Annotated in this window: 116 protein-coding genes, 4 tRNA genes, 3 rRNA genes and 8 pseudogenes (1 of these 131 cut by a window edge); 46 read left to right on the plus strand and 85 right to left on the minus strand. The window is 48.2% G+C overall.

Translation table 11 applies throughout. The features are described 5' to 3' along the window. The 3 genes from A4G20_00545 to A4G20_00555 all read right to left on the minus strand — a co-directional run. Positions 1–36, minus strand: partial view of a sugar ABC transporter permease gene (locus A4G20_00545; GenBank protein ID QIW14965.1) — the beginning only. Its footprint begins 849 nt before the window's first position; the window shows 36 of its 885 coding nt (coding positions 1–36); the start codon lies at positions 34–36; its stop codon lies off the left edge, out of view. Positions 37–137: 101 nt separating this feature from the next. After that, a complete protein-coding gene (locus A4G20_00550; protein ID QIW14966.1) occupies positions 138–1487 on the minus strand; it encodes a sugar ABC transporter substrate-binding protein in 1350 nt (449 codons plus the stop codon). Positions 1488–1506: 19 nt separating this feature from the next. Then, positions 1507–2610: a spermidine/putrescine ABC transporter ATP-binding protein gene (locus tag A4G20_00555; GenBank protein ID QIW14967.1), complete on the minus strand. Its 1104-nt coding sequence runs from the start codon at positions 2608–2610 to the stop codon at positions 1507–1509. A gap of 160 nt (positions 2611–2770) precedes the next feature. On the opposite strand from A4G20_00555, the gene A4G20_00560 reads away from it, so the two are divergent. From A4G20_00560 to A4G20_00570, 3 genes are all read left to right on the plus strand, one after another. Then, complete coding sequence (locus A4G20_00560; GenBank protein QIW14968.1) at positions 2771–3478, plus strand: GntR family transcriptional regulator; 708 nt, start codon at positions 2771–2773, stop codon at positions 3476–3478. Continuing rightward, the gene (locus A4G20_00565) at positions 3471–4532 is read left to right on the plus strand and encodes an oxidoreductase (protein ID QIW14969.1); all 1062 of its coding nucleotides are present in this window, start codon (positions 3471–3473) and stop codon (positions 4530–4532) included. Before A4G20_00560 ends, A4G20_00565 begins: the two co-directional genes overlap by 8 nt. A 215-nt stretch (positions 4533–4747) precedes the next feature. Next, positions 4748–5038, plus strand: a complete 291-nt coding sequence (locus tag A4G20_00570; protein ID QIW14970.1) for a hypothetical protein — start codon at positions 4748–4750, stop codon at positions 5036–5038. An 87-nt stretch (positions 5039–5125) separates the two neighbouring features. On the opposite strand, the gene A4G20_00575 is transcribed toward A4G20_00570, so the two are convergent. Next, complete coding sequence (locus A4G20_00575; GenBank protein QIW14971.1) at positions 5126–5572, minus strand: Ter macrodomain-binding protein MatP; 447 nt, start codon at positions 5570–5572, stop codon at positions 5126–5128. Positions 5573–5638: 66 nt separating this feature from the next. On the opposite strand from A4G20_00575, the gene A4G20_00580 reads away from it, so the two are divergent. Further along, positions 5639–7273, plus strand: a complete 1635-nt coding sequence (locus A4G20_00580; protein QIW14972.1) for a protease — start codon at positions 5639–5641, stop codon at positions 7271–7273. Positions 7274–7303: 30 nt separating this feature from the next. Here A4G20_00580 and A4G20_00585 read toward each other — a convergent pair whose 3' ends face one another. Next, positions 7304–8197, minus strand: a complete 894-nt coding sequence (locus tag A4G20_00585) for a phosphatidylserine decarboxylase (GenBank protein ID QIW14973.1) — start codon at positions 8195–8197, stop codon at positions 7304–7306. 138 nt (positions 8198–8335) lie between these two features. Between A4G20_00585 and A4G20_00590 the strand changes: the two are divergent. Together A4G20_00590 and A4G20_00595 are read left to right on the plus strand one after the other, a co-directional pair. After that, positions 8336–10416, plus strand: a pseudogene (locus A4G20_00590) (ATP-dependent DNA helicase RecG). 247 nt (positions 10417–10663) lie between these two features. After that, positions 10664–12217, plus strand: a complete 1554-nt coding sequence (locus tag A4G20_00595) for a sulfite reductase (protein QIW14974.1) — start codon at positions 10664–10666, stop codon at positions 12215–12217. Between the two features lie 116 nt (positions 12218–12333). Here the strand turns inward: A4G20_00595 and A4G20_00600 are convergent, their stop codons facing one another. After that, positions 12334–13158 (minus strand): DNA-formamidopyrimidine glycosylase, encoded by an 825-nt coding sequence (locus A4G20_00600; GenBank protein ID QIW14975.1) that lies wholly within the window; start codon positions 13156–13158, stop codon positions 12334–12336. 96 nt (positions 13159–13254) lie between these two features. On the opposite strand from A4G20_00600, the gene A4G20_00605 reads away from it, so the two are divergent. From A4G20_00605 to A4G20_00645, 9 genes and pseudogenes are all read left to right on the plus strand, one after another. After that, a complete protein-coding gene (locus A4G20_00605) occupies positions 13255–13530 on the plus strand; it encodes a hypothetical protein (protein ID QIW14976.1) in 276 nt (91 codons plus the stop codon). A 5-nt stretch (positions 13531–13535) separates the two neighbouring features. Continuing rightward, positions 13536–14165 (plus strand): amino acid transporter, encoded by a 630-nt coding sequence (locus tag A4G20_00610; protein ID QIW14977.1) that lies wholly within the window; start codon positions 13536–13538, stop codon positions 14163–14165. A gap of 1 nt (position 14166) precedes the next feature. Further along, complete coding sequence (locus A4G20_00615) at positions 14167–15423, plus strand: UDP-N-acetyl-D-mannosaminuronic acid dehydrogenase (protein ID QIW14978.1); 1257 nt, start codon at positions 14167–14169, stop codon at positions 15421–15423. A gap of 229 nt (positions 15424–15652) precedes the next feature. Next, entirely contained in the window at positions 15653–16576 is a 924-nt protein-coding gene (locus tag A4G20_00620) for a LysR family transcriptional regulator (protein ID QIW16811.1), read from the plus strand. A 108-nt stretch (positions 16577–16684) separates the two neighbouring features. Then, complete coding sequence (locus A4G20_00625) at positions 16685–17257, plus strand: hypothetical protein (protein ID QIW16812.1); 573 nt, start codon at positions 16685–16687, stop codon at positions 17255–17257. Beyond that, positions 17244–18365: a dTDP-4-amino-4,6-dideoxygalactose transaminase gene (locus A4G20_00630; GenBank protein QIW14979.1), complete on the plus strand. Its 1122-nt coding sequence runs from the start codon at positions 17244–17246 to the stop codon at positions 18363–18365. Before A4G20_00625 ends, A4G20_00630 begins: the two co-directional genes overlap by 14 nt. Before the next feature lie 29 nt (positions 18366–18394). Next, on the plus strand, positions 18395–19363 hold the full coding sequence (locus A4G20_00635; GenBank protein ID QIW14980.1) for an aminodeoxychorismate synthase component I: 969 nt from the start codon (positions 18395–18397) through the stop codon (positions 19361–19363). Further along, positions 19341–19931, plus strand: a complete 591-nt coding sequence (locus A4G20_00640; GenBank protein QIW14981.1) for a branched-chain amino acid aminotransferase — start codon at positions 19341–19343, stop codon at positions 19929–19931. Before A4G20_00635 ends, A4G20_00640 begins: the two co-directional genes overlap by 23 nt. Before the next feature lie 46 nt (positions 19932–19977). Continuing rightward, a pseudogene (locus A4G20_00645) lies at positions 19978–20633 on the plus strand (GTP cyclohydrolase I FolE). Between the two features lie 131 nt (positions 20634–20764). Here the strand turns inward: A4G20_00645 and A4G20_00650 are convergent. Beyond that, on the minus strand, positions 20765–22147 hold the full coding sequence (locus A4G20_00650; protein ID QIW14982.1) for a sodium:proton antiporter: 1383 nt from the start codon (positions 22145–22147) through the stop codon (positions 20765–20767). 468 nt (positions 22148–22615) lie between these two features. On the opposite strand from A4G20_00650, the gene A4G20_00655 reads away from it, so the two are divergent. Both A4G20_00655 and A4G20_00660 read left to right on the plus strand, forming a co-directional pair. Next, positions 22616–22951 carry a hypothetical protein gene (locus A4G20_00655; protein QIW14983.1) on the plus strand — a complete coding sequence of 112 codons (336 nt, stop codon included), beginning with the start codon at positions 22616–22618 and terminating at the stop codon, positions 22949–22951. Beyond that, positions 22951–23310, plus strand: a complete 360-nt coding sequence (locus A4G20_00660; GenBank protein QIW16813.1) for a rhodanese-like domain-containing protein — start codon at positions 22951–22953, stop codon at positions 23308–23310. Before A4G20_00655 ends, A4G20_00660 begins: the two co-directional genes overlap by 1 nt. A 68-nt stretch (positions 23311–23378) precedes the next feature. Here the strand turns inward: A4G20_00660 and A4G20_00665 are convergent, their stop codons facing one another. Further along, positions 23379–24476, minus strand: a complete 1098-nt coding sequence (locus tag A4G20_00665) for a hypothetical protein (GenBank protein ID QIW14984.1) — start codon at positions 24474–24476, stop codon at positions 23379–23381. 206 nt (positions 24477–24682) lie between these two features. Continuing rightward, on the minus strand, positions 24683–25771 hold the full coding sequence (locus A4G20_00670) for a hypothetical protein (GenBank protein ID QIW14985.1): 1089 nt from the start codon (positions 25769–25771) through the stop codon (positions 24683–24685). Positions 25772–26029: 258 nt separating this feature from the next. Here A4G20_00670 and A4G20_00675 point away from each other — a divergent pair. Continuing rightward, positions 26030–29121: pseudogene (locus A4G20_00675) on the plus strand (hypothetical protein). On the opposite strand, the gene A4G20_00680 reads toward A4G20_00675, so the two are convergent. From A4G20_00680 to A4G20_00695, 4 genes are all read right to left on the minus strand, one after another. Beyond that, the gene (locus A4G20_00680; GenBank protein ID QIW16814.1) at positions 29114–30931 is read right to left on the minus strand and encodes an ATP-dependent DNA helicase RecQ; all 1818 of its coding nucleotides are present in this window, start codon (positions 30929–30931) and stop codon (positions 29114–29116) included. The pseudogene A4G20_00675 and the gene A4G20_00680 sit on opposite strands and share 8 nt — an antisense overlap. Before the next feature lie 143 nt (positions 30932–31074). Continuing rightward, on the minus strand, positions 31075–31386 hold the full coding sequence (locus A4G20_00685) for an iron donor protein CyaY (GenBank protein QIW14986.1): 312 nt from the start codon (positions 31384–31386) through the stop codon (positions 31075–31077). 10 nt (positions 31387–31396) lie between these two features. Beyond that, entirely contained in the window at positions 31397–32425 is a 1029-nt protein-coding gene (locus A4G20_00690; GenBank protein ID QIW14987.1) for a tRNA N6-adenosine(37)-threonylcarbamoyltransferase complex transferase subunit TsaD, read from the minus strand. Between the two features lie 92 nt (positions 32426–32517). Then, positions 32518–33291 carry an outer membrane assembly protein BamD gene (locus A4G20_00695; protein ID QIW16815.1) on the minus strand — a complete coding sequence of 258 codons (774 nt, stop codon included), beginning with the start codon at positions 33289–33291 and terminating at the stop codon, positions 32518–32520. A gap of 137 nt (positions 33292–33428) precedes the next feature. On the opposite strand from A4G20_00695, the gene A4G20_00700 reads away from it, so the two are divergent. The 6 genes from A4G20_00700 to A4G20_00725 all read left to right on the plus strand — a co-directional run bounded on the left by A4G20_00700 (position 33429) and on the right by A4G20_00725 (position 38973). Then, the gene (locus tag A4G20_00700; GenBank protein QIW14988.1) at positions 33429–34406 is read left to right on the plus strand and encodes a 23S rRNA pseudouridine(1911/1915/1917) synthase; all 978 of its coding nucleotides are present in this window, start codon (positions 33429–33431) and stop codon (positions 34404–34406) included. Positions 34407–34507: 101 nt separating this feature from the next. Beyond that, positions 34508–35095: an FMN-dependent NADH-azoreductase gene (locus A4G20_00705; GenBank protein QIW14989.1), complete on the plus strand. Its 588-nt coding sequence runs from the start codon at positions 34508–34510 to the stop codon at positions 35093–35095. A gap of 247 nt (positions 35096–35342) precedes the next feature. Beyond that, positions 35343–35570: a preprotein translocase subunit SecA gene (gene tatA / locus A4G20_00710; protein ID QIW14990.1), complete on the plus strand. Its 228-nt coding sequence runs from the start codon at positions 35343–35345 to the stop codon at positions 35568–35570. Between the two features lie 3 nt (positions 35571–35573). After that, positions 35574–36167: a twin arginine-targeting protein translocase TatB gene (locus A4G20_00715; protein ID QIW14991.1), complete on the plus strand. Its 594-nt coding sequence runs from the start codon at positions 35574–35576 to the stop codon at positions 36165–36167. Continuing rightward, positions 36157–36912, plus strand: coding sequence for a twin arginine-targeting protein translocase TatC (locus A4G20_00720; GenBank protein ID QIW14992.1), 756 nt, complete (start codon positions 36157–36159; stop codon positions 36910–36912). The genes A4G20_00715 and A4G20_00720 overlap by 11 nt, the downstream gene beginning before the upstream one ends. A 99-nt stretch (positions 36913–37011) precedes the next feature. After that, the gene (locus A4G20_00725; GenBank protein ID QIW14993.1) at positions 37012–38973 is read left to right on the plus strand and encodes a DNA mismatch repair protein MutL; all 1962 of its coding nucleotides are present in this window, start codon (positions 37012–37014) and stop codon (positions 38971–38973) included. A 71-nt stretch (positions 38974–39044) separates the two neighbouring features. Here A4G20_00725 and A4G20_00730 read toward each other — a convergent pair whose 3' ends face one another. The 15 genes from A4G20_00730 to A4G20_00800 all read right to left on the minus strand — a co-directional run bounded on the left by A4G20_00730 (position 39045) and on the right by A4G20_00800 (position 47708). Next, positions 39045–39755 carry a hypothetical protein gene (locus A4G20_00730; GenBank protein ID QIW14994.1) on the minus strand — a complete coding sequence of 237 codons (711 nt, stop codon included), beginning with the start codon at positions 39753–39755 and terminating at the stop codon, positions 39045–39047. Between the two features lie 61 nt (positions 39756–39816). Then, positions 39817–40632, minus strand: coding sequence for a hypothetical protein (locus A4G20_00735; protein ID QIW14995.1), 816 nt, complete (start codon positions 40630–40632; stop codon positions 39817–39819). Between the two features lie 10 nt (positions 40633–40642). After that, entirely contained in the window at positions 40643–40867 is a 225-nt protein-coding gene (locus A4G20_00740) for a hypothetical protein (protein QIW14996.1), read from the minus strand. A gap of 610 nt (positions 40868–41477) precedes the next feature. After that, on the minus strand, positions 41478–41735 hold the full coding sequence (locus A4G20_00745; GenBank protein QIW14997.1) for a 30S ribosomal protein S17: 258 nt from the start codon (positions 41733–41735) through the stop codon (positions 41478–41480). Then, the gene (locus tag A4G20_00750) at positions 41735–41926 is read right to left on the minus strand and encodes a 50S ribosomal protein L29 (protein QIW14998.1); all 192 of its coding nucleotides are present in this window, start codon (positions 41924–41926) and stop codon (positions 41735–41737) included. The genes A4G20_00745 and A4G20_00750 overlap by 1 nt, the downstream gene beginning before the upstream one ends. Beyond that, entirely contained in the window at positions 41926–42336 is a 411-nt protein-coding gene (locus A4G20_00755; GenBank protein QIW14999.1) for a 50S ribosomal protein L16, read from the minus strand. The genes A4G20_00750 and A4G20_00755 overlap by 1 nt, the downstream gene beginning before the upstream one ends. A gap of 11 nt (positions 42337–42347) precedes the next feature. Continuing rightward, positions 42348–43058 carry a 30S ribosomal protein S3 gene (locus tag A4G20_00760; GenBank protein QIW15000.1) on the minus strand — a complete coding sequence of 237 codons (711 nt, stop codon included), beginning with the start codon at positions 43056–43058 and terminating at the stop codon, positions 42348–42350. 17 nt (positions 43059–43075) lie between these two features. Then, a complete protein-coding gene (locus A4G20_00765) occupies positions 43076–43408 on the minus strand; it encodes a 50S ribosomal protein L22 (GenBank protein QIW15001.1) in 333 nt (110 codons plus the stop codon). A 10-nt stretch (positions 43409–43418) separates the two neighbouring features. Next, the gene (locus tag A4G20_00770; GenBank protein QIW15002.1) at positions 43419–43694 is read right to left on the minus strand and encodes a 30S ribosomal protein S19; all 276 of its coding nucleotides are present in this window, start codon (positions 43692–43694) and stop codon (positions 43419–43421) included. 25 nt (positions 43695–43719) lie between these two features. Next, a complete protein-coding gene (locus A4G20_00775; protein ID QIW15003.1) occupies positions 43720–44541 on the minus strand; it encodes a 50S ribosomal protein L2 in 822 nt (273 codons plus the stop codon). Positions 44542–44561: 20 nt separating this feature from the next. Further along, positions 44562–44864, minus strand: a complete 303-nt coding sequence (locus A4G20_00780; GenBank protein ID QIW15004.1) for a 50S ribosomal protein L23 — start codon at positions 44862–44864, stop codon at positions 44562–44564. Further along, positions 44861–45466 (minus strand): 50S ribosomal protein L4, encoded by a 606-nt coding sequence (locus tag A4G20_00785; GenBank protein QIW15005.1) that lies wholly within the window; start codon positions 45464–45466, stop codon positions 44861–44863. The genes A4G20_00780 and A4G20_00785 overlap by 4 nt, the downstream gene beginning before the upstream one ends. Positions 45467–45481: 15 nt before the next feature. After that, entirely contained in the window at positions 45482–46114 is a 633-nt protein-coding gene (locus A4G20_00790) for a 50S ribosomal protein L3 (GenBank protein ID QIW15006.1), read from the minus strand. A gap of 25 nt (positions 46115–46139) precedes the next feature. Continuing rightward, positions 46140–46451 (minus strand): 30S ribosomal protein S10, encoded by a 312-nt coding sequence (locus tag A4G20_00795; protein QIW15007.1) that lies wholly within the window; start codon positions 46449–46451, stop codon positions 46140–46142. 444 nt (positions 46452–46895) lie between these two features. Continuing rightward, positions 46896–47708: a hypothetical protein gene (locus tag A4G20_00800; GenBank protein QIW15008.1), complete on the minus strand. Its 813-nt coding sequence runs from the start codon at positions 47706–47708 to the stop codon at positions 46896–46898. 394 nt (positions 47709–48102) lie between these two features. Between A4G20_00800 and A4G20_00805 the strand changes: the two genes are divergently transcribed. Next, positions 48103–49587, plus strand: coding sequence for a potassium transporter (locus A4G20_00805; GenBank protein QIW15009.1), 1485 nt, complete (start codon positions 48103–48105; stop codon positions 49585–49587). A 175-nt stretch (positions 49588–49762) separates the two neighbouring features. Then, complete coding sequence (locus A4G20_00810) at positions 49763–50263, plus strand: hypothetical protein (protein ID QIW15010.1); 501 nt, start codon at positions 49763–49765, stop codon at positions 50261–50263. A gap of 53 nt (positions 50264–50316) precedes the next feature. Here A4G20_00810 and A4G20_00815 read toward each other — a convergent pair whose 3' ends face one another. Together A4G20_00815 and A4G20_00820 are read right to left on the minus strand one after the other, a co-directional pair. Beyond that, the gene (locus A4G20_00815; GenBank protein QIW15011.1) at positions 50317–51162 is read right to left on the minus strand and encodes a patatin family protein; all 846 of its coding nucleotides are present in this window, start codon (positions 51160–51162) and stop codon (positions 50317–50319) included. 131 nt (positions 51163–51293) lie between these two features. Next, on the minus strand, positions 51294–51872 hold the full coding sequence (locus A4G20_00820) for a hypothetical protein (GenBank protein ID QIW15012.1): 579 nt from the start codon (positions 51870–51872) through the stop codon (positions 51294–51296). Positions 51873–51985: 113 nt separating this feature from the next. Here A4G20_00820 and A4G20_00825 point away from each other — a divergent pair, with 113 nt between their 5' ends. The 4 genes from A4G20_00825 to A4G20_00840 all read left to right on the plus strand — a co-directional run bounded on the left by A4G20_00825 (position 51986) and on the right by A4G20_00840 (position 55618). After that, a complete protein-coding gene (locus tag A4G20_00825) occupies positions 51986–53566 on the plus strand; it encodes a peptide chain release factor 3 (protein ID QIW15013.1) in 1581 nt (526 codons plus the stop codon). 148 nt (positions 53567–53714) lie between these two features. Then, complete coding sequence (locus A4G20_00830) at positions 53715–54557, plus strand: phage antirepressor protein (GenBank protein ID QIW15014.1); 843 nt, start codon at positions 53715–53717, stop codon at positions 54555–54557. 24 nt (positions 54558–54581) lie between these two features. Beyond that, a complete protein-coding gene (locus A4G20_00835; protein ID QIW15015.1) occupies positions 54582–55316 on the plus strand; it encodes a 23S rRNA (guanosine(2251)-2'-O)-methyltransferase RlmB in 735 nt (244 codons plus the stop codon). Between the two features lie 101 nt (positions 55317–55417). Beyond that, the gene (locus A4G20_00840) at positions 55418–55618 is read left to right on the plus strand and encodes a hypothetical protein (GenBank protein QIW16816.1); all 201 of its coding nucleotides are present in this window, start codon (positions 55418–55420) and stop codon (positions 55616–55618) included. Positions 55619–55647: 29 nt separating this feature from the next. On the opposite strand, the gene A4G20_00845 is transcribed toward A4G20_00840, so the two are convergent. Both A4G20_00845 and A4G20_00850 read right to left on the minus strand, forming a co-directional pair. Next, positions 55648–56205 (minus strand): cysteine methyltransferase, encoded by a 558-nt coding sequence (locus tag A4G20_00845; GenBank protein QIW15016.1) that lies wholly within the window; start codon positions 56203–56205, stop codon positions 55648–55650. Positions 56206–56273: 68 nt separating this feature from the next. After that, a complete protein-coding gene (locus A4G20_00850; protein ID QIW15017.1) occupies positions 56274–57575 on the minus strand; it encodes a hypothetical protein in 1302 nt (433 codons plus the stop codon). A gap of 237 nt (positions 57576–57812) precedes the next feature. Here A4G20_00850 and A4G20_00855 point away from each other — a divergent pair, with 237 nt between their 5' ends. Continuing rightward, positions 57813–58097, plus strand: a complete 285-nt coding sequence (locus A4G20_00855; protein QIW15018.1) for a hypothetical protein — start codon at positions 57813–57815, stop codon at positions 58095–58097. Positions 58098–58165: 68 nt separating this feature from the next. Here the strand turns inward: A4G20_00855 and nusG are convergent, their stop codons facing one another. Together nusG and A4G20_00865 are read right to left on the minus strand one after the other, a co-directional pair. Next, positions 58166–58732 (minus strand): transcription termination/antitermination protein NusG, encoded by a 567-nt coding sequence (gene nusG / locus A4G20_00860; GenBank protein QIW15019.1) that lies wholly within the window; start codon positions 58730–58732, stop codon positions 58166–58168. Between the two features lies 1 nt (position 58733). Then, positions 58734–59147: a preprotein translocase subunit SecE gene (locus tag A4G20_00865; GenBank protein ID QIW15020.1), complete on the minus strand. Its 414-nt coding sequence runs from the start codon at positions 59145–59147 to the stop codon at positions 58734–58736. Positions 59148–59378: 231 nt separating this feature from the next. On the opposite strand from A4G20_00865, the gene A4G20_00870 reads away from it, so the two are divergent. From A4G20_00870 to A4G20_00880, 3 genes are all read left to right on the plus strand, one after another. Beyond that, positions 59379–60191: a hypothetical protein gene (locus A4G20_00870; protein QIW15021.1), complete on the plus strand. Its 813-nt coding sequence runs from the start codon at positions 59379–59381 to the stop codon at positions 60189–60191. Between the two features lie 104 nt (positions 60192–60295). Continuing rightward, positions 60296–60724 (plus strand): PAS sensor domain-containing protein, encoded by a 429-nt coding sequence (locus A4G20_00875; GenBank protein QIW15022.1) that lies wholly within the window; start codon positions 60296–60298, stop codon positions 60722–60724. Between the two features lie 405 nt (positions 60725–61129). Then, positions 61130–61759: a hypothetical protein gene (locus A4G20_00880; protein QIW15023.1), complete on the plus strand. Its 630-nt coding sequence runs from the start codon at positions 61130–61132 to the stop codon at positions 61757–61759. A 167-nt stretch (positions 61760–61926) separates the two neighbouring features. On the opposite strand, the gene A4G20_00885 is transcribed toward A4G20_00880, so the two are convergent. The 16 genes from A4G20_00885 to A4G20_00960 form a co-directional block, all read right to left on the minus strand. Next, entirely contained in the window at positions 61927–62307 is a 381-nt protein-coding gene (locus A4G20_00885; GenBank protein QIW15024.1) for a 50S ribosomal protein L17, read from the minus strand. A 34-nt stretch (positions 62308–62341) separates the two neighbouring features. Next, the gene (locus tag A4G20_00890; GenBank protein QIW15025.1) at positions 62342–63328 is read right to left on the minus strand and encodes a DNA-directed RNA polymerase subunit alpha; all 987 of its coding nucleotides are present in this window, start codon (positions 63326–63328) and stop codon (positions 62342–62344) included. 62 nt (positions 63329–63390) lie between these two features. After that, positions 63391–64017: a 30S ribosomal protein S4 gene (locus tag A4G20_00895; protein QIW15026.1), complete on the minus strand. Its 627-nt coding sequence runs from the start codon at positions 64015–64017 to the stop codon at positions 63391–63393. A 28-nt stretch (positions 64018–64045) separates the two neighbouring features. After that, positions 64046–64435: a 30S ribosomal protein S11 gene (locus A4G20_00900; protein ID QIW15027.1), complete on the minus strand. Its 390-nt coding sequence runs from the start codon at positions 64433–64435 to the stop codon at positions 64046–64048. Between the two features lie 16 nt (positions 64436–64451). Then, positions 64452–64808: a 30S ribosomal protein S13 gene (locus A4G20_00905; GenBank protein QIW15028.1), complete on the minus strand. Its 357-nt coding sequence runs from the start codon at positions 64806–64808 to the stop codon at positions 64452–64454. Positions 64809–65082: 274 nt separating this feature from the next. Beyond that, positions 65083–66408 carry a preprotein translocase subunit SecY gene (locus A4G20_00910; protein QIW15029.1) on the minus strand — a complete coding sequence of 442 codons (1326 nt, stop codon included), beginning with the start codon at positions 66406–66408 and terminating at the stop codon, positions 65083–65085. A 3-nt stretch (positions 66409–66411) separates the two neighbouring features. Then, positions 66412–66846 carry a 50S ribosomal protein L15 gene (locus tag A4G20_00915; GenBank protein QIW15030.1) on the minus strand — a complete coding sequence of 145 codons (435 nt, stop codon included), beginning with the start codon at positions 66844–66846 and terminating at the stop codon, positions 66412–66414. Positions 66847–67032: 186 nt separating this feature from the next. Next, positions 67033–67533, minus strand: coding sequence for a 30S ribosomal protein S5 (locus A4G20_00920; protein QIW15031.1), 501 nt, complete (start codon positions 67531–67533; stop codon positions 67033–67035). Positions 67534–67547: 14 nt separating this feature from the next. Next, on the minus strand, positions 67548–67901 hold the full coding sequence (locus tag A4G20_00925) for a 50S ribosomal protein L18 (GenBank protein QIW15032.1): 354 nt from the start codon (positions 67899–67901) through the stop codon (positions 67548–67550). A gap of 14 nt (positions 67902–67915) precedes the next feature. Next, entirely contained in the window at positions 67916–68449 is a 534-nt protein-coding gene (locus A4G20_00930; protein ID QIW15033.1) for a 50S ribosomal protein L6, read from the minus strand. A 15-nt stretch (positions 68450–68464) separates the two neighbouring features. Continuing rightward, positions 68465–68857, minus strand: a complete 393-nt coding sequence (locus A4G20_00935) for a 30S ribosomal protein S8 (protein ID QIW15034.1) — start codon at positions 68855–68857, stop codon at positions 68465–68467. A 36-nt stretch (positions 68858–68893) separates the two neighbouring features. Continuing rightward, complete coding sequence (rpsN, locus tag A4G20_00940; GenBank protein QIW15035.1) at positions 68894–69199, minus strand: 30S ribosomal protein S14; 306 nt, start codon at positions 69197–69199, stop codon at positions 68894–68896. An 11-nt stretch (positions 69200–69210) separates the two neighbouring features. Continuing rightward, positions 69211–69750, minus strand: a complete 540-nt coding sequence (locus tag A4G20_00945) for a 50S ribosomal protein L5 (GenBank protein QIW15036.1) — start codon at positions 69748–69750, stop codon at positions 69211–69213. 17 nt (positions 69751–69767) lie between these two features. Further along, the gene (locus A4G20_00950) at positions 69768–70079 is read right to left on the minus strand and encodes a 50S ribosomal protein L24 (GenBank protein QIW15037.1); all 312 of its coding nucleotides are present in this window, start codon (positions 70077–70079) and stop codon (positions 69768–69770) included. 10 nt (positions 70080–70089) lie between these two features. Then, complete coding sequence (locus A4G20_00955) at positions 70090–70461, minus strand: 50S ribosomal protein L14 (GenBank protein ID QIW15038.1); 372 nt, start codon at positions 70459–70461, stop codon at positions 70090–70092. A 125-nt stretch (positions 70462–70586) separates the two neighbouring features. Then, on the minus strand, positions 70587–70781 hold the full coding sequence (locus tag A4G20_00960; protein QIW15039.1) for a hypothetical protein: 195 nt from the start codon (positions 70779–70781) through the stop codon (positions 70587–70589). 74 nt (positions 70782–70855) lie between these two features. Here A4G20_00960 and A4G20_00965 point away from each other — a divergent pair, with 74 nt between their 5' ends. Next, positions 70856–72250: a fumarate hydratase, class II gene (locus A4G20_00965; GenBank protein QIW15040.1), complete on the plus strand. Its 1395-nt coding sequence runs from the start codon at positions 70856–70858 to the stop codon at positions 72248–72250. 51 nt (positions 72251–72301) lie between these two features. Here A4G20_00965 and A4G20_00970 read toward each other — a convergent pair whose 3' ends face one another. From A4G20_00970 to A4G20_01010, 9 genes and pseudogenes are all read right to left on the minus strand, one after another. After that, positions 72302–72910 carry a bifunctional phosphoribosyl-AMP cyclohydrolase/phosphoribosyl-ATP diphosphatase gene (locus A4G20_00970; protein QIW15041.1) on the minus strand — a complete coding sequence of 203 codons (609 nt, stop codon included), beginning with the start codon at positions 72908–72910 and terminating at the stop codon, positions 72302–72304. A 9-nt stretch (positions 72911–72919) separates the two neighbouring features. Continuing rightward, complete coding sequence (locus tag A4G20_00975) at positions 72920–73276, minus strand: hypothetical protein (GenBank protein ID QIW15042.1); 357 nt, start codon at positions 73274–73276, stop codon at positions 72920–72922. 9 nt (positions 73277–73285) lie between these two features. Then, positions 73286–74059 (minus strand): imidazole glycerol phosphate synthase subunit HisF, encoded by a 774-nt coding sequence (locus A4G20_00980; GenBank protein ID QIW15043.1) that lies wholly within the window; start codon positions 74057–74059, stop codon positions 73286–73288. Then, entirely contained in the window at positions 74041–74790 is a 750-nt protein-coding gene (locus A4G20_00985) for a 1-(5-phosphoribosyl)-5-[(5-phosphoribosylamino)methylideneamino]imidazole-4-carboxamide isomerase (GenBank protein QIW15044.1), read from the minus strand. Before A4G20_00985 ends, A4G20_00980 begins: the two co-directional genes overlap by 19 nt. Before the next feature lie 78 nt (positions 74791–74868). Then, a pseudogene (locus A4G20_00990) lies at positions 74869–75458 on the minus strand (imidazole glycerol phosphate synthase, glutamine amidotransferase subunit). 62 nt (positions 75459–75520) lie between these two features. Beyond that, positions 75521–76612, minus strand: a complete 1092-nt coding sequence (locus A4G20_00995) for a bifunctional imidazole glycerol-phosphate dehydratase/histidinol phosphatase (protein QIW15045.1) — start codon at positions 76610–76612, stop codon at positions 75521–75523. Between the two features lie 78 nt (positions 76613–76690). Then, positions 76691–77749, minus strand: a complete 1059-nt coding sequence (locus tag A4G20_01000) for a histidinol-phosphate transaminase (GenBank protein QIW15046.1) — start codon at positions 77747–77749, stop codon at positions 76691–76693. A gap of 51 nt (positions 77750–77800) precedes the next feature. Further along, entirely contained in the window at positions 77801–79081 is a 1281-nt protein-coding gene (locus A4G20_01005; protein ID QIW15047.1) for a histidinol dehydrogenase, read from the minus strand. 231 nt (positions 79082–79312) lie between these two features. Next, positions 79313–80209 (minus strand): ATP phosphoribosyltransferase, encoded by an 897-nt coding sequence (locus tag A4G20_01010; protein QIW15048.1) that lies wholly within the window; start codon positions 80207–80209, stop codon positions 79313–79315. Positions 80210–80612: 403 nt separating this feature from the next. Here A4G20_01010 and A4G20_01015 point away from each other — a divergent pair, with 403 nt between their 5' ends. Genes A4G20_01015 through A4G20_01025 form a run of 3 tightly spaced genes read left to right on the plus strand, consistent with a single transcriptional unit; the run spans position 80613 to position 84043 of the window. Next, positions 80613–81611 carry a C4-dicarboxylate ABC transporter substrate-binding protein gene (locus tag A4G20_01015; GenBank protein QIW15049.1) on the plus strand — a complete coding sequence of 333 codons (999 nt, stop codon included), beginning with the start codon at positions 80613–80615 and terminating at the stop codon, positions 81609–81611. A 31-nt stretch (positions 81612–81642) separates the two neighbouring features. Then, positions 81643–82110 carry a hypothetical protein gene (locus tag A4G20_01020; protein QIW16817.1) on the plus strand — a complete coding sequence of 156 codons (468 nt, stop codon included), beginning with the start codon at positions 81643–81645 and terminating at the stop codon, positions 82108–82110. Further along, entirely contained in the window at positions 82088–84043 is a 1956-nt protein-coding gene (locus tag A4G20_01025) for a C4-dicarboxylate ABC transporter permease (protein ID QIW15050.1), read from the plus strand. The genes A4G20_01020 and A4G20_01025 overlap by 23 nt, the downstream gene beginning before the upstream one ends. A gap of 63 nt (positions 84044–84106) precedes the next feature. Here the strand turns inward: A4G20_01025 and A4G20_01030 are convergent, their stop codons facing one another. Both A4G20_01030 and A4G20_01035 read right to left on the minus strand, forming a co-directional pair. Further along, the gene (locus tag A4G20_01030) at positions 84107–84565 is read right to left on the minus strand and encodes a hypothetical protein (GenBank protein QIW16818.1); all 459 of its coding nucleotides are present in this window, start codon (positions 84563–84565) and stop codon (positions 84107–84109) included. Positions 84566–84598: 33 nt separating this feature from the next. After that, complete coding sequence (locus A4G20_01035) at positions 84599–85162, minus strand: NAD(P)H dehydrogenase (protein ID QIW15051.1); 564 nt, start codon at positions 85160–85162, stop codon at positions 84599–84601. A 131-nt stretch (positions 85163–85293) separates the two neighbouring features. On the opposite strand from A4G20_01035, the pseudogene A4G20_01040 reads away from it, so the two are divergent. Further along, positions 85294–85635, plus strand: a pseudogene (locus A4G20_01040) (hypothetical protein). Between the two features lie 87 nt (positions 85636–85722). On the opposite strand, the gene A4G20_01045 reads toward A4G20_01040, so the two are convergent. From A4G20_01045 to A4G20_01085, 9 genes and pseudogenes are all read right to left on the minus strand, one after another. Next, positions 85723–87132, minus strand: coding sequence for an MFS transporter (locus A4G20_01045; protein ID QIW15052.1), 1410 nt, complete (start codon positions 87130–87132; stop codon positions 85723–85725). 67 nt (positions 87133–87199) lie between these two features. Further along, positions 87200–87439 (minus strand): hypothetical protein, encoded by a 240-nt coding sequence (locus tag A4G20_01050; protein QIW15053.1) that lies wholly within the window; start codon positions 87437–87439, stop codon positions 87200–87202. Further along, positions 87439–88383: a 4-hydroxy-3-methylbut-2-enyl diphosphate reductase gene (locus A4G20_01055; protein ID QIW15054.1), complete on the minus strand. Its 945-nt coding sequence runs from the start codon at positions 88381–88383 to the stop codon at positions 87439–87441. Before A4G20_01055 ends, A4G20_01050 begins: the two co-directional genes overlap by 1 nt. Beyond that, a complete protein-coding gene (locus A4G20_01060; protein ID QIW15055.1) occupies positions 88384–88866 on the minus strand; it encodes a signal peptidase II in 483 nt (160 codons plus the stop codon). It lies immediately after the preceding gene. 81 nt (positions 88867–88947) lie between these two features. Then, positions 88948–89286 (minus strand): transcriptional regulator, encoded by a 339-nt coding sequence (locus A4G20_01065; protein QIW15056.1) that lies wholly within the window; start codon positions 89284–89286, stop codon positions 88948–88950. Position 89287: 1 nt separating this feature from the next. After that, positions 89288–90220 carry a hypothetical protein gene (locus A4G20_01070; protein ID QIW15057.1) on the minus strand — a complete coding sequence of 311 codons (933 nt, stop codon included), beginning with the start codon at positions 90218–90220 and terminating at the stop codon, positions 89288–89290. 1 nt (position 90221) lies between these two features. Beyond that, positions 90222–90815, minus strand: a complete 594-nt coding sequence (locus A4G20_01075) for a molybdopterin adenylyltransferase (protein ID QIW15058.1) — start codon at positions 90813–90815, stop codon at positions 90222–90224. Continuing rightward, positions 90812–91902 (minus strand): annotated as a pseudogene (locus A4G20_01080) (lipopolysaccharide heptosyltransferase II). The gene A4G20_01075 and the pseudogene A4G20_01080 overlap by 4 nt, the downstream one beginning before the upstream one ends. A gap of 47 nt (positions 91903–91949) precedes the next feature. Beyond that, positions 91950–93119 (minus strand): hypothetical protein, encoded by a 1170-nt coding sequence (locus tag A4G20_01085; GenBank protein QIW15059.1) that lies wholly within the window; start codon positions 93117–93119, stop codon positions 91950–91952. Positions 93120–93357: 238 nt separating this feature from the next. Between A4G20_01085 and A4G20_01090 the strand changes: the two genes are divergently transcribed. Both A4G20_01090 and A4G20_01095 read left to right on the plus strand, forming a co-directional pair. Then, a complete protein-coding gene (locus A4G20_01090; GenBank protein QIW15060.1) occupies positions 93358–93696 on the plus strand; it encodes a transporter in 339 nt (112 codons plus the stop codon). A gap of 143 nt (positions 93697–93839) precedes the next feature. After that, positions 93840–94696: pseudogene (locus A4G20_01095) on the plus strand (phosphoribosylaminoimidazolesuccinocarboxamide synthase). 118 nt (positions 94697–94814) lie between these two features. Here A4G20_01095 and A4G20_01100 read toward each other — a convergent pair. Then, positions 94815–95660: an NAD(P)-dependent oxidoreductase gene (locus A4G20_01100; protein ID QIW15061.1), complete on the minus strand. Its 846-nt coding sequence runs from the start codon at positions 95658–95660 to the stop codon at positions 94815–94817. 163 nt (positions 95661–95823) lie between these two features. Between A4G20_01100 and A4G20_01105 the strand changes: the two are divergent. From A4G20_01105 to A4G20_01115, 3 genes and pseudogenes are all read left to right on the plus strand, one after another. Continuing rightward, positions 95824–96182 (plus strand): annotated as a pseudogene (locus A4G20_01105) (transcriptional regulator). A 95-nt stretch (positions 96183–96277) separates the two neighbouring features. After that, positions 96278–96544 carry a damage-inducible protein J gene (locus A4G20_01110; protein QIW15062.1) on the plus strand — a complete coding sequence of 89 codons (267 nt, stop codon included), beginning with the start codon at positions 96278–96280 and terminating at the stop codon, positions 96542–96544. Then, positions 96531–96800: an addiction module antitoxin gene (locus A4G20_01115; protein ID QIW15063.1), complete on the plus strand. Its 270-nt coding sequence runs from the start codon at positions 96531–96533 to the stop codon at positions 96798–96800. The genes A4G20_01110 and A4G20_01115 overlap by 14 nt, the downstream gene beginning before the upstream one ends. Positions 96801–96976: 176 nt before the next feature. Here A4G20_01115 and A4G20_01120 read toward each other — a convergent pair whose 3' ends face one another. Beyond that, positions 96977–98020, minus strand: coding sequence for a luciferase (locus A4G20_01120; GenBank protein QIW15064.1), 1044 nt, complete (start codon positions 98018–98020; stop codon positions 96977–96979). A 242-nt stretch (positions 98021–98262) separates the two neighbouring features. Continuing rightward, positions 98263–99354 (minus strand): bifunctional molybdenum cofactor guanylyltransferase MobA/molybdopterin-guanine dinucleotide biosynthesis adaptor protein MobB, encoded by a 1092-nt coding sequence (locus A4G20_01125; protein ID QIW15065.1) that lies wholly within the window; start codon positions 99352–99354, stop codon positions 98263–98265. 80 nt (positions 99355–99434) lie between these two features. Here A4G20_01125 and A4G20_01130 point away from each other — a divergent pair, with 80 nt between their 5' ends. Both A4G20_01130 and A4G20_01135 read left to right on the plus strand, forming a co-directional pair. Beyond that, the gene (locus tag A4G20_01130) at positions 99435–99713 is read left to right on the plus strand and encodes a hypothetical protein (protein QIW15066.1); all 279 of its coding nucleotides are present in this window, start codon (positions 99435–99437) and stop codon (positions 99711–99713) included. Positions 99714–99757: 44 nt separating this feature from the next. Then, on the plus strand, positions 99758–100384 hold the full coding sequence (locus A4G20_01135) for a thiol:disulfide interchange protein (protein QIW15067.1): 627 nt from the start codon (positions 99758–99760) through the stop codon (positions 100382–100384). An 87-nt stretch (positions 100385–100471) separates the two neighbouring features. On the opposite strand, the gene A4G20_01140 is transcribed toward A4G20_01135, so the two are convergent. From A4G20_01140 to A4G20_01195, 12 genes are all read right to left on the minus strand, one after another. After that, the gene (locus A4G20_01140) at positions 100472–101083 is read right to left on the minus strand and encodes a transposase (protein ID QIW15068.1); all 612 of its coding nucleotides are present in this window, start codon (positions 101081–101083) and stop codon (positions 100472–100474) included. A 460-nt stretch (positions 101084–101543) separates the two neighbouring features. Continuing rightward, positions 101544–102626: an endonuclease gene (locus A4G20_01145; GenBank protein ID QIW15069.1), complete on the minus strand. Its 1083-nt coding sequence runs from the start codon at positions 102624–102626 to the stop codon at positions 101544–101546. A 63-nt stretch (positions 102627–102689) separates the two neighbouring features. After that, a complete protein-coding gene (locus A4G20_01150; GenBank protein QIW15070.1) occupies positions 102690–103943 on the minus strand; it encodes a hypothetical protein in 1254 nt (417 codons plus the stop codon). Positions 103944–104073: 130 nt separating this feature from the next. Then, positions 104074–104189: ribosomal RNA gene (gene rrf, locus A4G20_01155) — 5S ribosomal RNA — on the minus strand. Between the two features lie 92 nt (positions 104190–104281). After that, positions 104282–107307: ribosomal RNA gene (locus A4G20_01160) — 23S ribosomal RNA — on the minus strand. A 226-nt stretch (positions 107308–107533) separates the two neighbouring features. Further along, positions 107534–107609 (minus strand) — tRNA-Glu (locus A4G20_01165). A gap of 74 nt (positions 107610–107683) precedes the next feature. After that, a 16S ribosomal RNA gene (locus tag A4G20_01170) occupies positions 107684–109233 on the minus strand. Together the 16S, 23S and 5S rRNA genes with 4 tRNA genes alongside form the textbook arrangement of a ribosomal RNA operon. Positions 109234–109421: 188 nt before the next feature. Next, positions 109422–109498, minus strand: a tRNA-Pro gene (locus tag A4G20_01175). Positions 109499–109517: 19 nt separating this feature from the next. Continuing rightward, positions 109518–109593: transfer RNA gene (locus tag A4G20_01180), tRNA-His, on the minus strand. 32 nt (positions 109594–109625) lie between these two features. Then, positions 109626–109702: transfer RNA gene (locus A4G20_01185), tRNA-Arg, on the minus strand. A gap of 135 nt (positions 109703–109837) precedes the next feature. Beyond that, entirely contained in the window at positions 109838–110554 is a 717-nt protein-coding gene (locus tag A4G20_01190; GenBank protein ID QIW15071.1) for a lipopolysaccharide N-acetylmannosaminouronosyltransferase, read from the minus strand. Then, complete coding sequence (locus tag A4G20_01195) at positions 110539–111765, minus strand: enterobacterial common antigen polymerase (protein QIW15072.1); 1227 nt, start codon at positions 111763–111765, stop codon at positions 110539–110541. The genes A4G20_01190 and A4G20_01195 overlap by 16 nt, the downstream gene beginning before the upstream one ends. Between the last annotated feature and the right edge of the window lie 5 nt (positions 111766–111770).

Consider the following 111770-nt stretch of genomic DNA (forward strand, 5'->3'; position numbering starts at 1 on the left):
TATCCATCTGGTGTAATTATGGCGGCGGTAGTACATAAGCACCTTCCTCTTTGCAAAATTTCGAGAAAAAAGCCCCCCTTGAAGCCCCTAGAGCAGGCTTCAACGTGTTCATTAAGATGAAAGGGGGGAGTCGGAAATTACTGGCTAATCACATCAAATAGGCTATTGAGTTCTTTCTCGGCTTTTTGGGCGGCAACCAACGGATCTGTTCCATTGACCACAATATCTTGGAACATTTTTTCAATGATATGCTGGTTGGTTAAAACGCCGGCCTGTACGCTTGGGCCGTGTTCATAGCCAATGGCAATGCCCTTTTCAAGCGCCTGGGAGATGACCTGCTCAGCATGACTGAACTGGCTGATGACAGGATCTGCCTTGTAGCTTGGGTCATCAGAAATACCACTGATGGCTGGCAACATTCCAACAGGGACAGCCTTGAGGAACTGGATATAGCGATCCTTATCGTAGAGGGTCTTCATAAAGGCCTTGGCAACATTAGGGTGCTTGGAGGCCTTCCAAACGACCATTGGGATATTGGCTCGTTCAATGCCGGTATCTGGATCATCAGCCTTCATCTTCGGCAGTGGATAGGCATCAATATCACCCAATAACTGTGGCGAGTTGGCTTTTACCCCACCAATTTGGAAGCCTGAGTTAAAGTCAAAGGCGGTCTTGCCCTGATAGTAGAGGGTAGCTTGTTGGAGGACATTGTAATTGACCGAATCCTTGGGTGAGGTATCGTGATACATCTTAACCCAGTACTTAATGCCCTCTTGGGCCGCTGGGCTGGTTAGGTTGGCCTTGAGATCCTTGGTGAGTAAACTTTCCCCAGCACTTCTAACATAGAGGTTGAGGAAGCGGGTGGCCATAAAGTCATTGCTGCCCATAGGCACAGACAGGCCATAAACGCCATCCTTGGTCAAGGTTTTGGCCGTGGTATAGAGTTCGTCCCAGGTCTTTGGCACAGGCAGATTATGCTTGGCTAGTAAGTCCTTCCGCACCCACATGACTTGGGCATGGGAATAAAGGGGAATAGCGTAATTCTTGCCTTCCTTCGTGCCTTCATCAATGGCCCCACTGGCAAATTTATCCCGGCCAATGCTATCAATCAGGTCGTCAATGGGTTGTAGGGCCCCAAAATTAATCATCTCAATCACGTGATTAGGCAGGGCTGTACTCATATCTGGTACATTGCCTGAAGAGAGGCCAGTGGTCCACTTGGTGTAAAAGTCGTTCCAGGAAAAGGTCTCAATCTTAATTTTGACCTTAGGATGTTTACTTTCAAATTCCTTGGCAGCCTGTTGGATAACCTCTAAGCGAGGCCCCTGGGTAAAGGAATGCCAAAAGGTAATATTGCCAGCTAATTCCTGCCCTTCGGTTGGCATGGCTACATCAACTTGGGCGGCTTGGTCTTTTTCCCCACAGCCGGTCATGGCCAAACCCGCTAAGACGGGGAGGGTAAGGGTAAAGAGTTTTTTGAGTTTCATAATAGCTTCTCCTAGAGGGTTAGAGCTGGGTGAGGGATTGCTCAGTTTTCGGGTCAAAGAAGTGGGCGGTTTTCATGTCAAAGGCCAGATTGATTTCCTGCCCCATAGCAATATCTTGGCGGGAATGCACAATGGCCTTAAGGGGTTGCCCTTCAACTTCAGTGTGTAGGATATATTCTGCTCCCAGTAATTCAGCCACATTGACAGGGGCCTTGATCATGGCCTGTTGATAAACCCCTAACAGCATGGGGTCGTTGGAGATATTCTCCGGCCGAATACCGAGTACAAGCGGTTGATTTTCATAGCCTTTTTGCAAAATAAACTGGTAATAATCTTCTGGCAGGGCCAGGCGGGTTTGGCCAATCCAGAAGGCCTTATCCCGTACAATCCCTTGAATAAAGTTCATGGTAGGGGCCCCAATAAAGCCGGCGACAAAGAGGTTATTAGGGTGGTTATAGATTTCTTTAGGTGAACCAATTTGTTGCACCACACCAGCCTTCATGACCACAATGCGATCTGCCATGGTCATGGCTTCGGTTTGGTCGTGGGTAACGTAGATGGTGGTTGCCTTCAGCTTCTTATGAATGCGGATAATTTCTGCCCGCATATTGCTACGCAGCTTGGCATCTAAATTAGATAGTGGCTCATCCATGAGGAAAACCTTAGGCGAGCGTACAATGGTTCTGCCCAAAGCCACCCGCTGCCGTTGGCCACCAGATAAGGCCTTGGGCTTACGGTTAAGTAACTGCTCCAAGCCTAAAATTTGAGCGGCCTCCTTGACCTTACGATCAATCTCATCAGCAGGGAAATGCCGCAATTTGAGGGCAAAGGCCATATTGTCATAGACGGTCATGTGCGGGTAGAGGGCATAGGATTGGAAGACCATGGCAATATCACGATCCTTGGCCTCAACATCATTGACCAGAGTCTTATCAATATAAAACTCACCTGCACTGATGTCGTCTAAGCCTGCAATCATCCGCAAGGTGGTTGATTTTCCACAGCCAGAAGGGCCAACCAGGGCGATAAATTCTCTATCTTGCACCTCAAGATTAAAGTCCTGTACGGCTTCAAAGCCATTGTCATATCGCTTATAAATGTGTTTAAGGGATAATGTTGCCATAGGGTCACCTGTTAGAGAGAAAGGGCCAATAATTAGTGCTTTACAAGCTGGAAATTTAGGCACAAAATTTAGGGCATATGTCGGTGCTTAAATTATCTAGACATATGATGTCTTATTTCTTAAATAAAATCTGTGAACTACATCACAAAATGAGAAAAAAATGAAAAAATTGACTAAAAAAGAGGCCTCGTTGGTGTTGCAGGAGAAGATCACCGAGTTGATTTTTGAGCGAAATCTCAAATCAGGTGACCTAATGCCAACGGAAAATGAGCTGATTGAGCTGTTTGGTGTCAGCCGTTCTAGCCTAAGAGAAGCCATTAAGTCCTTGGAAGCCTTACATATTTTGCATATTCATCACGGCGTGGGAACCTTTGTGGGATTGTCTTCCTTAGAACCTATGGTGCGGGGCTTAAGTTTTTATGCCCAGCTTTATTTGCAAGATGATCTAAAACATATTATTGACATCTTAGATGTTAGAGAGATTTTGCAGTATGGTTTTGCCCCTATGACCCTGCCTAAAATGGATAGACATCATATCTCCAAGATCCAGGAGCTGGTGGCGATTATTGAAAAACAGGCCTTGGAGGGAAAATTTGCTGTGGAGGAAGAAAAGCAAATCCACCTACTTATCTACCAGCCCCTGCAAAACCAGCTTCTATCTCAATATCTGGATGCCTTCTGGTTGATTTACGAAAAACTGGAGGCTGTCCTGCCCAATATTCGGATTGCCCCAACTGAACTGGCCCTGCAATATCGAGAGTTGGTCGATGCAGTAGAGGCCATGGATTTAGAACGGATGCAACGGGCCATTCTTTACTATTTTCAAGGAATTAGACAATGTTTATTAGCAGGGGGAAAGGATGAATAAGCTTAAGGTTGCCCTTATTGGCTGTGGCTTTTTTGGTAAACAATTGGCAAGTAGCTTTGCCAAGGCTGGGGCAGAATTGGTGGGTTTTACTGACATCAATATGCCTTTGGCAGAAGCCCTGGCAGAAAAATATGCCACTCAGGCCTATAGCGATATGCGGGATTTATTAGAGCAGGCCCAGCCTGATTTGGTTGTTATCGCCACCTTCAACTATGCTCATAAGGTTCCGGCCCTTATGGCCCTGAAACATGACTGCCATATTTTTATTGAAACACCCTTCACCATTGACAAAAAAGAGGGCGAGGAAATTATGACTCTGGCCAAACGCAAGCAAAAGACGGTCTTTGTTGGCCACCTAGAAAGAAACTTGCCCGGTGTGCTCAAGGCCAAGCAGTTGATTGAGGAGGGCGTGCTAGGCAAGATTACCGTAGCCCGGGCCAACCGCCAACGCTGGATTGATAGCTCGCCTAATAAGCTCTGGTGGAAGAATGATGTCGCCTTAACTGGCGGGAAATTATTTAACGAAATCCACGAGCTGGATTTACTTTGCTGGCTCCTGGGTGATGTGCATTCGGTCTATGCCCAGTCCACCAACCGAGCCCACCCCGATAATCTGGACAACCACGACATCATCCAACTGCTTATGCAGTTTAAGAGTGGGGTTTTTGCTTCACTAGAAATGGGCACGGCCTACCGCCTTCATGAGTGGGGCATTGCCATTCACGGCGAACTTGGAGCTCTGGTTATTAACTTTTTCAACTCGACCATGACCCTTACCCTGGCTAACGGCCAACGCCAGCAATTCAACCTCTACGATGAATTTGAGGCCGACCTCTCCCTAAGGGAAAATGGCAAATCCATCCAACGCTACAACGAACTCAATGCCCCCGTCCCCCTCTGGCTGGGCCGGGCCGCAGAAATGGAGGCCAAGGCGGTGATTGACCATTTGACTGGTAAAAAACCTACGGTACTGGCCCAACAACCGCTAGATGCTGTGATTGTGGCCTGCGCCGCCCGGCAGTCGATTTTGGAGAAAAGGCAGGTGGAGGTTTAGCAACCGTCCCATAATGATAAAAAATGCCAATCAGTTAGCTGATTGGCATTAATTTTTAGGCACTGTTTTTTTATTCTTATAACACCATCGCCGCTACCCAGCCAAAAGCAAGAAGCGGGATATTGTAGTGTAAGAAGGTTGGTACAACTGAATCCCAAATGTGGTCGTGTTTGCCATCGGCATTAAGGCCGGATGTTGAAAACAGAAGTTATTTTATGATCCATCTGCCTGTACACCCTAAGGCACAAGAAATCATAAGTGACCCAGTTAGTGACCCAGTTACTAACTTGTTATATTTGCTTGAGCAAGAAGATTTAGGCACAGCCCAGCTCATGAAGGCGCTCAATATTAGCCACCGTAGCTATTTTAGAAAGGCTTATCTACAAGTTGGTTTAGATTTAGGTTTAATTGTGATGACCCTTCCTGATAAGCCCAATAGCCGTAACCAAAAATACCACCTAACCAGTAAGGGTAAGCAACTGTTACAGCAAGTTAAAGAGAGATAGAATAAACAAGCGGCCAGAAAAGCCAAGATTTTTGCAAAAAATCCTGATTTTCTGGCCGCTTGTTATTAGGGGCTGTCCTATCGCTTCTTACTTCAACAGCCCCTTCAAGTGTTGCTTCATCTTCTCCACCTGTTCCAAATAAAGTTGCTTGTTTTCATATTCATCCATCAAAAAATTGATGGTTTCTGACAGGGTCATTTCCATTTCTTGGGATTGTTTAGACAGGCGTTGCCAGCTGGCATAGTCCAAATCGATAGATTTTTTGCGAGTGGAAAGTTTTTCCGCATTAAAAAAACGCTTACGCCGGGCGCGGACAGACTGGCGCATCTTCTTTTTCTGCTCGGGCGTCATTTCCGCCTTGATCCACTGTTCTAATTCTTGGGGGGAATCTTGCAGGGTGGCCAAAATCTGCACCTTGAGTTCAATCAGGCTGGCTTCAGTATGCTTGGTGATGTTTTCGCCCTCACGGTGTTTTTTGAGCAGGTATTTCCACTTCCACGAGGCCTCTTGGCTTTCTAATTTTTGGTAACGCATAGCATCTCCCCTCATTTTTTTCAGCAGTATAGTCTAAATCAGGCTATAATAAATCAAATTTTTAGTATGAGGCAACCTTGTGACACTATCCCCCTTTCCTGGCAGGAGCTTAGCCTGTCCTACCCCTTTGAAACCAAGCAGGCAGGCGCTTTCTTCTTTGATTTTCAGCCCAAGGCCAAGCAGGCCCTAGACCTCTTGCAGCAGGCTCAAGCAGGTTCTCTCTTGGTGCTAAAAAGTGAAACTCTGCCAGAATTTATGAGGGAAATTGAGCAGGCCCTGGCCCCGGCCCATGTCACGCTTTTAACGGAATTTAACCGCAACGATCTCTTCGGCTATGTCCTCTACCTAGAAAAGGAAAAGCGCACCCAATATGTAGCCGGCCAATTAGACGGGCTGGATCAGGCCACCCTCATCTTAAATATCAACGCCCTGCTCTTGGACATCACCCAGTGGGACAAGCTCAAGCAGGCCCTGCTCTTTGGCCACTACCAGCCCAATATCCTTAACGGCGTGCCCAGCCTGGTTGAGCCAGTCAAAACTGCCTTTAAATTGGTCTTGGTTGGCAGTCGGGAGGATATTTCAACCCTGGCCACCTATGATGATAGCCTCTACCAATTCGCCCACTATGCGGAAGTCCAGTCCTACTTAACTTTGACTGAAGACAATATCCAGCCCTGGGCCAATTATGTCTTGCAAATGAGCCAGCGCCTGGTCCAGAAGGGGTTGAGTCAGCAAGCCCTCAACCAGCTACTCCAGGCCTATGTACGGGAAAGTGAAAGCCAACATCTGGTGTCCATTTCGCCAGCCAGCCTCAAAAAACACCTCCTGGGTCTTAAGGCCTTTTACCCTGATGTGGCCGAATTTGACGACATCAGTGCCTACTTTGCCTATTTAGAGAGCCAGGCGGCGGTGCTCAACCAATACGCCCTAGAGGACATTCTCTCCCACCAGCTCTATATTGAAACTGAGGACGAGGCAGTTGGCCAGGTCAATGGCTTGTCGGTGATTGAGTTTGACGGCGTGCCCTATTCCTTTGGCGAGCCGCTGCGGATCAGTTGCAACGTCCAATTGGGCGATGGGGAGATTAGCGACATTGAACGCAAGGTGGAGCTGGGTGGCAATATCCACTCCAAGGGGATCTTGATTGCCCAATCCTGCCTGTCCAACCTCCTGGAATTCCCTACCCAACTGCCCTTTTCGGCTTCGCTGGCCTTTGAGCAGTCCTATGGGGAAATTGACGGCGACAGCTCTTCCCTGGCCATTTTCTGTCTGCTCATGAGTGCGCTGACCAAGCTGCCTCTGCCCCAAGCCATTGCCATTACTGGCTCCATCGACCAGTTCGGCAATGTGTTGAGTGTGGGCGGGGTCAATCAGAAGATCGAGGGCTTCTTTGCCGTCTGTCAGGCTCGAGGCTTGAATGGCCAGCAAGGGGTGATTATTCCGGCGGCCTGCCTTTCCCATCTCAGCCTCAAGGCCCAAGTGATTGAAGCAGTTAAGGCTGGGCAGTTTAGGATTTGGGCGGTGGAAGACCTCTTTGAGGCGACAGAGCTGCTCTTTAAGCAACCCTTCTATGCCCAAGAAAAGGGCCAAAAGAACCTCTTTGACCTGGTGCATAAGCAGCTGGAACAGAATGATGCCGACCACACAAGCGGGGCCATTTTGGATAAAATCTACAAATGGTGGAAGGGCAAAAAGGCATAAAAAAATCCCCTTTCGGGGATTTTTTCTTGGTTAAACCAAACGCTCAGCCAGCTTCTCACCCATGCGGGTTTCCGTGCCAGCCACCAAATGATCGGCCAGTTTAACCTTGCCTTGGGGGAAGAGGTTGATAACCGTTGAACCCAGGCGGAAGGCGCCCATTTCCTCGCCTTTTTTCAGGCGAATGGCCTGCTCGCCATCGGCCGGGTAGTGCCAAACCACCACTTCTTTGGCACGAGGCGGATTAATCACGCCAGCCCAGACCGTACTTATGCTGGCGGTGATAGTGGCACCGACCAAGATCTGCACCATCGGGCCAAATTCTGTATCAAACACACAAATAACTCGTTCATTGCGGGCAAAGAGATTAGGCACATGCTGGGCCAGGAAAGGATTGACCGAGAAAAGCTCGCCCGGCACATAAATCATCTTACGCACCACCCCGTCACAAGGCATGTGTACACGGTGGTAGTCTCGAGGGGACAGGTAGGTGGTAATAAATTGACCGTTTTTGAACTGGCCTGCTAAGTCCAAATCATCCGCTAGGAGGCTTTCCAGACTAAATAAGTGGCCCTTGGCTTGCATGAGTTGATTGTCTGCAATCAGGCCCGATTCGCTGACCCTGCCATCAGCTGGCAGGCAGAGCAGGTTGTCGTCTGCAATAATGGGGCGAGCATCCGCCTTAAGCGGGCGGATAAAAAATTCGTTGAAGCTGGCATAGTCCTTGGCATCAGTCTTTTCCGCCTCGTCCAGATTGACCTGATATTGCTTGGCGAAAAGTTTAATAAAGGTGTGGGTAACAGCCCCCCATTTTTGTTCGGCCAACCAGCCTGCGGCCCGGGTCAGGGCCAGTTGGGGCAGGAGGTAGTGCAGGGCGATTTTGAGGCGCTGCATATAACTTGGGCTTGGGTAAGATTGTAACTGCATAAGATTCCTCGATAAAAAGAGCCGAATTATAGCCTAATTTGCAAGATTTTGCAGTCAATCAACCGCTTGTTGCTCGCAAAAAGGGATTTTGATGTACAATAAGCGGCTACAAGCGGTTGATTTTTGAGGAAATTTTACATGGCTCAACAGCTCTTAGACGGCGTACCCCTTACCGCCCTGTCAGGTGTGGGGGCGGCTATTGCGGAAAGGCTCTCCCGCATTGGCATTAACAATGTGCAGGATCTGCTCTTCCACCTGCCCCTGCGTTACGAGGATCGGACCCGCATTACCCCCATCATTGATGCCCGGCCTGAGAGCTTTTGCACCATTGAGGGCCTTGTGCAGATGACCGAAGTCCAGTTCGGCCGGCGGCCCATTCTCAGTACCACCCTGTCGGATGGCACCAGTAAGATCAGCCTCAAGTTCTTTAATTTCAATGCCGGCATGAAAAACAGCCTGGCCCAGGGGGTGCGGGTCAAGGCCTTTGGTGAGATCAAGCGGGGCCGCTTTATGGCCGAAATCCACCACCCAGAATACCAGATCATTCGGGGCGACCAGCCCCTGGTGCTGGCCGAGACCCTGACCCCTATTTACCCGACCACCGAAGGCCTCAAGCAGGCCTCTTTGCGTAAGCTGACCGACCAGGCCCTGGCTCTCTTGGACAAGGTGCAAGTGGCTGAACTCCTGCCTGATGAGTTTAACCCGCATAAGTACAGCCTCAAGGAGGCCCTCAAGCTCCTCCATCGTCCACCGCCGGATATTTCCTTTGAGCAGCTAGAAAAAGGCGAACACCCGGCCCAAAAACGGCTGATTTTTGAGGAACTGCTGGCCCACAACCTGGCCATGCAGGAGGTGCGGCTGGGGGTACAACAACATCAGGCAGCTCCCCTGACCTACCAAACTGATCTTAAGAGCCGTTTTCTGGCCAGCCTGCCCTTCCAGCCGACTGGGGCCCAAGTTCGGGTCACCGCCGATATTGAGCGGGATCTGGCCAGGGCCCAGCCCATGATGAGGCTGGTTCAAGGCGATGTTGGCTCGGGCAAGACCTTGGTTGCCGCCCTGGCTGCTCTTTTGGCCATTGATAACCACAAGCAGGTGGCCCTGATGGCCCCGACCGAAATCCTGGCCGAACAGCATGCCAATAATTTTGCCAACTGGCTGGCCCCCTTTGGGATTGAGGTGGGCTGGCTGGCCGGCAAGGTTAAGGGCAAGGCCCGGGAGGCCCAACTGGCGGCCATTAAAAACGGGGATGTGCAGATGATTATCGGCACCCACGCCCTCTTTCAGGACAGCGTAGAATTCGCCGACCTGGCCCTGGTGATTATTGACGAACAGCACCGCTTCGGCGTCCATCAACGCTTGACCCTGCGGGAGAAGGGGGCCAAGGGCCAGGTCTATCCCCATCAACTGATTATGACCGCCACGCCTATTCCCCGTACGCTGGCCATGACGGTCTATGCCGATTTGGACACCTCTATCATTGACCAACTGCCCCCAGGCCGTACGCCGATAACTACGGTGGCTATTTCGGAAGACAGGCGGGGGGAAATCGTCCAGCGGGTCTATCAGGCCTGTAAGAAGGAAAAACGTCAGGCCTACTGGGTCTGCACCCTGATTGATGAGTCGGAAGTCCTAGAGGCCCAGGCTGCGGCCGCCATTGCTGAAGACCTGCAACGGGCCCTGCCTGACCTGCGGATTGGCCTGGTCCACGGGCGGATGAAGCCCCAGGAAAAGCAGGCCATTATGGCCGAGTTTAAGGCAGCCAACCTAGATCTACTGGTGGCCACCACCGTGATTGAAGTAGGCGTGGACGTGCCCAATGCCAGCCTCATGATTATCGAAAACTCCGAACGCCTGGGCCTGGCCCAGCTCCACCAGCTCCGGGGCCGAGTAGGCCGGGGGCAACCGCTTCTCATTGTGTGCTTATGTACAAGCCACCGCTGGGCAAGGTTTCCTCCAAGCGGCTTCAGGTTATGCGGGACAGCCAGGACGGCTTCTATATAGCTGAAAAAGATTTAGAAATTCGTGGCACAGGGGAAATTCTGGGCACCAAACAAACGGGCATGGCGGAGTTTAAGGTGGCTGATCTGATGCGGGATCGTAAGATGATCCCTCTGGTGCAAGGCTATGCCAAGCAGATCATTCACCGAGACCAGGCTCTTGCCAAGGCCCTTATCCGCCGCTGGTTGGATAGTAAAACCATGTACACCAATGCTTAAAGCAAGGGGGGCTCTAGGGCGTGTCTTCAATTTGAAAACGAGTCGGTTTTTCGAGCAAAAAACGACAGATACGAGGAAAAAAACGCAGCCAAATAAACATTTGGCGAGTATTTTTGACGAAGTAGATGGCGAATTTTTGCCGAAAATACCGCCGTAAGCAAATTGAGGACACGCCCTAGTACAGCCCCAGTAAGAAGATATTTTTACCCTTAGATTTCCAAGTTGCTAGTTTTTATAAGGAATAACCATGACAATCTACCAAGTCCATATCGCCTACGGCTCCGAATCGGGCAATGCCCAAGCCCTGGCCACACAGCTTGCCAACCAAGATTTTCTACAAAAATACGCCCCTACCCTGGCCACGCTCAATGACACCGACCCAAGCCAGCTTGATAGCCAAACCCTGCTGGTTATTATCACCAGCTCCTTTGGTGATGGCGAGCCGCCTGCCAATGCCGAGGATTTTGCAGAAAAACTAGCAAACCTGACCGCTTGCCCCTTCCCCTATGTGCTCTTTGGCCTAGGTGATGTCACCTACGACAAGTTCTGTGGCTACAGCAAGGCCCTGCATACCCAGCTCCAAGCCAAACAGGCTCGAACCTTGATTGAGCCTGTTGAGGCCGATCTTAACTACCAAGAAATCTTCAAGCATTGGCTCCCCCTTTTGGAAGAGGCCCTGGCCAATCCGCCTGAACAGCCCCTCAGCCACCAGCTTTCCGTCCAAGTTTATGATGAAAATACTACCTTTGAGGCGGAAGTATTGGAGATTAAGCACCTGGCCCAGTCTGAGCCTGAGGTCTATCACCTGCGTTTATCCCTCAAAGACAGCGGGATCTTCTACCAGGCCGGTGATCTGATTTATGTGCGGGTGGAACAGTCCCAGAGCCTCTTGGAAGAATTTGCAAAATGGTTCCAAAATCCGACCGCTTGCGACCTCCTTCGCCACAAGGAACTGCGGCTTTTGAGCAAGAATGTCCTGCGGGATCTCAACAAAATCATGGGTTCGGCAGAGCTAAAAGACTTGCTCAAAATCTCCAATAAAAAGGCCCTGGAAAGCTACCTCTACGGCCGTGATGCCCTAGATGTCCTGCGGGATTTTGACCCAGAGAAAAAGGTGGGCTTGGCCGACTTAAGCGAGGTTTTGGCCAACCTAACCGCCCGAGCCTACTCCATCAGCTCCTGCGGCAAGACTCACCCAGACTATGTGGATCTCTGTATCCGCCACATCTATTACACTTTAGGGGAGCGCAACTACCAGGGCACAGCCAGCCACTATTTGGCCAGCCTACAAGCGGGCCAGAAAGTCCAGATTTTTGCAAAAGCCAACCCCAACTTCCGCCTGCCTGAAGCGCTTAAAAGCCCGATTGTGATGATTGGGGCCGGCACGGGCATTGCCCCGGCCATCGGCTTTTTACAATCCTTGGAAGCCCAAGGCAGCCCTGTGGCCTCTTATCTCTTCTTCGGCGAACGCCACCAGGCCAAGGATTTTCTCTATGAAGCAGAACTTGAAGCCTTTAAGGCCAAAGGCGTGCTGACGGAGCTTTTCACGGCTTTTTCCCGAGATCAGGCCGAGAAAATCTATGTCCAAGATGCCCTCAAGGCTGAGGCTGATTTGGTCTGGTCTTTGATTAAGGAAGGAGCCTACTTCTATGTTTGTGGCAGCAAGGCTATGAGCAAGGCCCTTGACGAGGCCCTGATTGAGATTGCTGACCGAGTTGGTGGCCAACCCTATGTAGATGATTTTAACAACATTGTGGCTGAACTCGTGGCAGCGGGCAGGTTGTTGAGGGATGTGTATTAGGGATCAATGATGGCGCCAGCCTCTAGGCTGGTGCCTGATATATCAAGGGTTTGTCAGCACCAGCGAGGACGCTGGCGCTATCTTTTCTGCTGCCGAAGGCGGAGGGGGGATAACCCCTAAAACCGCTGACATTTCGGACAATAAAAACTATTACGCTGGCCGATAACCTTGGCCTCAATGGTTGTGCCGCAATCACGGCATTCCTCCCCCTTGCGGCCATAAACCTGTAAGACCTGGGCGAAATAGCCTGGTTTACCATCAGGCTGGATAAAGTCTTTCAGCGTGGTGCCGCCTTGAATGATGGCCTTGGTTAGCACCTCCTTGATGACCTTAACCAGCCGTTCTGCCCTGGGCTTTGTCAGGTTTTGTGCGGCCATTTCAGGGCGGATGCCGGCCATAAAGAGGGATTCGCAGGCGTAAATATTGCCCACGCCTACCACGATAGCATTGTTCATAATAAAGTTTTTAATGGCCACGGTTTTCTTACGGCTTTGGGCGTAGAGGTAGGCGGCGTTGAAGTCGTCAGACAGGGGTTCAGGGCCTAGGCGTTGTAGGAGCGGGGAATCTTCCGTCCTCTCCACCCAAAGCCAAAAGCCGAACTTGCGGGGGTCGTTATAACGCAGCACCGTACCATTTTCGGTTACCAAATCCACATGATCGTGCTTGCCTGCAAGCGGGGCAGAAGCATCATTTTTCTGCAAAATCCCCAGCGAGCCAGACATCCCCAAATGCACCAAAATATCACCCTGATTGGTGTGGATAATCAGGTATTTGGCTCGGCGGGAGAGGCTGATAATCTTGGCTCCCTGCATCTTGGATAATTGATCGCTAACAGGCCAACGCAGCTGCTTCTGGCGAATAATAATCTGGCTGATGGTTTGGCCCACCAAATAGGGTTCTACCCCCCGCAGGCTAGTTTCAACTTCGGGTAATTCTGGCATAGGTTCTCTCATTTTGAGCTTGATTTTGAGGGCAAATACTATGCCAAAATCCCAATTTAGGCTACTATTAAGCCCTCTTTTTTACACTTAAATCACATGAACTACCAAAAACATTTCTCCCTCAGCCTCCTCCTGGCCCTTGTGGTCGGTCTGATTGGCTATTTCCTCTTTGGCTACCTGCCCTTTGACTGTGCCGATTACGCCAATTTACCTGCCCAAGCCCAGCTGCAATGCAATTCACAAGCAGTCTTAGGTGTCGGCTTTTGGCTGCCCTATGTGGCCTTTTTCTGCTTTGTCAGCATTGTGCTTTATTGGCTGGTTTACCTGACAAGCGGCTGGATTTGGGGAAAAATTTGCAAAAATAAGGATTAAGAACCATGGAAGCATTTTTACAGGGGCTCTTGCTCACTTTGGGGCTAATTGCCACCATCGGCGCCCAAAACGCCATGTTGATTAAGCAAGGGCTGCTGCGCCAGCACGTCTTTACCGTGGCCAGCCTCTTTTTTCTCTGTGATATTGTCCTGATGAGCCTGGGCGTCTATGGCCTGGGTCTCTTCTTGGCCAAATCGCCTGTGGCCAGCCTTATCTTGGCTGTGCTGGGCAGCCTCTTTTTGCTTGTCTATGGCTACCGCTCGGCCGTCAGTGCCTACAAGGGCGGCGCCTCGCTCAACACTGATGGAAGTTCGCCCAAGCAGGCCTTGGGCAAGGTCATTTCACTGGCTCTAGCCCTGACCCTGCTCAACCCCCACGTTTATTTGGACACGGTGGTCATTATCGGCGGGATTGCCGTGACCTTGAGCGAGGCCGACAAGCTCCACTTCCTCTTAGGCTGCCTGCTTTCATCTGGTCTTTGGTTTTACGGTGTGGGCTTTGGCTCCCGCCTCTTGGTGCCCTGCTTCCGCAAACCCCTTATGTGGCGTTTGCTGGACGGCTTCACCGCCCTGATTATGTGGCTGATTGCCTACTCCATGCTGGCCTACGCCTTTGATTTAATGAAGCAATTCTAAGATGGCCTTTGAAAAAATCTGCATTCTAGGCCTGGGCTATATCGGCCTGCCCACAGCCATGGCCTTTGCCTCACAAGGCTACCAAGTGCTGGGCGTGGACACCAAGCCCCAACGCCTAGCCGCCCTGGCTCAAGGCCAACTGCATTTTGTGGAAAAGGCACTTGAGCAAGCGGTGCAAAAGGTGCTGAAATCTGCAAAGTTAGACTTAAGTGAACAAGCCCAGCCTGCGGATGCCTTTGTAATTGCCGTACCAACGCCCTTGACGGCTGAACGCCAGCCCGATCTTAGCCACATTCAGTCGGCCGCCCAGATGATTGCCCCCCATTTAGCGGCAGGCAATTTGGTGGTGCTGGAATCCACCTCCCCTGTCGGCACCACCGAAAAACTGGCCGACTGGCTTCAGGCCCTGCGGCCTGATTTGCGTTTTCCCCATAGGCATACTGACCCTAACATTCACCTGGCCTACTGCCCCGAACGGGTCTTGCCCAATAATGTCATGGTGGAACTCTTTGAGAACGACCGCATTATCGGCGGCCTCTCGCCTGCCTGCACCCAGCAAGCGGTTGCACTTTACCAAATTTTTGCAAGAGGCCAATGCCTGTCCACCCAGGCCCGCACGGCCGAAATGTGCAAGCTGGCCGAAAACAGCTTCCGAGATGTCAATCTGGCCTTTGCCAACGAGCTATCCATGCTCTGCGACAAGTTGGACGTGGATGTGTGGGAGCTGACAGCGCTTGCCAACCGCCACCCTAGGGTCAATATCCTCCAGCCAGGTGCCGGCGTGGGTGGCCACTGCATTGCGGTCGATCCTTGGTTCTTGGCAGCCAGTCATCCTGAACTGACGCCCCTTATCCGCACCGCACGCCAGGTCAATGATAGCAAGCCCCAATGGGTTATCGACAAGGTCAAAGCCGCCCTGGCCGACTGTGCCGCCACCCAAAACTGCCGCTTGTCAGACCTCACCCTAGCCTGCTTTGGCCTAACCTTTAAGGCCGATATTGACGATCTAAGAGAAAGCCCCGCCCTGGCCATCGCCCAACGCCTCAGCCACTGGCACCCAGGCAAAACCCTGGTGGTTGAACCCCATATCACCCAACTGCCTCAAGGGCTAAAGGCAAAACTAAGCCCTGCGGAAAAAGCCCTGAAAGAAGCGGATGTGGTGGTGCTTTTGGTAGAACATCAGGCCTTTTTAGGCCTCAAGCCAGATCAGCAATGGGTGGTGGATGTGAAGGGGGTTTGGTCTCATCTTGAAACCTAGGGGCTATTGATAATTAACTTAAAGATAATTACCCCCCTCCGCCTTCGGCACCTCCCCCGCAAGCGGGTGGAGGGAAGTTTTTCATCAATATTTTGCATAACTTTCGCTCCCTCCGCTTTCGGGGGAGCTGCCCAAAGGGCTGAGGGGGGAAGATCAACAGACCTTAGGCTTGCCTATCCTCCAAATTTTGCTATTATCCCCCTTTCATCATCCCCAACCCTTTTTCATCATGAAGCCCATATTCCTCGAACTGCGTCACCTCAAAACCCTGATTGCCCTTAAAGAGAGCGGCAGTGTGTCGCTGGCGGCCAAGCGGGTGCATTTGACCCAGTCGGCCCTGTCCCACCAAATTAAGCTCCTGGAAGATCAGTATGAACTGACCCTCTTTGAACGCAAGACCCAGCCCCTGCACTTTACGGCAGCGGGCGAGCGGCTTATCAAGCTGGCCTATGATATTTTGCCCAAGGTGGTGGAGGCCGAGCTGGACTTGGCTCGGGTTAAGTATGGCGAGGTGGGCGAGCTGCGGATTGCGGTGGAGTGCCACACCTGTTTTGACTGGCTCATGCCAGCCATGGACACCTTCCGCCAGAACTGGCCCTTGGTAGAGTTGGACATCGTTTCAGGCTTCCACACCGACACGGTCGGCCTGCTCCTGACCCATCGGGCTGACTGGGCCGTGGTGTCTGAAATGGAGGAGGTGGCCGGCATCCGCTACCAGCCCCTGTTTTCCTATGAGATGGTCGGCATCTGCTCCAAGGATCACCCGCTGGCTGGAAAGGAAGTCTGGCAGGCCGAGGACTTCCGTGACCAAACCCTGATTACCTACCCCGTGCCAGATGATATGTTAGACCTCTTGCGTAAGGTCTTGCACCCTGCGGGCATCAACCCCACCCGCCGCACCAGCGAGCTAACCATCGCCATTATCCAGCTTGTGGCCAGCAAACGGGGCGTGGCGGCCCTGCCTTATTGGGCGGTCAAGCCCTATTTGGAGCGGGGCTATGTGGTGGCCCGCAAGATTACCAGCCAGGGCCTCTACAGCAACCTCTACGGCGCCATGCGGGAGGCGGACGCCCACACGGCCTACTTGGAAGACTTCCACAGCACGGTCAAATCGCAAAGTTTCGCCACCCTGCCTGATCTCTTGGTGCTTTAAATGGAGATGGTTTATCAGCCCCTCATTTGGGAAAGTGACTTCTTCCAACGGCCGCTTGTGGAGGCCCGCTTTGGCTTACAAGAGGTGGGAAATCCCCCAAAATTTGCAATGGCTCAAATCAAAATCCCTGCCGCCGACCAAGCCAAGATCCAGCTGGCTCAAGCCCAGGGCTTTAATTTTGTGATGGGCCAGGTTTGCTTTGAGCTGACACTTGCAAAAAAACCGCCCCTTTCGACCGCTTGCAAGGCAGAGGAGGCCGATTTACCTGCCCTGCTTGAGGGCTTCTCCACCGCCTTTGCCGGCAGCCGTTTCTGCCCGCCCTATTTTTCAGGGGCAGAAAACCAGCGTTTTTATGCCAAATGGCTGGAAAATGCAGTCAAGGGCCAATTTGATGATGAATGCTGGCTCATCAAGCAAGGCCGCCAAATTCAGGGCCTGATCAGCTGGAAGAGGGAAGAAGATCACTGCCGCATTGGCCTCTTGGCGGTTGCCCCTGCCTTTCAAGGCCAGGGCTTGGGCCAGGCCTTGTTGGAACTGGCCGCCCAGCAAACAGGCCTGCCGCTTCACATCACCACCCAGCAACACAACCTGCCCGCCATCAGGCTTTATGAAAAACTGGGCGGGCGGCTGATTTCAAGCCATTATTGGTTTTATAAGGTTGAAAAATATGATCCCCTTTAACCAACCGCCCCTGGTCGGCACTGAACTTGAACACCTGCAAGCCGCCATGGCTTCAGGCCAGCTGGCTGGCAACGGTGCCTACACCCAGCGCTGTGAAGCCTGGTTGGAAGCTCATTTGGGCGTTAAAAAAGCCCTGCTGACCCCCTCCTGCACGGCAGCCCTAGAAATGGCCGCCCTCCTGCTGCATATTCAGCCAGGCGATGAGGTGATTATGCCCAGCTACACCTTTGTGTCCACGGCCAATGCCTTTGCCCTGCGGGGGGCTAAAATTGTTTTTGTCGATATTAAGCCCAACAGCCTCAACCTTGATGAAAATCTGGTTGAAGCAGCCATCACCCCCCGCACCAAGGCCATTGTGGTGGTGCATTATGCAGGAGTATCTTGTGAAATGGCAGCTATCATGGCTCTAGCCCAACGTTATGGTTTAAGCGTGGTTGAAGATGCCGCCCAGGCCCTTGGGGCAACCTATCAGGGCAGGCCACTTGGTTCCATCGGCCATATAGGCTGTTTGAGCTTTCACGAAACCAAGAACATCAGCGCAGGCGGCGAGGGTGGGGCGCTTTTACTTAATGTCGAGAACTTCATCGAACCTGCTGAGATCATCCGTGAAAAAGGCACCAACCGCAGCCAATTCTTCCGCAAACAGGTGGACAAATATCGCTGGCAGGCCCTCGGTTCCAGCTATCTCATGTCCGAACTGCAAGCCGCCTACCTCTATGCCCAGCTACAAGCCCTGGATCAGATCCAGACCAGACGGCAGGCCATCTATTTGCAATATTTGGCCGCTTTTCAACCGCTTGCAGACCAAGGATTAGTTGAGTTGCCCCAAGATATGGCCAATGCCCATATTTTCTACCTCAAACTGGCCGACCTAGCTCAACGCACGGCCTTAATCGAACATCTCAAAGCCCAAGGCATCTTGGCCGTTTTCCACTATATCCCGCTCCACACCAGCCCCGCAGGCCAGGCCTTGGGCCGCTTTCACGGGCAGGACAACGTCACCACACGAGAAAGCGAAAGATTGGTACGCTTACCGCTTTTTTATAATATGGCCGATGAGCAGGTGGCCAGGGTAATAGAGGCCGTGGGCGATTTTTTTAGGGTATAATGGGCTGACTTTACTTTATATTGATTGCTATGCAAAACTTTATCCAAACCGCCAACCAATTTGGCCAGGCCAGACGGCCTTTTTTCTTTTTAATTGATTTTGAGCAGCAAAAACCGCTGATTTTGCCCCTTGAGGAAGCCCATGCAAGCGGGTTGTTTTTCGACTTTTTTTGCAAATCTAATATTAAAAACCCAGCGATTAATAAGCCCTTTGAATTTTCAGCCCAGCCTATTTCTTTTGAAACCTATCAAAAGGGTTTTGAATTGGTTAAACATCAAATTCAGTTGGGCAATTCTTATTTATTAAATTTAACCTACCCAACTCAAATTAATACTAACTATAACTTGGAAGAGCTTTTTTTTGCAGCTCAAGCCAAATATAAACTCTATTTAAAAGATAAGTTTGTGTGTTTTTCGCCTGAGTGTTTTGTGCGTATTCAGGAAAATAAAATCTATTCCTACCCTATGAAGGGCACCATTAACGCCAATCTGGAAAATGCCCAGGACAGGCTTTTAAATTCCGACAAGGAATGTCGGGAACATAATACCATTGTGGATTTAATTCGAAATGATTTGGCTTTGGTGGCAGAAAAGATTGAAGTTACCCAATACCGCTATGTGGAAGAAGTCAAAACCCATCGGGGGGCGATTTTGCAAACCAGCTCGGAAATTTGCGGGCAACTCAAGCAAGATTGGCAGGCGGAAGTCGGTTCTATGCTGGCCAAGCTCCTGCCTGCGGGGTCTATCAGCGGGGCGCCCAAGGTCAAGACGGTGGAGATTATCCAAGCGGCCGAAGGGCTGGAGCGAGGCTATTACACGGGCGTGTTTGGCTATTTTGATGGCGACAGCCTGGAAAGTGCCGTGGCCATTCGCTACATTGAGCAAAGCGCAGACGGGCTAATTTTTAGAAGCGGCGGCGGGATTACCCACCAAAGCGAGCTGGAAACAGAATATCAAGAAATTTTGGAGAAGGTTTATGTGCCGATTTCCTCTTTTTGAAACCCTGGCCATTATGGATGGGCAGGTGCAAAACCTGGCCTATCATCAGGCTCGATTAAATCAAGCCCTCAAGGATTATTTTAAAACGGAAAATCACTTAGACCTAGGCCAGATAATTCATGTACCAGCGGAATTTAAACAGGGCAAGGTTCGATGCCGTGTGGATTATAATGATCAAGAATATGAGATCAATTTTTACCCTTATTCCCCCCGCAAACTTGAGCGCTTTAAATGCGTTTATACTCAAGATTTGGATTATGCCTTTAAATATAGCGACAGGCGTGCTTTAGAACAATTAAAAGAGCCAGATTGTGATGAGGTCATTATTATTAACAAGGGCTTTGTTAGCGACTGCACCATCGGCAATTTGCTCTTTTTAAAGGCAGGCGTTTGGTATAGCCCCGCCACTTATTTGCTCAAGGGCACGCAATTAAGCCGCCTCTTGGCAGAAAAACAGGTGGTACTGACCCCTATTCGGGAAGAAGATTTAGCCCAATATGAAAAAATCATGATGGTCAATGCCCTTAATCCCTTCGACCTTTCTCGGGCGGTTGCGTTGGAATTATAGTGGAAATTTGCTAAAATCCCCTCCCTTACGATGTTAGAGGAAACCTATGAGCCAGATCTCACCCGAAGCCCAAAGCGTGCGCCAAGCCTTGCTAGAAAAGGGCATTGAAACCCCAACTCTTGTGCCTAAAAAAGACAAGGATGCCCGCCGTGCCGAAATCCAGCAGCATTTTCAAGCCGTGCTGGAGCTTTTAGGCCTGGATCTGCGTGACGACAGCCTGGAGGAAACCCCCACCGCCTGGCCAAGATGTATGTGGATGAGATCTTCAGCGGCCTAGACTATGCCACCTTCCCTAAAATCACCAAAATTCAAAACCGCATGAAGGTCAGCGAAATGGTCTTGGTGGACGATATTACCCTCACCAGCACCTGCGAACACCATTTCGTGACCATTGATGGCAAGGTGGCCGTGGCCTACTATCCTAAGGACTGGGTTATTGGCCTGTCTAAAATCAACCGTGTGGTTCAGTTTTTTGCCCAACGCCCACAGGTTCAGGAACGCTTCACCGAGCAAATCCTGACTGCCTTCCAAACCATTTTAGAAACCCAAGATGTGGCCGTTTATGTCAAAGCCACCCACTTCTGCGTTAAATGCCGTGGAGTCAAGGACACCAACAGCCAAACCATCACCTCCGCTTTCGGCGGCGTCTTCCTGGAAGACAGGGACACCCGCAAGGAGTTTTTGGGCTTGATCAACCGCTAACAAGCGGGTTAAAAAGCCGAATTTCTTGCAAAAAAAGTGGGCCAAGCCCACTTTTTTATTATATAGCCAAACACAGCCTGATTATATGAAAACCGCCCGATTTTACGGGCGGATTGTTATGGCACTTTTTCTTATAAGACCATCGCCGCTACCCAACCAAAAGCAAGAAGCGGGATATTGTAGTGTAAGAAGGTTGGTACAACTGAATCCCAAATGTGGTCGTGTTTGCCGTCGGCATTAAGGCCGGAGGTTGGGCCCAGTGTTGAGTCAGAAGCCGGTGAGCCTGCATCGCCTAGGGCCGCGGCCACGCCGATAATGGAGACGGTGGCAAGCGGTGAGAAACCGAAGGAAATACACAAAGGCACATAGATGGAGGCAATCACTGGCACGGTGGAGAAGGAAGAGCCAATGCCCATGGTGATAAAGAGGCCGACTAAAAGCATAAGGAAGGCTGCTAAGCCCTTGTTACCCTCGCCGATAGCGCCGCTGAAACTTTGCACCAACTCCGGCACGCCACCCGTGGCCTTAACTACGGTTGCATAGCCTGAAGCCGCAATCATGACAAAGCCAATCATAGCCATGAGGCGCAGGCCGTCTTGGAAGATGTCGTTACTTTGTTTGAGCTTGAAGATGCCGCCTAGAGCAAAGATGGTCAAGCCCACAATCCCGCCCAGTACAGTTGAATTAAAGCCTAATTGCACAAAACAGGTGGCCAGAATAGCTGCCACGCTCACACCAATGTGGAAGGGTTTAACACTGGCCACACGGGCTTCAATGTCGTCTGCGGTTGGCTCTGGGCTGTTTTCAGCATAGTTGCGGGGTTTGCGGTAGGTCACGAAGAAGGCGAATAAAAGGCCTAAGATCATGCCCGCAACAGGAATCAGCATGGCTTGGGAGACTTGGGCGGTGCTGGTGGCAATCCCGAAGGCCTGGCCGGCTTCGTTGATGTTTTTCACCAAGATGCTCTCAATAAAGATTTGTCCGAAACCCGCTGGGATAATCATATAGGTGGCGGTTAAACCAAAGGTTAGGGCGCAGGCCACGGCACGGCGGTCGATCTTAAGCTGGTTCATGACACTTAAGAGCGGTGGCACAACGATTGGGATAAAGGCAATGTGGACAGGAATGACGTTTTGGGAGGACATGGCAAAGGCGACAAGGACGAATAAGACGAAATACTTAAACCAGAAAACCGAGCGGCCTGATGGGCGTTTGCCAAAACTTTGGATGACCTTGTAGGCCAAGAGATCGGTCACGCCTGAACGGGAAAGGGCCACGGCAAAAGCACCTAATACGGCATAGTTCATGGCTGTTTCTGCTCCGCCGCCTAGGCCGCCTGTGAAGGTGCTGACGGTTTTACTTAAGGCCTCGCTTAAGCCCATATTATCCACACCGTAGAAGCCCAAGAGGCCGCAGGTGAGGGCAGAAATAATCAGTGCCAAGACCACGTTTATGCGTAATAAACTTAAGACCAATAGCACGATAATTGAAATCACAACTTCGTTGCTTAACATAGATTTCTCCTAAATAGAACACGAAAAATAAACATAAAAAAAACCTCTTAGAAGAGCGCTTCCAAGAGGCAAATATATGAGGTTTTTATGTATTAACAGCCACCTATACCGCTTGGAAGATCTTCCAAGCACTACCAATCGCCCGAAAGATTATTTGGGGTGATGATGGCGGTGATGGTGTAGGTTTGCTGTAAATGACATAAAGGTTCTTATAAATAAAATATGAACGTGGCTAAAGGTAAAGATTTTCGGATTTTTTTGCAATAGATTTTTTACAAAAAATTTTCAAACGCTGTTTTATTGAGCAATCTCTGTCAGTTTTTATGGTGCCGACAAGCGGGTGCATTTGGCCAAAAATCTGCAAACAGGATTTTTTATGGATGAATTGATATTTTTTGATGATAAAACCCAATAAAAAAGCACAATAATGGCCTGGTTGTTTTTCATTATACTCATTAAGGAGAAATTATGTTTAAAGATTGGAAGGCCCATACAGCAGAAGTCAAACAAGCCTTTGGCCAGCTAGGCAAAAACCACCCTAAAATGCTACAGGCCTATATGTCGCTTGACCAAGCCGCGGCAGCCGAAGCCCTTGATAAGAAAACCCGTGAGCTGATTGCCCTGGCCGTGGCCATTACCACCCGCTGCGAAAGCTGCATTAGCGTACACGCTGCTGAAGCAGCCAAGGCGGGCGCAAGCGAGAGCGAAATTGCAGGGGCGCTGGCCACGGCCATCAGCCTCAATGCGGGGGCGGCCTACACCTACGCCCTGCGGGCTTTAGAAGCGGTTGAGGTGCAAAAATGATGAAAAAATGCTTGGCTCTTATCGCCCTAGGCCTTGGCACGGCCTTTTCCCTGCCAAGCCTAGCCCAGACAGAAAGCAAGGTTCAGCAAGTCCAGCCCCAAGAACAGGGGATTTGGATTGATGTGCGCAGTCCAGAGGAATTTAGCCAGGGCCATTTAAGTGGCGCGATCAATATTCCCCACAACCAGATTGCAGAGAAGATTTCCCAGCTCACAGACGACAAATCTGCCCCCATTCACCTCTACTGCCGCAGCGGCAGACGGGCTGAAGAGGCGCTCGGTCAGTTGAAGGCCATGGGCTATACCAATCTGACCAATCACGGTGGTTATCAAGATTTGCTTGAAAAGGGCTATAAATAAAAAATACCCGAGATAAAAAATGCCCGCTTGTGCGGGCATTTTTGTCTTGTTTAGCCTAGGCTCACAAATTACATAGTAACTTGTTTAGAACCTTGTACTTGTACTTCTACACGACGGTCTGGGGCTAAGCAAGCGATAAGGGCTTTACGGCCTTTAACGGCATCACAAGTGTTGCCAGTTACTGGGTTTGCTTTACCGTAACCTACTGCAGTTAAGTTAGCTGGGTTCACACCTTTAGAAACTAAGTAGTTAGCTACTGTTTCTGCACGACGTTGTGAAAGGGCTAGGTTTGGTGCATCTTTACCGATACGGTCTGTATAACCGTTAACTTGTACAGCTGGATCAGCTAGGCCTAAACCTTGGATTTCGTTATAAGCACCGTCTAAAGCGTTAGCTGCTTCAGGTTTTAAGTTAGATTTGCCGAAAGCAAATAATACGTCAGAGCTGAAAGCGAAGTTTTTGGTTACAACTTCAGGGGCAACTACTGGCGCAGCACCTTGGCCGAAGCGGTAAACTAGACCAGCAGATACAGAGTGAATATCTGGGCTGTATTCAGTACCACGATATTCACCATCTGCTTTACGGATAGCTTTATCTAAATTACCCACACGGTTAACGTATTGGTATTCAACACGGGCAGCTAAAGAATCAGTTAAAGCGTACTCAAGACCACCACCTAAAGTTAAAGATGGTTTTAATACGTGTGCTTTAGCACGACCACCTTCAACGTTTTCATCACGCTCCCAGTAATCATTACGGATTAAGGCAACACCTACTTTAGCGTAAGCATCTAAGCCTGGAGCAACTTCATAGCTTGGTTTTAAGCTAAAGTGGGCACCGTGAGCAACATGTTTAGCTGCACGCTCTTCTTTACCTTCTTCGTTAGTTTCGTTACCACGAACACGACCAAAGTAGTCGTAGCCTAATTCAGCAGCTAAGCCAAAGTTGTTTTGGTTAAGGATTTGGTAACCACCAAATACACCGTAAGTTACAGAGTTACGGTTGATACCGTATGCACCTTCTTTTTTAGCATCAAATTGAGTTAAACCATCGTGGAATGATGCCCAACCCGCTTTCGCACCCACATAGAAAGTGTTTTGTTGTGGTGCTGCGAAGGCAGATGCTGCTAAACCTGAAATTGCTAATGCAACTAATGTTTTTTTCATTTGTTGAAGTTCCTTTTTTAGAAAAAACCAACTCTTTAATTCGGGATGAATTAAAGGACGAACTCTTGAAACCTCAAGAGGATTTATTCACCTGCCATTCTAAAAGCCCCTAGATAAAAAGTAAACCTTAAAATCCAATTATTGGACAAAAAAAAGCCTACTTTTACAGTAGGCTTAATTTAATTTACAATTCTTGTTACTTTTTATTACATAGTAACTTGTTTAGAACCTTGTACTTGAACTTCTACACGACGGTCTGGGGCTAAGCAAGCGATAAGGGCTTTACGGCCTTTAACGGCATCACAAGTGTTGCCAGTTACTGGGTTTGCTTTACCGTAACCTACTGCAGTTAAGTTAGCTGGGTTCACACCTTTAGAAACTAAGTAGTTAGCTACTGTTTCTGCACGACGTTGTGAAAGGGCTAGGTTTGGCGCATCTTTACCGATACGGTCAGTATAACCATTTACTTGCACAGCTGGATCAGCTAGGCCTAAACCTTGGATTTCGTTGTAAGCACCGTCTAAAGCGTTAGCCGCTTCTGGACGAAGGTTAGATTTACCGAAGGCAAATAGTACGTCAGAGCTGAAAGCGAAGTTTTTGGTTACAACTTCAGGAGCCGCTACTGGTGCAGCACCTTGACCGAAGCGGTAGGTAATACCTGCTTGTACAGATTGTAGATCTGGACGGTAGTCAGTTGCACCAATCTTAGATAAGGTTGGCTCGCCTGCTTTACCTACGTTGTTTAACCATTGCCATTCAACGTGTGCAGCAAGAGCTGGAGTGATTGCGTACTCAACACCCGCGCCGAATAGGGCTGAAGTTTGGAAGCGTTTTGTATAGCTTTTCTCGTAGGTATCGATATCTACAGTTTTATATTTGTTGTTTACTAATGCAACACCGGCACGAGCAAAAACATCTAAGTCAGCAAGGACTGGGTAGCTTGCTTTTAAGCTAACGTGAGCACCGTGAGCGCGGTGGGCGAAAGTTTGTTTTTCTTTCACGCTGGCTGGTTGGTGACCACGTACACGACCGAAGAAGTCGTAACCCACTTCAGTTGCTAAACCAAAGTGTTGAGTGTTAAGGATTTGGTAACCCACGAATGCACCGTAAGTTACGGTGTTTTTGTTAATACCGTAAGTATCTGTGCCATTGTATTTTGAGTCTAATTGTTTAAGACCATCGTGAAATGATCCCCAACCCGCTTTTGCACCCACGTAGAAAGTATTTGCTTGTGGAGCAGCAAATGCTGAAGCTGCTAAACCAGATACTGCTAATGCAACTAATGTTTTTTTCATTATGATGATCCTCATTTTTATCATCTAAAAAGATTAAATTCCAACCCCAAGTGAGGGCCAGACCTTAAAAATAGGTTATCTGCTAACCTAACGCTTTTTTAGTCTAAAAAAAAAAATACATAAAGGCAAGTTGAACTTTTGTAAAAAAGCGTAATCTTTATCTAATATCCTTACATAAAAGCCCCATTTTCCGCTTAATTCCACCGCAATTTCTTGTTAATATTCTCCTGTGATTATCTTCTCTTTTATTATAAAAATATGCTACCAAGACTTGCAAACACCCCTGATCTTTCACCCCTTGTTGAAAGCTATCTAAACCAACTTAAACCCCAGTTTAGAGGCGATATAGCCTCCAGCTACGCCGACCGCCTCTCGCTTGCCACCGACAACAGCGTCTACCAGCAACTCCCCCAAGCCATTCTTTTTCCTAAATCGGTTGAGGACGTGCTTGCTTTAACCCAACTTGCCAACCAGCCGGACTTCCAAGGTCTCACCTTCACCCCTCGGGGCGGGGGCACGGGCACCAATGGCCAATCGCTTAATAACAATATTATTGTCGATCTCTCCCGCCACATGAACCAGATCTTAGAACTTAATGTAGAAGAGCGTTGGGTGCGGGTGCAGGCTGGTGTGGTCAAGGATCAACTCAACCAATATCTTAAACCCCATGGGCTTTTCTTCTCGCCTGAGCTCTCCACCAGCAATCGAGCCACTCTGGGTGGCATGATAAATACGGACGCTTCCGGCCAAGGCTCGCTCCAATATGGCAAGACTTCCGATCATATTCTGGCCCTCAAATCTGTGCTCATCAATGGGGAGCTGCTGGAAACCCAAGCGGTTAAAACCGAGGATTTTTCTGCAAATTTAGACAGCCTGCCACTCTCACCGCTAGGCAAAAAATTACACACCGAGATTTTCAGCCGCACCAAGGCCCTGCGGCCGACTGTCTTAAGCGAACTGCCCCAGCTCAACCGCTTCCTCACTGGCTACGATCTGAAAAATGTCTTTAAGGATGATCTCAGCGAATTTAACCTGACCCGAATTTTAACCGGCTCTGAAGGCTCTCTGGCCTTTATTTGTGAGGCCAAGCTCAACCTCCTGCCCATTCCCAAATTCCGCACCCTGATTAACATTAAGTATAACTCCTTTGATGCCGCCCTGCGGTCTGCCCCTCTTATGTTGGAGGCCAAGGCGCTTTCAGTCGAAACCGTGGACTCCAAGGTGCTGAATCTGGCCAAGCAGGATATTATCTGGCATTCGGTTTCCGATCTCTTAAAAGAAGAGGAGGCCAACCCGATTTTAGGGATTAACATTGTGGAATATGCTTCCAACAATCAGGAAGAAATTGAGGCCCAAGTCCAAACCCTTTGCCAAAATTTAGATGAAAAAATTGCCCAGGGAGAAGGGGGGATTATTGGCTACCAGACCTGTACCGAATTGGCTTCGATTGAGAAAATCTACGCCATGCGGAAGAAGGCGGTGGGGCTGTTAGGTAATGCCCAGGGCTGGGCCAAGCCTATTGCCTTTGTGGAAGACACCTGCGTGCCGCCGGAACACCTGGCCGACTACATCAGCGAATTTCGTCAGCTCCTAGACAGCCATAACCTAGCCTACGGTATGTTCGGCCATGTGGATGCCGGCGTGCTCCACGTCCGCCCGGCCCTGGACTTATGCGACCATGAGCAGGTACAAACCTTCAAGGCCATTTCCGATCAGGTAGTAGAACTGACCGCCAAATACGGCGGCCTGATTTGGGGGGAGCACGGCAAGGGCATGCGTTCCTACTATGGCGAGCGTTTCTTTGGCCCAACCCTTTGGAAGGAACTGCGTTATATCAAGGGGCTTTTCGACCCCCATAACCGCCTCAACCCGGGTAAGATCTGCACGCCGCTAGAAAGCGACCATCAACTCTACCCTATCGATAGCCCTATGCGGGCCGATTTCGACCGGCAAATTCCCCTTACCGTACGGGAAGAATTTAAGGGGGCCATGAGTTGCAACGGCAATGGGCTTTGCTTTAATTTTGATGTGCATAGTGCCATGTGCCCTTCCATGAAGGTGTCGGGCAACCGCCTCTTTTCACCCAAGGGTCGGGCCACCCTGATTCGGGAGTGGTTAAGATTGCTGGCAGAGCAGAATGTGAAGCCAGATGATCTGCTCTTCAAACCTCAGGAAAAATCCGCTAAGTTGGTCGATTTTGTAGCCAAAATCCGCCATCAGTGGCGAAAGGGCAAGGATTATGATTTCTCCCACGAGGTCAAGGCTGCCATGGATACCTGCCTGGCTTGTAAGGCCTGTGCCAGCCAGTGCCCAATTAAGATTGATGTGCCGACCTTCCGTTCACAGTTTAATGACCTCTATCATCGCCGCTATTTCCGCCCAGCCAAGGACTATGTGGTGGGCAATCTGGAATTTGTCGCCCCATTGATGGCCAAAGCTCCCCGCTTTTTTAACTTCTTCAGCACGAATAACCTGGCTGAAAAAATCGCCAATAAGACCATCGGTATGACCTACCTGCCCGCCCTATCTGTGCCTAACTTAGCACAAGAGCTGGTACAAATCGGCTACCGAGGTTCAAGTCTTGAAGAACTGGAAAAAGAGGCGGCAAACGGTACAAAATCGGACGATTTTTGCAAGACCGTCCTGGTGGTGCAGGATCCCTTTACCTCCTATTATGATGCAAAAGTGGTGGCGGATTTCGTCCAGCTCTGCCAGAAACTAGGCTTTAGACCGGTCGTCCTGCCCTTCAAGCCTAATGGCAAGGCCCTGCATGTTAAGGGCTTCCTCAACCGCTTCGCCAAAACTGCCCAAGATCAGGCGGATTTCTTAAGCCGTGTGGCCAAGCTAGGCCTGCCTATGGTGGGAATCGATCCAGCTCTGGTGCTGATTTATCGGGATGAATACAAGCTCATCCTCAAGGAAAAACGGGGGATTTCCAGGTTCTTTTAGCCCATGAATGGCTAACCCAAGAACTCAAGGCTGGCCGCTTGGAGGCTTGCAAAAAAACGGCCCAAACTGACCGCTTGCCTTGGCACCTCTTTGCCCACTGTACCGAAGCCACCGCCCTACCTGGCAGCCCAGGCCAATGGCAGGCCATCTTTGCTCATTTTGGTGAGAAGTTGACAAACGAAAGTGTGGGCTGTTGCGGCATGGCCGGAACCTTTGGGCATGAAGTGGCAAGGCAGGAGATGTCCAAGGCCATTTATCGCCAATCTTGGCAGGTTAAATTAACGAATAAAAATTTGGAACGCTGCCTAGCCACAGGCTATTCCTGCCGCTGCCAGGTTAAACGCATGGAGCAAACCGCCATCAAGCACCCTGTCCAGGCCCTCTTGGAACTGGTCAGTTAGACTGAAGATGGCTTAGGTGATCCTTGATAAGGTTGATAAAGGCCGGCCCGAAGCGTTCTAATTTCCGCTCGCCCACCCCGTTGATGTCCAGCATGGCTGCACGGTTGGTGGGCATAAATTCGGCCATTTCTTGAAGGGTGGCATCGTTAAAGACCACATAGGGCGGGATATTTTCCTTGTCGGCAATCTGCTTACGCAGGAAACGCAGGCGGGCAAAGAGATCCTTGTCGTAACGCTGGCTGGCCTGTTTTTGCAGAAAGCCACTGGCCGAGGATAGCTTGAGCCTCGGTTGAGCCAGCTCCAGCGGCACTTCTGCCCTCAGCACAGGGCGGGCACTTTCGGTTAATTGCAGGGCCGAATGATAGACAATGTTCTGCTGGATCAGCCCCAAATGAATGAGCTGGCGGGTCACGCTGACCCAATAGTCCTGGCTCTTGTCCTTGCCAATCCCATATACAGAAAGCTGATCGTGCTGGAAGTCCCGAATCTTCTGGTTATTCAGCCCCCGCAAGACCCCAATCACATGATGGAGACCAAAAGTTTGGCCGGTACGGTAAATGACCGACATGACCTTTTGGGCATCCACCAACCCATCATATTTTTTAGGTGGATCCAGACAAATATCGCAGTTCTTGCAGGGTTCTTGGCGGTGTTCACCAAAATAATTGAGCAGAACCAGGCGGCGGCAGGTTTGGGATTCGGCAAAGGCCCCGATGGCCTGGAGCTTGTGCTGTTCAATCTGGCGTTGTTCGCTTTCAGGCTTTTCCAAAAGCACCTTGTAGAGCCAGCCATAATCGCTAGGGTCGTAAAAAAGCACGGCTTCGGCTGGTAGATCGTCCCGTCCAGCCCGGCCGGTTTCTTGGTAGTAGGACTCAATGCTGCGGGGCAGGTCGAAATGCACCACAAAACGAACGTTGGACTTGTTGATCCCCATGCCAAAGGCGATGGTGGCCACCACCACCTGAATGTTATCCCGCTGAAAGGCGTTCTGAACCGTTTCCCGCTGCTCGACTGACATCCCTGCATGATAGCCCATAACCGCCACTCTTCTTGCCGCCAGCTTTTCGGTAATTTCCTCCACCTTCTTGCGGCTGTTGCAATAGACAATCCCGCTCTTGCCCTTTTGGGCCAGAATAAACTTGGCCAACTGCTCCATGGGCTTGAATTTTTCCTGCACCGTGTAGCGGATATTTGGCCGATCAAAGCTACCCAAATAGGTGTGCGGGTTTTGTAGCTGGAGGTGCTGGATAATATCGGCCCGGGTGGTTGGGTCGGCTGTGGCCGTCAGGGCCATGAGGGGCACATTGGGGAAGTGCTGACGCAGGCGGCCGATCAGGGTATATTCAGGGCGGAAATCATGGCCCCACTGGGACACGCAATGGGCTTCGTCCACTGCAATCAGGCTGATCTTACAGCGGGAAATAAAGTAGCCGAAGTTGCTGGTCATGACCTTTTCAGGCGAGAGGTAGAGCAGTTTAAGCTGGCCGCTCAGGGCCTTTTGCTCGACCTGGCGCTGCTCTTCAAAGGTCTGGCTGGAATTGAGGTAGGCCGCTTCTATACCGTTGGCTAAAAGCTGATCGACCTGATCCTTCATCAGCGAAATCAGGGGAGAAATGACCAGGGTCAATCCCTCTAAGCAGAGGGCCGGCACCTGATAACAGAGGGACTTACCACCGCCCGTGGTCATAATAACCAAGCAATCCTGGCCATGCAAAACCGCCTCGATCACTTGTTCTTGACCTTGGCGGAAATGCTGGTAACCAAAGATTTGGTTAAGGATGTCTTTGGGTTGGTGGATAGTGGGTTGCACGGAGATCCTTGGGAATTTGAGGCGGATAGCACCAGCCTCCAGGCTGGTGCTAATCAGGCACAAGCGTGGACGCTTGCGCCATCGTTACAAGGTAATACAAGCGGTTGAAATTTTGCAACTTTTTGCAAAAATCTGCCCGCTTGTTAGGCTAGCTCTACCACTTCACCATGTTTTTCGGTTGCCTCACGGAAGTAAGCACTGAAAGGACGCTGATCCTTGGTGCCCAGCCAGTCTCCATCACGATAGACAAAGTGGAAGGCTCCTAGCTTGCTGGATAGCCACATCTCCCGCATGGCTTCCTGTTTGTTGATAACGACTTGGGAGCGGTCAGGGAAAACCAGGGTCATCACAGAACCTTGGACTTCGCAATCGATGTCTGCACCTTGTTCGTCTAGAGCATCTTCAATGGTTTGCCAGGCCTCATTGACAGCCTGATGAAATTCTACTGGGGTCATTTTCTTCTCTCTATAAGCTAGGTAAATCACTCATGGCCCAACGGGGCTTAACTTGGACGCTTAGGTCGGTCGTTTGCCCTGCCTTGAGGCGGACAAAACCAGCATAAGCAATCATAGCACCGTTGTCGGTGCAAAAGGCTGGGCGGGGGTAAAAGGCTTGCCCGCCAATATTTTGCATAAGTTCTGCCAGATCGGCTCGTAACTGTTTGTTGGCACTGACCCCACCTGCGATGACCAAGCGCTTGTAGCCTGTTTGCTGTAAAGCTCGGCGGCACTTGATCATAAGGGTGTCAATCACGGCTGTTTGGAAGGCATGGGCAATATCGCACTTGGTTTGCTCATCTAATTCACCCTGCTCATTTACATTAGCTGCAATGGTGTTGGCCGCAAAGGTTTTGAGGCCTGAAAAGCTGAAATCCAGGCCAGGCCGATCGGTCATGGGCCTTGGGAAGACAAAGCGCTTGGGCTGGCCCTGCTCGGCTAATTTGGCCAGGGCAGCCCCCCCTGGGTAGTCTAAGCCTAGGAGTTTGGCTGTCTTATCAAAGGCTTCGCCAGCGGCATCGTCAATGGATTCGCCCAAGAGTTCATATTGGCCGACATTTTCAACCTTGACCAACTGGGTATGGCCGCCCGACACTAACAGAGCCACAAAGGGAAATTCAGGCGGGTTGTCCTCTAACATAGGCGCCAGCAGGTGGCCTTCCATATGGTGGACACCCAGGGCTGGCACATTCCAAGCATAGGCTAACGAACGGGCAATGGTCGCCCCAACCAAGAGTGCCCCGACCAGGCCTGGGCCTGCGGTATAGGCCACCGCATCAATTTGGTTTGGTTCAAGTTTGGCTTCATCAAGGGCGGCTTGAATAAGGGGCAGGGTCTTACGGATATGATCACGGGAGGCCAGCTCAGGCACCACACCGCCATAATCAGCGTGCATGTCAATCTGGCTGTAAAGCTGGTTGGCGATGAGGCCACGGGCTTCATCATAAATAGCCACGCCCGTTTCATCGCACGAGGTTTCAATTCCTAAAATTCGCATGGTTGGCTTGGGTTTTCATAAAAACACAACAAGCGGTAGGCATTTTGTAAGTTTTTACAAAGTTCTGACCGCTTGTCGGATGGGATGATAGATTAGAACTGCTCGCCGTAGGCTGGCTTGCTCACCGATGGGAACTCACGGTTCTTATTTTGCTCAATCAGGGCTTCCACCTTGGCGGCCGAGTCCTCAATACCCATGGCCTTGAAGGCATCACGCAGGTATGGCAGGGCATCGGCGGTCGGCTTGCTTTCAGGGTAGAAACGCATCATTTCTTCCACACGGTTGGCCACGGCCACATAGGCGTCACGCTTCATATAGTATTTGACGATTTCAAGCTCATGTTCAGCCAAGCGATTGAAAAGGAAAGCCATCCATTGGCGGGAATCGGCAGCGTATTGGCTTTGCGGGAAGTTATCTACAATCAGCTTGAAGCTGCCGTAAGCGTTACGCACATTTTCTACCGCACGGGAGGCACGGTTTACACGGAAGAAATCCTGGATAAAGTTATCGCCTAAGCGGGCGTTAGACAGGGCGGCCAGGTAGTAAACATAGTCCATGCTTGGGCTGTTTGGGTAGCTACGCACAAAGCGTTCAGCTACGTCAATGGCCTTATAGTATTCGCCCACCTTGTATTGGGCATAGGCCAGGCTTAGGAGGGTTTGTTCGCCGTAGGTGCTGTGTCTGAAGCGGCCATCAACGGCTTCTAAATAGCGGATGGCTGAGGTGTAATCCTCCTCCTGCAAATAGGTTTGCCCCTTGCTGTAGAGATCTTGGGCTGGCGATTGTTCAACTTCATTGTTGCTGGAACAGCCTGCAAGCGCAAGACCTGCTAAGAGTGTAGCCAGAAGGGTTCGGAATGGGCGCATAATATTTACCTTAAAAAGTTTCTGCGGATAGTCAAGTTTCATGTACAATGCTTTGTACCTGCTATCTTCGCAAAGTTCAGCGAAAATGGCCTTATTTTATAGAACATCGAACGAGATTAAAACCCTAAATTACAATTATGACCCAACAAATGATTTTACAGGCCCAGGTGCCTGCTGATTTACTTGGTGCAAGGCTGGATCAGGCCCTTGCGCAAATCTTTCCTGATTACTCCCGTTCCCGCATTAAGGTTTGGATTGAAAGCGATTTAGTGACCGTCAATGGCCAAATCTGCAACAAGGCCAGAGAAAAGGTTTTTGGCGGCGAAAGCGTGGAAATTCAGGCGGAAGTGGAAGAAGAAGTCCGCTTCGAGCCTCAGAATATTCCCCTTAATATTGTTTATGAAGATGATGATATTATCGTGATTAACAAGCCCAAGGACTTGGTCGTCCACCCAGGGGCGGGCAACCCTGATGGCACGGTACTCAATGCCCTGCTCTACCACTATCCGCCCATTGCCGAAGTGCCACGGGCAGGCATTGTTCACCGCCTAGACAAGGACACCACGGGCCTGATGGTGGTGGCTAAAAACATTCCAGCCCAGACCCATCTAGTCACGGCTCTGCAAAAACGCCAGATTACCCGTGAATACGAGGCCGTGGCCAGCGGGATTATGACCCAGGGCGGCAAGGTGGATGAGCCTATGGCTCGCCACCCAACCAAACGTACGGCTATGGCCGTTCACCCCATGGGCAAGCCGGCTGTGACCCATTATCGGATTATGGAGCGCTTCCGTAACTACACCCGCCTGCGTTTACGGCTAGAAACTGGCCGCACCCACCAAATTCGGGTACACATGGCCCATATTGCCCATCCGCTCTTGGGCGATCAGCTCTATGGTGGCCGGCCTCGCCCACCCAAGGGAGCCAGTGAGGACTTCCTCAGTGTCTTGCGAGGCTTCCAACGCCAGGCCCTGCACGCCATTATGCTGCGGCTTAACCACCCCATTACAGGCGAGCTGATGGAATGGCACGCCCCGCTGCCAGAGGATTTTGTGGAACTGGTGGAAGCCCTCAAGGCCGACTACCTACTCTATAAGGACGATTTAGATTATTAACTAGAAGTGAAGACTTAATTCACTTTTTGAGGCTTTTGTTTTGCTTTAGTTAAGAATACACTAGCATCCGTCTTTTACTTTATTCAATATCAGAGGTTTCTATGAAAAATGTACTCGTTTTAAAATCCAGTATCTTAGGCGACAATTCCCAATCATCCGCCCTAAGCGATTATTTTGTTGGTCAATTACAGGCCAATGTAACCACCCGTGATGTGGCCGCCCAGCCTCTACCTTACTTCACAGGCGAAGCCGCCCTTGCCACCCGTGGCCAACCGCAAAACGATGCCCAAAAGGCCTTGGCTGACTTGTCTGACAGCCTAATTGCAGAATTAAACGCAGCCGATCTTCTCGTGGTCAATGCTCCAATGTACAACTTCGGCATTCCAGCTCAACTTAAGAGCTACTTTGACTACATCTGCCGTGCCGGCGTAACCTTCCGCTACACCGAAAACGGCCCTGAAGGCTTGGTTAAATGCAAAAAAGCCGTGGTTATTCTTTCCACTGGCGGCTTCCACAAGGACACCGCTACAGATTTAGTTAAACAATATGTGCAAACCGTCCTAGGCTTTGTGGGCGTGAATGAAGTGCAATTTGTTTACGCTGAAGGCATCGGCTTCGGCCCAGAAGCGGTTGAAAAAGCCCAAAATCTTGCAAAAGCAGAATTGGATCAGATTGTTAAAGCTTTATAATTGATACCCTCAACGATGGCGCCAGCCTCCAGGCTGGTGCCTGTTTTTCGGCACAAGCGTGGACGCTTGCGCCATCTTTTATATTGGCTTAGCCAAAAAATCCGAAACCTTACTCCAACTCCCTCCACTTTTTTCGAGCAAATTTGTCGGAAATCACGCAAATTTGATCAAGCCTACTGTTTTTCTGGCGGAAAACTCGTATAATCGACAGGTCTTTTATTTTCACTTCAACCAAAGAGGACTTTTTATGGGTGGTATCAGCATTTGGCAACTCCTGATTATTGTGGCAATCATTGTCTTACTTTTCGGCACCAAGAAATTGCGGACACTCGGCACAGACTTGGGCGAATCGGTCAAGGGCTTTAAAAAGGCCATGAGCGATGACAAGAAACCTGAAGATGCGGGTTTTGAGAAAGTTGAGCAAAAAGCAGACGCTCAAACTGAACAAAAGGCCAAAGAAAAAGAGCAGGCATAATCCGTGTTTGATATTGGTTTCTCTGAACTGGTTCTCATCATGATTGTGGGCCTGGTTGTGCTAGGCCCCAAACGGTTACCAGTAGCAATTAAAACAGTAATGGGCTGGGTGGCGACCATCCGGGGCTTGGCTGCCAATGTGCAAAACGAGCTGGCCCAAGAACTGAAACTGCAAGAGTTGCAAGAGAGCATCAAAAAAGCCGAATCCCTCAACCTGACCCAGCTTTCCCCTGAGTTAAGCAAAACGGTGGAAGAGCTTAAACAGTCTGCCGAAAAAATGAAGGCCAATCTGGCGGAAGCCAAGGATAGCTTCGAGGGCTTGAGCAAGGAAGAGGTATCAGCCATTCAGGATAAGATCGAGGCCGAAAGCCAGCAGCTTGAGGCCCAAGATCAGGCTCAACAAGCGGCTGAAAAGGGCGAAAAACTTGCAAATGGGCAGGCACCCTCAAACAGTGAGCAAACACTTTCCGCCGATGAGTTGGCTGAATTGGCCGAAGAGGAATTGGATGAGGAGGCTCTGGCCGCCTACTATCCGCCTGATGATGACTTGGCCGTGGTCGAAAACACCTTAGAAAAGGAGAAGACCCATGTCAGTTGAGCAATCCCAATCCCTGATCAGCCACTTGGTGGAACTGCGTAACCGCCTAATGAAGGCGCTGATTTGCGTGCTCGTGGTTTTTGTCTGCCTGGTTTACTGGGCCAACGACATCTATTCTCTCCTGGCAACACCGCTGACAGAACGCTTACCAGCTGGGGCGACCATGATTGCAACCAATGTTGCAACGCCTTTTTTCACGCCCATCAAGCTGACAGCCATTGTATCGGTCTTCCTTTCCGTGCCTTATATTCTCTATCAAATCTGGGCCTTTGTGGCGCCCGCCCTCTATAAGCACGAAAAACGCCTGGTCTATCCGCTTCTGCTCTCCAGCACCGTATTGTTCTACACTGGCGTGGCCTTTGCCTATTATGTGGTTTTCCCCCTGGTCTTTGGTTTCTTAACCAGCACCGCACCCGAGGGCGTGACCATGGCCACCGACATCAGCAGCTATCTAGACTTCGTTCTGACCATCTTCCTGGCCTTTGGTATCTGCTTTGAAGTACCCGTCGCCATTATCCTGCTCTGCTGGTCGGGCGTAACCTCGGCAGAAGACCTACGAGGCAAGCGGCCTTACATTATTGTGGCGGCCTTTGTTATCGGCATGCTCTTAACCCCACCAGACATTTTCTCCCAAACCCTGCTGGCCATTCCCATGGTTATCTTATTTGAAATCGGGGTTATCTGCTCCCGCTTCTATGTGAAAAGGGATGAGGAGCAAGAAAATGCCATTAAACCTCAAGAGTAGCTTCGGCTACTCTTTTTTTTGGGCTAAAATAGGGCATCATGATTTTTAGGAACTTGCCATGCACACGCCCAATCAGCTCATTCAAATCCTCCCCCTCAACTGGCCAACCAAATTGCCGCAGGCGAAGTGGTGGAACGGCCGGCCTCGGTGGTCAAAGAATTAGTCGAAAACAGCCTGGATGCAGGCGCCAGCCTCATTCAGATTGAGATTGAAAAGGGCGGCGCCCAGCTTATTCGCATTCGGGATAATGGCTGCGGCATTGGCAAGCAGGACTTGAGCCTGGCCCTGGCCCGCCACGCTACCAGCAAGATTGCCAGCCTTGAAGACTTGGAAATGATCCTAAGCTTGGGCTTTCGGGGCGAGGCCTTAGCCAGTATCAGCTCAGTTTCCCGTCTGACCCTGACCTCCCGGCCGGCCTACCAAACCGAGGCCTGGCAGGCCTATGCTCAGGGGCGAGAAATGGCCGTCGAAATCCAGCCCGCCTCCCACCCTGTCGGCACCACCATTGAAGTGGCCAACCTCTTTTTCAACACGCCCGCCCGGCGCAAGTTCCTGCGTACCGACAAAACCGAATTCGCCCATATTGACGAAGTGGTCCGCCGCATTGCCCTGGCCAAGCCCAATGTGACCTTTATATTGAGCCACAACGATAAAAAAATCCGCCATTACAAGGCCGTGGCAGACCAAAGCCTTAAAGAACAAGAAAAACGGGTGGCGGCTATTTGCGGGGAAGACTTTGTAGCCAAAGCCTCCCACCTAGACTGGCAGCATGGAGACCTCCACCTACACGGCTGGATTGGACTGCCTAACCTGGCTCGCCCGCAAAATGATCTCTGCTACAGCTACGTCAATGGCCGCATGATGCGGGATAAGACCATCAACCACGCCATCCGCCAGGCTTACGGCGACAGCCTGCCCAAGGATCATTACCCGGCCTTTGTGCTGTTTCTGGACTTAGACCCAAGCCAAGTGGACGTGAACGTTCACCCTGCCAAGCATGAGGTTCGCTTCCACCAAGGGCGGCTGGTGCATGATTTTATCTATCAGGGCGTGCTCAACACCCTAGAGGCTCAAACCGATTTACCCCTGGCCCACCAAATCAACGAACCTGTTTCCAGTGTCTATCAGGCCAGCCCCAACCGTGCAGCCGCAGGCCAAAACATCTTCACCCAGCCCTATCAGGCCCCGCAAGCGGTGGAAAATAGCCAAAAATTTGCAAGCCCCGCTTATCCAGCCAGAAGGACAAGTGTGAGCAAGTCAGCCCAGAAATGGTATGGGGAATTGGTGGGCAAAGGAGAGAGTTCCCCCCTCAGCCCTTCGGGCAGCTCCCCCGCAAGCGGGTGGAGCGAAAGCATCGCCTTCTCACCAGCAAGCAGAACAGGAAAAGTCGCAAAGCTCTCCTTCCCTCCACCTGCTTGCAGAAGAGCAAAACCGCCAAGATCATCTTCCCTCCACCCGCCTGCGGGGGAGGTGCCGAAGGCGGAGGGGGGCGGTTTAGAGAAAAACGCCTCAACCAATTTGCAAAAAAGCCCCAATATAGAACCGCTTGCTACCTCAAATGAGCTAGCACAGGTGCTTGCCGTGGTACAAAACAAGGCCCTCCTACTCAAGCAAGGAGAAGCCTTCTACCTGCTTTCCCTGCAAAAATTAGCGGCCCTTAAATTGCATAGTCAGCTCAAAGCTCAAGACAGCCAAGCCCTGCTTATTCCGCTCAACCTCCAGCTTAATGCCCAAGAAAGCCAAGCCTTTGAGGCCAAACATCAAGCCCTAACTGACCTAGGCTTTGTTTTCCAACACAAACGCTTGGGCCAAATGGAACGCATCACCGTCAATCAAGTTCCCCGCTGCCTACGGGAACAAAACCTACAACAGCTCCTCCTCGGCGCCCTACAAGCGGAAGATTTAGACCAATTTTTTGCAAATTTTGCCCCAATCCCAACCGTTTGTTCTTTGGCCGAGGGCATTGCCCTCTTAGCGGAAGTGGAGCAGGCTTGTAAGAAAGAGGAGTTGGAGGGGTTAATGATTGAAGTGGATTTTGGGGGTTATTTGGAGCAGATCTAGCCTGTTTAGAAAATGCTGGGATAGGCGCCAGTATGGAGGCCGGCGCCATCGGTGAATTATCCCTAAACTAACTACTTAATACCCTGCTCATGTAGTTTGCGATATTCATCACAACCTGTGGTTTCTGCATTTTTACACGCCAAGCCAAAATAGTATTTTGCCTGAGACTTATCCAAACCAACTAGCCCAGTGGCATATAGAAGCCCTAAATTAAATTGTGCTTTTGCGTGGTTTTGTTTGGCGGCTTTTCGCCAATAAGCCCAAGCTGTCCAATGGTCTTTAGGCACGCCCTTGCCTTCAAAATGTAGCAGACCTAAATTGAACTGGGCTTGTTTGTTGCCATTGTGGGCAGCTTGTTTATACCAATACACAGCTTGGTGGTAATCTTGCTCTACACCTAGCCCCCATTCATATTTGCCTGCCAGTGCATTTTGTGCAACCACATCGCCCTGTTTCGCTGCTTTTTCAAACCACGCGGCTGAAAGTTCTTCATTATGCGGCAGGCCCAGTCCTTCACCATACATCACACCCAGAAAATATTGCCCATCCATTGAGCCTTGCTCTGCGGCTTTACGATACCATTTTGCAGCTTCTTCAAAATCCTGTTTTACCCCATAGCCCTCATAATATTTTGCAGCTAGGTAAAGCTGCGCCTCCATATTGCCCTGCTCTGCATATTGGATAAGTTGAGTCTGAGGCATATTTTGAAAAGGGCTTTGAGCAAGAGTAAAGGAAGAGCTAAATAGCCCTAGAATCAACCACAAAAGCAACTTCACCTTCATCACTTTTCCTCAATAAACACTCTCTACCCAATTTGCATTAGGTAGCGAGTTAAATGAATATCTATTTTACAGGCAAACCATTTGCCATTCTATTATAAGCATCACAATAAGCTTGGTCTCCAAAACCCTCACAAAGTGCTCTCATTCGCTTAATGGCTTGTGGTTTATTTTGTTGAACACCAAAGCCATTATATTCCAAGCGTGCTAAAATAGCATACGCATAGTACATATCATCCTGTACTGCCTTATTTGCCCACTTATAAGCTAAGGCGTAATCCCTTGGCGCACCATTGCTATAATAGTACATATTAGCTAAACGAAAGCGGGCATTACTACGTGTTTCTTGAATAACACTAAATTCTTGCTGAATACCTGGGTACGCTTTTTTATCTTGCTGAATAATACTATCAGGAATAGTCGCAAGCTCCTCATAACGAGACCTCATACTTCGCCCACTAGGCGGCTTTATACCACCTTTCTCAAAAAAATAAATATCTGCCATCTTAAACATCGCATTATATTTTCTAGATAATTCTTCAGGTTTATCCTTATAGGCAATTCGACTATACCACTCCAAGGCTTTAGCATAATTCGGAGCGGCTTGTTCTGTTTGAGCAGAAGCACATTTCCCATCATAATACATATTAGCAAGCGTATATTGGGCAAATTCATGCCCCTGTTTAGCCGCTTTTTCATACCAGTCAAGGGCTTTGTAATAATCCCCATCGAAACAATAAGACATTGCTACCAAATTTTGTGCTTTAACATCACCCTGTTGAGCCTTTTCTAAAAGATTAGGATCTGGTGCAGCCGAAACAGCAAGAGGAAGAATTGCCCCCAGCCAAACAGCAAGAGATAAATAAGGACGAAATTTCATTTTTACTCCTTTATTTAATGGAAATGGTTAATGAAACACAATTTATTTCAGGCATATACGAAATATTGTAATCAGGATATTCATCAATAATACGCTTCATCGCCTTATCTATTGTTGGTTTCTTATAATGAATTAAAGCATTTGCTTCGACTTTTTCTAAATAAACCCCATCATCTTTTAAAATCTGAATTTTATTCTTAACTAAATTACTTAATATGCTATATGCACTCATAATTACTCTCCTTATAAGAGATTATGTTTAATAGGATGGTTTGCCTTTTCTGTCAAGAAAAGGCAGAAATAAGTATACTTATTGGAAAATTTGAGAGCTTTAAGATAGGGAAAAAGATAAAGATGAGGAAAATGATCAGAAATAAAAACCTTGCTGAAAATGGCTGTAAATCGCTTAAATGAGGCGACAAACAATGCAAAAATTAGCATTTTTGATCCGCTTGTAAAAAACAAAACCGCCTATTAAGGCGGCTTATGTTATAATTGCTCTCGGTTGGTCAGGCTCTTGCAGTCTGATGGCCGTCAGACAGCTAAAGCCTCGATCAATTGGTATCAACCCATATTGAAAGGAGGCGAGTATGCCAACTTGGTTAAAATGGGCCTTGCTCATTGTAATCATTTTGTTGTTGTCTGGCGACACTGCTCAAGGTATTAGCTAGACAGCAACCAACCATAGAACGAGGGGCGGAGCAATTCGCCCCTTTTTCTTTGATTATTGTATGCTTTATGTTCGCACTTTTCAAGTTTTTCTGGCTTCAAAGATTGCTAGCCTATTATAGAAAACAAAACCCCAACCACTCACGTGATTGGGGTTTTTATTTGACTTGCGTTAATTAAGCAACGATTGCTTTCTCAACGACACGAACTAAGGTCCAAGATTTAGTTTTTGAAACAGGACGACATTCCTTGATTTCAACTACATCACCTAGTTTAGCTTCGTTGTTTTCATCGTGTACGTGAAGTTTGGTCGTACGACGGATAAACTTACCATAGATTGGGTGTTTAACTGTACGTTCGATCGCAACAACAAAGGATTTCTCCATTTTGTCGCTGATTACTTTACCTTGTACTGTACGAATTTTATCAGTCATTACTCACCCGCCTTTTCGGTTAACACAGTTTTTACTTGTGCAATGCTACGACGCACTTGCTTTAACTGATGGGTTTGTTGAAGCTGACCGGTGGCTGCTTGCATACGCAACTTGAATTGTTCACCTAAAAGGTTTACTAACTCAGCATTCAGCTCTTCAACACTTTTTGTACGTAATTCTTGAGCTTTCATTACATCACCGTCTTAGTTACGAATGTTGTTTTAAACGGAAGTTTTGCGGCCGCTAACGCGAAAGCGTGGCGGGCGATTTCTTCAGAAACACCATCCATTTCATATAATACTTTACCCGGTTGGATTAGGGCTACCCAGTACTCAACGTTACCTTTACCTTTACCCATACGGACTTCTAATGGTTTTTCAGTAATTGGTTTGTCTGGGAACACACGGATCCAGATTTTACCTTGACGTTTAACCGCACGTGTCATTGCACGACGTGCTGCTTCGATTTGACGAGCTGTTAAACGGCCACGACCAATTGCTTTTAAACCGAATGTACCGAAGCTAACTTCTGTACCGCCCGCGATACCACGGTTACGGCCTTTGTGAACTTTACGGAATTTTGTACGTTTTGGTTGTAACATCAGTGATCTCCTTACTTACGACCTTTGCCGCGTGGAGCCTTTTTAGGCTTGTCCGCAGGTTGTTGTTGTTCAGCTTCCATCACTGCAGCCATACCACCGAGAATTTCACCTTTGAAGATCCACACTTTTACGCCGATAACGCCGTAAGTTGTGTTGGCTTCAGCCGTGTTATAGTCGATGTCCGCACGAAGAGTATGAAGAGGCACACGGCCTTCACGATACCATTCTGAGCGAGCAATCTCTGCACCACCTAAACGACCGCTAACTTCAACTTTGATGCCTTTAGCACCTAAACGCATAGCGTTTTGTACGGCACGTTTCATGGCACGACGGAACATGACACGACGTTCAAGTTGAGAAGCGATGCTATCTGCAACTAATTTTGCATCTAGCTCTGGTTTTTTCACTTCAGCGATGTTGATTTGTGCTGGAACGCCTGCGATTTTAGACACTGCGTTACGGAGTTTTTCAACATCTTCGCCTTTCTTACCGATTACGATACCTGGGCGTGCTGTGTGGATTGTTACACGGATACTCTTGGCTGGACGCTCAATTGTAATGCGTGAAACAGATGCGTTTGCTAATTCTTTGTTTAAGAATTGACGCACTTTGAAATCGCCTTCTAGGTTGTCGGCGAAGTCTTGTGTATTCGCGAACCAAGTAGAGCTCCAAGGTTTAACAATACCTAGGCGAATACCATGTGGATGAACTTTCTGACCCATTGCTATTCCTCTACTGATTAACGATCTGATACAACCACAGTGATGTGGCTAGTACGTTTTAAAATACGATCTGCACGACCTTTAGCACGTGGCATTACACGTTTCATGCTTGGACCTTCATCAACGAAGATCTTAGCAACTTTAAGGTCATCGATATCTGCACCGTCATTGTGCTCTGCATTCGCAATAGCTGACTCTAATACTTTCTTCACTAAAGCGGCTGCTTTTTTGTTAGTGTAAGTTAAGATTTCTAATGCGGCTGCAACTTTTTTACCACGAATTAAATCGGCAACTAAGCGAGCTTTTTGGGCAGAAGTGCGAGCGTAACGATGTTTTGCAATAGTTTCCATCTTTTACCTCTTATTTCTTAGCTTTCTTATCTGCCGCGTGACCGCGGTATGTACGAGTCGGGGCAAATTCACCTAATTTATGACCGATCATTTCATCAGATACATAAACAGGAACGTGCTGACGACCATTATGGACTGCGATGGTCAAACCAATCATTGATGGAATGATCATTGAACGACGGGACCAAGTTTTAATTGGTTTCTTATCCCCGCTTTCCACCGCCTTCTCTACCTTCTTCAACAAGTGTAGGTCAAGGAAAGGACCTTTCTTGAGAGAACGTGGCATGGCTTATCCTCTTTAATTAATTAAATTATTTGCCACGACGACGTACGATGAATTTATCAGTACGTTTGTTGTGACGAGTTTTCTTACCTTTGGTTTGAACGCCCCAAGGTGTTACTGGGTGTTTACCAAAGTTACGGCCTTCACCACCACCGTGTGGGTGGTCTACTGGGTTCATTGCAGTACCACGAACTGTTGGGCGAACGCCTCTCCAGCGGTTAGCACCTGCTTTACCTAGTACGCGAAGCATATGTTCTGAGTTACCAACTTCACCGATGGTCGCACAGCACTCTGCTAACACTTTACGCATTTCGCCTGAACGAAGACGTAAGGTTACATAGTTACCTTCACGAGCGATGATTTGCACGTATGCACCCGCAGAACGAGCGATTTGACCGCCTTTACCCGGTTTTAATTCTACGTTGTGAACGGTAGAACCCACTGGGATATTACGCATTGGGAGTGAGTTACCCACTTTAATTGGTGCAGTTGCACCAGCTTGGATTTGGTCACCAGCAGACAAGCCTTTTGGAGCCAAAATGTAACGACGCTCACCATCTTTATAAAGCACAAGTGCAATGTTTGCAGAACGGTTTGGATCGTATTCTAAACGCTCAACTACCGCAGGGATATCTAACTTGTTACGTTTGAAATCGATTAAACGATAGTGTTGTTTGTGACCGCCACCGATGTGACGAGTTGTAATACGACCTAAGTTGTTACGACCACCAGTCTTAGATTTAGTATCTAATAACGCAGCGAAAGGTTTACCCTTATGAAGTTCGTTGTTAACAACTTTAACTACGTGACGACGACCAGCGGAGGTCGGCTTACATTTAACGATAGCCATTTTCTATTTTCTCCTCCGTATTACTCTGCTGCACCAGCGAAGTCAAGTTCTTGACCTTCAGCTAATGTAACATACGCTTTTTTCCAGTCACTACGACGACCTGATTTAGCACCGTGACGTTTGGTTTTACCCTTAACTACCACAGTACGCACAGAATCCACTTTCACTTCAAAAAGTTGCTCAACTGCGTTAGCAATTTCAACTTTGTTAGCATCTAATGCTACTTTGAAAACGATAGTGTTGCCTTTTTCAGCATTGTTTGTCGCTTTTTCAGAGATATGTGGTGCCTTAAGCACTTTTAGCAAACGTTCTTGTTGAATCATGCTAACATCTCCTCAATTTGCTTAACAGCATCAACAGTAACAACCACTTTATCGAAAGCGATGAGGCTTACTGGATCGATACCTTGAACATCACGCACATCAACTTTGTATAAGTTGCGAGCTGCTAAGAAGAGGTTTTCATCTAAGCTTGCAGTGATGATAAGAGCATCAGTTAATGCCATATCTTTTAATTTTTGTACTAATACTTTCGTTTTTGGTGCGTCGATTTCAAATTTCTCAACCACCACTAAACGATCTTGACGAACAAGTTCAGAAAGAATGCTCTTGATTGCACCACGGTACATTTTCTTGTTCACTTTTTGGCTGTGATCTTGTGGTTTAGCAGCGAATGTTACACCACCAGAACGCCAGATTGGTGACTTGATATCACCTGAACGAGCACGACCTGTTCCTTTTTGACGCCAAGGTTTTTTACCTGAACCAGACACTTCAGCACGAGTTTTTTGTGCACGAGAACCTTGACGAGCGCCTGCTGCATAAGCAACAACAACTTGGTGAACGAGGGCTTCGTTGAACTCACGTCCGAAGGTAGTTTCAGAAACAGTCAATGCACTTTGTGCATCTTTAGTTACTAATTCCATCTCTATCTCCTAGACTTATGCTTTAACTGCTGGCTTAACGATAACATTACCATTGATAGCACCAGGTACAGCACCTTTTACTAATAGTAATTTACGTTCAGCATCAACACGAACAACTTCAAGTGATTGAACGGTTACACGCTCAGCACCCAAGTGTCCTGCCATTTTTTTACCTTTAAACACACGGCCTGGCGTTTGGTTTTGACCAATAGAACCAAGCACACGGTGTGATAAAGAGTTACCGTGAGTAGCGTCTTGAGTACGGAAGTTCCAGCGTTTAACACCGCCTTGGAAACCTTTACCTTTAGAAGTACCTGTAACGTCTACTTTTTTAACATCTGCGAAGATGTCAACATTAATTTCTTGACCTAAAGTGAACTCTTGAGTTTCACCTTCTGTACGAAATTCCCATAAACCGCGACCAGCTTCAACACCTGCTTTCACGAAATGGCCTGCTTCTGGCTTCGTTACACGGCTGGCTTTTTTAGCACCAGTGGTAACTTGAATTGCAGAATAGCCATCGTTTTCAAGGGTTTTAACTTGAGTAACACGGTTGGCTTCGATTTCGATAACAGTAACTGGTACTGAAACGCCGTCTTCATTGAAGACGCGAGTCATACCAACTTTACGACCGACTAAACCAATCATTGTAATAACCTCTTAAATATCCCAATTAACCTAGACTAATCTGAACATCAACGCCAGCAGCTAGATCTAAACGCATTAATGCATCAACAGTTTTTTCTGTTGGTTCAACAATATCAACTAAACGTTTGTGAGTACGGATTTCATATTGATCACGCGCGTCTTTATTAACGTGTGGAGAAATCAATACCGTGAAACGTTCTTTACGAGTTGGTAAAGGAATTGGACCACGAACTTGTGCACCAGTACGTTTAGCTGTTTCTACGATCTCCGCTGTAGATTGATCAATCAAACGATGATCAAAGGCTTTCAAGCGGATACGGATTCTTTGGTTCTGCATTAGACCAGAGCTCCAATTTATTTAGCTAATAAAAAAACCGAACTACCAAACTTAAACCAGAAAGTTTAAGGGAGCGCGATTAACCTGTTATAGAGTTCCAAGATTAGGAACATTGTTACCCCTTATCCAATTGATAAGGGCGTTTGGTAAATGATTACACCAAACGGCTACACTTACGGCTTACGCCATAAGCGAAAGCGGGTGGATTATAGGCGATTTTTGCAAATGAAGCAAATAAAATTTGGGCTATTTACAAAAGAATTGCAAATAAACCATTGCCTGTAGCTGTAACGTAAAGCCTGAGGCCATCAATGGGATTCATTAAAAGCTATTATAAAATGTAAAAGAGCTGTTTTCTGTTACTCAGACAAATGCTGAATCCCCCTCGCGACTCGGCAAATTTTTAACAAATTTAGCATACGAAAACAGTAAATTTGATGCGCCCTAGTCAAATATACTAAAAATCTTTCTTACGCCACTGCTCACGGCATCAACTGTACTACTCGCGACATCGCTAACAACGTCAACAGCACCACTCGCCACATCACCAACAACTTCCACTGTACTAGAAATTGCATCGCTAGCAACACTAACAGCACCACTCACAACACCACTCGCAATACACGTTGTAATATCCACAATATCGCTGGCAACATTTGCTGTGACATTCGCAGCATTAACAACCGTATCCAACGTTCCACTAATAACATCTCCAGCGGTATCCACTAGTTTATCTGAATTCGTTGCCATAACAGCCAAACCTAAGCCAATCAAAAGCGGAGCAGTTACTGGATTAGACGCTAATGGAACAGTTGAGACAATAATCCCTGAACTACTTAAACCACCTGTAATCACTGCACCACCTGTGGCATAAGTAGCATACGTTTTATAAGCTTGATATGTTGCTGCGGCAGTAGTAGCAGTGCTAACAACTTGATAGCTTACATTTATCCCTTGAATACACCAAAGCACAAAAGCATCACAATTATTTAAAACCAAATCGTAAAGATCTTCGCCTAAACGACTTTCTGCTCGTACCACACTTTCTTCAGCGTTATAAACCCTTACTGGGTGGTTTATTACGCCAAATTCTTGCCCATTAGCAAATTTTTCAAGTGTTGTGACTTCAACTGGACCTCGGTTAAAACCATCTGCAAAACCTGAATAATGAATAACTTGACCATTACCAATATAAATCCCGTGGTGGGTATACCCTGTTCTTATGGTATAAAGATGATCACCTCTGCTAAATGCCATAATAAGCTCCATTGTGGTTGATAAAAAACACCTAGATTGTACAAAAAAAAAACAAATGATCTGCAAGTTTTTTCATCAATAAAAAGAAGTTTTTGATCATTTCCTATTTAAATGCAGATAAACAGTAAGCGGGTCAAAATGTCTGAATTTTTTGTCCTGCTTGTATTGGCCTAGAGTTTTGGGGAGTTAGCTTTTTGGAGTAGTTTGGCAGCAAGTCTGGCGATACTTTCTTCCTCATAGATTTCTAAGCCTCTGGCACCAGCGAGGTTAATAAATTAGGAATTGCCATCACAAGCGGTCAATCCCTCCTACTTTTTTGCAAATTCCCCGCAAGATTAGACCGCTTGCCCTTTCCTTGCTAAAATTGCCCCGTTAATTCAAACCCGAGGTTTCTGTGCAATTTCTATCCATCTTCCGCATTGTGGGCATTTTGATTATGAGCTTTTCGGTCATTATGCTGGTGCCGGCCTGTGTTGCCCTGATTTATGGCGATGGGGGCGGTCGCTCCTTTGTGGAGGCCTTTCTCTTTGAATGCCTCTTTGGGGCTATGCTCTGGTGGCTCTGTCGGGACAAGAAGCAGGAACTCCGCTCCCGTGAGGCCTTTTTGCTGGTGGTGGCCTTCTGGTTCGTCTTGGGCATGATGGGGGCCGTGCCTTTTATCCTGCTGGAAAATCCCGATCTCAACATTGCTGAATCCATCTTTGAATCCTTCTCGGCCCTGACCACCACGGGGGCCACGGTCATTGTCGGTCTGGATCACCTGCCCAAGGCCATTCTCTTCTATCGCCAGTTCCTCCAATGGTTTGGCGGAATGGGGATCATCGTTTTAGCCGTGGCCCTTATGCCCCTTTTAGGTGTGGGCCGGATGCAGCTCTACCGGGCCGAAATGCCTGGCCCACTCAAGGAGCAAAAAACCCACCCCCGGGTGTCGGAAATGGCCAAGGCCCTCTGGCTCATTTATTTCTCCCTAACCCTCCTCTGTGCCGTGGCCTACTGGCTAGCAGGAATGAGCCCCTTTGATGCTATCTCGCATAGCTTCTCAACCATCTCCATCGGGGGCTTTTCCACCCACGACAGCAGTATGGGCTACTTCAACAGCCCCACCATCAACTATATTGCAAGTTTTTTCCTGATTTTGTCCGCTTGTAACTTCTCCCTCCACTATGCCTTTGTGGCTCAGTTCCGGGAAAAGCAGGCCCTCAAGCAGCGAGCCGACATTGGCCGTTTCTACTGGCGGGACTTTGAATTTCGCTTCTTTATCTTGGTGCAGGTTGTCCTGCTGGCTATTTGCTTTGCGGTGCTCATGCTCTACAACTACTTCGACAGCCCGCAGGCCGCATTTTCCCAGGCCCTCTTGCAGTCGGTGTCGCTGTCCACCACGGCCGGCTTTACCTCCAACGATTTCAGCCTCTGGCCCTCTCTCCTGCCCACCCTTTTGGTGCTGGCCTCCTTTATTGGGGGCTGTGCCGGCTCAACAGGCGGCGGCCTCAAGGCGGTGCGGGTCCTTCTGCTCTATTTGCAAAGCCGGCGGGAAATCCAACGCTTTATCCACCCCAACATCATCCAACCCATCAAACTAGGTAAGAGTGTCCTGCCCGACCGCATTGTGGAGGGGATTTGGGCCTTTCTCTCGGCCTACTTCTTCGTACTGATACTCTGTTGGCTGGCAGTGATTGCCTGTGGCATGAACTCTTTTGACGGGCTCAATGCAGTCATTGCCTCCATCAATAATCTGGGCCCAGCCCTGGGCAGTGTGAGCAGCAACTTCACCCATGTGCCCGATTCGGCCAAGCTGGTGCTGACCTTTGCCATGATGTGCGGCCGTTTGGAGGTCTTTACGCTTTTAGTGATCTTAAGCCCGAGTTTTTGGCGCCACTAGCCCTTGATGTTTATCAAAAATCCACCTAAAAACTGGTTTAACCTCTTACTTTCTACACAAAAACCATACATTTTTGATACAAAAAGTGTATATTATTCCTTACAATTAGTTTGTTTATTTTTATTTAGGGCATGTCCTCACCCAACTTTCTTACTTAACTTAAGGAGTGATAATAATGAAAAAAACGACACTATTGACACTTTCTGCCACTGCACTTTTAGCGGCAAATGTGGTGCAGGCTGATACACGTTTAGCCCAACTGGAAGCTGAAGCCCTGCAAAAGGCTCAACAGGTTGCCGCAGCCGAAGCCGAATATCAAAAGGCCCTTAATGCCGTGCGGATGGAAAAGGTCAAAAGCTCTGGCACCGTTTCAACACCTGTTGTCGCAGCACCTGCACCACAGGGCAAGGGTTATACTATGCCTGATGGCAAGGTAGTTTATGTGAATAGCCAGGCCTCTCAACCTGTCTTTACCCAGGCACCAAGCACTCCTGTGGTGGCACAAGCTGCTCCAACCATTCAAGCTTCAGTCGGTTATGATCGGGGTTCACAAGGTGAAAAAACCATTGCCCTTTGCCGCAATGGCACGCAAGAGCAAGTCACTGAAGGCGTTCAACCTTGCCGCACTAGCGGGGTGGCCACCTTACAAGTGACCAAACACTATCACGCTGACTAAGCAAAAAGGCGGGGCCTGAGCCTCGCCTTTCTTTTTGCAAATTTTTGGCTAAATTAGCCCGCTTGTAGATAGGCCCGCAAGCCAGCAAGTGCCTGTTCAGTATCCCTCACACCTAAATCATACATGGCCTGCACTCGGCTCCAATCCTTTTCAATACGGCTAATCGGCAACATTTGAGAGGGGCGAATCACGAAAATTTCCTGCTTGGCCTGTAAATCTATAATCTGCTCAAGACTGCGATTGTAATGTTGGTGGCGTTGCAGCAGGGCCTCAAGCAGATGGGGATATTGGCGATAAAAGAGCTTAAAGAGGAAGGGGTTGGCAGGCGATTTGCGGTAGTCCAAGGGTTGGGTTAAGACTACAATTATCTTATCAAAACCCAAGTCCAAGGCCTTTTGCAGGGGAATGCTGTCGGCAATGCCGCCGTCTAGGTAGCGTTTGCCCTCAATTTCCACCATTTTAGACACCAGCGGCATGGCGGAGGTGGCCCGCAGGACTTCCATTTGGGCAAAAGGATCGGTCAGTTTGACATACTCTGCCTGGCCAGTTTCTACATTGGTGAGGGTGGCATAAAAGTCGGTCTGGGCCTGTTTGAAGGCTTGGTTATCAAAGGGGTCGAGGCTAAAGGGCAGCTCATAAAAGGCGAAATCCTTATTGACCACATTGCCCGTGGTCAGCAAACTTTTCCAGCCCATATAGCGAGGATCATTCAAATAGGCCTTGTTGTAACGCAACACCCGGCCTGGCTGCTGTGAGGGCAAATTAACCCCAAAGAGTACGCCCGCTGAGACGGCCACAATGCCGTCCACTTGAATGCTCTCCTGCATGAAAACGTCCAAGACACCCGCAGTAAAGATGGCCCGCATCCCACCGCCCTCAAGCACTAAACCGACTTTCATTTGTTTCCTTATCTAGTGTAGGATGCGGTTTACCGCACCGATAACGCACAAGGGTTGAATGGTGCGATAAATCGCACCCTACAAGCGGCTGAATATTTGCAAATTCTTGCAATTTTTCAACCGCTTGCAGATTACTGTTGTTGATTAATCCTGGCCGCCACTTGCTCGGCTAATTTAACCAGTTCTTCCTCTTTTGGATCTGGGCCATACTTATTGGCAAAGCGTTGGCCGTCTTTAAAGAGCAAGATCAAACCAAAAACAAAATAGACAAAGGCCAGGAGCAAGTTGGCGGCAAGGTAAGCAAAAGGCAGGCCTGAATGAATATTATCCAACTCTTCTGGGCTGCCTGCCAAGGCAAAGCCAAACAAGAGGATAAAGGGCGCAAGAATAAGCAGGAGCAACCACCAGCCAGACCAGCCCAAATCGTGCATACGGCGTACCGTCACGCTGATAGAGGGCAGGATCATCACCAGCTGATAAAGGATATAAATCAGATAAATCCCCATCACCAACAGGCCTGTGCCGACCAAGGCTGCGTCAGAAGAATAGGCCGCAGCCCCAAGGGCTGAAAGGCCACCAACTAACAACAAGCACAGCATAAAGAGTAGGCTAATCAAAAAATTCCCCAATAAAAACCAGCCATATTCGGCCCGTCTGGCACGGCTGCGAAAATTAAAGCTATTTTTAAAGGCCTGCAAAAACCATTTCATCCTCTCTCCTTGGGTTAAGTGTAAAAATTCCTCAACATTATCCACCATTTTAGGTTGTCGGAAAAGCCAAGATAGGGGAAAATAGCCCGTTTTTAATTAGAGAAAGAAAGATTATGTCCTACCCACAAGAAGTCAATAAACGTCGTACCTTTGCGATTATCTCCCACCCCGATGCGGGTAAAACCACCATTACCGAAAAGGTGCTTCTTTACGGAAACGCCATTCAAACCGCAGGATCAGTCAAGGGCAAGGGCTCGGCCGCCCACGCCAAGTCCGACTGGATGGAAATGGAAAAACAACGGGGTATCTCCATTACCACCTCGGTGATGCAGTTCCCTTATAACGATTGCCTGGTAAACCTACTAGACACCCCAGGCCACGAGGACTTCTCGGAAGATACCTACCGCACGCTGACCGCTGTGGACAGCTGCCTGATGGTGATTGACTCGGCCAAGGGGGTTGAGGAACGTACCATCAAATTGATGGAGGTTACTCGTCTGCGGGACACACCCATTCTTACCTTTATGAACAAGTTAGACCGGGATATTCGGGATCCGATGGAGCTGTTGGACGAGGTGGAAAGCGTGCTCAAAATCCGCTGTGCCCCTATTACCTGGCCTATCGGCTGTGGCAAGCTCTTTAAGGGGGTTTACCACATCGCCAAGGATGAAACCTACCTCTACCAAACCGGCCAGGGCCATACCATTCAAGAAGTCCGCACCATCAAGGGCCTAGACAACCCTGAGCTGGATCAGGCCGTGGGCGATGATTTGGCCAACCAACTGCGGGAAGAGCTAGAGCTTGTCCAAGGGGCCAGCAACGAGTTTGAGCACGAGGCCTTTATCAAGGGCGAATTGACCCCCGTTTTCTTCGGGACAGCCTTGGGTAACTTCGGGGTCGATCACTTCCTAGATGGCCTGACCGAATGGGCACCTAAACCCCAAGCCCGTGAGGCCGATGCCCGCACGGTGGAGAGTTTAGAGGAAAAATTCTCTGGCTTCGTCTTTAAGATCCAGGCCAATATGGATCCGAAACACCGAGACCGTGTGGCCTTTATGCGGGTGGTTTCGGGCAAGTATGAAAAGGGGATGAAGCTCAAGCACGTCCGTATTGGCAAGGATGTGGTGATTTCCGATGCCCTGACCTTTATGGCTGGCGACCGTACCCACGCTGAAGAGGCCTATGCCGGCGATATTATCGGCTTGCACAACCACGGCACTATTCAGATTGGCGACACCTTCACCCAGGGCGAAAACCTCAAGTTCACCGGTATTCCAAACTTTGCCCCTGAACTCTTCCGCCGCATTCGGCTCAAAGATCCGCTCAAGCAGAAGCAGCTCCTCAAGGGCCTGGTGCAACTGTCTGAAGAAGGGGCTGTGCAGGTATTCCGCCCTCTGATGAATAACGATCTTATCGTGGGCGCTGTCGGTGTCCTCCAGTTTGATGTCGTGGTCTCCCGCCTCAAAACCGAGTACAACGTAGAAGCCATTTACGAAAACGTAAACGTGGCTACCGCCCGCTGGGTGGAATGTTCAGATGTGAAAAAATTCGAGGAATTTAAACGCAAGAATGAGCAGAACTTAGCCCTAGATGGCGGTGATAACCTCACCTATATCGCCCCGACCATGGTGAATTTGAATTTGGCTCAGGAGCGTTATCCTGATGTGGCCTTCTTTAAAACACGGGAGCACTAGAGCTTACAAGCGGGTTGAAATTTGCAGGATTTTGCAAATTTTGGCCCGCTTGTATTTTGTGATCTTGATCGAGAAACTTAAAAGGCTAGTTTGCCAAATCAGACAAACTTCTTATACTTAAAATATTTATGGCTAAATAGAGGTTAAAATGGACGAGATTAAGTTATTCGAGCAACAGCAAATTCGCTCAATTTGGGATGAACAAAAACAGGAATGGTTCTTTAGCATTATTGATATTGTTTCTGTACTCACTCAGAGTGCAAATCCCAGTAACTATTGGAAAGTCTTAAAAAGCCGCCTAATAAAAGAGGGAAATCAGTCGGTTACAAATTGTAACCAACTGAAAATGAAATCTTTTAAAGACGGCAAATATTATAAGACCGATGTAGCCAATATGCGGGATATCTTCCGAATCATTCAATCTATTCCCTCTCCTAAGGCAGAGCCATTTAAGCTGTGGCTAGCCCAAGTTGGGCAAGATAGGATAGATGAAATCATTGATCCCGAACTAACCATCGATCGTGCTTTAGAAACCTATATATCTAAGGGTTATACCAAAGAGTGGATTAATCAACGCTTACAGGCTATTCAGGTGCGAAAAGAGTTGACTGATGCTTGGCAAGCTCATGGCGTAAAAGGCAATGAATATGCAATTTTAACTAATGAGATCACAAAAGCTTGGGCAGGCATAAATACTCATGAATATAAAAAACTCAAAGGACTTACAAAAGAAAATTTACGAGATAATATGTCTACTTTGGAACTGGTATTAAATATGCTTGCCGAAGCCACAACAACCGAGCTTACTCACATTGAAAAACCACAGGGGTTTGATGAAAATCGCAACATCGCTAAAAGAGGTGGAAATGTAGCGGGTAAGGCACGACAAAATATTCAAGCAGAATCTGGCCGTTCGGTGATTAGCTCACAAAATGCAACCCACTTTATTCAAGTCATTGCAGAAACAGCTAATATCACTAACAAAAAATAACACTATTATGAGTAAAACATTAACATGAGCGAACAAATTTACGGTATTCACGCAGTGGAAGCCTTTTTGAATAATGCGCCTGAGCGTTTAATTGAAGTCTATGTCCTTAAGGGGCGGGAGGATAAACGCTTGTTGCCGCTCCTAAAACAGTTGCAGCAATACGGAATTACCATCCAGCAGCTTAACCGCTCGGCCTTGGACAACAAGGCTCAAGGTGAGGTACACCAAGGCATTATTGCTCGGATTAAGCCGACAAAAGAGCTGAATGAACACGATCTTGATGCCATCTTGCAGGAAAAAACCAATCCCCTTCTCTTGGTGCTGGATGGGGTAACTGACCCCCATAATCTCGGGGCCTGTTTACGCACAGCCGATGCGGCAGGTGTGGCCGCCGTAATTGTGCCTAAGGATAAGTCTGCCCAACTGACCCCAACAGCCCGCAAGGTGGCTTGTGGAGCAGCGGAAGTGGTGCCACTAATTAGAGTGACCAATCTGGCCCGTACCCTGCGGGACTTGCAGGAACAGAATGTTTGGGTGGTTGGCACCGCAGGCGAGGCGACAGAAACCCTTTATCAGGCCAAACTGACTGGGGCCATTGCCTTGGTAATGGGGGCAGAGGGCGAGGGTATGCGGCGCCTGACTCGTGAGCATTGTGATCAGCTTATCAGCATTCCTATGGCAGGCTCGGTGTCTTCTTTGAATGTATCGGTCGCCACAGGCGTCTGCCTGTTTGAAATTGTCCGCCAGCGGTCTGCCTAGGCTTGCAAAAAATCTAACCAAACAAACCGCTTGTTGGAACTTTGCGGGGCCTCTCCAGTCTTAAATCTGCCTTTTGGCAAATTATTATTTCGGAGAGCAATATGAAAAACTTAACTAAAGTTATCGCAACCATGGCCCTTGCGGCTTCTATTACTGCCTGTGGCAATATGGACCGCCAGCAGCGCAATACCGCTATTGGTGCCGCCATTGGTGGTGTCGCAGGCCATGTTATTGGTGAAAGCACAGGCGCAACCCTAGGTGGTGCTGCCCTGGGTGGCGTGATTGGTAGCCAAGTGAAATAAGTGAAATGCCCTCAACCAGAGGGCATTTTTTATGCCCATTTCTTGCCCTTGGGCTGGACAAACTCCATGCCCCTGTCCTTGTAGCCTATCCCTTCCAAATTCAATAAATAACGTTTGGCCGGTAGACCACCACCAAAGCCTGTTAGGGCCTCACTTTTACCCAAGACCCGATGGCAGGGCACTAAGATGGAAATAGGATTCCGCCCTACCGCACCGCCTACTGCCCGCATGGCCTTGGGCTTGCCCAGTTGGTTGGCTATCTCGCCATAGCTGGTGGTTTGGCCATAGGGAATTTCCCGCAGTTTCTGCCAAACGGCCTGTTGAAAGGCCGTGCCTTTGGGCTTGAGAAAATCGAGCTGGGCAAAGTCCAACTTTCCTCCGGCAAAATAGGCTGCCAGAATGTCTTGGGTTTTGCAAAAAATGGCCTGAATTGGCCCGCTTGCTTGGTCGGAAGGCTGCATCTGCTCCAAAGACTGGGCTAACTGTTCCTGCTCAAACTCAATGCCAATTAAAGCTTGGTCTTGGGCAATAAGTAGTAGGCGGCCTACTGGCGAATCGTAGTAATGGTAAAAAACAGGGCTGATCATAGGCTTTATAGAAAAAGAAAGAAAAAAGAAAGGCGTGTAGTTTACACGCCTTTGTAAGAGAGTTGAAATTAGAATTTGTAGTTGAGGTTGAGGCCGTAAATATTGGCACTAGATTTAACCTTAACATCTGCCGAATAAGTTGCACCGTTTGACAATCTTTGTGACTCAGTAAAGCTTGATTTGCTACCACGCAGGTGGGCGTAGGCTAAATCAACAGAGAGATTTGGTGTGAAGCGGTAGGTTGCACCCACAGTGTACCAAGTACGATCGGTATCTGGGATAGAAATTGATGGATGTTCTACACTAGCCGTTTCATCAAAAGCCACACCTGTGCGAAGCGTAAGGGCTGGGTTCACATCATAAGAGAGCCCCACTGCGACACGAGAGTTGTCGCTGAACTTTTCATCTTTTTGCAACAAAGGTGCACCATTTGAACCTGTTGCACGTAATTCTTGGAAGCTAGACCAGTCTGTACGTTTGTAGCTAAATTGGAAGGCCAATTTATCTGTGAGTTTGTGGAAGGTTGAAACTTCCCAATAAGCTGGCAATTCAAGACCTAGGCTGCCTGGTAATTCAGCACCTGCTGTACCGCCAAGTACAAGAGGAAGTTGGTTAGAAAATTGACCTTTAAAGCGAAGTTTAACCGGCGAGTGGTAGGCTACACCAATGCGGTTGCCTTCATTAATGTCATAGGTTAAACCCACATTCCAACCGAAGCCCCAGTCATCTCCCTTCATGCGGCTCACTGTGGTTGAATTATTGGTTAGCGCTGCACCTGCGGTCATGTTATATAAAAGACTAGTATCACCGGCGTGACGCTCTAATTCAGCCTTGGCATAAACGGCATTTAAGCCCAAACCAAAACTAAAGCCATAACCAAGCTCATAGGCACCGCTTAGGTTAAGGTTAAGAGCAGTTAAATCAGTTTTACCCGCAAACACGCCTGCATTGTAGGTTTGACCAAACTCTGATTTTAAACCGTAGTTTACGTTTACACCACCGCCCAGAGCAAAGCGATCATTGACTGGCACAACAACATAAAGGTTTGGTACGAAAGCCGTTGGAATGATATTTTTGTGTGAAGCATCGCTGCCGAAAAGTGGGTTCACATTTAAGGCCGTTTTACCCTCAACATCCACATTGGTATCAATTAAAGTGCCGCCCGCAGAAATTTCTGCCCGTTTAAACTTGGTCATCAAAGCTGGGTTGGTGGCCACCACAGAGGCATTATCGGCAACGGCTGCGTTACCTGCATAGGCGAGGCCTAGGCCTGAAGTAGAAACCTCTGCTAATTGGAAGGCGGCGGCTGATGCCCCTGCGGCAGTGAAGGTAAGGGCAGACGCAATAAGCGTTTTGGTCATTTTTTTCATAGGTAATCCTTAAAGACAAGCGGTCATTTTGCGCTAATTTCTTGCAAATTGACCTGATATTGTTAAAAAAGCTTACGAAGTTTACGAATTCCCCCGCCTGGAGGCAATCTTATTTACGCCCAGGCCAAGCTGTTCCGACCAGTTACTTTGCGTTAGGTCAAACAATGGTCGCTCTGCGTTGCGAAAAGGAGCAGATAGGATTAGACTAGGCTTTATTTTATATGAATGAGGTAGAAAATGTCTGAATGTAAAGCAAATGAAACGCCAGTCTGCTGCTGTGTGGATGTCGGCACTATTATTGATGGCAGCGATTGTGCGGTAGACTTCTCCCAAGTCTATGCCAACCAGGCCCAAGCAGAAGAAGCCCTAGCCTATTTAACCGAAAAAGCCCAGGCTGCGCAGTCTGATCCTTGCAAGATCGAGAGCCAGTTCAAGGAGGTCGATGGTGGTGTTGAGTTAAGCGCCCGTTTTGAATTCTGCTGCCAAGCGGAATCCATGATCTTCCAGCTTTCAACTCGTTAAGAGGGTTTAATCCCCATAAAAAATGGCACGCCAATCGCGTGCCATTTTTCTATTATATCAAGCAAATCTTAACCGTGCTGTTTTTCCACTTGAGCAAACTCAAGCTCAACAGGGGTTGCACGGCCGAAGATGGAAACAGACACCTTGAGGCGGCCTTTTTCGTAGTCCACTTCTTCCACTGTACCCGTAAAGTCGGCAAATGGGCCTTCGGTCACACGGACTTCTTCGCCTGGTTGGAATTCGAGGCGGTGACGTGGCTTGTCGGCTGTTTCTTGAACACGGTTTAGAATGCGGTCGGCTTCACGTTGGCTGATTGGGGCAGGTTTATCTGCGGTGCCGCCAATAAATCCCATCACACGAGGCACACTTTTAACCAAGTGCCAGGTGTCGTCATTCATTTCCATTTGAACCAGCACATAGCCTGGGAAGAATTTGCGTTCGGTTTTGCGGCGGCGGCCGTTTACGTTCTCCACCACTTCTTCAGTTGGCACTAACACTTCGCCGAACTGATCCTGCATATTGTGCAATTTGATGTATTCACGCAGGGTCATGGCCACACGGGCCTCAAAGCCAGAGAAGGCTTGCAATACATACCAACGCATCTTGGTTGGTTCTTTTTCTACTAATTCAGTCATCTTAGAATCTCAACTCGGTTAAAAAGGTAATTAACGCAACGATAATGGAGTCAATCCCCCACAGGGCAAGGGCCACCACCACACACATGGCCACCACGATAAGGGTGGTTTGGGTGGCTTCTGGGCGGGTTGGCCAAATGATTTTGCGTAATTCTTGACGAGAGTCTTTGGCAAAGCGAATGGCTTTTTGGCCTTGATTGGTGATGGCGGCTAAACCAATGGCTGCACCACAGAGAGCAACTAAGGCAAGCACTCGAACCAATAAGGAGAAATGTGTTGCAAAGTAGGCATTACCAACAGCGGCAGCGGCAAGTAATCCGAGTGCAAGCACCCATAAGAGGCCATTTAGGCCCTTGCTTTTTTCCCCTTTTTCTTCGATTTGTTCAGGGGCCTTGTTTTTGATATTTGTTGCCATATTCAACCTAAATATATTTGGAAAGAAAACGTTAAACTTTGAAAGCGAGGGATTTTAGCATTTTACAACCTAACTTGCCACGCACTTTTGCAAATTTTCTGCGAAATTTGCCCGCTTGCTGCCTGGCTGTCTTGCCCATAGAAAGAAATTTTTTGCCCGTATATGATGGCCATCATAAGGCCTTGGCAAAATTTGCGACAAAATAAGAAAAAATCCTTGGTGGAATGCTAGATGACAGCCCTTATTCTTTTTATCCTGGTCTTGTGCGGTATGGCAACCAACCTGGTTTCTGCCCTTTTTGGCATTGGGGGCGGGGTCTTGATGGTGCCCATTCTGCGTACCCTTTTTCCAGAACTTCCCCTACAAGTGGTAGCCGCCACCTCGCTGACCATTGTGATGTGTACCTCTGCCATCAATCTCTTTTCCTTCCGCAAGCAAAAGGTTGCTATTGATCTGAAAAGTATGCTGCTTTGGTCGCTGGGGATGATTGTGGGGGTACAAGTCGGTTTTGAGTTGAGCTTTCTCTTTTCCAGCCTCATTGTCAGCCTGATTTTTACCGTCAGCCTCAGCCTTTTGGCCATCAAGACCCTACTCAACCGTCAAAAAATTGAAAGCGATCAGCCTGTTACGCTTAAGGAACGGCTTAAGGGATCGGTCTTTTGTGCGGCGGGTGGCCTGGTAGCGGGGATTACTGGCATTGGCGGCGGTTCTATTTTGGCTCCCCTGGTCGGGCAGTTATCCTCGGTCAAAACCAAGCAGATTGCGGTTTATACCAACTATATGATGATCATCGGTGGCCTGGGCAACCTCTATGGCTACCTGACCCGCCCCCTCCACACTAGCCTAGAGTTAAACGGCCAGTTGGGCTATGTAAACTTTCTAATTGTTGGCGTGGTAACTGCAGGTTCGCTCCTGATGAGTGGCTGCTCCATGCGCCTGCGTGGAGTCATCAGCCCTGAGCGTACCCGCCTCTATTTGGCCATTATCCTGCTCCTCATCGCCCTCTATATGTGCCTCTTGGAATTTAACAAAAGTTTGTTCTAGATCAAAATGAGAATGTTTACTATCCGTCAGGAAACAGGTATTTTATTCCTACTTTTTTAGTGGGTTTTTAGCCCGTCCTTTTACATTCTATATGGAGACTCCCAATGGCAGAACAAATCGTCCCTTCAAACGAGCTTCTTTTAAAAGCAGTTCAAGACACCCTCGTGATTTCAACCACCGACCTCCAAGGCGTGATCACCTACGCTAACGACCTTTTCTGCAAACTTACAGGTTTTTCTCGTGAAGAATTGATTGGCCAACCGCACAACATCGTGCGTCACCCGTCTGTGCCAAAAGCGGTTTACAAGGAGATGTGGGACACCATCCAAGCCGGTAAAATCTGGACAGGTATCGTGCCAAACTGCGGTAAGGGCGGTGTGGTTTATGTGGTGGATACCACCGTTCAGCCGATTTTTGATGAAGCCGGCCAGATCACAGGCTACATCAGCGTTCGCCGTGTAATCAACGATTTAATGCAAAACTTCGAGGCGGTGGAAGCGGCTAAAGAAGTGTTTGATGAGTATTACGAGTAATACCCTTATTAGGCACCGTAAAATGTATGATGGTACGCACACATTAAGGTATCGTGCGTGCCACTTCATCCAATATACCCTTGCTATTGAGTGTGCAAGAGTTAGATTTCACCATCGCCCCTAAGCCTGCCTCCATCAATCTTGATGAGTGGTTAGCACAAGCAAAACGACCAATTTTCACACAACACCTCTAGTCTTTTTAAGCCTTATCAAGATATCACCCCATATAAATTGAATTAAATTTGAGCAAACACTCAAGATATATGTTAATTTCTCGATCTATGTCACAAATTTAGACACAACTTTTCTTTACTTTTAACATATAATCCAAGTCGAGATTCAATCTCTTAGAAGCGCTTCTAATATACCAGCAAACTCAACCAATCAGACTTATATGAGGTTCTAATGAATAAAATAGAGCGCCTTACATTCGATCTTAGAATGTTGCTTGACCCTATTCTCGGAGAAGTAAGAGTCAAAACCTTTTTCTCTTACTATGGCTTTTTTAAAAATGATGCTATGTTTGCCCTATATAAAGAGGGTAAATTCTACCTTAAATTTTTACCAGCTCATTTGCCAGAAATTCAAACTCAGGCCAATACCCATGTGCTTAAGGATTCTGAGTTAAGGCTATCTACTGATTTATTTTATTATTTAACGCCAGAGATTCTTAACCGCTTAGAGGACTATCATCATTGGTTCACACACATCTTAGAAACACCTCCTCTTAGAAGCTTGCAAAAACCCAAGAAAATTAGGCAGATGCTCAACATGAATATCAATTTAGAGCGTTTGCTCTATCGTAATGATATTAAAAGTATTGAGGAATTGTGTGCCTTTGGAGAGATACACATCTTTGTCCGCCTCATCCAAAGAGGGGAGGATGTAAGTGAAATGGTCTTATTCAAGCTATATGCTGCGATACAGCATAGGCTTGTTTATACCCTAACAGAACAAGAGAAAAACGCTCTGTTACAAAGAGCAGATGACGCATTATATGAGCTTGGTTTACGAAGACGCTTTTTAGTTAAGTAATCAACAAATCAGCATTAAGATGAAAGCCACTTCTATGAGGTTGGCTTTCATGATCTAAAGCCTGGCATATAGGACAAAATAGTTGGTCTTTTTGCACTTTATGCCTAAAGCCTAATAACACACAATAAAAAAGCCCGAATATATCGGGCTTTTTCTTTAAGGAGATCTTACTCAGCAGCTTGTGCAACTTCTGGACGATCAACTAACTCAATGTAGGCCATTGGTGCGTTATCGCCTGCACGGAAACCACATTTTAAGATACGAGTGTAACCACCCGCACGTTGGGCAAAACGTGGACCTAATTCACTGAATAATTTAGCAACTGTTTCAACGTTGCGTGTACGAGCAAAAGCTAAGCGGCGATTCGCTACGCTATCAACTTTCGCTAAAGTAATTAACGGCTCAATTACACGGCGTAACTCTTTTGCTTTTGGTAAAGTGGTTTTGATGATTTCGTGTGTAACCAAAGCACTTGCCAAATTGCGGAACATCGCTTGACGATGACTGCTGTTACGGTTTAATTGACGTCCACTCTTACGATGGCGCATAACCTATTCCTTCTTAGAAAATCTATACCTAAAACTAGTCGTCAGCAATGCTTGCTGGCGGCCAATTCTCAAGGCGCATACCCAGTGATAAGCCACGAGAAGCGAGCACATCCTTAATCTCTGTAAGAGATTTTTTACCAAGATTTGGTGTTTTGAGTAACTCAACTTCAGTACGTTGGACAAGATCACCGATATAATGAATTGTCTCTGCTTTCAAACAGTTAGCAGAACGAACTGTTAGCTCTAAATCGTCTACTGGGCGAAGAAGAATTGGATCGAATTCCGGTTTTTCTTCTTTCACTTCTGGCTGACGAACATCACGCAGATCAACGAATGCAGCTAATTGTTCTGCTAAAATCGTTGCAGCACGACGGATGGCTTCTTCTGGATCGATTGTTCCATTGGTTTCCATCTCAATAATGAGTTTGTCTAAGTCTGTACGTTGTTCAACACGTGCTGCTTCCACATTGTAAGCAATGCGATCTACAGGACTAAAACGTGCATCAACAAGTAAACGACCGATTGGACGCTCATCATCTTGATGGGTGCGAGCCGAGGCTGACACATAACCACGACCACGTTGTACACGAATGCGCATATTGATGGTTGCATTCTTGTCTGTCAAATGACAAATAACGTGATTTGGATTAACAATTTCAACATCACCATCGTGTGTAATGTCTGCTGCTGTTACAGGGCCAATTCCAGATTTGTTCAGTGTCAAAATTACATCATCTTTATTTTGCACTTTAACCGCTAGACCTTTAAGGTTTAACAATACCTCAAGAATGTCTTCTTGTACGCCTTCCTTGCTGCTGTATTCATGTAATACACCATCAATTTCGACTTCTGTAACGGCACAACCAGGCATAGACGAAAGTAAAATGCGGCGGAGTGCGTTACCTAATGTATGGCCAAAACCACGTTCTAACGGTTCTAACGTTACTTTTGCGTGAGTTGAACTGATTTGTTCAATATTCACTAAGTGCGGTTTTAAAAATTCTGTCACAGAACCCTGCATTTTATCCTCTCTTTGCTTATGAGTTTATACCTAAAAATAAAAATTAAAGAACTAATTAATTATTATTTAGAATATAACTCAACGATCAGATGTTCATTAATGTCTGCTGATAAGTCAGAGCGTTCAGGAGTACGTTTAAATACACCTTCCATTTTAGTTGCATCAACTTCTAACCAAGTTGGTTTTTCACGTTGAGCGGCTAATTCTAATGATGCTTTGATACGTGCTTGTTTTTTAGATTTCTCACGAACAGCAACCACATCATCAACAGAAACTTGGAATGAAGGAATATTGACTACACGACCATTTACCACGATTGATTTGTGGCTTACAAGCTGACGTGCTTCAGCACGTGTAGCAGCAAAGCCCATACGGTAAACAACGTTGTCTAAACGACCTTCTAATAATACTAATAAGTTCTCACCCGTATTACCTTTTAAGCGGTTAGCTTCTTTGTAATAATTACGGAATTGACGCTCTAAGATACCATAGATGCGGCGAACTTTTTGTTTTTCACGTAACTGAGTACCATAGTCAGATAAACGTGGCTTGCGGGCACCGTGTTGACCAGGTGCGACGTCAAGTCTATTTCTACATTTTGATTCAATCGCTCGAACGCCTGATTTTAAGAATAAATCAGTACCTTCACGACGGCTTAGCTTGAGCTTAGGACCCAAATATCTTGCCATTTTCTTTCTCCAATGATTCTAACGTCAATTAAACGCGACGTTTTTTCGGTGGACGACAACCGTTATGAGGAATCGGAGTCACATCTGTGATGTTCGTGATACGGAAACCAGCGGCATTTAATGCACGGATGGTTGATTCACGACCTGGACCTGGACCCTTAACCATAACTTCCAAATTCTTTAAACCAAATTCTTTTACCATTTCTGCACAACGCTCTGCAGCAACTTGAGCAGCGAATGGAGTTGATTTACGAGAACCACGGAAACCTGAACCACCAGCAGTTGCCCAAGCTAGAGCATTACCTTGACGGTCAGTAATAGTCACGATTGTGTTATTGAAAGATGCGTGGATATGAGCTACGCCATCTGCAATCTGTTTTTTTACGCGCTTACGTGCGCGAACTGGTGTTTTAGCCATTATCTATCTACTCCGACTATTTTTTGATCGGTTTGCGTGGACCTTTACGGGTACGCGCATTAGTCTTAGTACGTTGACCACGTACTGGCAAGCTACGACGGTGGCGTAAACCACGATAGCAACCAAGGTCTAAAAGACGTTTGATGCTAAGAGTTACTTCACGACGTAAATCACCTTCGACAGTAAATTTACCAACTTCTTCACGCAGTTTTTCAATCTGCTCTTCAGACAATTCTCTGATCTTTACATCTTCAGCAATACCAGTGGCAGCACAGATAGCTTTAGCACGGGTTTTACCGATACCGTAAATGGCAGTTAATGCGATTACAGTGTGTTTTTGATCAGGAATGTTAATGCCTGCAATACGGGCCACTATGCACTCCTATATTTACTAAGTGAATTGATATACTGATCTTGAAAAGCCCGTTTTCAGGATACTCAAACAGTATATCAGGACGAATGAGCTGAGCAGTATACCTGCTCAGCGGGTTCTTTGCAAGAAGAATACCAATTAACCTTGGCGTTGTTTATGTTTCGGATCGCTACAAATGACGCGAACTACACCTTCACGTTTAACAACTTTGCAGTTACGGCACATTCTTTTAACTGAAGCACGAACTTTCATTGCTTATCCTTATTTCAAAGGGCTACTGCCCTAAGCCTTTTAGATTGGCTTTCTTTAACACAGAATCATATTGTAAAGACATGAGATGACTTTGAACCTGTGCAATGAAATCCATAATTACTACCACAACAATCAATAGGGAAGTCCCGCCAAGTTGAACTGGGGTTTTCCATAAGGCTGTTACGATAAAAGGAACCAAACAAACAAATGCGATATACAAGGCCCCAATTAAGGTGATACGAGTCATAACTCTATCAATATAACGGGACGTTTGCTCGCCTGGTCGATAACCTGGTACAAACGCACCTGATTTCTTTAAATTATCCGCAATATCACGTGGATTATGCTGCATTCCTGTATAGAAGAATGCGAAGAAGATAACAGCTGCGGTAAAGAGGGCCACATAAAGTGGTTGGCCTGGATACAACAGAAGTGATAAATCAGATAGCCACTCAAACCCTTCACTCTGACCAAACCACTGTACAAGGGTAGCAGGGAAAAGGATGATACTTGAAGCAAAGATTGCAGGAATAACACCGGCCATATTTACTTTAAGTGGTAAGTGAGAGGTTTTAGCAGGCATCATCATACGTCCTTGCTGACGGCTTGCATAATTTACCACAATTCTTCTTTGTCCACGTTCAACGAACACAACAAAGTATGTAATAGCAAAGGCCACTACGGCTATCAAGAGAAGCACAAGGAAGGAGATTTCACCTTGACGTGCTTGCTCAATGGTTTGACCAATAGTTCCTGGAAGATCTGCAACGATACCTGCAAAGATAATCAAGGAAATACCGTTACCGATACCACGCTCAGTAATTTGTTCACCAAGCCACATGAGGAACATGGTACCTGTGACCAAACTGATAATGGCTGTTACATAGAACAAGGCATTTGGGTTTGGTACCAGTTCAGGTAACATGGTTGGTAAACCAACTGAGATACCAATAGACTGAATGGTTGCTAATAATAAGGTAGAGTAGCGTGTATATTTGCTGATTTTACGTCTGCCTGCTTCGCCTTCTTTTTTAAGTTCAGCAAGGGCAGGGTGAATTGCTGTCAATAATTGAATAATGATTGACGCAGAGATGTAAGGCATAATACCTAAAGCAAAGATAGACGCTCTACTTAATGCACCACCAGAGAACATGTTAAACATATCAATGATGGTGCCTTGTTGCTGTTGAATTAGCTCGGATAATACAGAAGCATCAATACCAGGAACAGGAATAAAAGAACCAATACGGAAAACGATCAGCGCACCTAAAACAAATAAGAGTCTTGATTTAAGCTCGCCAGTCCCTTTTTGGTTTGCATTACCTTGATAGCCTGGTTGCTTTGCCATTTATTATTCCTCGATAGATCCGCCAGCAGCTTCGATAGCCGCTTTTGCACCTTTAGTTACGCCTAAGCCTTTTACTACCACTGCTTTTTCAACTTTACCAGAAAGAATGATTTTGGCAGCTAAAATGTCTTTAGTGATGACATTAGCAGCTTTTAACGTATCTAATGTAACTTCGTTACCATCTACTTTAGCTAATTCGCTTAAACGAATTTCCGCAGTATGTAAGGCTTTTAATGACGTAAAACCAAATTTTGGTAAACGACGGTATAAAGGCATTTGACCACCCTCGAAACCACGACGAACACCGCCGCCTGTACGAGATTTTTGACCTTTATGACCACGACCACCAGTTTTACCTACGCCAGAACCGATACCACGACCAAGACGTTTAGCGCTGTGTTTAGCACCTTCTGCAGGAGAAAGAGTATTTAAACGCATTGATTACTCCTCCACTTTAACCATGTAAGAAACTTGATTGATCATACCGCGTACTGCTGGTGTATCTTCAAGTTCTACGGTGTGACGAATATGACGAAGACCTAAACCTTTCAACGTTGCTTTATGTTTCGGTAAACGAGCGATAGAGCTACGAGTTTGTGTTACTTTAATTTTTGCCATATTCAATTACCCCAAAATTTCTTCAACGGTTTTACCACGTTTAGCAGCAACCATTTCAGGTGATTTCATATTTGCAAGTGCATCGATTGTTGCACGAACAACGTTGATTGGGTTGGTTGAACCATACGCTTTAGAAAGAACGTTGTGAACACCTGCTACTTCTAACACTGCACGCATTGCACCACCTGCGATGATACCAGTACCTTCGCTTGCTGGTTGCATGAATACGCGTGAACCTGTGTGTGAACCTTTAACAGGGTGTTGTAATGTGCCTTCGTTTAAAGCGACATTGATCATGTTACGACGGGCTTTCTCCATCGCTTTTTGGATCGCTGCTGGAACTTCACGTGCTTTACCGTAACCAAAACCTACGCGGCCATTGCCATCGCCCACTACTGTTAAAGCAGTAAAGCTCATGATACGACCACCTTTAACGGTTTTAGATACACGGTTAACCGCGATTAGCTTCTCTTGCAGTTCACCAGCTTGTTTTTCGATGTTTGACATCTCAAATTCCTCTATTAGAACTGTAGACCAGCTTCACGAGCAGCGTCTGCTAATACCTGCACACGACCATGGTATTGGAAACCAGAACGATCGAATGCAACCGCTTTAACACCTTTTTCTAAAGCACGCTCAGCAACTAATTTACCAACTACTGCTGCTGCATCTTTATTACCAGTGTATTTAACTTGCTCTTTAATTACTTTCTCAACAGTTGAAGCTGCTGCTAGTACTTCTGAGCCATTAGGTGCAATAACCTGCGCATAAATATGGCGAGGTGTGCGATGCACGACTAAGCGTGTTGCACCTTGCTCTCTCATTAAATGACGTGCACGGCTTGCACGACGGATACGAGCTACTTTCTTATCCATAGTGTTACCTTACTTTACTTTTTCTTCGCTTCTTTCGTACGTACTACTTCATCAGAGTAACGTACACCTTTGCCTTTATAAGGCTCTGGACGGCGATATGCACGAATATCTGCTGCTACTTGGCCGATTAACTGTTTGTCAGCACTTTTGAGAACGATCTCAGTTTGTGATGGACATTCACCAGTTACGCCAGCTGGCAACGTGTGTTCTACTGGGTGAGAGAAACCTAAACTTAAGGCAACAACGTTACCCTTCATTTGTGCTCTATAACCAACACCCACTAATTGCAATTTCTTCGTAAAGCCTTCAGTAACACCGATAACCATCGCATTTACTAATGCACGTGCTGTACCTGCTTGCGCATCAGCGTTTGCAATACCTTCACGTGGGGCAAAAGTAAATGTGTCAGCTTCGAATTTTACTTCAACTGCATTATGAATTTCGCGAGATAACTCGCCGTTTTTACCTTTCACTGTTAAGTGCTGACCGTTCAAGGTGACTTGAACGCCGGCAGGAACATTAACAGGTGCTTTTGCGACACGAGACATTTTCCTACCTCTCTATTATGCTACGTAACAGATGATTTCACCGCCGAGGCCTGCTTGACGAGCAGCACGGTCAGTCATAACACCTTTAGATGTAGAAACAACAGCGATACCTAAACCACCCATAACTTTTGGTAATTCGTCTTTACGTTTGTAAATACGAAGACCAGGACGGCTTACGCGTTGGATGCTTTCTACTACTGGTTTGTTTTGGAAATATTTTAAAGTGATTTCCAACTCAGGTTTTGAACCTTCAACAACTTTGAAGCTTTCAACATAACCTTCTTCCGCTAAAACGTTGGCAATAGCAACTTTTAGCTTAGAAGAAGGCATACTGATTGCAACTTTATTCGCAGCTTGACCGTTACGAATACGGGTCAGCATATCTGCGATTGGATCTTGCATACTCATTGTATTTTTTCTCCGATTCCAAGATAAAAGAGGATATTACCAGCTCGCTTTTTTAAGACCCGGGATTTCGCCACGCATAGCAGCTTCACGAACCTTAATACGGCTTAAACCAAACTTACGAAGTACACCGTGTGGACGACCAGTTTGGCGGCAACGGTTACGCTGACGGCTTGGGCTAGAATCACGTGGTAAAGATTGTAACTTTAACACAGCTGCCCAACGGTCTTCGTCAGAGGCGCTTTCACTTGAGATGATTGCTTTTAACTCTTGACGTTTTGCGTAGTATTTATCAGCTAATTTGGCACGTTTTACATCACGTGCAATCATTGATTGTTTTGCCACGATAACCTACCTTATTTACGGAATGGGAAATTGAAAGCCGCTAATAAAGCTTGGCCTTCTTCATCGCTTTTCGCTGAAGTGGTGATAGTAATATCTAAACCACGTACACGATCTACTTTATCGTAGTCGATTTCAGGGAAAATGATTTGTTCACGAACGCCCATACTGTAGTTACCACGGCCATCGAATGACTTGGCATTTAAGCCACGGAAGTCACGGATACGTGGAACAGCAATCGTAATTAAGCGCTCAAAGAATTCCCACATACGTTCGCCACGTAGAGTGACTTTACAGCCGATAGGATATCCTTGACGGATTTTAAAGCCAGCAACAGATTTGCGAGCTTTAGTGATTAAAGGTTTTTGACCGCTAATTGCTGCTAGATCCGCTACTGCGTTATCTAACAATTTCTTATCGGTCAATGCTTCACCCACACCCATGTTAAGGGTAATCTTTTCGATTCGTGGGACTTGCATGACAGACGAGTAGTTGAATTTCGCTTTCAATTCATTAACTACTGTATCTCTGTAGTAATCATGCAGTTTCGCCATCGCATTACTCCAGTTAATTAGATTAATTCATTATTAGATTTGAAGAAACGGACTTTTTTGCCTTCTTCGAATCTAAAACCTACACGGTCAGCCTTGTTTGTTGTTGGGTTAAAGATAGCAACGTTTGACGCATCAATCGCAGCTTCTTTTTTCACTAAACCGCCAGCCTTGCCTAAAGCAGGAACTGGTTTTTCGTGTTTAGTAACAATGTTGATACCCTCAACAAGAACTTTACCATTTGGTAACACAGAAGTTACCTTACCACGCTTGCCTTTGTCTTTACCAGCAAGCACAATTACTTCATCATTTTGACGGATTTTAGCAGCCATTACATTCCCCTTACAGTACTTCTGGAGCTAAAGAAATGATCTTCATAAACTTCTCAGAACGAAGTTCACGCGTCACAGGTCCAAAAATACGAGTACCGATTGGTTGCTCAGTGTTGTTGTTTAACATCACGCAAGCATTGCCATCGAAACGAATAACTGAGCCATCTGGGCGACGAACACCCTTCTTGGTGCGCACAACAACTGCTTTTAACACATCACCTTTTTTAACTTTACCGCGTGGAATTGCTTCTTTTACAGTAACCTTGATAATGTCGCCAATAGCAGCGTAACGACGGTGCGATCCACCTAGAACCTTGATACACATTACGCTACGAGCCCCTGAGTTATCAGCAACGTCCAGCATAGTCTGTTCTTGGATCATATTAGTGCTCCGTTAAATAAAAAACCACCCTTTCGGGACGAACCTATCCAAAATGCGGATAGGGTGCGAATACTAGCACAAACTTAAAGCAAAAAGCAACGAAAAAATCGCAAAATAACAAGGCTTTAGGCAGATTTCTGGCCAAGCCTGCCCAAAGGCCTAAAATCCTGATTTTCTTTGTGACCCAGTTCACAAATTTTTAACAAGACCATTCCCTCTTGGAGCAGAACCAGTAAACTAAGTGGGTTTGACAAGCGGTGCAAATTTTTGCTTTTTTTACACCGCTTGTATTTATGATCCATATCAGAAAAGCCCCACATTTCCGTGGTGGTTTGCCACCAAGCATGTTAGGCTTTTCTACCTCTAAATTATTACTTTCTGTTAGGAGATTAACATGGCATTCCGTATCGAAAAAGACACTATGGGTGAAGTGCAGGTTCCTGCCGATAAATATTGGGCAGCTCAAACTGAACGTTCCCGCAACAACTTCAAAATCGGCCCTGAAGGCTCTATGCCGGCTGAAATCATCGAAGCCTTTGGCTACCTGAAAAAAGCCGCCGCCTTTGCCAACCACGATTTAGGCGTCTTGCCTGTGGAAAAACGTGACTTAATCGCCCAGGCCTGTGATGAAATCCTGGCCAAGAAATTAGACGACCAGTTCCCGCTGGTTATCTGGCAAACTGGCTCAGGCACGCAATCCAATATGAACGTCAATGAAGTGGTGTCCAACCGTGCCCACGTGCTTAACGGCGGCCAACTGGGCGAAAAATCCGTTATTCATCCTAATGATGATGTGAACAAGTCCCAGTCTTCTAACGACACCTACCCAACCGCCATGCACATTGCGGCCTATAAAAAAGTGGTCGAACACACCCTGCCTTGTGTCAAACGCCTGCAAAAAACCTTGGCTGCCAAGGCTGAAGCCTTCCAAGATGTGGTCAAAATCGGCCGCACCCACTTGATGGATGCCACCCCGCTGACCCTAGGCCAAGAATTTTCAGCCTATGCCGCCCAATTAGCCTTTGGCATTAAGGCCCTAGAAAACACCCTACCACACTTAGCAGAGCTGGCCCTAGGCGGCACTGCCGTTGGCACAGGCCTCAACACCCCGAAAGGCTATGATGTCAAAGTGGCCGAATACATCGCCAAGTTCACAGGCCTGCCGTTCGTGACCGCTCAAAATAAATTTGAAGCTCTGGCCACCCACGATGCCATTGTAGAAACCCATGGCGCCCTCAAACAACTTGCCGTGTCGCTCTACAAAATTGCCAACGATGTGCGTTTGCTAGCTTCAGGCCCACGTTCAGGCATCGGCGAAATCCTTATTCCTGAAAATGAGCCAGGTTCGTCTATTATGCCGGGCAAGGTCAATCCAACCCAATGTGAAGCCATGACCATGGTCGCCGCTCAAGTGCTAGGCAACGATGTCACCATCTCCTTTGCCGGCACCCAGGGCCACTTCCAGTTGAACGTTTATAAACCTGTTATGGCCTACAACTTCCTGCAATCAGCCCAGCTCTTGGGTGATGCTTGTGTGTCCTTCGACGAACACTGCGCCGTGGGCATTGAGCCGAACCACCCACGCATTAAGCAACAGCTTGAGCAATCTCTGATGTTGGTAACGGCACTTAACACCCACATCGGCTACGAAAATGCGGCCAAAATCGCCAAAACAGCCCATAAAAATGGCACAACCCTTAAAGAAGAAGCCATCAACCTAGGCCTTCTCACTGCCGAGCAATTCGATGAATGGGTTCGCCCTGAAGATATGGTGGGCAGCTTAAAATAAGCTCTCTTTGATCTAAGAAAAAATGGTGCTGGAAAGCACCATTTTTTTATCTTATTTGGCATGCCGCTCCTTGAGCTTGCCAATCACATCCGCCCAAGACAAGTCGGCATCTTGCAGCAAAACGGTTAAGTGATAGGCCAAGTCTGCCGCTTCACAAATGGTTTCTTCCCGATCCTTAACCGTAGCAGCTAGGGCCGTTTCCACGCCCTCCTCGCCCACTTTCTGAGCAATGCGTTTAGTGCCACGAGAATAGAGATGGGCTGTGTAAGAACTTTCTGGATCAGCCCCCTTACGGGCTTCAATCAAGCGCTCCAATTTTGCAAAAAAGACCCAATTTTGCTCCGCTTGTAGCTGGCTAAAGCAGCTTTCCGTGCCAGTGTGGCAGGTTGGCCCAATGGGGTCGGCCAAAATGAGCAAGGCGTCCTGATCGCAATCCAAGCTCATATCCACCACATTGAGGAAATGGCCTGAACTCTCGCCCTTGGTCCAATGCCGATTTTTGGTGCGAGAAAAGAAGGTCACTTTTTTCTCGGCCAGGGTTTTTTCCAAGGCTTCAGGGTTCATATAGCCCAGCATTAGCACTTCACAGGTGGTAGCGTGTTGCACGATAACAGGGAGGAGGTTGTTGATTTTGGGCCAGTTGATTCGATCTTTTAACATAATACTCTCTTAATAAACTTTCACTATATATACATAATTTCTTGATATCCCTGCCAAATTGTTATGGCGATTAGTTACAAGAACCCTAATTCTCTGTCCTTTTTCTAATTTTGATTTATAATTCCAAAATGGCAAGCTGCTAAATATTACACGATCAGAAATATAATTTTCGCATTTATTTTCCAAAGATCTTATTTCGATATCTTTAAAATAACCTATGGGTTGCTGGGTTCTCTCATCTATTCGAGAAGCAAGAACTGCGGTATTAAGCACTTCTGCATCAGTTTGACAAACTCTTTCTGTTGAATATAGACATCCTGTTAACATCATCGACAGGATATATAGTGGCAACCTTCCTATTTTCATATGTAACTCCTATTTTCTAACTTCCACATTTTCATTATAAAGATAAGCCTTCAACTCCCCAATCTGTATCACCTGCTTATGAAAAACACTGGCCGCCAAGGCGCCATCAACGCCCGCTTCCACAAAAGCATCCCGAAAATGCACCATCTCGCCTGCTCCGCCTGAAGCAATCAATGGAACCTTGCAGACCTCTCGCACCTTTTTAAGCTGAACCAAATCATAGCCCTTGCGTACGCCGTCTTGGTTCATCATATTAAGCACGATTTCACCTGCTCCACGAGCTTGCACTTCCTGCACCCAGTCCAAAAGTTGCCAGTTGGTTTGTCGGGTACGGCTTTCATCGCCCGTATATTGATTGACCCAATACTTGCCTGTTTCCTGCTCAAACCAGCTATCAATGCCGACCACCACGGCTTGCACGCCAAAGCGTTGGGCCAAGCGGGTAATCAGTTCAGGATCGGCCAGGGCAGGCGAATTGATGGAAATTTTATCGGCCCCGAAGGCAAAAATCTGTTCGGCATCTTCAATGGTTTTAATCCCACCCGCCACACAGAAAGGAATGTCGATCTCCCGTGCCACACGTTCCACCCAGCTTTTATCCACCGTGCGGCCGTCTGATGAGGCGGTAATATCATAGAAAACCAACTCATCCGCCCCTTCTTGGGCGTAACGTTTGGCCAAGGGCACGATGTCGCCGATAATCTCGTGGTTGCGGAACTGGACGCCCTTGACCACTTGCCCATCTTTTACATCTAAACAAGGAATTATGCGTTTTGCCAACATTGGATTGCCTCCGCTACAGTAAATTTACCTTCTAATAAAGCTCGCCCCACAATCACGCCCGCCACGCCCGTGCCTTTTAGGGCTTCAATATCGGCCAGCGAGCCAATCCCGCCTGATGATTGGAAGTGAATATCAGGGTATTTGGCACAGATTTCACGATAAAGCTCCACATTGGAGCCTGCCAAGGTGCCATCACGAGAAATGTCGGTGCATAAAACGTGGGCCAATCCCACGGTTTGATAATCTTCAATGAGTGCCTCCAACGACACCCCACTGGCCTCCTGCCAGCCACTGATGGCAATGATTTTTTGACCGTTTGCGTCAATGTTTACATCCAAGGCCAAGACAAATTTCTCCGCCCCGTATTTCTCAAACCAGCCCTTGACCCTTTCAGGCTTCTTGACTGCTGTAGAGCCAATCACCACACGGCTGGCCCCAACGGCTAAGAGATCCGCCACATCTTGCTCTGAACGAATGCCACCGCCCACCTGAATAGGGCAGTTGATGGCCTCAATAATCTGGCCAATCAATTTGGTTTGGCGTTTGGCAGGGTCTTTGGCCCCTGTTAAATCTACCAAGTGCAGATAATCCGCTCCTTGGCTGACGTAGGATTTAAACTGCTCAATGGGGTTATCCGAATAAAGGGTCTTTTGGGCATAATCGCCCTGAAAAAGCCGCACCACTTGGCCGTCAATTAGGTCAAGGGCGGGGATGATTTTTGATGTTTGCATAGTGTTCTTTCCTTATAGCCTAGGGTAACGAGTTACCCTAGGTTACTTATCAATCTACCCCTTTGGGGTAGATTTAAACTAGATATTTTCAATAAAATTCTTCAACAATCTCGCCCCCACTTCCCCGAACGCTCTGGGTGAAACTGCACGCCGTAGAAATTATCCTTATTCAGCACAGCCGAAAAAGGTTCTCCGTAATCGCAGGTGGCAAGGGTGTGTTGATTAGGCAGAACCCCATAGCTGTGCACAAAATAGAAATGCGATCCTGACGGAATGCCATCAAAAAGTGGATGATGGTCAAATTCTACACGGTTCCAGCCCATATGGGGCAAAGGCAAGCCGTGATCAGGTAATTTTTCTGTGCGAACAGGGATGATCCCTAGGGTTGGTAAATTGCCTTCTTCAGAATAATCGGTGAGCAACTGCATACCTAAGCAGATCCCAAGCAAGGGTTGGGTCAGGTTTTGAATTTCCTCAATTAAATTTAAATCGGCAAAGTTATGCATAGCCGCTTTTGCTGTCCCAACGCCAGGCAAAATCAGCTTATCCGCAGCTTGAATGTCTGCTAACTTATTACTACTTTTGGGTTGGTAGCCCAAACGCTCAAAGGCAAATTTAACCGATGAGAGATTAGAGCAACCTGTATCAATAATCACGATGTTTGTCATATTTTATCCTTACAAGCGGCTAAATTTAGCAAAATTCTTGCAAATCCAGCCGCACCTTGATCCTATAAAACGCCCTTCGAACTCGGCAAGGCATTCCCTTCCACCCTAATCGCCTGTCTCAGCGTCCGCCCAAAGGCCTTAAACAAACTCTCAATCTGGTGGTGGGCATTATCGCCTTTCACCTTCATATGCAGGGTAGCCATAAGCGTATAGGCGATAGACTGGAAGAAGTGTTCGGTCATTTCGCAGCTGAAATCGCCCACCTTATCCCGCTTGAATTTTGCCTTGAATTTGAAATAAGGGCGGCCTGATAAGTCTAGCGTACATTCCGCCTTGCATTCGTCCATTGGCAAGACGAAACCGAAACGCTGAATGCCCCGTTTATCGCCGAGTGCCTGTTTAAGAGCTGTGCCTAGGGCTAGGGCTGTGTCTTCCACCGTGTGGTGTTCGTCAATCCAGAGATCGCCCTTGCAGGTTACATTCATACGGAAACCGCCGTGGGTGGCGATTTGGTCTAGCATATGGTCGAAAAAGCCCACGCCTGTGCTGATTTGGTTTACGCCTGCTTCGTCCAGCCAAACTTGCACCTTGATGTCAGTTTCCTTGGTGGTGCGAACCACTTCGGCATAGCGTGGGCTGCTTGGGTTGTTGGCAACAGGTTCTGCCAGTAATTTTTCGGCAATCAAATCCCAATGTAGGTTTTCAGGGTGATATTGCAGGGCTTGAATACCCAGATTTTCTGCCAGTTGCACATCGGTGGCACGGTCGCCGATTACAAAGCTGGTGCTAGGATCGAAAAGCTTTTTATCAATATATTTTTTTAGTAGCTTGGTTTTAGGCTTGCGGCAGTCGCAATTATCTTCTGGGGCGTGGGGGCAAATCAGCACATCATCAAATTCAATCCCCTGAGAGCGGAAGATCTCCAGCATGGCATTATGGGGCTTGTCAAAATCTTCCTGTGGGAAGCGTTCTGTGCCTAGGGCATCTTGGTTGGAGACCATCACAAAACGGTAGCGATTTTTGAGTTTTAGCAAGGCAGGAATAACATTGCGTTCCAGCTTGAGTTTTTCCAGACTGTCGATTTGGAAGTCGGTTTTTGGCTCGTCAATCAGCGTGCCGTCACGGTCGATAAAGAGAATGGATTGTTGTGTCATATTATGTTCCTTGTGTGTTGCCTAGCACGGCAAAGCCGTACTAGGTTAAGCATAATTCAGGGGCTTTGCCCCTGTTGGTTAGATATTTTTTAGGGCTTGCAAAACCTGGTTATTTTCTTCTGCAGTTCCAACAGTAATCCGAATGCAGTTTTCTAAATTAACCGCTTGGTGCTGGTTACGCAAAATAATCCCCTGATCCCAAAGAGCCTTAAAGACCTTTGGACTGTCCTTAAATTTGACTAGAAGATAGTTGCCTTCACTTTCAAAGACTTGCTCTACAAGCGGTAACTTTTGCAGATTTTCTTGCAAAATCAACCGCTCTTTGAGTACGTTGGCGACACGTTCTTGCATTTTGTCAATTTCATTTAGAGCTTGCTCGGCAAGATCCGCCACAGGGGTTGGGATAGGATAAGGGGCAATCACCTTATTAAGAATTTGGATCAGCTCAGGGTTAGCCAGTACAAAACCGCAACGCAAGCCAGCCAAAGCAAAGGCCTTGGAAAGGGTGCGGATGATGGCCAAGTGTGGATAGGATCTCAATTCTTTTACAAAACTGTTGGCTGGGCTAAATTCAATATAGGCTTCGTCCAGTACCACAATGGCACGATTGCGGGTGGTTTCTAACAAGCTGATAATATCTTCTCGTTTAAGCAAGGTGCCAGTTGGGTTATTAGGGTTGCAGACAAAAACCACCTTCAAGCGGTCATTTTCGGCTAATTTTTTGCAAATTCCTGGCAGATCGAGTTGGAAGTCAGCAGTTTGATTGACAGTAATTTGCTCCACGCCAATGGTTTCGGCACTGACGGCATACATTCCGTAGGTCGGCGGGCAGTAAAGAATGGCGTCCTGCTCAGGCTGGCAGAAGGCATGAATAATCAGCTCAATCCCTTCATCACCGCCACGGGTCACTAGCACATTTTCAGGCTTAACCTGAGCATAACGAGCGTAGGCTTCCACCACCGCCTGGGGCTGGGGTTCAGGGTAACGATTAAGGGACTGCTCACTTAACTGATAAGTAGGCGACTGGGGATATTCATTGGCATTAAGCCAAATATCCCCCTGGCCCCCCAAACGACGGGCAGATTGGTAGGGCGTAAGAGCCTGGACGTTTTTTCGGGATAAGTTTGAAATAGACATTGTGTGTTCCTGTTTGTAAATTTTTATGGTTTTTGGGCCGCTTGCTAGGATTTACTTAAGGCTTTCCAACCTTAATGTAACCGCATTCTTGTGGGCCTGCAAGCGTTCGGCCTCTGCCATTAATTCCACCGTTTCCGCCAAATTCTTAAAGCCCTGTGGAGTCAGTTCTTGCACGGTCATTCGCTTGCTGAAATCCGCCAAACCTAGGCTGGAGTGGGTTTTGGTGTAGCCGTAGGTGGGAAGAACGTGGTTGGTGCCGCTGGCGTAATCGCCCATTGACTCAGGGCTGTAGGCACCTAGGAAAATCGATCCTGCATTGTCCAGTTCAGGCAGAAGATCTCGTGGATTTTCGGTCTGCACGATTAAGTGTTCAGGAGCATAGGCGTTGCTGATTTGCACGCATTGCTCAAGGCTTTCAGCAATAAAAATACGGCTATTGGTAAGTGCCTTGCGAGCGGTTTCAGAGCGTGGTAGAACAGCGACTTGTTTTTCAAGTTCCATTTCAACCGCACTTGCCAAGGCTTGGCTTGGTGTGACCAAAATCACTTGGCTGTCTGCCCCGTGTTCGGCTTGGGAGAGCAGATCGCTGGCAACAAAGGCAGGATTGGCTTGGCGGTCGGCAATCACCAGCACTTCCGATGGCCCTGCTGGCATATCAATGGCTGTGCCCGTTTGTTGAACTTGGCGTTTTGCTTCCGTTACAAAGGCGTTACCTGGGCCAAAGATTTTATCGACTTTGGCCACGGTTTCCGTCCCTTGAGCCAGGGCAAAAACCGCCTGTGCCCCACCCACGGCGTAGATAGTCTGCACACCACAAAGGTTGGCGGTGTAGAGAATTTCATCAGCAATGGGCGGCGGTGAGCAAAGCACAATCTGCTTGCAGCCTGCGATCTTGGCAGGCACGGCCAACATTAAGACGGTGGAAAAAAGCGGGGCAGATCCACCTGGGATATACAAGCCTACGCTAGAAATCGGTCGGGTTAATACTTGGCAACGCACACCTGCAATGGTTTCCACATCCACTTCCTGATTGGCCTGGGCCTGGTGAAAGGTTTCGATATTTTTTTTCGCCCTTTGAATGGCGGTTTTAAGGTTTTCAGGAATACGGGCACTGGCTTGTGCAATCTGTTCTTGGCTGACCACAAGGCTATCGAGCTTGATCTTGTCGAATTTCTCAGTCAGCTCAAAAAGTGCCTGATCGCCTTGGGTTTTTACAAGTTTTTGAATATTTTCCACCGCTTGTTGAACGCTTTCCCCTGCAATTTGGGCAGGGCGGGCTAGGGTGGATTGTTTTTCTTGATTAGTTAAATTATTCCAAATAAATGTTTTCATTTTCTAAGCCTTTTTAATTCATATCTAATCTCAATGAGCCGACATGGGTTCCCTTCTGAACCGCCTGAGCGTGTACCGATTTTTAGGAAAAAATTTCTTGTTTGAGCCAACGAAGTTGGCGAGTTAAATTTTTTCCGTTAAGAAAATCGGTACTAAGCGAAGAAAAGCGGTGAAGTAGGGTTGCCTTTCTTTTGGTTACTTTTCTTTGGCAACGCAAAGAAAAGTAACAAATTACGCCATCATCTTCTCAATCGGCAACACCAAAATCGAACTAGCCCCAACTGCCTTCAACTCCTCCATGGTTTCCCAGAACAAGTTTTCCTGGCTAACAACGTGCATGGCAACGTGAGATTCATCATGGGCAAGGGGTAAAATGGTTGGATTTTCAATGCCCGGCAATAAGGCGATGACCTGCTCCAGTTTATCCTTCGGGGCGTGGAGCATAATATATTTGGATTCAGCGGCCTGTTGCACGCCCTGAATACGGGTCAGGAGCTTGTCCACCAGGGCTTGTTTTTCAGGGCTTAGCTCGGCCTGGCGTTGAATTAAACAGGCCTTGGATTGATAGATAACCTCCACCTCCCGCAGACCGTTGGCCTCCAAGGTTGCCCCTGAAGAAACCAGATCGCAAATAGCATTGGCAATGCCGGCAGTCGGAGCCACTTCGACCGAACCCGTCAAAAGGCAGTTCTTAAAGGGCACATTTTGGGTTTGCATATAGCGTTTGAGGAGGTTGGGGTAGCTGGTGGCGATGCGGGTGTTGGTTAAGTCTTGAATGCCTTGGTAGGCCACATCCTTAGGCAGGGCGATGGAGAGGCGGCAACCGCCGAAGTCTAGCTGGCGGAGTTTTTTGTAAGAAACCGGCTCGCCCGCATATTCACGGCCCAGGGCTTCTTCTTCCAGCACGTTTTCGCCGATAAAGCCTAAATCCACCACGCCATCAAAGACCAAACCTGGAATATCATCATCCCGCACCCGTAAAATGTCGATGGGCATATTTTCCGCATAGGCAATCAGGCGTTGTTCATTCCAGTTGATCTTGACCCCGCATTGTTTGAGCAGGGTTTGGCAGTCCTGGCTCAGGCGGCCTGATTTTTGCATGGCGATTCTTAAGCGTTTGGTTTGCATAATCTTTCCTTCTAATCTATTTTAGGTATAAAAAAGCCCCGAAGGTGCTGACCTTCGAGGGCGATAACAGTGAGGTTTGTCGCTACTCGTTACTTATCTTTCGGGTAGCACCAAGGCCCGAAAGAGATTCGGGTTGATGGTGATGATGATAAGTAACAAATGCCTTCATGATGTCTTCCTCAAATTAGCTGTTTGGCAATGTACGATAAAAACCTTCCTTTGGCAAGCCTGTTTTTACATAAATTTGCAAAATCTTGCGAAATTTGACCCGCTTGCCAGAAAGCGATCTGTATCACAAAATCAAAACTTACTTTTAACATTTTATTTACACAAACCTTAATCCTGTGTTAAAAAGCAAAGGTTTTACTTAGCCCATTTATCTATCCCATTAAGAGGAGTATTTATGAAAGCATTAAAATCCCTGGCTGCTGTTGTAGTGGCACTTTTTCTAGCAGGCTGTGATGACAAGGCCAAGAGCAACGAATCGGCTCCCGCTGCAAGCAGCCAACAAGCCCCTGCCGCCAGCGTGCAAAGCAAGTTTGTGACCATTGCCACAGGCGGAGCATCAGGCCCTTACAACATTATCGCCACCTCCTTGGCCGATATTTACACCAAGCAGCTCAAAACCAATTCTAAAACCCAAACCACGGGTGCCTCGGTGGAAAACCTCAACCTACTGGCCCAGAAAAAGGTGGAAATGGCCTTTTTGATGAGCGACGCCCTCAATGATGGCATCAACGGCACGGGCAGCTTCCCGAAAAAAATCGACAATGTGCAAACCCTGGCCGCCCTTTATCCAAACTATGTGCAGATTGTGACCTCCAAGCGTTCAGGCATTCAAACCATTACCGACCTGAAAGGCAAACGTGTGGCCACGGGGGCGCAAAACTCGGGCGTGGAAGTCAATGCCCGCAACCTCTTGGAGGGCTTTGGCATTACCTATAACGATCTCAAGGTGGACTACTTGGGCTATGCCGAAGCGGCCGATGCCCTTAAGTCTGGCGTGATTGATGCAGCCTTCTTAACCAGCGGCCTGCCAAACTCCTCGCTTATGGAACTGCAACAAAGTTTTGACCTGCAACTGGTTTCTATTCCAGCTGAGGGGGTGGCAAAAATCGGCCAAGACAAGCCTTATTTCAATGCCATGGAGATTCCAGCCAACACCTACGGCAATGCCGAGCCAGTGCCAACGGCCGCCATTAAAAATGCCCTAGTGGTTCGTAGCGATTTAAGCGAGGACGATGTTTACCTCTTAACCAAAACCTTCTTCGAGAGCCTGCCACAACTCCAAACCGCCCACCAAGCGGCCAAGGCTGTGAATGTTGAAGAAGCACAAAAAGGCTTGGTTGCCCCGCTCCACCCAGGTGCCAAGCGTTATTACGATGAAGTAAACCCAAAATAAGATGAGCAAGGCAGGCAAATGGCCTAAAACCCTGCTGGCCCTAGGCCTGGCTGTCGGCGCCCTTGCCTGCTATCCGCTTTCATTGCTAAGCCTGGAGACGGAGCAAGGCGCTTGTTATGTCAGGGCTGACCAGTTTGCCCTGCGCTGGCAGCATTCGGTGGAAAAGCAACTTTGGTATGAACACTACCGCCTGCAAGACGGCCAGCTCTTGCTCTATCAAACCTGGCTCCAAACCTTTGGGGCAGGCACGCCTGTGCAGGGGCAGGTGCTAACCGATGCGCCCAAGGGTTTTGTCGGTTATGCTCAAGCGGTCAAGCTGCCCAGCCTGAATTGGGCAGTTTCCCGCAATATGCAGGGCAGCCTGTTGGTCAATCAGCACACCCTCTTGCTCTACCAATCTCTGCCCGATTACAGCCAGGTGCAAATTCGCCCCGCTCAAGCCTCCTTGGCACGTTTTCTCTTAGGGACATCCTGTTATGACACATTCAACACCCGCTAACCAACAAGAAATTTTAGAAAAATACGACAGGGAAGCAGTCACCCGCCAAGCCCAAGCCCCTTGGCACAAGTGGCTCATTACCCTCTTGGCCGTGGGCTATTCCCTCTTTCATCTTTATATCACCTTTTTTCCCCTGCCAACCCTGATCCAACGCTCGGTTCATGTTGGCGTGGGCGCCATGCTGATTATCCTGCTCTACCCTGCTTCGGCCAAGTCCCGCAAGGGTGGCGTGGCCTGGTATGACTGGCTTTGGCTGGCTGCCGCCCTGGCTGGTATGGCCTATCTCATCGTCCAATATCAGGCCATTATGACGGTGCGGGGCGGCATTCCCAACACGGCTGACATTGTGGTGGCCATCCTCACCGTTTTAGTTGTCTTTGAAGTCACCCGCCGCATCACAGGCTGGATCTTGGTGCTTTTTGCCCTGCTCTTTTTGATCTACCCCTTTATCAGCTCCATGGACTTTATGCCCAATAGCCTGCTGACCCGCCCTTACGACATCGGCGATATTTTCGGCCAGCTCTATCTCAAAACCGAGGGACTTTACTCCTCTGCCATCGGGGCTTCGGTTACCTTTATCTTCCTCTTTATCCTCTTTGGTGCCTTCTTGTCCAAGTCTGGCATGGGCCAGCTCTTTAATGATTTGGCTCTGGCCCTGGCCGGCGATAAACAAGGCGGGCCGGCCAAGGTGGCCGTGATTTCCAGCGGCTTTATGGGCAGCATTAACGGAGCGGCCGTGGCCAATGTGGTCAGCACAGGAGCCTTTACCATTCCCCTTATGAAGAAAATCGGCTACCACAAGAACTTTGCTGGTGCAGTCGAAGCCAGTGCCTCGGTGGGTGGCCAAATCCTGCCGCCTATTATGGGGGCCAGTGCCTTTATCATGGCCGAAACCACGGGGGTCAGCTACGGCACTATTGCCCTGGCCGCCCTCCTGCCGGCCATGCTTTATTATTTAGGCGTGATTGCCCAGGTTCACTTCCGAGCCGGCAAGCAAAACCTCAAGGGTTTACCTAAGGATCAGCTCCCCCGCCTCAAAGAGGTGATAAAGGTCAGGGGCCATATGCTCCTGCCGCTGGTGGCCCTGATCTGGTTCTTGATTGAATCGGTGCCGATTGGCTATGCCGCCGTCTACACCATTGGGGTCACAGTGCTGGTCAGCCAGCTGCGTAAGGAAACCCGCATGGGCATCAAGGACATCATCGAAGCCTTGGAAGACGGGGCCAAGCAATCCCTGTCGGTGATGGCAGCTTGTGCCGTGGTAGGGGTGGTTATCGGCGTAGTCAATCTGACCAGCTTTGGCACGGTTATCACCTCCTCCATCGTTACCCTAGGGGCAGGATCGCTCTTTCTGACCCTCTTTTTAACCATGATTGCCTCCATGATCTTGGGCATGGGCCTGCCGTCTATCCCCGCCTACATCATCACCGCCACCATGGCCGCCCCTGCCCTGGCCACCTTTGATGTGCCGGTGCTGGTCGCCCACATGTTCGTCTTCTACTTCGGCATCTTCGCCAACATCACCCCGCCTGTGGCCTTGGCCGCCTTCGCAGGGGCTGGCATTGCCCAAGGCGACCCGATGAAGACCGGCTGGCAGTCCCTACGCCTGGCCCTGGCGGGCTTTATCGTGCCTTTCATGTTCGTCTATAACCCCGATATGCTGATGATTGATGTCTCTGGCGCAGACACCATGGCCAAAACCTTCCCACTGCCAAGTGCCTTTGACATTCTCTCCGTGATTGCCTCCTCCATCATCGGCGTGCTGGGCCTGTCGGCTTCAGTGGAGGGCTACTTCAAACAGACCATGGCCGCCTGGCAGCGCATTATCCTGGCCGCAGGCTCACTCATGCTCATCATCCCTGAAACCGTCACCGACTTGGTAGGCATCCTACTGGTCGCCCTGATGGTAGGCCTCAACTACCGCAAGGCCTAAACCACAAGCGGGTCAAAAAGGCTGGAATTTTGCAAAAAATCCGCCTTTTTGGCCCGCTTGCTTTTACCCTAATCGCCCACTGGCATTGGCCCAGGCGGATTTGACCAAGGTTTTGACCACCGCCAACTCACCCTTATCTCGAGGGGCATAAACCATCACCATCAAGTCCGAAATGGTCGGATAGCCCGCCAACGGATGTGGCTCTGCCCAACCTGCCTCAATGGCCTGGCTACGCAGGGGTTCAGGCACAGGCAAATGTAGGCTGTGGTCAGGATAGGGGTGAACGTGGGCGAACTCGGTGGAAAGCATAAAGGCATTTTCCGCTCCTTTGGCCTCTTCAGGCTTGAGGAAAAACCCTACCGTGTTAGGTGGCGCACGATCACTCCAAGCCAAAAATACACCATCTAACTGGCTGATTTCCTCAATCAAGGCCTGACTAAGAGGATTTTGCGGCTGTTGGTCTAGCTGCATATGCGGTGTCGCTGCTGTCGTGCTTGGGCGATGGCCTGTTCGGATTGGCAAAGTATTTGGTATAAAGGTATTCATTTTTTCTCCTTATGAGGCTAATTTCTCAATTTCGCTAATCAATTTTTTGGCAAATGCCTTGGCTTGGTTTTCAATATTTGCCAAATCATCAGCACTGTGCATATTGGGTACATACAATACACCATGCAATGCATGAACACCTTGCCAATCCATGCTTGCAAATTCTGCCGATAATCGCACCGCCTTAACCATTTCTTCTACGTTGCCGAATAACTCGCCAGTATAAAAATGAGCTGGTTTTCCTGTGGTGGTAGAAACTAATAATTTTTTACCCGCTAATTGACTACCGTCTGGCCCATAAGCAAAACCAAAGACTAAAATATCCTCCAGCCATTTTTGTAAGATTGATGGTGGGTTATACCAAAAGGTTGGGTATTGCAACAGCACGATGTCAGCATCAAGCAAGGCTTTTTGTTCAGCTTGCACATCAATTTGATAATCAGGGTATAAATCCGACAAACGGCGAATTTGTGCTTTACTACCAAAATGTTCTGCTAGTTCTTTGATAATCAAACGATTACTGACTGATTGATTTAAATTTTGGTGGGCAGAGATAATTAAAATTTTGCTCATAAAAAACTCCAATGATTAGAAAAGTGTTACTGGAAACAAACAATGAAATCATTATAATGAGCTGATTTTTAAATATAAGTACTGACAAATTTGTCAGGTTGAAAAAACTGCCTATCACTCGGATTGATAAAATGAAAGAGAATATTTTGATAAGCGAACCGCCCTGCCGACAAGCCTTTATGACCTTAAACAGCCGCTAGGGTGCTTTGGTGCTGGTGACCTTGTTTGATGAAACCAAACGCTTTGCCCAAATCCGCCGTGAAATTGACGGCATCAGCGAAAAACGCCTGGCCGAAACCCTTAAGCAGTTAGAAAAAGACGGCATGTTAATCCGCACCGACTACCACACCGTCCCACCCAAGGTAGAATATTCTTTAACCGAATTTGGCAAGGAAGCCAGCATCCGCTTTCGTGAGCTAGGGGCTTGGCTGAATGAGAATTTACAGAAATATAGTACAAGGCCTTCCGCCTAATCACTCACTAGCCAAAATACGGGCACAATCTCAAGCGGGGCAAAAAAGGTCAAATTTTGCAAAAAATCCGCCTTTTTGGCCCGCTTGTTACCCCTCATTCTTCCTCAATTTGAGCGCCAGGCCCAGGGCCAGAAGGCTCATTCCAATGGCGATCATAAAGGCAAATTGCACACCCTTAAACATGGCCAGAGAGGCGGGTTCTGTGCTGTAGAGCTTCTCGCCAATATGGGTGACGCCCACAAAGAAGGAGGCACCGATGGCTCCGGCAATGGGGTTGATGGTGCTGATGATGGCGGTGCCGTGGGGGTACATATCCTTGGAAAGGGCGTTGAGACCGTGGGTTTCAGACACCAAAATCATGGACATGGAAATGGGCAGGAGCATAAAGACGCCCGTTAAAAGCCAAGGGGAAGAATTAGGCTTGAAAAGGGCCAGCATCAAAATAAAGGTTGTAACCAAGAGCAAGGCACCAGGAATAACAATCTGCCTTGCCCCCCGCTTATCCAACTGGTTGCCCATAATTGGCGACAGCAGGGCCTGGACAATACTGCCCGGCAGGAGAATGAGGCCTGTCACCGTGCCTGAGAGCAGGACGACTTGTTGCAGGTACATAGGCATAATCAGCTCGGTGCCGATAAAGACAAAGAGCAAGATGGCCAAGATCAGCATGGCATAGCGGTATTGGCCAATGCGGAAGACCTCTAGGTTAATCAGCGGCACCTCCAGCTTGGCCTGGCGTTTGACAAACAGCCAAATAAAGAGCAGGGAGAGGCCAAAAATCAGGCCAAAGAGGGGCAGACTGAGTAGAGAAAAATTGCTGGTGGCATAAACCAAACCGCCAAAGCCCAATACGGACAAGCCCGCCGAGGGCAGGTCGATTTTAGGCTTGGTGATGGGTTGCAGGTTCATGGTCAGGTACTTCATGGCCAGGCCAATAGACAGGGCAATAAAGGGCAGGGTGAAGAAAAAGAGGTAACGCCAGCCCAGGTAATCGACAATAATGCCCGAGAGGGTCGGGCCGATGGCCGGGGCAACCATAAACATCATGGTGATAATGCCCAGCACCGTGCCTCGGTTATTGGGCGGGTAAATGAGCAAGATGGTGTTAAATAAAATCGGCACCGTAAAGGCCGCTGACACCGCCTGAATAAAACGCCCGGTCAAAAGCATGGGAAAATTGACTGCCAGGGCGCAAATCAGCGTGCCTAGGCTGAAGGTCAGGAGGGTGACAATCAGCATGGTGCGGGTGGTAAACCATTGAATAATATTGGCCGTAATGGGCGTAAAAGCTCCCATCACCAGTAAAAAGCCCGTGGTCATCCACTGAACCGTGGTCTTACTGATGGAAAATTCCTGCATAAGATTGGTCAAGGCCACATTGAGCAGGGTTTCGTTCAAGTAACCGAAAAATGCCCCGATCAGGACGGTAAAGGTAATTAACTTGGTGGGAAAATTCGGGTTCTGCCCGAAAAACTCATATTCAGAAGGATGGGACATAGGTTGCCTATTGTCAAAATCGTGGGGCACAGCCCCACACATTGAGTTGAAAATCCAACCCCTTGGGCTAGACTTCCAGTTTAGATTGGATCAGTTCGACCATGGCCTGAATATCCGCTTCAGGCGCCTTGTCTTGGTTCATAAACCAGCGGAAAAGCTCGGGGTCGGTGTATTTGAGCATGGCGACAAAGGTGGTTTGTTGTGCTTCTGTTAGGCTGTCGAAATGATTTTGGTAGAAGGGCATGATCATCTTGTCCAGCTCCCGCATACCCCGGCGGCATTCCCATTCAATTCTAAAGCGGTTCATTATTTAACCTCCGTAATACGCAATTCTTTTGGCACTTCAAAGACCGTGTTTTCCTCGCAGCCTTCCAGCTCGCTCACCTCGGTCGCCCCTAGGGTTTTGAGGTGGCTGACCACCGATTGCACCAAGACTTCAGGGGCAGAGGCGCCCGCAGTTATGCCAATGGTGGAAACATTCTCCAGCCAGCTTGGATCGATGTCCTCGGGCCCGTCAATCAGGCGGGATTGAATGCCCATGCGGCTGGCCAACTCGGCCAAGCGGTTGGAGTTGGAGGAGTTTTTACTGCCCACCACCAAGACCAACTGGGATTGCTTGGCCAGCTCCCGTACCGCCTGTTGGCGGTTGGTGGTGGCATAGCAAATATCGTTCTTGCGAGGGCCTTGAATGGCTGGGTATTTGGCCCGAAGGGCCTCGATCACATCCACCGTGTCATCAATAGACAGGGTGGTTTGGGTCATAAAGGTTAAGTCGTCCTGCTGGCTGACAGGCAGCTTGGCAATATCTTCCACCGACTCCACCAAGAAAATCCCGCCCTCTTCATTGTCATATTGGCCCATGGTGCCTTCCACTTCTGGGTGGCCTTCATGGCCAATGAGAATGGCCTTGGTGGCCTTGCGGCTGGCTCGGGCCACCTGCATGTGAACCTTGGTCACCAGCGGGCAGGTGGCATCAAAAACCTTGAGCCCTCGGCTCTTGGCCTCTTGGCGAACAGCTTGGGACACGCCGTGGGCGGAGAAGATCACAATGGCGCCGTCTGGCACTTCTTCCAACTCTTCCACAAAAATGGCGCCCTTTTCCTTGAGGCCATCCACCACAAAGCGGTTATGCACCACTTCGTGGCGGACATAAATCGGCGCGCCGTGGATTTCCAAGGCCAGTTCTACAATGGAAATGGCCCTGTCCACGCCTGCACAAAAACCACGAGGGTTTGCTAATAAAATGTTCATTTAATCACTCTTCTTTTTACGGCCGTCTAAGATCATCTCTAAAATCAAAAGACCCGCCCCACAGGTAATAAAAATATCGGCTAAATTAAAAATTGGATAGTGCCAGTCCTGCCAGAAAACATGCAGAAAATCGACCACAAAGCCGTGATAGGCTCGGTCGATGGCATTGCCAATAGCCCCGCCAATGATCAGGGCGTATGCAAGATTTTGCAGTTTTTGACCCGCTTGGTTTTTATAGAGCAGGTAAACCAAGTAGGCCGAAATCACCACGGCCAATCCCAAGAAAAAGTAGGTCTGCCAGCCTGAATGATCGGCCAAAAAGCTAAAGGCCGCCCCGTAGTTGCGAGCGTAGGTCAGGCTGAAAAAGGGTAAAAAGTTGATGCTCTCATGCAGTTCAAAACGCTGCACCACTGCATATTTGCTAGCCAAGTCGGCAATGATTGCCACAAAACTCAGCCAAAGCCAGTTAAGTCCTGTTTTCATATTTGTCCACTTAAAAAAACGATACAGAATTTTAACATAAAAAAACCGCCCTTCGAGCGGTTTATTTTATTAAGCTCAAACTTAGATAGCATCTTCGTTTTCTTCACCCGTGCGGATGCGGATAACTCGCTCCACCTCATAGATAAAGATTTTACCATCTCCGATTTTGCCTGTTTGGGCCGTGTCCATAATGGCCTCAATGCAGGCTTCCACCTGATCATCTGCCACAATGATTTCTAGCTTAATCTTAGGCAGGAAATCAATGGCATATTCCGCCCCACGGTAGAGTTCAGTATGGCCCTTTTGGCGGCCAAAGCCCTTGGCCTCGGTTACTGTCATACCCGTGATGCCCACATCCGTTAAGGCCTCACGCACGTCGTCAAGTTTGAAGGGCTTGATAATGGCTTCGATTTTTTTCATATTAAATCCTAACTTTTCGATATAAATTTAATTGGATCGTTAATTGACATAACAGGAGGTAAAAGTTGTAATAATCTTGCTGTGCTGTGCTGTGCTGTGCTGTGCTGTGCTGTGCTGTGCTGTGCTGTGCTGTGCTGTGCTGTGCTGTGCTGTGCTGTGCAAAGAGCTTATCCCATTCACTATTGGCAATACAAAGGAAATTTGCATCTACCCCATATTCTCCCGCTATCCTTTGAGCCTGGTAAAAATTATCTTTTTGATAACGTTCTGAAACCACCCAATAGCATTTATAACCGATAGCAGTCATCTTCTCCCAAATATGGGCATAGGAATTCGCTTGTATCTCAATAAAAATCATGGGCTTGAAGCGTTCAATGGTCTGCCTAGCACCCTCTAGCACCTTAATATCAAAGCCCTCGGCATCCACCTTGAGTAGGTCTAAGCGTTCTAAATTCTGAACAGGGGCAAAATCATCTAAGTTTACCACCTCAAGAGCCTGCTTAGAGACGCCCTGCCCAAAATTACTTTCTGTGCTAAAGCCCTTGTCTAGGGAAAACGAGCCGTAATTCCAAGACTGGCTATAGTCGCAATCTTCAATCAAAATGCTTTCACGCTTATCCCCCACGCCCATGCGATAGGTTTCCACATTGGTCAGGTTATTGAGGGCCAAATTACAGCATAGTTGTTGGAAAATAATCCGTTGTGGTTCAAAACAAATCAGCTTGCCTTTGGAAACAAACTTGGCCAAGGGTACGGCGTGCATACCAATATTGGATCCCACCTCCACCACATTGGCCTCGGCCGACAAAATCTGCTGAAAGACCTCAACTTCCACATCCGACCATTCACCATAAGCACAGGCAATATTGCTGATCATATCGCCCTTAATCAGGTTAAATCGTCCCCAACGCAGGTCTTTTAAGTAGGTTTCCATCTTATCTTCTCGCTGATTTAGGCCTAAAACTCTCAATCACGGCCGGGTGGGTGTCAATGTAGATGTCGCTCAAAAGCTGCAAGCAATAAGGCACGGCAGCGAAAATCCCCTTGACCAAGACCTTGCCCTGCTCATCCTTGACACCTTCCAAGGTTTCCTTGATGGCCTTGGGTTGGCCAGGAAGGTTTAAGATCAGGGAATCGTGGCGAATAACCCCAACCTGACGGGAGAGAATGGCGGTTGGCACAAAGTGCAGGCTAACCTGGCGCATTTGCTCGCCGAAGCCAGGCATTTCTCGGTGGGCGATGGCCAGCGTGGCATCTGGGGTCACATCCCGCTTGGCTGGGCCTGTGCCGCCGGTGGTCAAGACCAGGTGGCAGGCTTGCTCGTCCACCAGCTCAATTAAGGCTTGTTCAATCTGAGCCTGTTCATCAGGAATCAGGCGGGTTTCCAGCTCAAAGGGTTCAACAAGGGCGGCCTTGAGCCAGGCCTCAAGCTCGGGAATACCTTGGTCGGCATAAATGCCTTGGGAGGCTCGGTCAGATACTGACACCAGGCCGATTTTGAGCCTGTCTTTACTTAAACAAGCGGTCATACTTGGCTCCTTTTTTGCAAAAGTTGGGCTAGTTCTTCCACAACTCGTTCAGGCCCAATATCCACCAAACTCTGATGATACCCCCCTCTTGGTCACCTTGGCGAACCTTGATAAGGTCGCCCTCAATCAGGCGAATAATCTTGGCCTTGTCTGACAAAGGCGGGGTATAAGTCGGGCTGGTTGGGCCGTAGAGGGCCACCAGCGGGCGGTTGAGAGCGGCAGCAATATGCATAAGGCCAGAATCGTTGCTGACCACGGCTGTGCAGTTGGCCATGATGTCGATAACCTGCTCAAGCCCAGTCTTGCCCGCCAGATTGAGGCAGAAGGCCTGCTCGCTTGCGCTTAGGGCGGAACGAATGTCCTCGCCCACGGCTTCGTCCTTAGCCGATCCAAAAATCTGTACCTGATAGCCTTGGGCAATGAGCTGCTTGGCCAGCTGGGCATAGTGATAATGCGGCCAACGCTTGGCTGGGCCAAACTCGGCCCCCGGGCAGAAGCCGATGATGGAGCGGTTATTGACTTCCGCCTGTTTGAGAAACTGGCCCAGGGCCTTTTCTTGCTCGCTCTCCGTGCTGTCACGGTTTTCGATTAAACGGGCCACATTGGCTAGGTCGCTAACCAAGTAAGGCTTAGGCAAGGGCAGATCGGCCGCCGCAGGAATGTTACCCTTTTCAAAGGCCAGAGCCACATAACGCTGGGCCATCATAGGGTAATCTTTTTTGTTGGATCGCAGGTCGTTCAAGAGGCCGTAACGCATTTCCCCCTTCCAGCCACGGCGGGTTTTAACCTTGGCAAAATAGGGGATAAAGGCCGATTTAAGGGAATTAGGCAGGACGATGGCTAGATCGTACTGGTTTTGCAAGTTTTTGCCCAATTTATACCGCTTGCACAGGGCAAACTGGCCGTGGCCCAGGGGCATGGTCAGTGCCTGGCGGACTTCTGGCATACGAGCCAGAAGCGGGCGGCACCAGTCGGGGGCCAGCACATCAATTTGACAATCAGGATAGTTGGTTTTGAGCTGTTGGTAGAGGGCGTGGGACATCATCATATCCCCCACCCACGAAGGGGCAATAATTAGAATATTCATGGTCGCCTCAAAAGGTGAGCGGACGCCCAATGCGTCCGCCAAAAGTCTTATTTTTGATAGAGGTAGGTGCCGTTGGCCTGGCGGATAAACTTGCCGCCGTTGCTTAGGCGCATTTCAGCCACTCGGCTGTTCTTGTCTAAACGCACCGTAACCTTATCGCCTGGCTTAAAGCTGCTTAGCACACTGCCTGCGCCGTTGGCCTTGGTCATGGCATTAACATCTGAGATGTTGAGGTTATTATCACGGAAGACCTGCATAAGGCTCACGCCTTTCGGCACAGTCAGCTGCTTGCTAGACACCGCACCTGTCGCCGCTGGAGCAGGGCTTGAAGCTGGTGCAGGCTTGGCTGTTTCTTTAACTGGCGCTTTTGCTGCGGCTGGCTGAGCAGCTGGTTTTGGTTCTGGGCGTTTAACCTCTTTTGGTGGGGTCACACGGGTAACTTGTTTTGGCTCGGTGCGAGGGGTTTCCGCCTGGTGAATCACGCTGCCCTGGGTGTTTGGACGCACCACAGCAGGGGCTTCAACCGTTTGGCTGGCCTGGCTTGGTTGGGCAGGGGCGCTTGGCTGTTCTGTTTGAGCAGGAACCGCCGGCTGCTCAGGGGCTTGTGCTGCCGCCTGATCTTGAGCTGGCTGATTGGCCTGCTCGGCTGCATTGGCTTGGGCTTGTTGGGCCTGTTGTTCTTGGGCAGCTTGTAGGGCCTTGGCCTCTTCTTCAGCCCGCTTGGCTTCTGCTTCATCCACTGGGCGGAACTCAATCGGCAGGCTGTTGCCCTGCTGTTCTTGCAGCTGTTCTACTGTTGCAGGGGTGCTTGGCTTGAGCAACCAAATGGCTAAGCCTAAAAGAAGCACCAGGCCAATTACCACCCATAAGCGGCGGTTGTGCAGAGGGGATTTTGCCGCTGGCTTTTCTGGCACAGCTGCCGCAGCCGCTGCAGGGATCACACGTTCTGCCGCCACAGCTTCAGATTTAGGCGCTTCAGGCTTGTCTGCCACTGGGGCTTTTTCAGGCTCTGCCGCTGGCTCAACCACAGGGGCTGGCTTTTCAGCTGCCGGCGCTGCCTGGGCAAGCTCTTCTCTACCCTCTAAATAAGGGCGTTCAACTGGGGTAAAAGTAAAGCCTGGGGCTTGTTTGGTGCTGATAGAAGGCGTGACGTTTTTGTCTGCTGGAGCAGGATTTTGGCCAAAGGTTGGCTCTTTACGCATATTGTTTTGAGACATTGCAAATTTCCAAATAAAAAGTAGGAGGAGTTTTCAAGAAAATGCAGCCATTTTAGCCCATTTATCTAAACTCGGCACGTTTTTTCATGCAAGCGGGGGGATTTAAGCGATTTTTTGCAAAAATCAAGCGGCAATTTTCATTTTCTCGATCTGTGTCGAGAAAATCATCTGGCCCGCTTGCTGCCCTCCTTGGCCCTGCTAAAGTAGCTCCACCTTCAACCAACCAAAAGGAAACACCATGAAAAACCTCAAAACCCTGGGCTTTAGCCTCCTGCTAGGCCTCTTTTCAGTAACCACTCAGGCAGAACAAACCAGCCAACCTGCCCCATCCAGCCCAGAATCTGCTGCCCCAGCCGTGCAGGCAGTGGTGGTGGATGTCAATAAGGTCAATATCAACACGGCCACGGCCGCCGAAATTCAGGACAAACTGGTCGGCATTGGGGCCAAAAAGGCTCAAGCCATTGTGGAATACCGTGAAAAACACGGCAAATTCTTGAGTGCCGAGCAACTGACCGAAGTCTCTGGTATCGGCAAGGCAACCTTGGATAAGAACCGTGAGCGGATTGTGGTGGAATAATCTCAATGGCACGGCCCCCCGTGCCATTTTCCCCTTTGTAAAAAATACAACCTAACGCCCCGCTTGCTTATGCAAAAATTCACGCAAACGGTTGCCTTTCTTTGCTATAATTGGCCTGTGTTCATTTATAACAGGACTTTCCTATGCAAATCAGCTTAAAAAAAATCTATTCAGGCAAGGTGCGCGACCTTTACGAAATTGACGACAAACGTATGCTTATGGTGGCCACCGACCGCCTATCAGCCTTCGATGTTATCCTAGACGACCCCATTCCCCGCAAGGGCGAAATCCTGACCCAAATTTCCAACTTCTGGTTCAAGAAACTGGCCCATATTATGCCTAACCACTTCACGGGCGACTCGGTTTTCGATGTCTTACCCAAAGAAGAGGCCGAGGCCATCCAGCACCGTGCCGTGGTCTGCAAGCGTTTGACCCCAGTAAAAATTGAGTCCATCGTGCGGGGCTACCTAACGGGTTCAGGGCTCAAAGACTACAAGCAAACCGGCACCATCTGCGGCCTTGCCTTGCCCGAGGGCTTGGTGGAAGCCAGCCGCCTGCCTGAGCCAATTTTCACCCCGTCCAGCAAGGCGGAAGTGGGCGATCACGACATCAATATCAGCTATGCTGAATGCGAACGCCAAATCGGGCCAGAATTAGCCAAACAAGTCAAAGACGCCGCCCTGGCCCTCTACACCGAAGCCGCCGCCTATGCGCTGACCAAGGGCATTATTATCTGCGACACCAAATTTGAATTTGGCCTGGATGAAAACGGCACGTTGACCCTGATGGACGAAGTCCTGACCCCAGACTCCAGCCGTTTTTGGTCTGTCGAGACCTACCAAGAAGGCACCAACCCACCCTCTTTCGACAAGCAATTTGTGCGTGACTGGCTGGAAAACAGTGGCTGGAACAAACAAGCCCCCGCCCCCAAGTGCCTGCCGATGTTATCGAAAAAACCGTGGCCAAGTACCAAGAGGCTTTGGATTTATTGACCAAATAGCCTTTTGATGGTCAGACTAGGCGTGAATCCACAAAACCTCGCACCGCTTGTAGGGTGGGCATCCCTGCCCTCCATTAACAATATCGGTTAAAACGGTGGGCAAGGATGCCCACCCTACTTACAGGGCTTGTTTTACTGCCACATCTAACCCCGCACTTGGGCGACCGAGCAAGGTTTCCAAGGTCTTATCTTCTGAGAACAAGGCCCCGTTTGACGCATCTACATCACATTCTGCTAAGAAACCTGCAAGCCCTTCTGGCAAGCCAGCTTGCACCAGGGCGGCGGCATAGTCGGCGGCTGGAATATCCACATAAGGGATGTCTTGACCGCTTTGTTTGCTGATTTCCGCCGCTAGGTCGGCCAGGGTGTAGCTGGTCGAGCCGGCTAATTCATAAGTCTTATTTTCGTGGCCACTGCCTAAAGCCACGTTTACCGCCACTTCCGCCAACTCTGCACGCAGAATAGAAGAGATACGACCGTCCTTGGCTGAGCCGTAAAAGGCCTTGTTGGCAAGGGCAGCTGGGATGGAGCCTGTGTAGTTTTCGGTGTACCAACCATTGCGTAAAATGGTGTAGGTTAGCCCACTTTCTTTCAGCGTCTGCTCGGTAGCCAAATGCTCGCCAGCCAAGGATTTGACCGTGTTTTCATTGCTTGCTCCTAAGAGGCTGGTGTAAATAATATGCTGCACGCCAGCCGCTTTGGCAGAGTCAATCACATTTTTATGCTGCACTGTACGTTGTCCGATTTCATTGCCTGACACTAAAATTAAGGTGTCCACACCTTCAAGGGCGGCAACTTGTCCTTCTGTTTGGCTGTAATCAAATTTACGTGCTTCCACACCTGAAATTTTCTCTGGCGAACGCACCAGGGCGATCACCTTGGCATTTTTAGCCTTTAAGAAATCCAAGGCGATTGAACCGAATTGACCTGTTGCACCTGTGATTGCGATATTTTTGTTTGACATACGATTTTCCTCTCAAATGGTTAAAGTTGATTGATAAGGTTGATTGCTCAACTCATGTGGCGTATGATACGCACAAAACTTACGAAAGGTAAGTACTTACACAAAAGTAAGTATGGAAAAATTTTAAAATATTTTTTAACCCATTGACTTATAAGGAAGAAAAATGGAAAGATTTTTATTTGATCGGGGAAATGTACTGGCAGCAGCCTGCCCATCACGCCAAATTTTGCAACATTTAACCAGCCGCTGGGGCGGTTTGGTCTTGCTGACGCTCCATTCAGGCACCAAACGCTTTAGCGAACTCCGCCGAGCTATTGATGGGGTCAGCGAACGAATGCTAACCAAAACCCTGCAAGAGCTGGAGGCGGACGGCATGTTGGTTCGCAAGTCCTACAACACCGTCCCCCACAGGTGGACTACACCCTAACCGACTTCGGCAAACAGGCATCGGATCGGATTTTTGAACTGGTGGATTGGTTGGAGACTAATTTGGCGGAGATTTTGAAGGCGAAAAAGGGGTAAAAATGCAAAAGCAGGAGAGCGATGGTTAATACTTTACTCATACTAAGGTAATTTGCTACATTCTGTTTATCATTTGATAAACAAAAGGACAAATTATGCAACAGAATGCTCTCGTGAGTGTCAGAATTAACGAGCAAATCAAGGCTCAAGCTAGTGAAGTCTTGGCTGGGATTGGCTTAACCCTTTCTGATGTAATGCGAATGACCATTACCAAAATTGCCACAGAAAAACGTTTCAGTTTTGACTACCAACCCAATGCGGAAACCGCTCAAATCTTAAGCGCAGTCAAAAATGGTACAGAACCGATGCACACCGCCGCCAGTATTCAAGCTCTGATGGACGACCTCACTGCGGACGATTAGTTATAGCAATGCCTTTAAGCGAGATTATAAAAAATGTGCGGTGCAATCCCTGTCAAGCTCCTTGATTGAAAGCCTATATTTTTTAATCAATGATTTACCCCTGCCTGAAAAATATTGCGATCACGCCTTAACAGGCTCTTGGCAGGGCTTTCGGGATTGCCATATTGAGCCTGATTTGGTGCTGATTTATCGCAAGGTCAATGATGATGTACTGGAGTTGATTCGGATTGGCAGCCATTCCAATTTATTTGGTTAAACCGCTTGCTATCTAAAAATCCCGCAAGCTCTTTTTCTGCCTGCCTCGCTCATCAAAATTTTTGATGTTATGTAGCAACGCACAAAGCAAAAACTACATAATTCCGGCTGTTTTTTTACAGGAACAAGCGGGGAAATTTACGCCATTTTTTGCAAACTCCCCCGCCTCAGGCTGGTTTAAGACTGAAACTTATCCATAATTTCTTTAAAGAGACGGTAGGACTCACGCTGTTTGGCCTTGTCAAAAATATAGCTAACCGCCATCACTTCATCAAAGGCCACACGGCCACGCCAGTCCGTCAACTGGGCCGCCACACTCTCTGGGCTGCCGATTAGCGAACAGCCTAGCATTTGTTCCACCACAGCCCGTTCTTGGCTGTAAATGGGAATATCGTGGAAATCCACAGGCCCGAAATGAGGCAGGCCTTGAGCCTTTTGGCGTTTGAGCCAGATTTCATCGTTCGAGGCTACAGGCGGCTTGAGAGGCTCTTGGGCATTGGTCACCACATTGAGGAAGAACTGGGTTGTGGTGGTAGCAAGTTTTTGGGCTTCCTCATCGCTTTCGGCCACAATCACATTGGCGCCCATGATAACATAGGGCTGGGCCAGATGGGCGGAAGGCTTAAAGTGGCTGCGGTAGATCTCCACCGCCATCTCCAGCATTCTTGGGGCAAAGTGGGAGGCAAAAGCATAGGGCAGGCCCAGTTCTGCTGCCAGGTAGGCACTGGCCGCGCTGGAGCCCAGAATATAAAAGGGCAGGTTGAGGCCGGCGGCTGGGTAGGCAGACACGGGATTGGTGTTGTCGAAATAACCCCGAAGCTCGGCAATTTCATCGGCAAAATCGGCTTCTAGCCTGTCTCGGCGGAGGGCACGGGCGGTTTGCATATCGGTGCCAGGCGCTCGCCCCAAGCCCAGCTCTACCCGACCTGGGAAGAGGGTTTCCAGTGTGCCATACTGCTCAGCCACAATATAGGGGCTGTGGTTGGGCAGCATCACCCCGCCCGACCCCACTCGCAGGCTTTGGGTATGAGCCAAGGCCTGCTGAATGAGCAGTTGAGTGGCCGAACTGGCCAGGTTTTTCGTATTATGGTGCTCAGCAATCCAATAGCGTTCAATGCCAATACTTTCGGCATATTGGGCCAGCTCGACCATGGAATGCATAGCCGCCTGGTAGGTTTCGCCCTGACGGCGGGGAACCAGATCTAAAATGGAAACTTTCATCGTTTCTCCTGACTGAAAAAGATGGCTAGGGCGTGTCCTCAATTTGAAAACGAGTCGGTTTTTCGAGCAAAAAACGACAGATACGAGGAAAAAAAACGCAGCCAAATTGAAATGTTGGCCAGTATTTTTGACGAAGTAGATGGTGAGTTTTTGCCGAAAATACCGCCGTGAGCAAATTGAGGACACGCCCTAAGATATGGTGCTCAAATGTTCCATTTCAAGCCTTATCTGACTTGCAAAAATCAGCCTCTTTCTGCCCGCTTGTAGGCCTCAATAAAGTCTGCTATTTGGGTTATATTGTTGATGTCTAAGCAGTTTTCCCTTTCCAGCGGATAATCCGTGGCCGTGGCCAGGGTAAAATCATCTTGCTCAGGCAGAGGCTTGGCTAGGCCTTTACGGTGAAGCTGGATCTTGGGAATAGGCTCGTGCTTAAAGCCTTCCACCAAAATTAAATCTACGCTGTTTGGGTCGATCCTGGCTACCAAATCCGCAAAGCTGGCAGGTTGGGCCGTTTCAGCCATGAGCGCCCAGCGTTGCTCGCAGACAATCAGGGTCGGGTTGGCGCCGGCTAGGCGTAGGCGGTGGCTGTCCTTGCCAGGCTTATCCACCTCGACATTGTGATGGGAATGCTTCATCAGGGCAACCCGTATCTGACGCTGGTTCAATTCAGGGATCAGCTTTTCCAAGAGCGTGGTTTTGCCCGTGCCGCTGTAGCCCGTAATGCCCAAAATAGGCACCGACAAGCGGGGCAAAAGCGGCCTTTTTTTGCAAAAATCTTCAGGCTTGTTGAAGTTTTGAAAGGCTTGAGGCTGTTCAGAAAAATCCACCGCCACCGATTTTTGCTGCTGGAAGAAACACAACAAGCGGCGCTCACCTTGGGCTAGATAGGTTCGTAAGGGTTCAAGAATAGAACGATGAATCAGGGCAAAAGCGGGGTGGGGGCGGTCGCCATCGTGGGCGTAGGCAATTTGAGCTTGGTTGATGCTCAAGGCCCTGTGCAATTTCACCAAGAGATTATCAGGCAAGAAAGGGCTGTCGCAAGGGACAAAGAGCAGGTACTCCTCCTCAAGCTGCTCAAACCCCGACAAAATGCCACTAAGCGGGCCTTGGAAATCTGGCAGCCTATCGCTGTAGGTGGAAAGATGAGGGTAACGCTGGGCATATTGTGCCTGCGAGCGGTTGATATTGAGGTAAACCCTGCCAACCTGCGGGGCAAGGCGTGCCAAAATATGGGAAATCAGGGGCTGGCCGGCAAGCACCTGCAAACCCTTTTCCACCCCATTCAAACGGCGGGCCAGGCCGCCTGATAAAATTACCGCAGATATTTGTTCCATTTATGTCTCAAGTTTTTGCAAAAGAAGGCCTAAAAGTATATGATTCCAGGCAGTTTTCAACAAGATTTTTAGAGGATTTTATGCGTAATCAACGTTATCACCGCATGGATGAGCTGCTTGAGCTGCTACAGGCCTATTGGGAGAAAGAACCTGAACTGCATTTGATTGATGTGCTGCAACGCCTGTCAGTGGAAGTAGGCGAGCCTGATAATTATCCAAAACTTCGGGATGAGGTTATTATTTATCAGCTCAAAATGCGAGATAAGGACAAGTCCGAGGCCATTCCTGGCATTAAGAAGGATTACGAGGATGATTTTAAAACCGCCTTGTTACGAGCGCGGGGAATTTTGCAAGACTAGTCTTGTCTAATGAGGACTTTTATTCTTTTTCGAGGAAATTAATGATGAAAAAATTGGCTTTAAAAGCAACCTTTACTGCCCTCGCGGCACTTTTCGCCCTGAATGTTCAGGCCCAGCCGCAACTAGGCAAGGAGTATGTGGAGGTTCGCCAAGTGCCTTCGGCCCAAAAAGAGGTGATTGAGTTTTTCTCCTTCTATTGCCCGCACTGCTATTCTTTTGAGTTTGACTATAAGATCCCCGCCCAGGTTAAGGAAAAGCTGCCGCAGGATGCCAAGCTCATTCAATACCATGTGAATTTCTTAGGTTCACAATCTGAAAACCTAACCCGTGCCTGGGCGCTGGCCATGGCCTTGGGTATGGAAGACAAGGTTAAAACACCTTTGTTTGAAGCGGCCCAAGCCAACAGCCTCAAATCCATGGACGATATTCGCCAAATCTTCTTAGATAACGGCGTCAGTGCCGAGCAGTTTGATGGTGGGATCAACAGCTTTGCGGTCAATGGCTTGGTCAATAAACAGGTGCAATTGGCCGAAGAAATGAAGATCCAAAGCGTGCCGACCTTCTTTATCAACCAGCAATATCAGGTCAATAATGAGGGATTGGACACCAGTTCGGTGGATGCCTTTGTGAAAAGCTATGTGGACACCATTGAATACCTAATCAAGAAATAAAGGGCATATAGGACAAAATAGTTGGTCTTTTTGCACTTTATGCCTCTATAGGACAAAAAAGTTGGTAAAGATTATTTTAACAGATCCTTACCAACTCTTTTTGTTCAAAAAGTCCTGTATAAACAAGATCTTATGCTTTCTTGTTAAACCGCTGTGCGGACGTAATTTGTCTTTTAGTTCCTTAAATAAACCTTCAATCCTATTTGTTGTCTTTTCAATATTTAATTCAGGATATTTCTCATAAGTAAAAATATATTCATAATAACGCTTAATACTCGCAGCAGCACTTCTTACACTTCGATGTTTATAAGGGTATTTCCCTTTTTCATTTGGTTTATCTGACCGTTCACTTAAAAACTCCTGGTGTTTTCTCTTCCATTCATATATTTTTAAATAAAATTCATTTTTAGAGCTGGTTTTAAGCGTCTTAATAATACTTTTTAATTCTCTTCCTGCATGTGATTGATGTTTCTTTCTCAATGCCCTCATTACGATTGCTACAAGATGAAACTGACACATCTGTGTTGGTGTATTGAACAAATCTTTTAAGAGGCCTCTACGCCCATCACAGGTAACTGATTGAATAATATAATTTCTTTCCCTTAAACGGTTCATGGCCTTCTTGTAATAGATATCTTTTTCTGTTTTGACTATTTGGTGATAAACCACCTTTTTTGTAGAGCTATCAATAAACACCATTACACCAAAATCTCGGTGAAAGAATGTTGTATCAATAATTAAGTTCAAGTATGTATTTTGAGGTTTATTTAAGGAGGATTTAGGGTGCTTCTCTAAATATCTTCGAATAGTTCGAGAAGAGCAAGAATATTTTTCTGCTAACTGTACTTGTGTTTGTTTTCCAGATGAATAATCAAGCCAAATTTTTTCAGGATCTAATTTATTCTTAAAGGTAAATGTTTTATTACAGCTAAGACATTTGTAACGCTGTACATTATTTTGTTTGCCATACTTCTGGATCGGGGAATGTTGGCAGAAAGGACAGTTTTTTGTGCATATTTCAAAAAGAGGGCTTAAAGCCTTGTACTATAAGGCTTTAAGCCACTTTTTACCAACTATTTTGTCCTATATGCCAAATAAAGCCAAGCGGTCTGGATTTGCAAGATTTTTACAAATTCAGACCGCTTGTTCATCTCCTATCTTAATACTTCTCTGCAATCACCTTCATTTCAGGCTCTGCCTCGTCAATTTTTTCCTGGGCTTCTTGATGGTCATCGCTATCTACTTTTGGCTCGGGCTGGGCCTGTTCGGCCTTCGGGTGGTATTGGAAGCTACCGTAAACTGGGAAGTGATCCGAGCCAATTTCAGGCAGGACATGGATTTCCCGCATCATAAAATCGTTACTGTGGAAGATGTGATCCAGCGGCCAGCGACAAATGGGAATTTGGGCGTGGAAGGTGCTGTAGAGGCCACGGCCTATACGGGGGTCGAGCAGGCCACTGGTCTTTTGGAAGAGACGAGAGGTTGCCGACCAGGCCACATCGTTTAAATCGCCAAAGACCAAGACAGATTTGTCGGTTTGGGTAATTTCCTGCCCAACCAAGAGCAGCTCGGCATCACGATTGGTGGAAGTTGCACTTTCTGTCGGGGTTGGCGGCATGGGGTGGAGGCAGTACATTTCAATCCACTCGCCCGAACGCAGTTGAGTTTCTGTGTAGATGGAAGGGATATCCTCCTGGACCCAGTGACGGATTTCAGTATTTCTCAGCGGCAGGCGGCTGTAAAGGTGCATGCCGTAGAGGTTATCCAGCGGAATTTTGACCGTGTAGGGGTAGGTTTCCTCAATCACGGCCAACTGGTCTTCCCACCACTGATCGGTTTCTAAGGTCAAGACCACATCAGGTTGCCACTTTTCAATTAAGGCGAGCAGTTTGCCTACTTGACGATTGGGGGTCAGCACATTGCTGGTCAGCAACGAGATAGAACGTTCATCTTCAGGCCCGGCATAATGCAAAACCGTGGGCTTGGCCAGGCGGGTGTAGGCCAAAATTTCCCAGATTTGGTAGGCCATACAGGCCAAATTGAGGAATTGCAGGAGAACAAACCACCAAATAGGCTGGCCTGAAAAGAAGAAGCCCAACACCAAGCACAAGAGGTTAAGAACCGCAATTTGTGGACGGGGAAAATCAAAAATTCGCACCGTCCAGTGGTTGAAAGGCAAGAGGGGCAAAAGGGTTGCCAAAATAGGCAAGCCTAGCAAAAAAGAAAGAAGCCAATCACTCATATTTGATCATCAAGGGGTTAAAAATGAAGTGATATTAACATCATTTTCCCTTTGGCAAAACCTCTAAGGCCTCTGATCTGCTTGGCTTTTTTCTCGATGGATCTGCCAGAGCATTTTGGCATCCAGGTTGGAGGAGGAAATCATGGTCAAAAAAACCGCTGCACCGAAATAAAAGGCTGCCTCACCCACCGAAAAGCTGATGATCTGCCCCCTTTCCACCAAAGACATCATCAGGGCCAATACAAACAAGTCCAACATAGACCAGCGGCCAACAAAATGGACATAGTGGAGCAGTTTCATTTGCCAGTGAATGTTGTGGGCCCAGCGATAATGAATGGCCAGGAGCAGGTAGAAAATAATGGCGACCTTGCTAAAAGGCACAGCGATACTGGCAATAAAGACGATGGCAGCCACTGCATAACTGCCCATGCCGATAAAGGTCATGACCCCTGACATAAGGGAATCTTGAGATACCGCACCGGCCAATTCAGTGGAGGATATGGGTAGGAGGTTGGCGGGGAACATCATGATCGTCCCCGCAATCAAGGTGGCCCATACCCGCTGTAGCTTGATGGATTCAGGCGTAGAAAGATTGGTTTCACAACGAGGGCAGCGGCGGCAACCCTCTTCATCAATGATATTTTCGCTAAAGCTGTACTCACATTGGGGGCAAAGGGCTAGATTTTGATTTTTCTCTGTTGGCGATACTCGATGATATTCAGGATAAAATTGTGTCCAAAGGCGGTTGAGATCGAGCTTGATAAACAAGAGGGTCATCAAGAGGGTTGTGATCACAAAGGCAACCAAATACTTATCGAAACTAAGCGGGGCGTAATCTCGCACCTTAAAGGCCGCAACCATCAGGGCAACAAAATAAACATCTAGCATAACCCATTGCTTGGCGTGTTTGAGAAAAATAAGCGTATAACGAGGGCGGTGGCGCAAGATTCGCTGGATAGCAACCAACAAAACCAAGACAGGGAATACAAAGGGCATAATGACTGCACAGAGCAGCACCATAAAGGCCGTGACATCAAAACCCGAGGTGGCCATTTTCCATACCCCATCCCAAACAGTCGCCTTAATCGGCACGCCGAGGAGATCGATGCTCATCAAAGGGAAAGTCAGGGCAAAGGGCAACAAGATCAGAATGGCTAAGGCAATACTGGCACTTTGGGTTAAGTTCCAGTAATTTCCCTTCTGCAAGACCTCATCACAATTTGGGCAGCAAGCAGCGTGATGGGGAATATGATCGGGAATAGCGACCAAGTTGTCACATTCATGGCAACGTTGTAGATAGGCTTGGTTTATTTTCATTGGGTTAATGTTACAAGCGGTTTAAATTAGATGAATTTTTGCAAATTCTACCTTGTTTTGCACCGCTTGTCTTAAGTCTAGATAGCAAAAAACCGCTAAAGCCTTCGCTCTAGCGGTTCTCGGTATAAAACCCTGATGGTGTCCTACTCTCACATGGGGAAACCCCACACTACCATCGGCGTGACTGCGTTTCACTTCTGAGTTCGGAATGGGGTCAGGTGGTGCCACAGCACTATGGCCATCAGGAAAATTCTTTCTCTGTTGTTTGTTGTTTTTGTTCTTTTTTTGTAATTAAGCTGAAAACCTAGTAGTCTTTTTATTCGTTGTTCTGTTCTAAAAACGCTTGAGCGTTGTATAGTTAAGCCTCTCGGGCAATTAGTATCAGTTAGCTCAATGGCTCACACCACTTACACATCTGACCTATCTACGTCGTAGTCTCCAACAACCCTTACTGACTTATAGTCAGGGAGAACTCATCTTAAGGCAAGTTTCGTGCTTAGATGCTTTCAGCACTTATCTCTTCCGCACTTAGCTACCCAGCAATGCCATTGGCATGACAACTGGAACACCAGCGGTGCGTTCACTCCGGTCCTCTCGTACTAGGAGCAACCCCTCTCAATTCTCCAACGCCCACGGCAGATAGGGACCGAACTGTCTCACGACGTTCTAAACCCAGCTCGCGTACCACTTTAAATGGCGAACAGCCATACCCTTGGGACCTACTTCAGCCCCAGGATGTGATGAGCCGACATCGAGGTGCCAAACACCGCCGTCGATATGAACTCTTGGGCGGTATCAGCCTGTTATCCCCGGAGTACCTTTTATCCGTTGAGCGATGGCCCTTCCATTCAGAACCACCGGATCACTATGACCTGCTTTCGCACCTGCTCGACTTGTCTGTCTCGCAGTTAAGCTTGCTTATACCATTGCACTAACCTGACGATGTCCGACCGTCATTAGCAAACCTTCGTGCTCCTCCGTTACACTTTGGGAGGAGACCGCCCCAGTCAAACTACCCACCAGACACTGTCCGAGAGCGTGTTGCCACTCTTCGTTAGAACATCAAACGTTAAAGGGTGGTATTTCAAGGACGACTCCAACAACACTGGCGTGTCATCTTCAAAGTCTCCCACCTATCCTACACATCAAAATTCAATGTTCAGTGTCAAGCTATAGTAAAGGTTCACGGGGTCTTTCCGTCTAGCCGCGGGTACACCGCATCTTCACGGCGATTTCAATTTCACTGAGTCTCGGGTGGAGACAGCCTGGCCATCATTATGCCATTCGTGCAGGTCGGAACTTACCCGACAAGGAATTTCGCTACCTTAGGACCGTTATAGTTACGGCCGCCGTTTACTGGGGCTTCGATCAGGAGCTTCTCTTGCGATAACACCATCAATTAACCTTCCAGCACCGGGCAGGCATCACACCCTATACGTCCACTTTCGTGTTTGCAGAGTGCTGTGTTTTTAATAAACAGTTGCAGCCAGCTGGTATCTTCGACCGGTTCAACCTTCATCCGCGAGGGATTACAATCTACGCCGGCGCACCTTCTCCCGAAGTTACGGTGCTATTTTGCCTAGTTCCTTCACCCGAGTTCTCTCAAGCGCCTGAGTATTCTCTACCTGACCACCTGTGTCGGTTTTCAGTACGGTTTAGTTATATCTGAAGCTTAGTGGCTTTTCCTGGAAGCGTGGTATCGGTAACTTCAATTCCGTAGAATCTCGTCATCAGTTCTCAGTGTTAAAGAGGTCCGGATTTGCCTAAACCTCACACCTACCGCCTTAAACGTACATATCCAACAGTACGCTTACCTAACCTTCTCCGTCCCCACATCGCAATATAACCAAGTACGGGAATATTAACCCGTTTCCCATCGACTACGCTTTTCAGCCTCGCCTTAGGGGCCGACTCACCCTGCCCCGATTAACGTTGGACAGGAACCCTTGGTCTTCCGGCGAACGAGTTTTTCACTCGTTTTATCGTTACTTATGTCAGCATTCGCACTTGTGATATCTCCAGCAAACCTCTCGATTCACCTTCATCGACTTACACAACGCTCCCCTACCCAACAGGAGCAACATTAATGATTCTTGTCGGTACAGTCCGACTCAACGTTTTGTTGGCTTGACCAACTCACTCACTTCGTTCGTGAGTTGTTAATCGTAAAAACCATTAATGTTGCTCCTGATGCCGCAGCTTCGGTGCTATATTTGAGCCCCGTTACATCTTCCGCGCAGGCCGACTCGACTAGTGAGCTATTACGCTTTCTTTAAATGGTGGCTGCTTCTAAGCCAACATCCTAGCTGTCTAAGCCTTCCCACTTCGTTTCCCACTTAATATAGACTTGGGGACCTTAGCTGGCGGTCTGGGTTATTTCCCTCTTCACGATGGACGTTAGCACCCACCGTGTGTCTCCTGAGTATCACTCTTCGGTATTCGCAGTTTGCATCGGGTTGGTAATCCGGGATGGACCCCTAGCCGAAACAGTGCTCTACCCCCGAAGGTGTCCGCTCAAGGCTCTACCTAAATAGATTTCGGGGAGAACCAGCTATCTCCCGGTTTGATTGGCCTTTCACCCCCAGCCACAAGTCATCCGCTAATTTTTCAACATTAGTCGGTTCGGTCCTCCAGTTAGTGTTACCCAACCTTCAACCTGCCCATGGCTAGATCACCGGGTTTCGGGTCTATACCTTGCAACTAGACGCCCAGTTAAGACTCGGTTTCCCTACGGCTCCCTTATTCAGTTAACCTCGCTACAAAATATAAGTCGCTGACCCATTATACAAAAGGTACGCAGTCACAAGATTACTCTTGCTCCCACTGCTTGTACGTACACGGTTTCAGGTTCTATTTCACTCCCCTCGCTGGGGTTCTTTTCGCCTTTCCTTCACAGTACTGGTTCACTATCGGTCAATCAGGAGTATTTAGCCTTGGAGGATGGTCCCCCCATCTTCAGACAGGATATCACGTGTCCCGCCCTACTTGTCGTAAGCTTAGTTCCACAAAGGCTTTTTCAGATACGGGATTATCACCCTCTACGATTGAGCTTCCCAGCTCATTCTCCTAAAACCTCTGCTATAACTTACTGGCTCTTCCACTTTCGCTCGCCGCTACTCACGGAATCTCGGTTGATTTCTTTTCCTCGGGTACTTAGATGTTTCAGTTCTCCCGGTTTGCCTCACTAACCTATGGATTCAGTTAGTGATAGTAGGTTCTTCACCTACTGGGTTTCCCCATTCGGATATCTTGGATTAAACGCTTCTTATCAACTCATCCAAGCTTTTCGCAGATTAGCACGTCCTTCTTCGCCTCTGATTGCCAAGGCATCCACCGTGTACGCTTAGTCACTTAACTATACAACCTCAAACGTTCTTGCAAAGTTTTCACTTTTTCCAACCGCTTGGGTCTTTATTAACAACTAGACTTGAACGCTTTTGTTCGTTCAAGATTTTTTAACTACTCAGACTTTTTCTTATCCTTCTTGATATGTCGATTTCTCGTCATATCGGACTTGAAAGTCTCTTCAGTTTTTCAGCTTGTTTACAAATTTTTAAAGAACAATTCAGACAACCAAAGTCATCTTTAAATGGCGTCCCCACGGGGATTCGAACCCCGGTTACCGCCGTGAAAGGGCGATGTCCTAGGCCTCTAGACGATGGGGACAGCATTTAAAGATGCCCTTCCTGCCATTACATCAACATTATCAAACAATCTGTGTGAACACTTGTAACTGCTCGTCTTTGGTAAGGAGGTGATCCAACCGCAGGTTCCCCTACGGTTACCTTGTTACGACTTCACCCCAGTCATGAATCATACCGTGGTAAACGCCCTCCCGAAGGTTAAGCTATCTACTTCTGGTACAACCCACTCCCATGGTGTGACGGGCGGTGTGTACAAGGCCCGGGAACGTATTCACCGCAACATTCTGATTTGCGATTACTAGCGATTCCGACTTCATGGAGTCGAGTTGCAGACTCCAATCCGGACTTAGATGCACTTTCTGAGATTCGCTCAACGTCGCCGTCTCGCAGCCCTCTGTATGCACCATTGTAGCACGTGTGTAGCCCTACTCGTAAGGGCCATGATGACTTGACGTCATCCCCACCTTCCTCCAGTTTATCACTGGCAGTCTCCTTTGAGTTCCCATCTTTACATGCTGGCAACAAAGGATAAGGGTTGCGCTCGTTGCGGGACTTAACCCAACATTTCACAACACGAGCTGACGACAGCCATGCAGCACCTGTCTCATAGCTCCCGAAGGCACAGACTCATCTCTGAGTCCTTCTATGGATGTCAAGAGTAGGTAAGGTTCTTCGCGTTGCATCGAATTAAACCACATGCTCCACCGCTTGTGCGGGCCCCCGTCAATTCATTTGAGTTTTAACCTTGCGGCCGTACTCCCCAGGCGGTCGATTTATCACGTTAGCTTCGGGCACCAAGGTTAAACCCCAATCCCCAAATCGACAGCGTTTACAGCGTGGACTACCAGGGTATCTAATCCTGTTTGCTCCCCACGCTTTCGCATCTCAGCGTCAGTATTGTCCCAAGGGGCTGCCTTCGCCTTCGGTATTCCTCCACATCTCTACGCATTTCACCGCTACACGTGGAATTCTACCCCTCCCTAACATACTCTAGCTACCCAGTATGAAATGCAATTCCCAGGTTAAGCCCGGGGCTTTCACATCTCACTTAAGTAACCGCCTACATGCCCTTTACGCCCAGTTATTCCGATTAACGCTCGCACCCTCCGTATTACCGCGGCTGCTGGCACGGAGTTAGCCGGTGCTTCTTCTGTGACTAACGTCAATCGATTAGTCTATTAAACTAACCGCCTTCCTCATCACCGAAAGAACTTTACAACCCGAAGGCCTTCTTCATTCACGCGGCATGGCTGCATCAGGCTTCCGCCCATTGTGCAATATTCCCCACTGCTGCCTCCCGTAGGAGTCTGGACCGTGTCTCAGTTCCAGTGTGGCTGGTCATCCTCTCAGACCAGCTAGAGATCGTCGGCTTGGTAGGCCTTTACCCCACCAACTACCTAATCCCACTTGGGCTCATCTTATGGCATGTGGCCCGAAGGTCCCACACTTTACTCCTAAGAGACTACGCGGTATTAGCGACAGTTTCCCGTCGTTATCCCCCTCCATAAGCCAGATTCCCAAGCATTACTCACCCGTCCGCCACTCGTCACCCAGAGAGCAAGCTCTCTTGTGCTACCGTTCGACTTGCATGTGTTAAGCCTGCCGCCAGCGTTCAATCTGAGCCATGATCAAACTCTTCAATTCAAAAAGTTTAATCGCTCAATAAACTGCTTAGCTAAAGTTTACATAGTAAATGCCAATTTAAAATTAACATCTAATAATGAATTTCTAGTTTAAGCACCTATTAAGACTTCAAAATTAAAATATATTTTTAACAAGTCAATCAACAAGTGCCCACACAGATTGTCTGATATGTTTTTAAAGAACAAAAAAGTGGTCGGCGAGATAGGATTTGAACCTACGACCCACTGGTCCCAAACCAGTTGCGCTACCAAGCTGCGCTACTCGCCGTCAGATTTACTTTCGTAAATGGGGTGGCTAATGGGACTCGAACCCACGACAACTGGAATCACAATCCAGGGCTCTACCAACTGAGCTATAGCCACCATTAACGTTTCGTTGGTTTGCATTGACTTACTGGCGCGCTCGACAGGATTCGAACCTGCGACCTTTGGCTCCGGAGGCCAACGCTCTATCCAACTGAGCTACGAACGCTCTATTTCAGTACTGCGTCGCAACGGAGGCGTATAATATAGTTTTCACCCCTGGCTGTCTAGCACTTTTTGCAAAAAGTTTTTCGCTCGCTTTTATTTTGTGCAAAATGTGCAATATTTGATGTTTTTGTTGATTTTATAGCTGTTTAGTCAGGTAATAATAGGTGTATTTAAGTAAGTTAAATTGCCGCTTATAACGGGTAGGTTGTTGTAGGAGGCGGTAAAACCATTCCAGCCCCAGTTTTTGCCAAGATTTTGGTGCACGTTTTGCTGCCCCAACAAACACATCATAAGTCCCCCCTACCCCCATATAAAGGGCTTTGGGATGAGCTTCTTGCAGTTTGATCATCAACCTTTCCTGCTTGGGCGAACCCATGGCCACACTGATAAACTTGGCCCCGCTTTGTTTGACCCGCTCGAGCAAGCCCTCTTCATCAGTGAAATAACCGTCCTGCCAGCCCACCACGGCTATATTCTGCTCTTTTAGTTTTTCAAGCGTTTGGGTCAGCACATTTTCTTTTGCTCCAATCAGAAAAACTGGCACTTGCAGGTCACCCGCCCGTTTCATCAAGGCCTGCCAGAGATCGGCCCCTGCAATCCGTTCTAAATTTTGATATTGAGGATATTTCTTCTTAAGGGTACAAACGACACTGACCCCATCGGCATAATTCCATTCATTGTGCTTGAGAATCTTCCCCAACTCAGGCTCTTGGGATAAAACCACCTTTTCCGCATTAATGGCGATCAGCTTGCCGGTCTGCACCCTCTCTTTATTTATCAGGAAATTTGCAAAAATGTCGAGATTTTGCACCGCTTGCAAGGGAATGCCCCGCACCTCTAACGTTTCAAACATTTGCTTACCCCCCAAGAGATCCCAAACACCAGACTTAAAAAGACCCAGCGAGAAACAAAGGCATCCGCCCCCTCCCGCACCAAGACCATCAGATTAAAGAGATTGGCCAAGCAATAGGCCTGGCATAAAATCCCCCTTTGAAAGATCCAATCCAACCCCCGCACAAAAAATCCAACAGCAACCATTCCACCCACAATATAGGGCCAGCCCCCCATAATATAGAAAGCCCCCAAGAGTGTCGGCGACATGGCCAATCCGCTCTGGTTGCCTAACACGATCTTGGTGAAGTAATTGGCTGTGTTCCAGGCAATATCAGGCCGATCAGACCAAAGGCTTTGGGGAATATAAACATAAAAATCCCGCACAATGGGCATGAGCCCCTGAAATTCTAGAGGATAGCTGAGGACTTTGGCCAGATTTTCCCAAGGGGAGAAGGTATCTCGGGTTAAGTAAAGGAAGGTGTAAACCGCCTCTGCCCCAGTTACCTCCAATTTATAGCGGGCTAGGGCCAGGGCGAACATGGCCAAGACACCGAGTAATGAGATAATAAATACCGTGCGTAAGCGAAGATAATGGTGCCATAAACCGATCATCAAAAAGAAGGCGACTGCCAAGGCCAGATTGGCCCGGGTTCCGCCCACGGCCATATAGCTAACTGCACCAAACACAACCCCAACCAGCCCAAAGATCCACCAGTTTTTACGGCTAGGGTTGCTTAAATAAAGTAAGAGGCTCCCCACTAAAAAGAAATAGAAGAAGCGTTTCAGGTAAACGCCCTGCACCTGGTTGGAAAAGATTTGGCTGTATTTTTCCAGCCTAAAGAGCAGAAAACCGTTAAGGCCTAAAAACCAAATAAGGCTGACTAAACCGATAAAAATAAGCAAGCAAGCGGTCACTTTTGCCTGCTTATTTGCAAATTTTGGAGGATTTTTCCCCGCTTGTAACCGCCAGTGGTAACTGATATAGAAGATAGCGTAGCCCATCAGGCCATACAAAAAGGCGGTAAATTGGTGTTCAAGGGCGGGGAGTTCTGTTCCAAAGCCAAAATGCAGGGCAAGCGAAAGCGGGAAGCCTGCATAAAAGGTGATGGCATAGAGCAGGCTGAAGATCAGAAAGAAGGAGAAGCCCTGGGTTTGGTAGCCTCGCCATATGGCTCCGCCGATCAGGCTGAGTGAGGTGAGATAGAGAAGAATGAGGGTGAAGTAGGTCATTGGTT

It is taken from the genome of Pasteurellaceae bacterium RH1A, from assembly GCA_012221805.1.
Lineage (GTDB): Bacteria > Pseudomonadota > Gammaproteobacteria > Enterobacterales > Pasteurellaceae > RH1A.

What these genes read in the sequence shown, in the direction of transcription:
- A4G20_00980 (QIW15043.1), bottom strand. Translation starts at nt 74,059, where the DNA reads ATGTTGGCAAAACGCATAATTCCTTGTTTAGATGTAAAAGATGGGCAA.
- A4G20_01100 (QIW15061.1), bottom strand. Translation starts at nt 95,660, where the DNA reads ATGTCAAACAAAAATATCGCAATCACAGGTGCAACAGGTCAATTCGGT.
- A4G20_00945 (QIW15036.1), bottom strand. Translation starts at nt 69,750, where the DNA reads ATGGCGAAACTGCATGATTACTACAGAGATACAGTAGTTAATGAATTG.
- nusG (QIW15019.1), bottom strand. Translation starts at nt 58,732, where the DNA reads ATGACTGAATTAGTAGAAAAAGAACCAACCAAGATGCGTTGGTATGTA.
- A4G20_00785 (QIW15005.1), bottom strand. Translation starts at nt 45,466, where the DNA reads ATGGAATTAGTAACTAAAGATGCACAAAGTGCATTGACTGTTTCTGAA.
- A4G20_01000 (QIW15046.1), bottom strand. Translation starts at nt 77,749, where the DNA reads ATGTCTATTTCAAACTTATCCCGAAAAAACGTCCAGGCTCTTACGCCC.
- A4G20_00985 (QIW15044.1), bottom strand. Translation starts at nt 74,790, where the DNA reads ATGCAAACATCAAAAATCATCCCCGCCCTTGACCTAATTGACGGCCAA.
- A4G20_00850 (QIW15017.1), bottom strand. Translation starts at nt 57,575, where the DNA reads ATGAAAAAAATGACCAAAACGCTTATTGCGTCTGCCCTTACCTTCACT.
- A4G20_01195 (QIW15072.1), bottom strand. Translation starts at nt 111,765, where the DNA reads ATGACCTACTTCACCCTCATTCTTCTCTATCTCACCTCACTCAGCCTG.
- A4G20_00620 (QIW16811.1), top strand. Translation starts at nt 15,653, where the DNA reads ATGAAGCCCATATTCCTCGAACTGCGTCACCTCAAAACCCTGATTGCC.
- A4G20_00625 (QIW16812.1), top strand. Translation starts at nt 16,685, where the DNA reads ATGGCTCAAATCAAAATCCCTGCCGCCGACCAAGCCAAGATCCAGCTG.
- A4G20_01065 (QIW15056.1), bottom strand. Translation starts at nt 89,286, where the DNA reads ATGAAAAAAATCGAAGCCATTATCAAGCCCTTCAAACTTGACGACGTG.
- A4G20_01135 (QIW15067.1), top strand. Translation starts at nt 99,758, where the DNA reads ATGAAAAAATTGGCTTTAAAAGCAACCTTTACTGCCCTCGCGGCACTT.
- A4G20_00955 (QIW15038.1), bottom strand. Translation starts at nt 70,461, where the DNA reads ATGATCCAAGAACAGACTATGCTGGACGTTGCTGATAACTCAGGGGCT.
- A4G20_00640 (QIW14981.1), top strand. Translation starts at nt 19,341, where the DNA reads ATGTGCCGATTTCCTCTTTTTGAAACCCTGGCCATTATGGATGGGCAG.
- A4G20_00700 (QIW14988.1), top strand. Translation starts at nt 33,429, where the DNA reads ATGACCCAACAAATGATTTTACAGGCCCAGGTGCCTGCTGATTTACTT.
- A4G20_00815 (QIW15011.1), bottom strand. Translation starts at nt 51,162, where the DNA reads ATGAAAGTCGGTTTAGTGCTTGAGGGCGGTGGGATGCGGGCCATCTTT.
- A4G20_01010 (QIW15048.1), bottom strand. Translation starts at nt 80,209, where the DNA reads ATGCAAACCAAACGCTTAAGAATCGCCATGCAAAAATCAGGCCGCCTG.
- A4G20_00570 (QIW14970.1), top strand. Translation starts at nt 4,748, where the DNA reads ATGATCCATCTGCCTGTACACCCTAAGGCACAAGAAATCATAAGTGAC.
- A4G20_00885 (QIW15024.1), bottom strand. Translation starts at nt 62,307, where the DNA reads ATGCGCCATCGTAAGAGTGGACGTCAATTAAACCGTAACAGCAGTCAT.
- A4G20_00650 (QIW14982.1), bottom strand. Translation starts at nt 22,147, where the DNA reads ATGTTAAGCAACGAAGTTGTGATTTCAATTATCGTGCTATTGGTCTTA.
- A4G20_01150 (QIW15070.1), bottom strand. Translation starts at nt 103,943, where the DNA reads ATGAAAATAAACCAAGCCTATCTACAACGTTGCCATGAATGTGACAAC.
- A4G20_00775 (QIW15003.1), bottom strand. Translation starts at nt 44,541, where the DNA reads ATGGCTATCGTTAAATGTAAGCCGACCTCCGCTGGTCGTCGTCACGTA.
- A4G20_00870 (QIW15021.1), top strand. Translation starts at nt 59,379, where the DNA reads ATGACAGCCCTTATTCTTTTTATCCTGGTCTTGTGCGGTATGGCAACC.
- A4G20_00635 (QIW14980.1), top strand. Translation starts at nt 18,395, where the DNA reads ATGCAAAACTTTATCCAAACCGCCAACCAATTTGGCCAGGCCAGACGG.
- A4G20_00925 (QIW15032.1), bottom strand. Translation starts at nt 67,901, where the DNA reads ATGGATAAGAAAGTAGCTCGTATCCGTCGTGCAAGCCGTGCACGTCAT.
- A4G20_00880 (QIW15023.1), top strand. Translation starts at nt 61,130, where the DNA reads ATGAATAAAATAGAGCGCCTTACATTCGATCTTAGAATGTTGCTTGAC.
- A4G20_00770 (QIW15002.1), bottom strand. Translation starts at nt 43,694, where the DNA reads ATGCCACGTTCTCTCAAGAAAGGTCCTTTCCTTGACCTACACTTGTTG.
- A4G20_00735 (QIW14995.1), bottom strand. Translation starts at nt 40,632, where the DNA reads ATGAAATTTCGTCCTTATTTATCTCTTGCTGTTTGGCTGGGGGCAATT.
- A4G20_00695 (QIW16815.1), bottom strand. Translation starts at nt 33,291, where the DNA reads ATGCGCCCATTCCGAACCCTTCTGGCTACACTCTTAGCAGGTCTTGCG.
- A4G20_01140 (QIW15068.1), bottom strand. Translation starts at nt 101,083, where the DNA reads ATGGTGTTTATTGATAGCTCTACAAAAAAGGTGGTTTATCACCAAATA.
- A4G20_01110 (QIW15062.1), top strand. Translation starts at nt 96,278, where the DNA reads ATGCAACAGAATGCTCTCGTGAGTGTCAGAATTAACGAGCAAATCAAG.
- A4G20_01125 (QIW15065.1), bottom strand. Translation starts at nt 99,354, where the DNA reads ATGGAACAAATATCTGCGGTAATTTTATCAGGCGGCCTGGCCCGCCGT.
- A4G20_00920 (QIW15031.1), bottom strand. Translation starts at nt 67,533, where the DNA reads ATGTCAAACATCGAAAAACAAGCTGGTGAACTGCAAGAGAAGCTAATC.
- A4G20_00565 (QIW14969.1), top strand. Translation starts at nt 3,471, where the DNA reads ATGAATAAGCTTAAGGTTGCCCTTATTGGCTGTGGCTTTTTTGGTAAA.
- A4G20_00995 (QIW15045.1), bottom strand. Translation starts at nt 76,612, where the DNA reads ATGACACAACAATCCATTCTCTTTATCGACCGTGACGGCACGCTGATT.
- A4G20_01025 (QIW15050.1), top strand. Translation starts at nt 82,088, where the DNA reads ATGACACATTCAACACCCGCTAACCAACAAGAAATTTTAGAAAAATAC.
- A4G20_00895 (QIW15026.1), bottom strand. Translation starts at nt 64,017, where the DNA reads ATGGCAAGATATTTGGGTCCTAAGCTCAAGCTAAGCCGTCGTGAAGGT.
- A4G20_00595 (QIW14974.1), top strand. Translation starts at nt 10,664, where the DNA reads ATGACAATCTACCAAGTCCATATCGCCTACGGCTCCGAATCGGGCAAT.
- A4G20_00750 (QIW14998.1), bottom strand. Translation starts at nt 41,926, where the DNA reads ATGAAAGCTCAAGAATTACGTACAAAAAGTGTTGAAGAGCTGAATGCT.
- A4G20_01090 (QIW15060.1), top strand. Translation starts at nt 93,358, where the DNA reads ATGAAAAACCTCAAAACCCTGGGCTTTAGCCTCCTGCTAGGCCTCTTT.
- A4G20_00960 (QIW15039.1), bottom strand. Translation starts at nt 70,781, where the DNA reads ATGTGGGGCTTTTCTGATATGGATCATAAATACAAGCGGTGTAAAAAA.
- A4G20_00655 (QIW14983.1), top strand. Translation starts at nt 22,616, where the DNA reads ATGTTTAAAGATTGGAAGGCCCATACAGCAGAAGTCAAACAAGCCTTT.
- A4G20_00705 (QIW14989.1), top strand. Translation starts at nt 34,508, where the DNA reads ATGAAAAATGTACTCGTTTTAAAATCCAGTATCTTAGGCGACAATTCC.
- A4G20_00900 (QIW15027.1), bottom strand. Translation starts at nt 64,435, where the DNA reads ATGGCTAAAACACCAGTTCGCGCACGTAAGCGCGTAAAAAAACAGATT.
- A4G20_00745 (QIW14997.1), bottom strand. Translation starts at nt 41,735, where the DNA reads ATGACTGATAAAATTCGTACAGTACAAGGTAAAGTAATCAGCGACAAA.
- A4G20_00605 (QIW14976.1), top strand. Translation starts at nt 13,255, where the DNA reads ATGAACTACCAAAAACATTTCTCCCTCAGCCTCCTCCTGGCCCTTGTG.
- A4G20_00855 (QIW15018.1), top strand. Translation starts at nt 57,813, where the DNA reads ATGTCTGAATGTAAAGCAAATGAAACGCCAGTCTGCTGCTGTGTGGAT.
- A4G20_00830 (QIW15014.1), top strand. Translation starts at nt 53,715, where the DNA reads ATGGACGAGATTAAGTTATTCGAGCAACAGCAAATTCGCTCAATTTGG.
- A4G20_00610 (QIW14977.1), top strand. Translation starts at nt 13,536, where the DNA reads ATGGAAGCATTTTTACAGGGGCTCTTGCTCACTTTGGGGCTAATTGCC.
- A4G20_00810 (QIW15010.1), top strand. Translation starts at nt 49,763, where the DNA reads ATGAAAAAAACGACACTATTGACACTTTCTGCCACTGCACTTTTAGCG.
- A4G20_01015 (QIW15049.1), top strand. Translation starts at nt 80,613, where the DNA reads ATGAAAGCATTAAAATCCCTGGCTGCTGTTGTAGTGGCACTTTTTCTA.
- A4G20_00910 (QIW15029.1), bottom strand. Translation starts at nt 66,408, where the DNA reads ATGGCAAAGCAACCAGGCTATCAAGGTAATGCAAACCAAAAAGGGACT.
- A4G20_00780 (QIW15004.1), bottom strand. Translation starts at nt 44,864, where the DNA reads ATGATTCAACAAGAACGTTTGCTAAAAGTGCTTAAGGCACCACATATC.
- A4G20_00630 (QIW14979.1), top strand. Translation starts at nt 17,244, where the DNA reads ATGATCCCCTTTAACCAACCGCCCCTGGTCGGCACTGAACTTGAACAC.
- A4G20_01120 (QIW15064.1), bottom strand. Translation starts at nt 98,020, where the DNA reads ATGAAAGTTTCCATTTTAGATCTGGTTCCCCGCCGTCAGGGCGAAACC.
- A4G20_00600 (QIW14975.1), bottom strand. Translation starts at nt 13,158, where the DNA reads ATGCCAGAATTACCCGAAGTTGAAACTAGCCTGCGGGGGGTAGAACCC.
- A4G20_00840 (QIW16816.1), top strand. Translation starts at nt 55,418, where the DNA reads ATGAAAAACTTAACTAAAGTTATCGCAACCATGGCCCTTGCGGCTTCT.
- A4G20_00845 (QIW15016.1), bottom strand. Translation starts at nt 56,205, where the DNA reads ATGATCAGCCCTGTTTTTTACCATTACTACGATTCGCCAGTAGGCCGC.
- A4G20_00970 (QIW15041.1), bottom strand. Translation starts at nt 72,910, where the DNA reads ATGTTAAAAGATCGAATCAACTGGCCCAAAATCAACAACCTCCTCCCT.
- A4G20_00580 (QIW14972.1), top strand. Translation starts at nt 5,639, where the DNA reads ATGAGGCAACCTTGTGACACTATCCCCCTTTCCTGGCAGGAGCTTAGC.
- A4G20_00690 (QIW14987.1), bottom strand. Translation starts at nt 32,425, where the DNA reads ATGCGAATTTTAGGAATTGAAACCTCGTGCGATGAAACGGGCGTGGCT.
- A4G20_01050 (QIW15053.1), bottom strand. Translation starts at nt 87,439, where the DNA reads ATGAACCGCTTTAGAATTGAATGGGAATGCCGCCGGGGTATGCGGGAG.
- A4G20_00800 (QIW15008.1), bottom strand. Translation starts at nt 47,708, where the DNA reads ATGGCATTTAGCAGAGGTGATCATCTTTATACCATAAGAACAGGGTAT.
- A4G20_01055 (QIW15054.1), bottom strand. Translation starts at nt 88,383, where the DNA reads ATGAACATTTTATTAGCAAACCCTCGTGGTTTTTGTGCAGGCGTGGAC.
- A4G20_01075 (QIW15058.1), bottom strand. Translation starts at nt 90,815, where the DNA reads ATGACCGCTTGTTTAAGTAAAGACAGGCTCAAAATCGGCCTGGTGTCA.
- A4G20_00915 (QIW15030.1), bottom strand. Translation starts at nt 66,846, where the DNA reads ATGCGTTTAAATACTCTTTCTCCTGCAGAAGGTGCTAAACACAGCGCT.
- A4G20_00555 (QIW14967.1), bottom strand. Translation starts at nt 2,610, where the DNA reads ATGGCAACATTATCCCTTAAACACATTTATAAGCGATATGACAATGGC.
- A4G20_00765 (QIW15001.1), bottom strand. Translation starts at nt 43,408, where the DNA reads ATGGAAACTATTGCAAAACATCGTTACGCTCGCACTTCTGCCCAAAAA.
- A4G20_00950 (QIW15037.1), bottom strand. Translation starts at nt 70,079, where the DNA reads ATGGCTGCTAAAATCCGTCAAAATGATGAAGTAATTGTGCTTGCTGGT.
- A4G20_00730 (QIW14994.1), bottom strand. Translation starts at nt 39,755, where the DNA reads ATGAAGGTGAAGTTGCTTTTGTGGTTGATTCTAGGGCTATTTAGCTCT.
- A4G20_01035 (QIW15051.1), bottom strand. Translation starts at nt 85,162, where the DNA reads ATGAGCAAAATTTTAATTATCTCTGCCCACCAAAATTTAAATCAATCA.
- A4G20_00755 (QIW14999.1), bottom strand. Translation starts at nt 42,336, where the DNA reads ATGTTACAACCAAAACGTACAAAATTCCGTAAAGTTCACAAAGGCCGT.
- A4G20_01130 (QIW15066.1), top strand. Translation starts at nt 99,435, where the DNA reads ATGCGTAATCAACGTTATCACCGCATGGATGAGCTGCTTGAGCTGCTA.
- A4G20_01045 (QIW15052.1), bottom strand. Translation starts at nt 87,132, where the DNA reads ATGTCCCATCCTTCTGAATATGAGTTTTTCGGGCAGAACCCGAATTTT.
- A4G20_00670 (QIW14985.1), bottom strand. Translation starts at nt 25,771, where the DNA reads ATGAAAAAAACATTAGTTGCATTAGCAGTATCTGGTTTAGCAGCTTCA.
- A4G20_00820 (QIW15012.1), bottom strand. Translation starts at nt 51,872, where the DNA reads ATGAAATGGTTTTTGCAGGCCTTTAAAAATAGCTTTAATTTTCGCAGC.
- A4G20_01070 (QIW15057.1), bottom strand. Translation starts at nt 90,220, where the DNA reads ATGGAAACCTACTTAAAAGACCTGCGTTGGGGACGATTTAACCTGATT.
- A4G20_00660 (QIW16813.1), top strand. Translation starts at nt 22,951, where the DNA reads ATGAAAAAATGCTTGGCTCTTATCGCCCTAGGCCTTGGCACGGCCTTT.
- tatA (QIW14990.1), top strand. Translation starts at nt 35,343, where the DNA reads ATGGGTGGTATCAGCATTTGGCAACTCCTGATTATTGTGGCAATCATT.
- A4G20_01145 (QIW15069.1), bottom strand. Translation starts at nt 102,626, where the DNA reads ATGAGTGATTGGCTTCTTTCTTTTTTGCTAGGCTTGCCTATTTTGGCA.
- A4G20_00795 (QIW15007.1), bottom strand. Translation starts at nt 46,451, where the DNA reads ATGCAGAACCAAAGAATCCGTATCCGCTTGAAAGCCTTTGATCATCGT.
- A4G20_00965 (QIW15040.1), top strand. Translation starts at nt 70,856, where the DNA reads ATGGCATTCCGTATCGAAAAAGACACTATGGGTGAAGTGCAGGTTCCT.
- A4G20_00575 (QIW14971.1), bottom strand. Translation starts at nt 5,572, where the DNA reads ATGCGTTACCAAAAATTAGAAAGCCAAGAGGCCTCGTGGAAGTGGAAA.
- A4G20_00560 (QIW14968.1), top strand. Translation starts at nt 2,771, where the DNA reads ATGAAAAAATTGACTAAAAAAGAGGCCTCGTTGGTGTTGCAGGAGAAG.
- A4G20_01005 (QIW15047.1), bottom strand. Translation starts at nt 79,081, where the DNA reads ATGAAAACATTTATTTGGAATAATTTAACTAATCAAGAAAAACAATCC.
- A4G20_00615 (QIW14978.1), top strand. Translation starts at nt 14,167, where the DNA reads ATGGCCTTTGAAAAAATCTGCATTCTAGGCCTGGGCTATATCGGCCTG.
- A4G20_00930 (QIW15033.1), bottom strand. Translation starts at nt 68,449, where the DNA reads ATGTCTCGTGTCGCAAAAGCACCTGTTAATGTTCCTGCCGGCGTTCAA.
- A4G20_00875 (QIW15022.1), top strand. Translation starts at nt 60,296, where the DNA reads ATGGCAGAACAAATCGTCCCTTCAAACGAGCTTCTTTTAAAAGCAGTT.
- A4G20_00685 (QIW14986.1), bottom strand. Translation starts at nt 31,386, where the DNA reads ATGACCCCAGTAGAATTTCATCAGGCTGTCAATGAGGCCTGGCAAACC.
- A4G20_01190 (QIW15071.1), bottom strand. Translation starts at nt 110,554, where the DNA reads ATGTTTGAAACGTTAGAGGTGCGGGGCATTCCCTTGCAAGCGGTGCAA.
- A4G20_00835 (QIW15015.1), top strand. Translation starts at nt 54,582, where the DNA reads ATGAGCGAACAAATTTACGGTATTCACGCAGTGGAAGCCTTTTTGAAT.
- A4G20_00975 (QIW15042.1), bottom strand. Translation starts at nt 73,276, where the DNA reads ATGAAAATAGGAAGGTTGCCACTATATATCCTGTCGATGATGTTAACA.
- A4G20_00760 (QIW15000.1), bottom strand. Translation starts at nt 43,058, where the DNA reads ATGGGTCAGAAAGTTCATCCACATGGTATTCGCCTAGGTATTGTTAAA.
- A4G20_00665 (QIW14984.1), bottom strand. Translation starts at nt 24,476, where the DNA reads ATGAAAAAAACATTAGTTGCATTAGCAATTTCAGGTTTAGCAGCATCT.
- A4G20_00890 (QIW15025.1), bottom strand. Translation starts at nt 63,328, where the DNA reads ATGCAGGGTTCTGTGACAGAATTTTTAAAACCGCACTTAGTGAATATT.
- A4G20_01085 (QIW15059.1), bottom strand. Translation starts at nt 93,119, where the DNA reads ATGTCTCAAAACAATATGCGTAAAGAGCCAACCTTTGGCCAAAATCCT.
- A4G20_00550 (QIW14966.1), bottom strand. Translation starts at nt 1,487, where the DNA reads ATGAAACTCAAAAAACTCTTTACCCTTACCCTCCCCGTCTTAGCGGGT.
- A4G20_00935 (QIW15034.1), bottom strand. Translation starts at nt 68,857, where the DNA reads ATGAGTATGCAAGATCCAATCGCAGATATGCTGACCCGTATTCGTAAC.
- A4G20_01060 (QIW15055.1), bottom strand. Translation starts at nt 88,866, where the DNA reads ATGAAAACAGGACTTAACTGGCTTTGGCTGAGTTTTGTGGCAATCATT.
- A4G20_00865 (QIW15020.1), bottom strand. Translation starts at nt 59,147, where the DNA reads ATGGCAACAAATATCAAAAACAAGGCCCCTGAACAAATCGAAGAAAAA.
- A4G20_00790 (QIW15006.1), bottom strand. Translation starts at nt 46,114, where the DNA reads ATGATTGGTTTAGTCGGTCGTAAAGTTGGTATGACTCGCGTCTTCAAT.
- A4G20_00825 (QIW15013.1), top strand. Translation starts at nt 51,986, where the DNA reads ATGTCCTACCCACAAGAAGTCAATAAACGTCGTACCTTTGCGATTATC.
- A4G20_00585 (QIW14973.1), bottom strand. Translation starts at nt 8,197, where the DNA reads ATGCAGTTACAATCTTACCCAAGCCCAAGTTATATGCAGCGCCTCAAA.
- A4G20_00720 (QIW14992.1), top strand. Translation starts at nt 36,157, where the DNA reads ATGTCAGTTGAGCAATCCCAATCCCTGATCAGCCACTTGGTGGAACTG.